We start from the raw sequence: 108,814 nt of genomic DNA, 5'->3' as shown, positions 1-108,814 counted from the left end.
GCCCTGGACACGCCGGAGCGCTACAAGACGGCGATGTTCGGACTGTGGCTGGGCGTGCTGCTGTGGGCGGGCGCGCTGACGGCGGTGCTGATACGGATCGCGACGCTGCTGCCGGAGTACCGGTACGGGTACTGAGGCCGGGGTCGGGGCCGGGTCGGGGCCGGGTCGGGGCCGGGGTCGGGGCCGGGTCGGGGCCGGGGTCGGGGCCGGGTCGGGGCCGGGTACCTCTACCCCTTCTCATAACCGTTGGAAAAATAGAAAGCCCGATAGAAAGAAAGCGCTGTCCCACCTCTCGACAACCCCACGCGTCACCCCTGATGCTTCGTGATGGCGCGCGGGGGGGGCGAGACGAGCGAGCCACTACGTCTTCAGGCCGACCCCTGCTCAGGGGCGGGAGCCGGCCCCACGGAGAGGCGGAGACAGACAGCCATGATCCGACGCAGAACGCTGCTGACAGCCGCAGGAGGGACCCTCCTCGGCAGCGCGCTGGCGACCGGCACCGCACGGGCGGACGCCACGATCGCCGTCAACCCCGGCACCTCCTACGGCACTTGGGAGGGCTGGGGCACCTCACTGGCCTGGTGGGCGAACGTGTTCGGCGCGAGGGACGACTTCGCCGACCTGTTCTTCACCACCAAGTCCACGACCTACAACGGCACATCACTCCCCGGCCTCGGCCTGAACATCGCCCGCTACAACCTGGGCGCGTGCAGCTGGAACACGGTGAGCGGATCGTCGATGACGGCGTCCGCCAACATCCCCGCGTACAAGCAGATCGAGGGCTACTGGCAGGACTGGAACAACGAGGACCCCACGTCCTCCGCCTGGGACTGGACCGCGGACGCCACCCAGCGCGCGATGCTGACGAAGGCGGTGGCCCGGGGCGCGACCACCGAGCTCTTCGCCAACTCCCCGATGTGGTGGATGTGTCTGAACCACAACCCCTCGGGTGCCTCGGACGGCGGCAACAACCTCCAGTCCTGGAACTACCGCCAGCACGCCTCCCACCTGGCCGCCGTCGCCCTGTACGCCAAGAACAACTGGGGCGTGAACTTCGCGACCGTGGATCCCTTCAACGAGCCCTCGTCGTCCTGGTGGACGGCGACCGGCACGCAGGAGGGATGCCACATGGACGCGACGGTCCAGTCGGCCGTACTGCCGTACATGCGCAGCGAGTTGAACAGCCGCGGGCTGACCGGCGTGAAGATCTCGTCCTCGGACGAGACGAGCTACGACCTGGCCCGCACCACCTGGAACTCCTTCAGCTCGACGACCAAGGGGTACGTCGACCGGGTCAACGTCCACGGCTACCAGGGCTCGGGCGGCCGCCGAGACCTGCTCTACACGGACGTCGTCACGACGGCCGGCAAGAAGCTGTGGAACTCGGAGACCGGCGACAGCGACGGCACCGGCTACACCATGGCCTTCAACCTCCTCTACGACTTCCGCTGGCTGCACCCGACGGCGTGGGTCTACTGGCAGGTCATGGACCCGACGGCGGGCTGGGGTGTGATCAAGTACGACGCGAGCACCCTGACGGCCGGCGCGATCGAGACGAAGTACTACGTCCTCGCCCACTTCAGCCGCCACATCCGCCCCGGGATGAAGATCCTCGACACGGGATCGAGCTACGCGACGGCGGCGTACGACGCGGCGGCGAAGCGCCTGGTGATCGTCGCCCTGAACACCTCGACCTCCGCCCAGACCCTGACCTTCAACCTCTCCAACTTCACCACGGTGACGGGCGGCACCAACGGCCTCGTCCCCCGCTGGAACACGGTGACGACGGGCGGCGACAAGTACGCGTCGTACTCCAACACGTACCTGAGCGGAAAGACCGTGGCCGTCCCCTTCGCCGCGAAGGCGGTGCAGACGATCCAGATCGACGGCGTGACGATCTGACCGCCGCGGATGGGTGCGGGCCGGGGTTGTTGGACGGGCCCTGGCCTGCACGTATCTCTTCATAGTCACCGCTCGGCAGTACGGTGTCCCTCATGCGCCCCGACACGCCTGCCGAGAACGTCGACCACACCGCCGAAGCGGCACGCCTGGAGCGAACCGCCGGCCTGTATCCCGAGGACGCCGAGGCCCTGCTCCTACAGGCCGCCGCCCACCTGGAACTGGCCGGCGACCGCCCCGCGGCAACCACGCTCTACGACCGCCTGCTGTCCCCCTCCGACGGCTCCGAAGGCCCCGAGCGACTGGACAACCCCCACCTGGTACGTGCCCTCAAGGCCTCGAACCTGTGGGAGTACGGCCATGAGGCGGAGGCCAGGGCCATCATCGAGGGCGTCCGCACGGCGTCCCCGCGCGACCCGGCCCCCTGGGTGATCGTCGCGGAGGCCCTGGAGGCCCACGACGAACTGGAGCAGGCCCACGAGACGTTCACGGAGGGAGCCCTCGCCCTCCTGACGGACGTGTCGGAGCCCCCGTACGCCACCCACCCCCTGCTCTTCGGCCGCCACCGGGTCCGCAGGATGCTGGGCGTGGGCCACGACGACTGGGACGTCCTGGCGGACACCCTCCACACGTCCCCCGTCCCCCTGGACGAACTCCACGACCCGAAACGCGTCTGGTCCCTCGGCTCCGACAACCCGGCGGAACTGAAGGCGGAGATCTCCCGCCTGCGAGCAGAACTAGGCACCTACCGCGAGGCCCTGTCCCGCCCCTTCCCGGTGGCGGTCCTGCACTGGCCGACCGGGGAACTCACCGAACTCCTGACCGCGTACCCGCCCCTGTCGGAGGAGTACCCCTCCCACGCCGAGCACCTCGCGACGATAGAGGCCTCGCTGCGCGAACTGGCCGCCTCCGGCACCCCGAACCTCGGCATCGTGACGGGCACGGTCCCGTCGTACGAGGCGTTCGCGGCATCGGAGGGCGCGTCACCGGCGGAGGGCTCCCTGCTCCCCCAGTACGCGACGACGCTCGCGGCGCGGGGGCGGGCGGTGGCCTGGCCGCCGCAGCGGGGGACGGAGTGCTGGTGCGGGTCGGGGCGGGTCTACGGGGACTGCCATGGGGCGGGGGCGGCGTAGCGGCGCCTGACCCGGATACCGCCGAGGGTGACGGCCTTTGATCGTGTGATCGTGGCAGGCCGTCACCCTCGCTCAAAGACTGGCGAGCAGCGCATCAAGCGGACCCGGAACCCGATCATCGTCGAGCGCCTCGACGAGCACCCGCCCGTACCGGATCTTGCGCCCTTTCTTCGTCCCGAGAAACCGCCGGAACTGCTGCTCCGGAGCCCGCCCCTGCTGCGCCGGCTGCTGCAGAAAGATCTCCAGCGCCCGCAGCTCCCCCTCACCTCGCACAAGCTCCCCGACCCGAGCCACGCCCAGCGCCCGAATCAGCTCATCCTCAAGATCCGCGGCACACACAAAGATGCCCCGCTCGGCCGCACCGGCGCGCTCGAATCCACGGACGTAATAGGGCAGCTCCCGCTCATCACACAGCCCCACAAGCCGAACCCCCAGCCCGTCCACCCCGAGCAGCCGAGCGAACCGCCCCACATTCATGGCCCCGCCCATGGACAGCACACAAACCCCGTCGGCCTCCAGATCCCGCCCGCGCCGCTCCGCCAACGCATTGACGGCCGCGACATCACTGAGCCCCTCAAGCAGCACGACCGTTCGGACAGGCAACAACGCAGCAAGCTCAGCCACAGGCCCACCATCGCCGCCACCCTCCACCCACGCAGCGACGGCCTCCCGAAACGCCCCCATGTCAGTCATGGAACGAGTCTCAGCCCCCGCCACCCCCAGAGCGAACCATTTCCACGACCCTCAGCCGCTGAACCTGACCCGACGCGCCTCCTGCCGCCAACGCGCCCACCCGCTCCCCACAAGCCGCCAAACCACCCGGCGTCCAAGGGTGGCCCGGAGGGCCATCGGCGCAGCCGACGCGAAGCGCCCTTGAGGCGGGCCGTGGAAGCACGACACTGACCAGGAAGCGGGCGGCCCCAACGGCAACTACTCAGCAGCCGAAGCCACCAACACCCGTCTCGTCACAGCTCAACACGGTCGGCACCCACACCACCGGCGCCACCCTCCCCGTAGAACCGCCCCCGATCACACAGCACATCGATCTCCGCGTTGTCCTCCTCACTCAGCTGCTCGTCCAGCGCAACGCTGATCACCCGCCGCGCACGAGCCAGCCTCCGAGCAACATCCCAGTCGGCGACGAACTCCCCGACGGTGCGCTCGTCGGCCGCCCCAGAAGCCTGACGAGAACCGATTCGATCCAGCGAAACCACGAACTCGTTCAGGTCCTGGAGGACTGCGACGACTTCGTCGAGGGGCAGGTGGATCTCACGGGAGGACATGTCCATGGGCCGATGGAACTGCACCCATGGGCCGGCCTCAAAACCGAGGTTGGGCAACCACCCCATTAACGCCACCTGCTACAACAGATCCACTGCTGTACGTGAGGGTCCACATGAGGGATGGGGGAACGCAGCGTGGCTCAGCCGGGGGATCTGTCGCAGCCTGTCGCGGGTGTCTACGAGGAACTCGTCACCCAGCGCATGGACGAGCAGATGGAGCAGTTGAACGCAGCCGGCTGGAAAGCCGTCGATGACGAGGTCAGCGAAGAATCGTCACCCCATGTACTTGCCCGGCACATCGGCCGGGCGGTGAGGCAGCGACTCAGCCAGCTACCCCAGGACAAGCGTGTCGCCGTAGCCAACCAAATCATCGAGTCACTTGCCGCTGCACCTGGCGACCTCGCCGCTACCGAAGCCCCCGAGCTGATCGCCGAGGGACCTCGCCAACTCCTCGCCCTGGCCGAGAAGGAGGCACCGGGTGTTTACGCGATACGCCCGCTCACACCGCTCTCGGAGACCGCCCTCATTACCAACTCCCCCGAGGACCCGAACCTTGGTAGTGAGTTGCGTGCTGAGCTAGCCACAGCGGACCGTATCGATCTGCTCTGCGCCTTCGTGAAGTGGTACGGACTGCGTGTACTCGAAGACTCGCTCCGTGCCGCCGCGGAACGCGGTGTCCCCATCCGGGTCATCACCACCACCTATATCGGTGCCACCGACCGTCATGCACTCGACCGACTCGTCCGCGACTTTGGCGCTGAGGTCAAGGTCAACTACGAGATCCGCTCAACCCGCCTCCATGCGAAGGCCTGGCTGTTTCGACGTCAGAGCGGCTTCGACACGGCTTATGTCGGCAGTTCTAACCTCTCGAAGGCTGCGTTGCTCGACGGCCTGGAGTGGAACGTGCGCCTGTCCTCTGTGGCTACTCCAGCGGTACTCAACAAGTTTGAGGCCACCTTCGACGCGTACTGGAACGACATCGCTTTCGAGTCATACGACCCCGATCGCGACGCCCGCAAGTTGGATGAGGCATTGGGGCTGGCAGGCGGGTCGACGTCCGGTGAGGACTTGAAGATCAGCCTCTCTGGCCTAGAGGTACGACCGCATCCGCACCAAGCGGATATGTTGGAGCGGCTGCGTGTCGAGCGGGACGTTCGCGGTCACCGACACAATCTGCTCGTTGCCGCCACAGGCACCGGCAAGACTGTCATGGCTGCCCTTGACTACCGCGATCTACATCGGGAGTGGGGCGGCAAGCAGTACCCGAGGCTCCTTTTCGTAGCGCACCGAAAAGAGATCCTTAAGCAGTCGCTGCGCATGTACCGCGAAGTGCTCGATGACGCATCCTTCGGCGAACCTCTCTTCAGCGGCGAGCTGCCGCGTGACTGGAAGCATGTCTTCGCCAGCGTGCAGTCCCTTACGGACCAGCGACTCGACCAGTTCGATCCGGAACACTTCGACATCATCGTCATCGATGAGTTCCATCACGCCACGGCTACTACGTATCGCCGTGTGCTCAACCACTTCAAGCCGAAGCAGCTCCTCGGTCTGACCGCTACTCCGGAGCGTGCCGACGGCCTCAACGTCCAGGATGAATTCTTCAACGGACGGATCGCAGCCGAGATGCGGCTGTGGGAAGCCCTCGACAACGACTTGCTCTGCCCGTTTCACTATTTCGGGGTGCCCGACGGGACAGACCTCAGCCGCCTCAACTGGCGATCTGGGACATACGATCAGAGCCAACTCGGCGACTTGTTCTCCGCCGACCATGCTCGCGCCCGCATCGTCATCAAGCAGGTGAGAGATAAGGTCTCCAACCCGATGCGCATGAGAGCGCTCGGCTTCTGCGTCAGCCGTAAGCACGCCCACTTCATGGCTAAGTGCTTCCAAGATGCGGGCTTTGAGGCCGAAGCCTTGGATAGCGCGTCGAAGCCCGAAGTGCGTGATCGCGTACTGGCACAGCTCAAAGCGGGTGAGATCCAAGTCGTCTTCTCTGTAGACCTCTTCAACGAGGGCTTGGACATCCCCGACGTCGATACGCTGCTTCTCCTTCGTCCGACTGGTAGTGCCACCGTCTTCCTTCAACAACTTGGTCGAGGCCTGCGCCGCACCCCCGACAAGCCGGTGCTCACCGTGCTCGACTTCATCGGTCAGCATCGGGCTGAGTTCCGGTTCGAGGAACAGTTCCGCGCGATGACCAACCTGACGCGCAACCGGCTGCTTGAGCACGTCGAGCGTGACTTCCCTCTGCTGCCGTCGGGCTGCCAGATCATCTTGGAGGGCAAGTCCAAAGACCTGGTGCTGGACAACATCCGCACTCAAATTAAGGCAACCATCCAAACCCTCGCCAAGGAAGCCAAGGCCTTCGATACCCCCCGCCTCGCGGACTATCTCCGCGAAAGTCGCCGCGAGATCAGGGAGCTGTACAAGTCAAGCAACTCCTGGACGTCCGTTCTACGCCGCGCCGGTCTGGCTGGCCACGCTGACCAGCCCGGTGAGGAGGACCTGTTGAAGCGCGTCCATGCATTTCTGCACGTCGATGACCTTGAGCGGGCTGAGACGTACACCCGCCTACTGAGCGATGATGCGCCGACATACGAGTCCCTGGAGCCGAGGGATAAAACGTACGCGCGCATGCTGTTCTTCAACCTCTGGGACAAGGCAGGTGGGTTCACTTCCTACGCGCAGGGACTGGATTCCCTCCGCGAGCAGCGAGCCCTCCGCGACGAACTGCGGCAGGTGCTTGACCATGTGATGGGTCAGGCTGACCATTTCCCCATCCCTCTGGATGGCCCGCACGCGCACCTCCCACTGAAGGTCCACAGTGCCTACAACCGCTCTGAGATTCTGGCCGCGCTGGGGGTCGCCCGCCTCGGCGGCCAGATGCCCGGTTCCTTCGCGCAAGGTGTCCTGTGGGACGAGCAGAACCAGACGGACGCACTGCTGATCACTCTCGAGAAGAACGAGAAGGACTTCTCCCCCACCGTCCGCTACAAGGACTATGCGCTCACTCCGACCCTGTTCCACTGGGAGTCACAGAGCCCGATCGCCGACACCTCACCCACGGGGCTGCGCTACCAACAGCATGAGCAACGTGGAAGTCATGTGCTGATGTTCATGCGGCGCTACAAGGACACCGACATCGGCAAAGCTCAGCCATGGATGCTGATCGGCCCAGCAACCTTCGTCCGACACGAGGGCAGTAAGCCCATGGCCATCACCTGGCGTCTCCACCACGAGCTGCCTGCGGATGTCTGGTCGTACTCGGGCATCACCGCGGGTTAGCCGACTCACCGCTCAAACCACCTCGTTGAGCCCTGCCTCAAAGTGAGTCTGGGCCCGGTCGAGTACCTCGTCGGGGTCATAGCCGTGTGCATGCAGCCAATGCAGCAGGTCGGCCATGACCCCAATAGCAGCTTCTTCTGCCGCTGCCCCACTCAGCATGCTTCGCTCGCCGAACAGGGCTCTATTCTGCGGGGTTTGCCACAATCCATACAGGTTGAGAAGCGCCTCAGCCCGCGCTCCTCCAGGGCCACCCTTCTGATCCTGGGTGGCGGGCTCATCGGTGGTAGCAAGCTCGCACCACACCACCTTCGAGTCCTCGCGAAGGAACACACCCCAGCGGTGATCCGTCAGGGCGTCAACGAGCGCGATCCCGCGGCCCGACTCCAGCGCGCTGCTTGCTGCAAGCAAGGTGGGCAGTGCGCGCGTATCTGGGTCCTCCACTTCCAGGCGCAGATAGGGCTCACGGAAACCCATGCGTAGTGTCGCGGGTGTCCCTTCGCCGATGTGCCGGATGACGTTCGTTACCAGCTCCGATACGCAGAGCTGCGCCACCTCCACGTGGTCCGGCAGCCCCCACAGAATGAGCCGAATCTTCAACATCCGTCTCAGTTCAGAGAGTTCTCTTGGTTGGGCGGCGAACAGATGCACCCAGGGCTCTCGTCTAACGCAGTCACTCACGTAGATCACCTCGGTCGCCTCCCACACGTTCTGTAGCACATCGAGCATGAGTTGATGACTCTCAGTGAGAGATTCGCAGCGACTGTCCCTTCGTGCAACATGCATGAAGGGATTCCCTCTTTAGGGTGATTGGACTTTCGCGCCCCTTCCGATGGGATGGAACATCCGCTACCGCACGAGGAGTTGGTATGGCCGGATCCCCTACAGCTCGTCGACGTCGTCTCGCGATTGAGCTCAAGCGGCTGCGCGACGAGAGCAGCCTGACCTGTAGCCAGGTCGGCAAAGAGCTGGATTGGAGCAGTTCCAAGGTCAGCCGCATGGAGACGGGACAGGGGCGCGTACAGCCCTCGGACGTAGACGCCCTATGCCGCTTCTACGCGACCACCGAAGAGTTGCGCGACCTCCTGAAGTCACTCGCCAAGGAGTCCAAGACGAAGGGGTGGTGGCACGCACACGGCGATGCAATCCCTGCGTGGTTCTCGGTGTACGTCGGCCTTGAGCAGGCGACCTCCCACCTGCACACTTACCAAGCCGAGTTCGTCCCAGGCCTGCTGCAAACCGGCGAGTATGCGGCCGAGCTGAGTCGCGCATGGGTTGACCACACGCCCGAAGACATTCAGGCCATGGTCGACGTCCGCATGCGACGCCAAGAACTACTCACCAGCGAGGCCGCTCCCGACTTGTGGGCTGTCGTGCATCAGAGTGCGCTGCTCCACACGGTCGGCAGCCGGCAGGTCATGGGGCGCCAACTCGAACGTATGCTGGAAATCCAGAAGTTGAGGAACGTGACCGTCCAGGTCCTGCCGTTCGACGCGGGCGCCTACCCGACGACAGGGTCATTCACAGTCCTCGGCTTCCCGGAGCAGGAAGACCCAGACTTGGTCTATCGAGAGGGCCTGAGCGACTCGGTCTACCTTGAAGAGCCCAAGGACGTGACCCTCTATACAAAGGCGTTCGACCACCTAAGGGCCTTGGCTCTCAGCCCGCAGCGATCGGCCACGCTGATCACCACACTCTTGGAGGAGCACTCCCGATGACCCAACCGTCGAGCGTTCGGTGGCGCAGGAGCAGCTACAGCAATGGCATGGGGGGCGAGTGCTTGGAAATGGCTGCTCTCGCTGAAACGGTCACAGTACGCGACTCCAAAGTGGCCTCCGACCATCACCTCAAGGTGAGGACCACCACATGGCTGAATTTCATACGAACTCTGGCATCTGGGCACGAAAAAACCGCTAGCTGACCGGCTGCATGGGGTCGCGAATTATTTCTCCCGCGCGTCCAAGGAAAGCCGCGTAGGACCGGATCATTTCGTCTCGAGCATGGTCAAAGTTGGACCAGTCCACGGTCAGGCCTGCCGAACTTGCACCCGCCGCCTGCATCAAAACGCCTATTACCGCCACCGACTTGCGCGATAGAGCATGAGCGAGCTGGTACACCTCGTTTGGCCCCCAAAGGGCCAACCGGCTAGTTTTCGCCTTAAGTTCGATAGTGCGCTCTCGCAGTTCGCGCCCAGTTGCTTCATCAAGTCCAGCCCCAGCCCGCACCTCAGGCGCGATGCGGACAACTGCTTCATCCACGACGGCATAAGCGTCAAGTAGAGCTGCGAACGCCTGATGTCGCTGGCTACGCACCCACTGCCAGTGCTCCGCCGCGGCCTGGCCATGCACCCCAGCCAACGCCGCCTCAACTGCCTTACGCCCACCAGCCTCAGCCCCGCGCTTGGCATACACCCCGGCGATGACAGCACCAATGACTGCGGCAGCGAAGGCGATTACTGCCGCGACGACTGTCCCTGTCACCTCACTCACCACGCCATCCTCGCCCGGATGTGGCTCAACCACAACGGCCACCCAGACAACTTGGGCCACTCCCAGCACTCCACGGGCTCGGACACCATTAGCCTCTGATCATGACGACGCCTCCCGCCGGGTTCGCTCCTGGCGACATCCTCACGCGCGCGCAGATCCACCCCGTACTCGGCGGCAGCGGCTTCGCCGGAATCTGCCCAGCCAAGGAGAAACGGAACGTTCTCATATTCTCCGATAGCAAAATAGGCAAGCGCTACGGGTACCGAGACGGATGGCTCAGCGAAGAAGACGCCTTCGGCCCTATATTTACCTACACCGGAGCAGGGAAGCGTGGCAATCAGACCTTAGACGGCGGAAATGGCGCCATCCTCGAACACAAAAGTATGGGCCGCACTCTGCATGTCTTCGTCGCTGTGGGCAACGTTCCGGGGACCGGCAGGCGAACACACAAGTACATAGGGGAATTTAAGGTTGATGAGCACAGACCGTACGACATACGGGAAGCCAAAGATGAATTAGAAGACGACCGCAACGTTATTGTCTTCCGACTGCGCCCCACTGGCCCCTATATACGGGACGATTCCGACACTCTCCCCCTGGCGCCCAGATCCCGAATCAAGTTCCAGCGGACCGCAGGCAGCATCGCTCGGACGTATCGACGCAGGAGGCGTCAGCGACAGCCTCAGACCGACGTCACCCGAATCGAAGCACTCCGCGACGATTTGGCGGAGGCCTTCGAGGCGCATGAGACCTCGGCCGGGATGGACATCGGGCAGATGGAGCTCATGCTGCAAAACTCGACAGATCAGCTTTCCTTCGAGATCTACAACCAGACGAATCACACGGTGTACCAACCCACGGGTACTGTGGCAGCCGAGTCCATCACTCAGGCGCTTGCTCAACTCCTGCACGCAGAGCACCATTTGAAAATCGCAGTTCCCGATCATCCCCTCCACTTGATGGTGCTAGCTCCCGCACTCCCCCGCGAGGACCTCCGCGACTTGCTCACCGAGCATGGAATTGGTCTTGTGTACCGTAATGACAGCGGCGGCTTCTCCGAGTTTGCAGGCAGCCCCAGCGCGACTGAGGCTCATCGGTCTGTCCGCTGCTTGGACTGCCCCGTGCTGGCCTGAGAGACTGCCCCTCACGTTGCGATGCTATTCAGTTACGCAACGTAGTCAGAGCTTCGGGGTGGCTTGAGGCTTGGAAGCTCTACCTCGACCAAGGAAACGATCTCCAAGTCGGACAGTGCAGGATAGAACCATGACAACCAAGGTCTACTTCGACATCACCATCAACGACGAGCCCGCCGGCCGTATCAACTTCAACCTCTTCGACGACGTCGTCCCGAAGACGGCCGAGAACTTCCGTGCCCTCGCCACCGGCGAGAAGGGCTTCGGATACGCCGGGTCGTCCTTCCACCGGGTCATCCCGGAGTTCATGCTCCAGGGCGGTGACTTCACCGCGGGTAACGGCACCGGCGGCAAGAGCATCTACGGGGAGAAGTTCGCCGACGAGAACTTCAAGCTCAAGCACGACCGTCCGGGCCTGCTGTCGATGGCCAACGCCGGGCCGAACACGAACGGCTCGCAGTTCTTCATCACGACGATCGTGACGGGCTGGCTCGACGGCAAGCACGTGGTGTTCGGCGAGGTCGCCGACGAGGACAGCATGAAGCTCGTCAAGAAGATCGAGGCGCTCGGCTCGGGCAACGGCAGGACCTCGGCGAAGATCACCATCTCCGAGTCCGGCCAGCTCTGACATCTGGACCGCTGCGGTACCCCAGTCGTGAACGGCCGGCGCGTGCGTCATCGCGCCGGCCGTCGCGCGTACGGCCTCGTGACGGCCTCCAGGAGCTGCTCCGGGCGGTCCAGGTGTACGTCATGACCCGCGTCCGGGACCACCGTCAGCCGGGTTCCCTTCGGGCGGCGCCTCAGCATCTCCTCCGCCTCTCCCGCCGGCAGCGTTCCCTTCCCGCCTCTCACCACCAGCGTCGGGCAGGTCAGGCGCTCCCACTCCAGCCAGTACGCCCGCGCCATCAGTTCCGTGATCGTGGCGATCATCGTGTCCCGGTCGAAGCGGGGGTGCCAGCCGTCCCGGCGTTGCTCCAGGCTCCGCGCCCATGCCTCGTGGCCCAGGAAGGTCTCCGCCTGCGCGAGGGACGTGAAGGGCGTCGGCCAGCTGTCCAGCCAGGCCGCTGTCTGCGTCGGGACGGCCGGATTCGGGCCTCCCGGGCCCGCCTCCACCAGGATCAGGGACACCACCAGCTCCGGATGCGCCGACGCCAGCAGCATCGCCGTGTTGCCACCCATGGACTGGCCGAGCACTGTCACGCGGCTCAGCCCGAGCTCCTGGATCAGCGTCCGCGCGTCCGCGACATGCGCCGCCCTGTTCACCGTAGGCGGGCGGCGGGTGCTCGCGCCGTGGCCGCGTGCGTCGTACGACACCACGCGGAAGCCGGCGGCCAGGAGGCCCGGTGTCAGGGCGTCCCACTCGCCCAGGTGCCCCGCGAGGCCGTGCAGGAGCAGGATCGTGCGGGGTTGATCGGGAAACAGAGACAGGGGTGGGGGTGGTCCCGGTACGCGATGCTCGTGCCGTCCTGCATCGTCACGTGGTTCATGTGGCTCCCCCTGTAGCCGTCCTGTTGCCGGAACTGTGGGCTCCGCCACTGCCGTAAGCGGACGGCACTGCTGGACTCGGCTGTCTGTCAGTCAGTCGATCACAACAGGGGGGCGCGGCACGATGGCACTGCTGAATCTGCTGTTCGTCGTCGTCGCGGCGGTCGTCGCCTTCGCGCTCGCCGGGTACGGGGGCGGGCGGATCGCCGAGCGCGGGGTACGGCGGGCCGAGCTGCCGACCCTTCTTCGGGGGCTCGGCGCCTTGGCCGGTGCCGTGGCCGCGGCGCTCTGTGCGTGGGGGTTGTTGATCGTCTTCGGGGCCGTGCTGACCGCTGAGGACGGGGGTACGGACTCGGCGCCGCCGCAGTCGTGTCGTACGGCGGGCTGGTGGGAGCGGCACGAGCGGGGTGTGGAGATCGTCGACTACTCGGTGTCGTACCTCCCGCTCGGGTTCGTGTGCGAGACCAGTGACGGCGGGAGCTACGACAACGGGGACGTGCCGGGGTATCTCAACCCCGCCCTTCTGGGCTTCGCCCTCTCCGGTGCCGGATGCGTCATCGCCGCGGGGTATGTGTCGGAGATGCGCGCCCGAAGTCGGCACAAGAACCGTGCGGGCAAAGCCCAGTAGGGGCACTCACGCTGTCGGCATCAGCTCCGCCCTGCCGAACAACAGCGCGTATCCCTGCGGGAGTTGGGACAGGATGCGGTCCACCAGCGCGTCGCCCGCCCAGCGCGGGAGCGTGCTGAGTACCGAGCTGACGTCCCAGCGGGCCGTCGCCGTGGTCGCGCCCTCGATGCGGGCCGCCACCGATTCCACGAACTCCGCCGCCGTCAGGGGGCGGGTCGCCGGGATCTGGGCGGCGACGACGCGTGCCGCCTGCTCGGGCAGCGCCCTGGCGAGGGCCACGCGCTCGTCGCCCGTGACATGGCCGCCGAGGGCGGACAGGACGACGCGGGTGACGCTTTCCGCCTCGGTGCGGGTCGGGTACTGGCCCGACTCCCGTACCGCGTCCACCAGTTCGGCCCAGCTTCTCTTCACCACCGGATGTTTCCTCCTGGTCCTGGTACTGATCGTGTGCCCGTGCGGGCGGGCGCGCTCAGCTGCTCAGTTGCTCAGCTGCCTGCGTCCGCCGTCGCCGCCCGTGATCTGGATGCGGCGCGGCTTGGCCTGCTCCGCCACGGGGATGCGCAGGGTCAGGACGCCGGCCTCGTACGAGGCGTCGACGCGCTCCGTGTCGAGGGTGTCGCCGAGGAAGAGCTGGCGCGTGAAGGTGCCGGTGGGGCGTTCGGCGACGATCGGCTCCGCGCCCTCGGGGGCGGGGGAACGGCGCTCGGCGCGGACGTTCAGGACGTTGCGTTCGACGTCCAGGTCGATCGTCTCGGGGTCGATGCCGGGCAGGTCGAAGTGGACGACGAAGTCGTCACCGGAACGGTAGGCGTCCATCGGCATCGCGGCCGGACGGGTAGCGCCGAAGACCTGCTGCGCGAGGCGGTCGAATTCGCGGAAGGGGTCGGTACGCATGAGCATCACGGGTCACTCCTCTCCTCAGGAACTGGGTGCGATGCCCTTACGTCTTCTTATATAGCTCGAAGGAGGAAACCTGACAACCCTCGACTCAGGTACGGCTCGCCTCCCGGTGCCGGAGTTAGCCTCGGGGGCGGAAACAATCACCAGGAGGCAGGCATGGCCAAGGTCCCCAGCGCGGTCGTCGCGGCGACCGGGCTCGTCGGTGGGTACGGCGTGGCCCGTTGGACCAGGAAGCGGCAGCTCGGCGGGGCCGTGCTGGCCGTGGCCGGGGCCGCCGCGGCGACGCAGTGGCGGCAGCAGGCCGGCGGGAAGGCGGCCGGTGCGCTGACGGCCGCGTACGTCGCCGCGTTCGCCGGGTCGCATCCGCTGGCCAAGAAGGTGGGCGCCTGGCCCGCCGTGTTCGGGATGGCGGGGGCCGTCGCGCTCGCGTCGTGGGCGGTGGCGGACCGCCAGGGCTGAGAGGGGAAGAGGGGGTGCGCCTCGGGGTCACCGAGCATCGCGTGCGGCTCGGGGCGCGGGAGTACCGGGTGCTGCGCGTCGGCGGGCTGCGGCGTGCGGTCTGCTACGACAGTGAGCACTGGCTGAGTCTGTGGGTGGACCGGGGTGCCGCCGCCGAGCTGGCCGCGGCCTGGCTGCTGGCCGCGCGGTCGCCGCGCTCGCTCGTCCATCTGCCGCTGCGGCAGCGCGGGGAGCGGCCTGCCGGAGCCGCGCTGCCCGAGCCGCATCGGGCCCGTGATCTGCTGCTGCTCCACCACTCCCTCCAAGTCCCGGCGTCCCGCTGGAAGGAGCTCCGGGGGAAGGCGGGGAGTGCCGGGAACGCGCACACCGTCGAGTTCCGGCGGGCCGATTTCGCCCTCCCCCGTGACCAGGCCGTGCCTGGCGCCCACCACGCCGGTTTCCGCGACCGGATCCGGCTCACCACCGCCGCCGACACCCTCGTACTCAGCGGGAGTGCGCTGCCCTTCGCCGACGCCGCCGCGGACTTCTTCGACCTCGCCGAGACCGGTCCCGGCCGGGACGGGCACGTGTGTGCCGAACTGCATCCGGGGTCAGGGCTGTTGGAGCGTTCGATGCCGCTGATGCATGTCGAGTACCGCGCGGAGTGGGAGCCGGTGCCGCGAGCGGGCTGAGAGCGGGCCAGGGCTTGTGCGTCAGCACGTTCACCACCTGGCCGTTCGGGTCCGTTAGAAGAAGCGTCGTACGCCCCACTCTTCGGTGAAGAAGCCGATCTGGGCGGTGGGGTTGGCCGGGGAGGCGAGGGTGACGATCCAGCCCAGGCGCGGACTGTCAGGGGAGCGGCTCCTCAGTGTCGTTCGGGACTTTCTGTTATCCGTGCTCCCACCCTCGCGTCTCCCCTGCGTCCCCAGCCACCGGCACGCGAGGAATGACACCCGTGACTTCGACTTCGCCGTTCAGCCGCCGCACCCTGCTCAAGGCAACCGGAGCCGCCGGTGTCGTGACGGGTACGGCCCTGCTCGCTCCCCCGGCCGCGCGCGCCGCAGGCTCCGCCTACGCCCACCCCGGGCTGCTGCACACCTCCGCCGACCTCGCCCGGATGCGGGCGAAGGTGAAGGCGGGCGCCGCGCCCTACACCGCCGGGTACGCCAAGCTGACCGCCAACCGGCATGCGCAGACCGGGTGGGTGGCGAATCCCCAGGCGACGATCTACCGCGGTGCGGGCAGCCCGCAGAACTACACGATCCTCTACAACGACATCCACGCCGCCTACCAGAACGCCCTCCGTTACCAGGTCGGCGGCGACGACGCCCACGCCGACACCGCCGTCGCGATCCTCAACGCCTGGTCGGGGAAGCTCACCCAGCTCGCCGGGAGCGCCGACCGGTTCCTCGCGTCGGGGCTGTACGGGTACCAGTTCGCGAACGCCGCCGAACTCGTGCGCGGGCACGGGGACTTCGACCTCGGGCGCTTCCAGGAGATGCTCAGCAAGGTCTTCGGCACGCCGGCCGACGACTTCCTCGTCCGGCACAACGGTGCCGTCGACTCCAACTACTGGACCAACTGGGACCTCGCCAACATGGCCTGCGTCCTCGCCACGGGCGTGTTCTGCGACGACCGGGCCCAAGTCGGGCGCGCGGTCGACTACTTCAAGGGCGGGGTCGGGCTGGGGGCGGTCAGGAACGCGATTCCCGTGGTGTACGACGACGGACTGGCCGAGTGGCTGGAGGCCGGGCGGGATCAGGGGCACGCGCTGCTGGGGGTGGGGCTGATGGGCACGTTCTGCGAGATGGCGTGGAACCAGGGGATCGATCTGTACGGCTACGACGACAGCCGGTTCCTCAAGGGGGCGCAGTACGTGGCGAAGTGGACCATGGGTGGGGAGGTGCCGTTCACCGCGAACACGCGGCGGAAGGGGGCCGTGGGCGGATGGTCGGGGGCCGAGACCGTCAGCAGGGCCGCCGGGGTGGACCCCGCCATGATGCGACCCATCTGGGCGATGATCGCCAACCACTACACCAAGCGGCGGGGGGTGTCGGCGTCGTATCTGACACAGATCGCCGCGAAGGCCGCGCCTGAGGGTGGGGGTGGGGACTACGGGCCGAACAGTGGGGGGTACGACCAGCTGGGGTTCGGGACGTTGGCGTTCACTCGGGAGAAGGGGGCGGCGGTGGAGCCGTCGGCATCGGCGTCGGCTGCCCGTTCCGACCCGCGTCCGCAGACCGCCGCGTCAGCCTCGGCGTCCGCCTCCCCCTCCACGGACGGTGACCTCGCCGCCACGGGGTCCGGTGACCTCGTCGGCTGGAGCGCGGCAGCCGGGGTGAGCGCCGTCGCGGGTGGGTTGCTGCTGCTGCGTCGACGGGACCGGGTTCGCCGCGGGGCGGCTGAGTAGGCCGTCCGGCGTCGGGGTGGGCCGGGGGTGGGTCGCGCGGCCCGGCGCTTACGGGGTGCCGCCTGCGCCCACCCGTGCCGCCCCAGCGGCACGACTGCCCGCAGCTAGGCCGTGTCTTTCGGATCATCCCGGGGCCGCGGGGCTTGGCACGCCCATCTGCCGCGTTGTCGTCGGTCGCCGACGCTCCGCGTCTGCGGCATGATCTGCCGGACAGGCCCTAGCGCAGAGCAGAAGCAGAATCGGCATCGGAAGCAGATGGGTCCGCCGCCGTCAGCGGACGTGCCACGTCCTCCAGCGACCTCCGCTCCGCCCGCACCGCCAGCACCGCCGCCACCAGGCCCGCCAGGCACATCAGCGTCGCGCCGATCTGGAAGGCGAGGACCGTGTCGCCGACCTTGCCCGTGCCCGTGAGGTCGGCGAACAGGAGCGGGCCGCTGATTCCGCCCGCGGCCGTGCCCAGGGCGTAGAAGAAGGCGATCGACATCGCCCGGGTCTCCATGGGGAAGATCTCGGACACCGTCAGGTAGGCACTCGACGCGCCCGCAGAGGCGAAGAAGAGCACCGCACACCAACACGCCGTCAGTGTCGTGGCGTTCAGGGAACCCTGGCCGAAGAGCCAGGCCGTGCCGAAGAGCAGCAGGCCCGACAGCAGATAGGTCGAGGAGATCATCACCCTGCGTCCCACCGTGTCGAACAGCTTGCCGAGCAGCAGGGGGCCCATGAAGTTGCCGATCGCGATGACCGCGAAGTAGTAGCCGGTGTTGCCGGTAGGGACGTCGTAGAACTTGGTCAGGATCGCGCCGAAGCCGAAGGTGATCGCGTTGTAGAGGAACGCCTGGCCGATGAAGAGCGAGAAGCCCAGGACCGCGCGCCTTCGGTAGTCCGAGAACACGGTCCGGGCGATCTCCATGAAGCTCACGCTGCGCCGCTGGTGGATCGTGAGCTCACCCTCCGGCTCTACCAGAGGCTCCGCCTTCTCCGCCGCCACCCGTTCCTCGATGGACGTGACGATCCGTTCCGCCTCCTCGTCCCTGCCGTGGATCAGCAGCCATCGTGGGCTCTCCGGGACATGGCGTCGTACGAGAAGGATCACCAGGGCGAGGACCGCTCCCAGCGCGAACGTCAGCCGCCAGCCCAGGTCCTTCGGCAGGACCGCGGTGTCCAGCGCGACGATCGACAGCAGGGACCCGCCGACCGCTCCCAGCCAGAAGCTGCCGTTGATCATCAGGTCCACACGGCCTCGGTACTGCGCCGGGATCAGCTCGTCGATCGCCGAGTTGATCGCCGCGTACTCGCCGCCGATGCCGAAGCCCGTCAGGAAGCGGAACGTGAAGAACCACCAGGTGGAGAAGGAGACCGCCGTCAGGGCGGTCGCCGCGAGGTACACCGCCAGCGTGATCATGAAGAGCTTCTTACGGCCCCATTTGTCCGTCAGGCGGCCCCAGAACAGGGCTCCTGTGCAGGCGCCCGCCACGTACAGCGCCGCCGCCAGGCCCGTCACCTGGCCCGAGGTGATCGGCAGACCGCTGCCCGGCTCGGACAGCCGGCCCGCGATGTTGCCGACGACCGTCACCTCCAGGCCGTCGAGGATCCACACGGTGCCGAGTCCGATGACGATCGTCCAGTGCCAGCGGGACCAGGGGAGGCGGTCCAGGCGGGCGGGGATGTTCGTCGTGACGGTGCGGCCGGTCGCGGCCTGGTCTGTGGTGGTCATGGGCTCCCTCCTCGTCGAGCGAGACCCGGCGACGGGTACCCCGGCGAGGACGGCTTTACGCCCCCAGCAGCCGCGACACCGTGTAGATCAGCAACCCCACCAGCGAGCCCACCACCGTGCCGTTGATCCGGATGAACTGAAGGTCACGGCCGATGTTCGCCTCGATCTTCCGCGTCGTGTGCTCGGCGTCCCAGCCGGCGACCGTGTCGGTGATCAGGGAGGTGATCTCGTGCCGGTAGGTCGTGACGACGTACACCGCCGCGCCCTCGACCCAGCCGTCCACCTTCGCCTGGAGCCGCGGCTCGACCGCCATTCGCGCCCCGAGCGAGAGCAGCGACGCCCGCACCCGCAGCCGTAGTTCACTGCGCTCGTCCTCGGCGGCCGACACGATCATGGAGCGTACGGCGGTCCAGGCGGAGGCGATGAGGTCCTGGACCTCGCCCCGGCCGAGCACCTCGCCCTTGAGCCGCTCCACGCGCGCGCGGGTGTCCGTGTCGGACTGGAGGTCGGCGGCGAAGTCGCCCAGGAAGCGGTCCAGGGCGCCGCGCGCCGGATGCGAGGGCATGTCCCGCATCTCCGTCACGAAGCGCAGCAGCTCCTTGTAGACGCGTTCGCCGACCTTCTTGTCCACGAACCGCGGGGTCCAGCCGGGCGCTCCGCCCTGTACGGCGTCCATGACCTGCTCGTCGTGCAGGACCAGCCAGTCGTGCGCCCGCGTCACCACCAGGTCCACGACCCTGCGGTGGCCGCCGTCGGCGACGATCCTCTCCAGCATCTTGCCGATGCCGGGCGCGATCTCCTGTGCGTCGGCCCGCCGGGTGATCGCCTCGCCGACGACCGCCTGGACGTCGGAGTCCCGAAGGACCGTCAGGGCGCCGCGCAGCGCGGCCGACAGCTCGGCCGTGACCCGGTCGGCGTGCTCGGGGTCGGCGAGCCAGGCGCCGAGTCTGCTGCCGATGCCGACGGCGCGCAGACGCCCGCGTACGACGTCCTCGGAGAGGAAGTTCTCGCCGACGAACTCGCCCAGCGACACCCCGAGCTGGTCCTTCTTGGTGGGGATGATCGCGGTGTGCGGGATCGGCAGGCCGAGCGGGTGACGGAACAGGGCCGTCACCGCGAACCAGTCCGCCATCGCGCCCACCATGCCGGCCTCCGCGGCGGCGGCGACATAGCCCGCCCAGCCGCCGCCGCCCGCGTGCGAGGCCCACTTGGCGAGGACGTACACGAGCGCGACGAACAGCAGCAGCCCGGTCGCCGTCAGCTTCATCCGGCGTACGCCGCGCTGCTTCTCCTCGTCGGCCGCGCTGAACGTGCCCATCGCGCGGTTGGAGGCGGTGGCCGGGTGGGCATGCTGATTCACGTCAGCGGCATCCGTTTCATCCGGATTAGCGCGTTCCATCACGTCCGATCCACTCCGCCCGTTGTGATCCCCTGCACACATTGTCCCTTCCTGACCTACTCCCGGAACGGAACAGGAGTTCCCGGCGTCTGTCTGATCGGGGCATCGGGACAAGGGGGTCCGGTCAACTACCCCTCACCGCATGACGCATCATGAGGTGATCACATCGGAGCCTCGGGCTCCCATCCGCCCGAGGAGACCCGCACCGCATGACCAGAAGACGTGGTTATGCCCTGCTTTCGGCGATCATCGCCCTGATCGTGGCCCTGTCCGGCGCCATCTACGTCGGTGTCGCCGCCGACGACGGCAGCGCCACGAGCCCACGGCACCGCGCCGCCCAGGCCCCCGCCCCACGCAACGCGGCCCCGGCCTCCACCGGCACCTGGGTCGGCGCCTGGTCCACCTCCCCGGCCGGTGCCGAACCCGGCACCGAGACCGAGGGCATGGCGGGCCGCTCGGTGCGCAACGTGGTGCACACGTCCGTCGGTGGTACGAGTGCCCGGATCACGCTGTCCAATCTCTACGGCCAGTCGCCGCTGACCATCACCCACGCGTCGATCGCCCTCGCGGCGGCCGACGACACCGCCGCCGCGGCCGTCGACACCATGCGGCGGCTCACCTTCGGCGGCAGCCCGAGCGTGGTCGTCCCGGCGGGCGGCCAGGTGATGAGCGACGCGGTCGGCATCACCGTCACGCACGACAGCGACGTCCTGGTCACCACGTACTCGCCCACGCCGTCCGGGCCGGTCACCTACCATCCGCACGCCCGGCAGATCTCGTACGTCGCCGACGGCGACCTCACCGAGGACACCACCGGCACGGGGTATGCGCAGGAGACGCCGTACTGGCGCTATCTCACCGCGCTGGACGTGCTCAGCAACGAGTCGGACGGCACCGTCGTCGTCCTCGGCGACTCCCTCACCGACGGCATCACCTCCACCGAGGGCGCCAACCACCGCTGGACGGACGTCCTTTCGCAGCGGCTGCGCACCGCGATCGAGGCCGGCCGCGACCTGCCCCGCTACAGCGTCGTCAACCAGGGCATCAGCGGCAACCAGGTCCTCGCCAACGGCCTCGGCCGCCCCGCCGACAACCAGAGCGGCCTCGGGCGCTTCGGCCGTGACGCGCTCTCCCGTACGAACGTCAAGGTCGTCGTCATCGACCTCGGCATCAACGACATCCTGCGCAACCCGCGGCTCGCCGACCCGGAGAAGGTCCTGGACGGGCTGCGCACGCTGGTCCGGCAGGCCCACGCGCGCGGGATCAAGGTCGTCGGCGCCACACTGATGCCCTTCCAGGGCCACCGCGGGTACACGAGCGCCCGGGAAGGCGTGCGGCAGCAGATCAACGCCGCGATCCGGGACGGCAAGGTGTACGACGCCGTCGTGGACTTCGACGAGGCGCTGCGCGACCCGTACAACCCGCGCCGGCTGCGCTCGGACTACGACTCCGGGGACCGTCTCCACCCGAGCGACAAGGGGTACGCGCGGATGGCGGAGGTCTTCGACCTGGAGGACCTGAAGGGGGCGGCTCCGGCGGAGCTGTAGACGCCGTCGGCGCCCTGGGTGCGCCGGTCGACCTCGGTGCGCTGGTCGCCCTAGTCGTCGTACCCGTCGTGGCGGTCCCGGCGGTCACGCCTGTCGTGGCGGTCGCGGTGGCGGTCCCGTCGGTCGCGGTGGCGGTCGCTGCGGCCCCGCATCAGGTCGTGGTGCCCGTCCATCAGCCGTCGGTGCGCGTCCTGCACGTCGTCGCGGAACGATTCGTGCAACTCGCGCATCGACTCCTTGCGGTCCAGCTTCTGCCGGCGCCGCTCCTCCTTCAGCGCCTGCCGCTCCGCCCGGGTCAGCTTCCGCTCGACACCGACCCCGCCCCAGAAGGCGAACCCGGTCACGATCACCCGCGGGCCGCCCGGGTCGCCCGGCACGCCCTCCTCACGGTGGTCGAAGCCGCCCATGACGCCGATCCCGCGGACGACGACCTCGACGCCGGGCGGCACGATCACGTTCACCCCGCCCATGATCGCCACGCAGTTGATCTCGACCTCGCGGTCCGCGAAGCTCGCCTCTCGCAGGTCGATCTCGCCGCCGCCCCAGAAGGCGAAGCAGTTGAAGCGCTTCGGCACGGTCCAGCGGCCCTTGCGCTGGAACCCGGACAGAATCGCGACCGCCCAGCTCGACGAACCCTCGCCACCGGTGACGCGTCCGGCCCAACTCCCCTGCTCCGCAGGCTCTTTCACCATGTTGACGGCCGGAGCAGCCCCGGGGGCCGTCGGCAGGTCGCGGGTGATCGGCGTGAGTTCGCCGTACGTCCGCGCCTTGTACGTCGCCTCCAGCCGCTCCTCGAACTCCTCCATGTCCAGGCGCCCTTCGGCGAGGGCGTCCCGCAGGATCTCGGCGACGCGCTCACGGTCGGCGTCGGCGGCGCGAAGTTCAGGGAGTTCCTCCGTCATGGAGTCAGCCTACGAGCTAGCCCGCCCGTCGGCTACGAGACCGCTTTCTCGGATTGCTCCGCGTACATCTTCGCGATGACCGCCTCGATGTCCGGCTCCCGCACCGACAGGTCCACCATCGGGTACTCCGCCGCGATCCTCGCCACCAGCGGCGCCGCCGACGTCCCGGCCGGGAACGCCAGCCACTGCCGGGGCCCCTCCACCTTCACCACGCGGGCCTCCGCGACCTCGATCGGCGGCAGCTCCCGCTCCAGGTCCACCACCAGCGTCCGCTCGCTGTCCCCCGCCTCGTGCAGCCCGGCCAGCGGGCCGTCGTACATGAGGCGGCCGTGGTCGATGACCATCACCCGGGAGCAGAGCTGCTCGATGTCCTGGAGGTCGTGCGTGGTGAGCAGGACCGTCGTGCCGCGCTCGGTGTTCACCTCGCGCAGGAACTCCCGTACCCGGGCCTTGGAGATGACGTCGAGCCCGATGGTCGGCTCGTCGAGGTAGAGGACGTCCGGGTCGTGGAGGAGGGCGGCGGCGATGTCGCCGCGCATCCGCTGGCCCAGCGAGAGCTGGCGTACCGGCACGTCCAACAGGTCGGCCAGGTCGAGGAGTTCGACGAGCCGGTCGAGGTTCTCGCGGTAACGGGCGTCGGGGATGCGGTACATGCGGTGCATCAGCTTGTAGGAGTCGATCAGCGGGAGGTCCCACCACAGGGTCGTGCGCTGGCCGAAGACCACGCCGATGCGATGGGCGAGGTGCCGGCGTTCGCGGGACGGGTCGATGCCGGCCACGCTGAGCCGGCCGCCGCTCGGGGCGAGGATGCCGGTGAGCATCTTGATGGTGGTGGACTTCCCGGCGCCGTTCGGGCCGATGTAGCCGACCATCTCACCGCGCGCCACCCGGAAGGAGATCGAGTCGACGGCCCGTACCTCGCGCCGCTCCCGCTTCATGAACCCGGTCTTCTTGCGCACCTCGAAGACCTTCTCGACCCGGTCGAGCTCGATGAAGCCCGGGTCCGCACCGTCAGCCATCCGTCCTCAACTCCCCGTACTCCGATACGACCTGAGCCCCGCCCGCCACGCCAGCCCGGCCAGCGCACAGCACCCCGCCGCGACCAGCGGCGACAGGAACGCCACCCACTGCGGCAGCCCGAGCGGGATCGGCCGCCCGAGCACATACGTGGCCGGCAGCCAGTTGACGAAGGACAGCGGCAGCACGAAGGTCACCCCGCGCACCAGCTCCGTCGCGAACACCGTCGGCGGGTACTGGAGCAGCGTCGTACCGCCGTACGTGAAGGCGTTCTGCACCTCGGAGGCGTCCTGCGCCACGAACTGGAAGGCCGCCCCCGCGACGAACACCGCGGCGAAGATCCCGGCGCCGCTGAGGATCATCACCGGCATCAGCAGCAGCTTCAGCGGCGTCCAGTCGACGTCGACCGTGGCCAGCGCGTAGACCAGCACCATCGTGCCCTGGGTGACCCGGCCCAGGCGCCGCAGCCCGAACTGGTCCGCGGCCATCTGCGCCAGCACCGGCGCGGGCCGCACCAGCAGCGTGTCCAGGGTGCCGTCGCGCACCCGCCGTCCCAGCCGCTCCATCGAGCCGAGGCAGAGATCGGCCAGGCCGAACGCCACGCTGGACAGGCCGTACAGGAAGGCGATCTCGGGCAGGGTGTAGCCGCCGAGCGCGTCGACGCGGGAGAACATCAGCAGGATCGCCACGAAGTCGAACGCGGTCGCCGTGAAGTTGCCGAGCGTGGTCATGGCGAAGGAGGCGCGGTAGGCCATCGTGGAGCGGATCCACATGACCGAGATCATGCGGTAGGTGCGCAGTCCGTCCAGCACCCGGTCGATCCCGACGGGACCACGCGCGAGGTCAGCCACCCTGGACCACCACCCGCCGCGTCGCCATCCCCTGCACCAGCCGCCCGGCCGTCAGCAGCAGCACCGCCCACAGCGCCTGGAAGGCGTACGTGCCGAGCGGGTCGGCCTGTCCCAGCAGCACGTCCGCGGGCGCCTGGAGCAGCGCCGACCACGGCAGGGCCCGTACGACCTCGCCGAGCAGCCCCGGGAACACGTTGAGCGGCAGGATCATCCCCGAGCAGAACCAGCCGACGAACATCACCATCTGCGCCACCCCGGTGCCGTCGAGGAGCCAGAACGCGCTCAGCGCCATCAGGTACCGGATGCCGAAGCTCACCAGCATCGCCAGCACCACCGCGACCAGGAACGCCAGCCAGGTCGTCGCGTCCGTGGGCAGCGCCAGGTCGAACATCAGCGCGCCCAGCACGAAAGGCGGCACCCCGCGCGCGAGCAGCTCGAAGGCCGACCGGCCCAAGTCAGCTGCCAGCCACCACAGTTGGAGGTCCGCGGGGCGGTACAGGTCGACGGCGATGTCGCCGGTGCGGATACGCTCCATGAGCTCGCCCTCGACACCACCGCCTCCGTTGGCGAGCGTCTTGAACAGCGACTGCCCGACCCACACATAGGTGACGGCCTGCGCGAGGTCGTACCCGCCGAGTTGCGGACGCTGGTCCCACAGGGCGGTGTACGTGTAGACGAGGATCAGCCCGAACACCGTGTTGGTGAAGATCCCGGCCGCCGTCGCCGCCCGATACGTCGCGTACCGTCGGAATCCGCCCACACCCACGGCGAGGTACAACCGCCCCGAATCCACATCCACAGCCCTCCTCACCCGCGCCAGGCACCGAAGCGCAGGAGCCTAGTCCGCAGGTGGTGACGTACGCCACGCCTTTTTCGGCCCGGAAGCGTGCCGCGAACCGCAACGGAACGCGTGGTGCGACAGTCTTCATCTGGGGACGCAGAAGGCGTACGAGGGCGTACGCGCGCGTACGACGGCGTATGGCGGCGTATGGCGCACAACCAGCGCATAAGAGACACGCAACAGGAGTCCGTGCACGACATGAGCGACGAGCCGCAGCCGCAGCAGCCGACCGAGGGCTGGGCGCCCAGAGACCCCGAAGGGGGCCAGGACACCGGCAAGGGCAAGCCCAAGCGGCCCAAGCGCACCGGCTGGCGGCGGCTGATCCCCACCTGGCGCATGGTGCTCGGCACCTTCGTCATCGGGATACTGCTGCTCATCGGCCTGTTCTTCCTCGGCTACTCGCTGGTCAAGATCCCGCCCGCCAACGCCCTCGCCACCAAGCAGTCCAACGTCTACCTCTACGCCGACGGCAGCCAGCTCGCCCGCGACGGCGAGGTCAACCGCGAGAACGTCGGCCTCTCCCAGGTCTCCCTGGCCGCCCAGCACGCCGTACTGGCCGCCGAGGACCGGGACTTCTACTCCGAGTCGGCGATCGACCCCAAGGCGATGGTGCGCGCGGGCTGGAACACCGCAACCGGCAAGGGCGCCCAGTCCGGCTCCACGATCACCCAGCAGTACGTGAAGAACTACTACCTGGCCCAGGAGCAGACCGTCACCCGCAAGGTGAAGGAGTTCTTCATCTCGATCAAGCTGGACCGCGAGAAGTCCAAGGCGGAGATCCTGGAGGGCTACCTCAACACCAGCTACTTCGGCCGCAATTCGTACGGCATCCAGGCCGCCGCCCAGGCCTACTACGGCAAGGACGCCACCGAGCTCTCCGCCGCCGAGGGCGCCTACCTCGCCGCCCTGCTCAACGCGCCGAGCGAGTACGACGTCGTCGCCCACCCGGAGAACAAGTCGGCCGCCGTGGCCCGTTGGAACTACGTCCTGGACGGCATGGTCAAGGAGGGCTGGCTCGACCAGGCCGAGCGGACCGGGCTGAAGTTCCCGATGCCGAAGGAGGCCACCGTCTCCACCGGCATGTCCGGGCAGCGCGGTTACCTCGTCAACGCCGTCAACGACTACCTGGCCAAGAACAAGATCCTCAGCGCCGACGAACTCGACGCCGGCGGCTACCGGATCACCACCACCATCCAGAAGAGCAAGCAGGACGACTTCGTCGCCGCCGTCAACAAGCAGCTGATGGACAAGCTCGACAAGAAGAACCGCAAGGTCGACACGTACGTCCGCGCGGGCGGCGCCGCCGTCGACCCGAAGACCGGGCAGGTCGTGGCGATGTACGGCGGCATCGACTACGTCAAGCAGTACACGAACAACGCCACCCGCCGGGACTTCCAGGTCGGCTCCACCTTCAAGCCCTTCGTGTTCACCTCCGCCGTCCAGAACGAGTCCACCACCCAGGACGGCCGCACGATCACCCCGAACACGATCTACGACGGCACCAACAAGCGCCCCGTCCAGGGCTGGACCGGCGGCAGCTACGCCCCGGCGAACGAGGACGACGTCTCGTACGGCGACATCACCGTGCGCACCGCCACCGACAAGTCGGTGAACTCGGTGTACGCGCAGATGGCCGTGGACGTGGGCTCCGACAAGGTCAAGCAGACCGCCGTCGCCCTCGGTATCCCCTCCGACACCCCCGACCTGAACGCCTCGCCGTCCATCGCGCTCGGGGTGAACACCGCCAGCGTCCTCGACATGGCGGAGTCGTACGCCACGCTCGCCAACCACGGCAAGCACGGCACGTACATGCTGATCAAGAGCGTCACCAAGGACGGCCAGGACGTCGTGAAGCTGCCGGAGCGCAAGACCTCCCAGGTCGTCACCCGCCAGGCCGCCGACACCACCACCTCGATCCTCCAGAGCGTCGTCGAGAACGGCACCGCCACCGCCGCCCAGGCCGCGGGCCGCCCCGCGGCCGGCAAGACCGGCACCGCCGAGGAGGACCAGGCCGCCTGGTTCGCCGGCTACACCCCCGACCTCGCCACGGTCGTCGCGGTGATGGGCCAGGACCCGAAGACGGCCGCCCACAAGTCGCTCTACGGCGCGATGGGCCTCCAGCGCGTCAACGGCGGCGGGGCGCCCGCGGAGATCTGGGCCGACTTCACCGAGCGCGCCCTCAAGGGCAAGCCCGCCACCGACTTCGACCTGGAGCTCCAGGAGGGCGCCGACGTCGTCCAGACCCCGACCCAGCAGCCGACCTCCGAGGCCCCGGACGACACCGCGGGCCAGGACGACGGCGGCACGACCGACGGCGGCCAGGACACCCAGGGCCAGACGGAGGGCGGCACCACCGGCGACACGACGACCACCGGTGGTACGACGGACGGGGGCACCACGACCGGCGGCACCACGGACGGCGGGACGACGACCGGCGGCACCACGACGACCACGGGCGGTACGACGGACGGGGGCACCACCACCGGTGGGACGGCGGACGGGGGGACCGCCGACGGCGGCACCACGGACGGCGGAACGACGACGACCGGCACGACGGCGGGACCACCGGGCAAGACCGGTTAGGACCGCGGGCTCAGTGACCGCCGGTCGCCTTCAGACCGACCACGGCGACCAGCAGCAGGCACACGAAGAAGATCCGGGCGGCGGTGACGGGCTCCCCCAGCACCACCATGCCGAGCACCGCCGCCCCGGCCGCCCCGATACCCACCCACACGCCGTAGGCGGTACCGATGGGAAGGGAACGGGCGGCGTACGACAGCAGCAGCATGCTCGCGACGATCCCGGCACCGGTGAACAGACTCGGCACCAGCCGGGTGAAACCGTCGGTGTACTTCATCCCGATCGACCAGCCGACTTCGAGCAGACCGGCGACGACGAGCAGAACCCAGGCCATGACAGGCACCTCCGAGACGCGGACTTCGGTACGGGGTGCGTCGTCTTGTCGTAGGACCCGGTACGGCGCGTCTCGTCGGGTTGACTCTTCAAAGCTAGCAAAGGAATGACAAAAAGGGCTGGTGACGATGGTCACCAGCCCTTTTCACCGTTGATTCAGAGGTACAGCCCCGTCGAGTCCTCGGAGCCCTCGAAGCGGTCCGCGGCCACGGCATGCAGATCGCGCTCGCGCATCAGCACATAGGCGATGCCGCGCACCTCCACCTCGGCACGGTCCTCGGGGTCGTAGAGGACCCGGTCCCCCGGCTCGACGGTCCGTACGTTCTGCCCGACGGCGACGACATCGGCCCAGGCCAGCCGACGCCCGACGGCCGCGGTGGCGGGGATCAGGATGCCGCCCCCGGAACGCCGCTCGCCCTCACCGGCGTCCTGCCGCACCAGTACCCGGTCGTGCAGCATCCGGATGGGCAGCTTGTCGTGCTGGTCGCTGTGGTCGTTTCTCTTGGCGCTCACGGCTGAGAACCTACCTGCCTGACGGGAATCCGTACGCGCCCGGGTCAGCCCTTGCGACGCCGGGTGCTGCCGAGGGCGAGAAGCCCGACCAGCCCTACGGCGACGAGCGCGACCGGGACGATGCGCTCGAACCGCGGAGCCCCCTCCTCGTCGACGAACTGGGCCTTGGTGTCGGTGAGGACCTTGTTCACGCCGACGTAGGCCCGCCCTAGCGTGTGATCGATGTTCGACACCACCTTGGCCTTGGCATCGCCGACGATCGTCTTCGGGTGCACCCGCACCCCGATCTCGTCGAGCGTCTCGGCCAGCGTCTCGCGGCGGCGCTTGATGTCCGCCTCGATCTGCGCCGGGGTTCTCGTGTCCGACGTGTCCGCCACGGTGGGTCCTCCGGAGTCCGCTGTGTTCTGTGCCTGTGCCTCTGCCTGTCCTGGACAGTCTGTCAGCTCGCCGGGCCGCCGCACTGTCAGGACCCCCGGTTAGGCTTGCCGGATGAGCGAGCGACTCCAGCCCGGGGACGTAGCCCCCGCCTTCACCCTCCCCGACGCCGACGGCACCGACGTGTCCCTGGCGGACCACAAGGGCCGCAAGGTCATCGTCTACTTCTACCCCGCGGCCCTCACCCCCGGCTGCACGAAGCAGGCCTGCGACTTCACCGACAACCTGGAACTGCTGGCCGGCGCCGGGTACGACGTCATCGGCATCAGCCCGGACGCCCCGGAGAAGCTGGCGAAGTTCAGGGACAAGGAGAACCTGAGGATCACGCTGTTGGCCGACCCGGAGAAGACGGTCACCGAGGCCTACGCGGCGTACGGCGAGAAGAAGAACTACGGCAAGACCTACATGGGCGTCATCCGCTCCACGATCGTGGTGGACGAGGAGGGCAAGGTCGAACGGGCGCTGTACAACGTCCGGGCGACGGGCCACGTGGCGAAGATCATCAAGGACCTGGGTATCGGAAGCTGACCCACACATCGGGTGCCAGGCCGGGCCGCCCCGGCACCGGCCTGCGCTCCTCGGTCCAGGCCCCTGGCGCCAGCTGGTCGGCGACCCGCCGCCAGAACCGTACGGCCCCCGGATTGGCGTCCTGAAACGCGACGGTCCACGCCCCCGGATGCCGCGCGACGACGTCCCGCACGGCCCGCATCCCGATCCCGGCCCGCCGGGCCCCTCGTACGACGAAGAAGCTGTTGAGCACGCGGGTGGGCCCATCGAGCCCCCGCACGAACGCGAACCCCACGGGTTGTTGGGCGCTACTGAAGAGGTACGCGGCCCAGTCCTTGTCACCACTGAACGCCGCCTCCAGCCGCTCGGTCCTGAACATGCCGTCGGGGTTGGGCAGTTGACCCCCGAACTCCGACAGATCATGTCGGAACAGAAGCCAGAGGCGGTCGAGGGTGGGGCGGTCGGTGGGGGTGACGGGCCGGACGGAGATGTCGTCTGTTTCATCTACTGCTGAGGTCATGAGAAAAGCCTCCCGAGCGGACAAGGATCCGTGGTGTGGCGGCCTCGGAGCCCGTCAAGCGCTCGACTACGGAGCCGTCCAGCCGGGTAGCATGAGCGCGCGGGCGGCCGTGGCGGAACTGGCCTACGCGCAGCACTTAGGATGCTGTGGGAGAAATCCCTTGAGGGTTCGAGTCCCTCCGGCCGCACACCTTTGATGCGAAGGTCCACCCCGGTTCGGGTGGACCTTCGTCATGTGTCAGCCCAACAGCTCCCGCACCACCGGCACCAACCCCCGGAACGCCTTCCCCCGGTGGCTGATCGCGTTCTTCTCCTCCGCCGTCAGTTCGGCGCAGGTGCGGGTCTCGCCGTCCGGCTGGAGGATCGGGTCGTAGCCGAAGCCGTTCGTGCCCACCGGAGAGTGCCTCAGCAGCCCTCGCAGTTGGCCCTCGACCACTCGTTCCGTGCCGTCCGGCAGGGCCAGCGCCGCCGCGCAGGCGAAGTGGGCGGCTCGGTGTTCGTCGGCGATGTCCGAGAGTTGGGCCAGGAGGAGGTTGAGGTTGGCGCTGTCGTCGCCGTGGCGGCCTGACCAGCGGGCCGAGAAGATGCCCGGGGCGCCGTTCAGGACGTCCACGCACAGGCCCGAGTCGTCGGCGACCGCGGGGAGGCCGGTGGCCTGGGCGAGGGCGTGGGCCTTCAGGAGGGCGTTCTCGGCGAAGGTGACGCCGGTTTCCTTGACGTCGGGGATGTCGGGGTACGCCTCCGCGCCGACCAGGTCATGGCTCAGACCTGCGTCGGCGAGGATGGCGCGGAGTTCGGTGATTTTGCCGGCGTTGCGGGTGGCGAGGATCAGGCGGGTCATGACCCCCAGTATCCCGGCAGTGGCCCGGTCCGCCGACGGCCCCGGTTACGGCGTGCAGACCTTCGTCAACTCGCCCGCCGCGTCCGTGATCGGGCTGAGGTCGGGGGTCGCGTCGCCGTTGTCGACGGATGTGCGGACGTTGTCGACCGCCTTGCCGAGGTCCTCGACGGCCTGGTTGACGTCGGCGTTGTCGGTCTTGTCGCCTATCTCGTCGAGGTTCTTGTCGATGGAGTCGAGGGACTCCTCAAGCTGCGTCGGGTCGTTGGACGCGTTCTCCACGGCCTGCTGGAGGTCGGTGACGCTGTCGGCGATGGCGTCGGCGGTCTGGACGCAGTCCAGTGCCTTGTTGACCGCGTCGCAGCCGGTGGTCAGGCCTGCCGTCAGTCCTACGGCCGCCACTGCGGCGGCGATGACGACAAGACGTGGTCGACGACGGCCGCGTCGGCTCTCGGCCATGGTGATGGTCCCTCCCTTGCTCAGCCCCAAGGGCCCCCGTGCACTGGCCGGGCGTACCGCGGTGTGCCGTACGCCCGTACTCCTAGTGACGCGAGTTCGGGCGGCCGGGTTGCCCCTGCCGGCCGCCTTTCCTTGGTCCGTCCTTTACTTTTCGAGGACGGTATCAAGGGCCTTGCGCTGCAGGACAGCGAGTTCCGCGCAGCCCGAAACCGCGAGATCGAGGAGGGAGTTGAGCTCGTCGCGGGCGAAGGGCTCCGCCTCCGCCGTGCCCTGCACCTCGACGAAACGGCCGTCGCCGGTGCAGACGACGTTCATGTCGGTCTCGGCGCGGACGTCCTCCTCGTAGCAGAGGTCCAGCAGGGGCACGCCTCCCACGATGCCTACCGAGACCGCGGAGACCGTTCCGGTCAGCGGCTGGCGGCCCGCCTTGATCAGCTTCTTGCCCTGGGCCCAGGACACCGCGTCCGCGAGGGCCACGTACGCGCCGGTGATGGCCGCCGTACGCGTGCCGCCGTCGGCCTGCAACACATCGCAGTCGAGGACGATCGTGTTCTCGCCGAGCGCCTTGTAGTCGATGACGGCGCGCAGCGAGCGGCCGATGAGGCGGCTGATCTCGTGGGTGCGGCCGCCGATCTTGCCGCGGACGGATTCGCGGTCGCCGCGGGTGTTGGTGGCGCGGGGGAGCATGGAGTACTCGGCCGTGACCCAGCCCTCGCCACTGCCCTTGCGCCAGCGGGGGACGCCTTCGGTGACGGAGGCGGTACAGAAGACCTTCGTGTCGCCGAAGGAGACGAGGACGGAGCCCTCGGCGTGCTTGCTCCAGCCGCGTTCGATGGTGACGGGGCGGAGCTGTTCGGGGGTGCGGCCGTCGATTCGAGACATGGCGATGAGCCTAGCGGCAGACGAGGAAGGGGCTCCTCCCGCGGTGCGGTGGGAAGAGCCCCTGAAGCGTCCTGACCGTTCCCGCGGTCCTTACATCATGTCTTCGATGTCCGCGGCGATCGGGTCGGCGTCCGTGCCGATGACGACCTGGATCGCGGTGCCCATCTTGACGACTCCGTGGGCGCCGGCGGCCTTCAGGGCGGCGTCGTCGACCAGCGCGGGGTCCTTGACCTCGGTGCGCAGGCGGGTGATGCAGCCCTCGACCTCTTCGATGTTGTCGATGCCACCGAGCCCGGCGACGATCTTCTCTGCCTTGCTGGCCATGTCGGTCTCCTCACGCAACGCACTGTTGGCCCAACTTCACGAGCGATTGCGCCGAACGTACCGAAAGATGACGTCACAGCTATCCAATCGTCCGTAACTGGTCTACACCACCTGACAGGCGGTCGCCAACTCATGAGTTCCGAGACCACTGAGCCCCCTCCCACACGCCGACGGTGGCACTCCGCGTTCCAGGGGCTGCAGAAGATGGGGCGGAGTCTTCAGCTGCCCATCGCCGTCCTGCCGGCCGCGGGCATCCTCAACCGGCTCGGCCAGCCGGACGTGTTCGGGGACGACGGGCTGGGCTGGACGAACGTCTCCAAGGTGATGGCGGGTGCGGGCGGCGCACTGCTCGACGGTTCGCTGGGGCTGCCGCTGCTGTTCTGCGTGGGCGTGGCCATCGGTATGGCGAAGAAGGCTGACGGGTCGACAGCGCTCGCGGCGGTGGCCGGGTTCCTCGTCTACTACAACGTGCTGCGGCAGTTCCCGGAGGACTGTGCGGTCGGGGCGAGGGCACTCGAGAAGATCGGCTGCCAGGCCGCCGACAACTCCGTTTCCGCCTTCACTTATCAGAACCCCGGTGTCTTCGGCGGCATCATCATGGGCCTGCTGACGGCGTTCTTCTGGGCGCGCTATCACCGTACGAAGCTCGTGGACTGGCTGGGCTTCTTCAACGGGCGCCGGCTCGTGCCGATCATCATGGCGTTCGTGGCGATCGCGTTCGCGGCGCTGTGTCTGTGGATCTGGCCGCCGATCGGTGACGGGCTGGAGAACTTCAGCGACTGGCTGAGCGACGCGGGCGCATGGGGTGCGGGCATCTTCGGTCTGGCGAACCGGGCGTTGCTGGTCATCGGCCTGCATCAGTTCCTGAACGTGCCCATCTGGTTCCAGTTCGGCACGTACACCAAGCCGGACGGCACCGAGGTGCACGGTGACATCAACATGTTCCTGGCGGGCGATCCGAACGCGGGTCAGTTCACGTCCGGGTTCTTCCCGATCATGATGTTCGCGCTGCCGGCCGCGGCCCTGGCGATCACGCACTGCGCGAAGCCGCACCGCCGCAAGGAGGTCGGCGGGCTCATGCTCTCCGTCGCGCTGACCTCGTTCGTCACCGGAATCACCGAGCCCATCGAGTACTCGTTCCTGTTCATCGCGCCGTTGCTGTACGCGGTGCACGCGCTGCTGACGGGTGTGTCGATGGCGGTGACATGGGGGCTCGGGGTGCACGACGGGTTCAGCTTCTCCGCCGGTCTGATCGACTACATCATCAACTGGAACCTGGCGACGAAACCGTGGGCGATCATCCCGATCGGCCTGTGTTTCGCGGCCGTCTACTACGCGATCTTCCGGTTCGCGATCACGAAGTTCGACCTGAAGACCCCGGGGCGGGAACCCGAGGACGAGGTCGAGGACGTGACGAAGGTCTGAGGCCGAACGGCCCTTCTCAACGCGGTTACAGAACCCACGGTTCCCGTCACGGAATCGTGGGTTCCTTACGTCACCTTCATCGTGCTACAACAGGTCTACACCACTGAGTGGTGTAGACCACCACCCGATGGAGGACGTATGAGCACCGCCACCGATACGGCGGCCCCCGCGAAGAGGCGGGGATCCGGTCTTTTCCAGGGCCTGCAGAAGGTCGGCCGCAGCCTGCAATTGCCGATCGCCGTGCTGCCGGCGGCAGGCATCCTGCTGCGCCTCGGCCAGCCCGATGTCTTCGGCAAGGACGGCCTGGGCTGGGGCAAGGTGGCGGACGTCTTCGCCACCGCCGGCGACGCCGTCTTCGCCAACCTTCCGCTGCTGTTCTGTGTGGGCATCGCCATCGGCTTCGCGAAGAAGGCCGACGGTTCGACCGCGCTCGCCGCGCTGGTGGGCTTCCTCGTCTACAAGAACGTCCTCACCGCGTTCCCGATCACCGACGCAAAGATCACCAAGGGTGCCGACGTCGCCGCCACGTACAACGACCCCAAGGTCTTCGGCGGCATCATCATGGGCCTCATATCCGCCGTCGTCTGGCAGCGCTTCCACCGCACCAAGCTCCCCGACTGGCTGGGCTTCTTCAACGGCCGCCGGCTGGTGCCGATCCTGATGGCCTTCATCGGCACGGCCATCGGTGTCTTCTTCGGTCTGGTCTGGGAGCCCATCGGTGACGTGATCACCAACTTCGGCGAGTGGATGACCGGCCTCGGCGCCGTCGGCGCGGGCATCTTCGGCGCGATCAACCGGGCCCTTCTCCCGGTCGGCATGCACCAGTTCGTCAACACGGTGGCCTGGCAGGAGATCGGTTCCTTCAAGGACTCCACCGGTGCCGTCTGGCACGGTGACCTGCCGCGCTTCTTCCACGGCGACCCGACCGCGGGCCAGTTCATGACCGGCTTCTTCCCGATCATGATGTTCGCCCTCCCGGCCGCCGCACTGGCCATCACGCACACGGCCCGTCCGGAGCGCCGCAAGGCCGTAGGCGGCATGATGATCTCGCTGGCGCTGACCTCGTTCGTCACCGGAATCACCGAGCCGATCGAGTTCGCGTTCATGTTCATCGCGCCGGCGCTGTACGTCATCCATGCGGTCCTGACCGCCCTGTCGATGGCCGTCACCTGGGCCCTGGGCGTCCACCACGGCTTCAGCTTCTCGGCGGGCGCGATCGACTACTTCCTCAACTGGAACCTGGCGACCAAGCCCTGGCTGATCATCCCGATCGGCCTGGTCTTCGCGGCGATCTACTACGCCGTCTTCCGCTTCGCCATCGTCAAGTGGAACCTCCCCACCCCGGGCCGCGAGCCCGAGGAGGAGGTCGAGGACCTCACGAAGGCGTGAGGCTCCCGCGATGACCGAGGCCCCGGTACCGAACAGGTACCGGGGCCTTCGCGTACGTACGTCTCAGATCTCGTACGACACCCTCGGCGCCGCGAGTTCCACCGGGCCGTCGAACGCCGCGCGGGCGTCGGCGAGGTTGGCCTGCGGGTCGGTCCACGGGGGGATGTGGGTGAGCACCAGGCGCCGGGCGCCGGCCCGGGTCGCGGTCTCGCCCGCCTCGCGGCCGTTGAGGTGCAGGTCCGGGATGTCCTCCTTGCCGTGGGTGAAGGCGGCCTCGCAGAGGAACAGGTCCGTGTCGCGGGCGAGTTCGTCCAGCGCGGGGGTGACGCCCGTGTCACCGGAGTAGGTGAGGGACTTGCCGCCGTGCTCCACGCGGATGCCGTACGCCTCGACCGGGTGGGCCACGCGTTCGGTGTGGACCGTGAAGGGGCCGACGTCGAAGGTGGACGGCTTGACCGTGTGGAAGTCGAAGACCTCGCTCATCGAGGAGGCGGTGGGGGTGTCGGCGTAGGCCGTGGTCAGACGGTGTTCGGTGCCCTCGGGGCCGTAGACCGGGATGGGGGCACAGCGTCCGCCGTCGTGGCGGTAGTAGCGCGCGACGAAGTACGCGCACATGTCGATGCAGTGGTCGGCGTGCAGATGGCTGAGGAAGATCGCGTCGAGGTCGTAGAGACCGCAGTGGCGCTGCAACTCGCCAAGGGCACCGTTGCCCATGTCGAGAAGCAGCCGGAAGCCGTCGGCCTCTACGAGGTAGCTCGAGCAGGCCGATTCCGCGGACGGGAACGACCCCGAGCAGCCGACGACGGTGAGCTTCATGAAGCAGAAACCTCCGCTGGCGGGATGAAAAGAGGTGGGTGCGTCGGGGGTCGTGCGGTCCGTCGAGCGTAAGGCGCAAAACCCCCTGTCGCTCCTCCGCCAAGGGCTGTTGTGGGCGAACTCACCTGTGCGGCGCTGCCATCCGAGGTACGTCACGTTCAGCCGTTCGAGGCTTCGAGGCGATGCCGCACGACCGGGTCACGGTCGGAACGTGCGTGCGAAGGGCGCGCGGTGGGGATCGGGCGCCGGTAACGTCGTGCTTATGGACACGTCCTGGTGGCTGGCGCTCGCGGCGGTGGTGTTGCTCGCGTTGGTCGCCACGCTCGTCGACGGGTGGGGGCGGGGGCGCCGGCCGGCGGGGCGGCGTTCGCGGCCGCCCGGGCGGCCCGGGACGCGGGGTGCCGCGCGGCCGCGGCCCGCGGAGATCTGGTGGGCGATCGTGCCCTACGAGGACGCGCCGGGGGCGAAGGACCGGCCGTGTCTGGTACTGGCGGTGCACGGGCGGCGCGCGGTCGTCGCGAAGATCACCAGCAAGTACCACGACGAGCGGGCCGGAGTCATTCCACTGCCGCCGGGTTCGGTGGGCGACGCCCACGGTCGCGCGAGCTTCCTGGAGACGGACGAGCTGCGCGAGGTACCGGTGTGGGACTTCCGGCGTCGGGTGGGTGTGGTGGACCCGGTCCTGTGGGACCAGGTCCGTCACCTGGCGAGTTAGCGGCTACGCCCAGAGCTGGCCCTGGAGCGTCTCGATCGCTTCCTCCGTGGTCGCGGCCGTGTACACGCCCGTCGACAGGTACTTCCAGCCGCCGTCGGCCACGACGAAGACGATGTCGGCGGTCTCCCCCGCCTTCACCGCCTTGGTGCCGACGCCGATCGCGGCGTGCAGCGCGGCGCCCGTGGAGACGCCCGCGAAGATGCCCTCCTGCTGCAACAACTCGCGCGTACGCGTCACCGCGTCGGCCGAGCCGACCGAGAAGCGGGTGGTCAGGACGGAGGCGTCGTAGAGCTCGGGTACGAAGCCCTCGTCGAGGTTGCGCAGGCCGTACACCAGGTCGTCGTAGCGCGGCTCGGCGGCGACGATCCGCACGTCCGGCTTGTGCTCACGCAGGTAGCGGCCGACGCCCATCAGGGTGCCGGTGGTGCCGAGGCCCGCCACGAAGTGGGTGATCGAGGGGAGGTCGGTGAGGATCTCCGGGCCGGTCGTGGCGTAGTGGGCGCCCGCGTTGTCCGGGTTGCCGTACTGGTAGAGCATCACCCAGTCGGGGTGCTCGGCGGAGAGCTCCTTGGCGACGCGCACGGCGGTGTTGGAGCCGCCCGCGGCCGGCGAGGAGATGATCTCGGCGCCCCACATGCCGAGCAGGTCACGGCGTTCCTGCGAGGTGTTCTCGGGCATGACGCAGACGATGCGGTAGCCCTTGAGCTTCGCCGCCATGGCCAGCGAGATGCCCGTGTTGCCGCTCGTCGGCTCCAGGATGGTGCAGCCCGGCGTGAGGCGGCCGTCCTTCTCCGCCTGCTCGATCATGTGCAGGGCGGGCCGGTCCTTGACCGAGCCGGTGGGGTTGCGGTCCTCCAGCTTGGCCCAGATGCGGACGTCCTCGGACGGCGACAGCCGCGGCAGGCGCACCAGGGGGGTGTTGCCGACCGCGGCGAGCGGGGAGTCGTAACGCATCGAGGATCAGGCCATGCCGCCGGCCACGGCCGGCAGGATCGTGACGTTGTCGCCGTCGGTGAGCTTGGTGTTGATGCCGTCGAGGAAGCGGACGTCCTCGTCGTTGAGGTAGACGTTGACGAAGCGGCGCAGCTCGCCGCCGTCCACGATGCGGGCCTGGATGCCGGCGTGCCGGGTCTCGAGGTCGGTGAAGAGCTCGGCGAGAGTGTCCCCGGTGCCCTCCACGGCCTTCTGACCGTCGGTGTACGTGCGGAGGATGGTCGGGATGCGGACCTCGATGGCCATGGTTGCGGGCTCCTGTCGGATGCGGTCTGGAGTGGGGCGGCGCGCGGCAGCGCAGAACAGCGGAGGTGAGTGGCGCCGCGGCTCACGGCCGTACGGCGGCAGGGAGCAGCGTCAACAGATGGCGCTGGCGAGCCTGCACAGGTCGACGTGCAGCCGCGCCACGAGCAGCATGCCCGGCGTCTTCTCGCTCACGTCGTGGGAAACCATGCGGTCATCGTATCGATTCCCGGTCCGGGTCCCGGAGTGTGATCCCACATGATGGACGGATTCCGGCCGGAGGATGAGACACCACAGTTCAGGACGCCACAGTTCAGGCGGACGCGCGCACGGTCAGCCGGGTGGGTACGACGACCGCGGCCGGCTCCGTCGCCCGGTCGAACAGCAGCCGGGCCAGCAGACGGCCCATCTCGGCGACGTCCTGGTGGACGGTGGTCAGGGGCGGGTCGGTGGCCTCGGCGATCTCGGTCAGGTCGTCGAAGCCGACGACGGCCACGTCCTGTGGCACCCGGCGGCCGTGCTCGCGCAGCGCGTCCAGGGCGCCGGCGGCCATGAGGTCGGAGGCGGCGAAGACGGCGTCCAGGTCGGGGCACCGGTCGAGCAGCGCGGCCATGGCGCGGGCGCCGCCCTGCCGGGTGTAGTCGGCGCGCTCCACGAGCTCGGGCGGGGCGTCGGGGAGGACGTCGTGGTAGCCGGCGAGGCGTTCGGCGGCGGAGTGCTCCTGGTCGTGCGGGCCGGCGACGGTGGCGATGCGACGGCGGCCCAGCGAGACGAGATGCCGGACGGCCTGGCGGGCGCCGCCGCGGTTGTCGCCGTCGACGTAGGGGTGGGCGCGCACGGTGTCGCCGGCGGGCAGGAGGGGTCGGCCGCCGAAGACGGCGGGGATGTCGAGGCTGTCGGTCATGCCGTGGAGGCGACCGCCGGGGTGCAGGGAGAAGAGGACGGCGCCGTCGACATGGCCGCCGCCGAGGTAGTCGGCCACGCGGGCGAGGTCGTCGGGCTCGTCCAGGAAGAGCAGGACGGCCTGGGCGCCGTGCAGGGCGAGTTCACGGCGGATGCCGCGCAGCAGGCGGTCGAAGAACGGGTCGAGGAAGAGCCGGCCGTCGGGCTGGTCCGCGACGACCGCGACGGCGCCGGTGCGGTGGGTGACCAGCTGGCGGGCGGCCTGGTTGGGGACGTAGCCGAGTTCGGCGATGACCCGCCGGACCTCCTCGACGACCTCGGCGCGCACCTTGGGCTCGCCGTTGATCACCCGCGAGACCGTGGACCGGGACACTCCCGACCGGCGTGCGACGTCCTCGATCGTGGGGCGCTGTCCGTGCGGCCGTGGCGTCAACACCGTCTCCGATCCCCCGAGTTGGTCGGGCGTACGGTGATCAGTATGCCTCGACGATCTCCACGTCCTCCTCGGTGACCTCGCCCTCGACGATGCGGTAGGAGCGGAACTGGAAGTCGCCGAGTCCGTCGGTGTCGGCGGTCGAGACGAGGACGTAGTGGGCGCCGGGCTCGTTGGCGTAGGAGATGTCGGTGCGGGAGGGGTAGGCCTCGGTCGCGGTGTGGGAGTGGTAGATGACCACCGGCTCCTCGTCGCGGTCGTCCATCTCGCGGTAGAGCTTGAGCAGGTCGCCGGAGTCGAACTCGTAGAACGTGGGCGACATGGCGGCGTTGAGCATCGGGATGAACCGCTCGGGCCGGTCGGACCCGGCGGGCCCGGCGACGACGCCGCACGCCTCGTCGGGGTGGTCCTTGCGCGCGTGCGCGACGATCTGGTCGACGAGGGCCTGGGTGATGGTCAGCATGTCCGTCAGGATAAGCAGAGGGGCCGCCCCGTACCGACAGGTGGTACGGGGCAGCCCATATGCCGGACGCCTTGAGCGGAGGCGACAGGGGGTTCCACGAAAACTCCCTGGGCCGGACGTCCTTGGGGGTGGTCAGCCGACCTTCTCGAACTCCGGCTCGCGGCGCTCGGCGATCTGCGGGTTGCGGCTCTTGAGGGCGATCCAGCCGATGCCGAGGGCGACGGCCCAGCCCGCCATCACATACAGACAGACGCGGGACTCGGAGTCGTACGCGATCAGGCCCGTGACGAAGAGCAGGAACACGATGGCGACGTACGACCCCTTCGAGCCGCCCGGCGCCGGGAACGAGGACGCCGGCAGCCGCCCCGCCTCGACCGCGCGGCGGTAGCGCACATGGCTGATCAGGATCATCAGCCACGTCCAGATACCGGCCGCGGTGGCGACGGAGACGACGTACCCGAAGGCCTTCTCCGGGACGATGTAGTTGAGGACCACGCCGATGCCCATGAAGAGCACGGAGACGGTGATGGCGAGGGCCGGCGTCTTGGTCACGGACAGCTTGTTGAAGGCCTTCGGGGCCTCGCCGCTGTCGGCCAGGGTGCGCAGCATGCGGCCGGTGGAGTACATGCCGGAGTTGCAGGAGGACAGGGCCGCCGTCAGCACGACGAAGTTGACGATGCCGGCGCCCGCCGGGATGCCGATCATCGCGAACGCCTTCACGAAGGGGCTGACGCCGGGCGCGAACTCGGTCCACTTGACCACGCACAGGATGACGGTGAGGGCGCCGACGTAGAAGAGGCCGATCCGCCAGGGCAGGGTGTTGATCGCCTTGGGGAGGGTCTTCTCCGGGTTCTCCGACTCACCGGCGGTGACGCCGACCAGTTCGACGGCGAGGTAGGCGAACATCACGCCCTGGAGGGTCATCAGGGACGAGCCGATGCCCTTGGGGAAGAAGCCGTCGAAGGCCCAGAGGTTGGAGACGGCGGCCGTGTCGCCGGCGGCGCTGAAGCCGAAGGTGAGGACGCCGAGGCCGATCACGATCATGCCGATGAGGGCGGTGACCTTGATCATCGAGAACCAGAACTCGATCTCGCCGAAGAGCTTCACCGAGATCAGGTTGGCCACGAAGAGGACGACCAGGAAGGCCAGCGCGGAGGCCCACTGCGGGATGTCCGGGAACCAGTAATGGATGTAGATCGCGGCGGCGGTCAGTTCCGCCATGCCGGTGACGACCCACAGCAGCCAGTACGTCCAGCCGGTGAAGTAGCCGAAGAACGGGCCGAGGAACTCACGGGAGTACTCGGCGAAGGAGCCTGAGACCGGGCGGTAGAGGAGCAGCTCGCCGAGCGCCCGCATGATGAAGAAGATGACCACGCCGGCGACGGCGTACATCAGGATGAGGCTGGGCCCCGCCTTGGCGATGTTCGCCCCGGCGTTGAGGAACAGACCGACGCCGATGGCGCCGCCGATCGCGATCATCTGGACCTGGCGACTGCCGAGGCCACGCTCGTAACCCTCTTCGGAGGTGCCGGAGGTGTTCTCCGGACCCTTGTCGACCTGAGCGGAGGTCATATGTGTGGTGCGCCTTTCTCCATACCGAACCGGGCCTCTCGTCGGCCGCGGACCGGTTCTCGATCCCCCCGGATTGATGGAGCTGGGCAGGCCTGCAAAGCCCACCCCTGCCTGGCCGGCGGTTACCGGCTCGGTGGCGCACCCGACCGAACATACGGGTGGTGTTCGTCGGGCGGTCGTGAAGATTTATCACGGCCGCAACATTGATCACCTGTGCGGGATGTGGCACAGAGCACAGGAAGAAGCGGACAAAGAACACCCCGGCGGGCATACGAGGCCGCCGGGGTGACGCGATCGTTATCCGGATTTGAGCGTCCGCTGAGCGAACACAAAAACATCACACTCAGGGCATAAGGGTGGAGACAAGCGTCTCCTGCAAGCCACCCAGCCACAGATACGCCATCACCATCGGCTTGCGCGGATCCTCGTCCGGCAGCCGGTAGAGGAGGTCCGTGTCCTCCTCGTCGGTGATCTCCAGCCGGGACCCGATCGCCAGCCGCAGGTCGTTGAGGGAGCTGAGCCACTGCCGGGACTCCCCGACGGACAGCTTCAGCACCGCCCCGCCGTCGTCCACCGGACTCAGCGCGTCCAGGGTGCGGATCACCGCGAGGGCGTTGTCGCGCTTGCCGGCCCTGAGGTCGTTCTCCGTGTAGCGGCGGAACTCGGAGGAGTACGCGCGCTGCTCCTCCGCCTCCTGGGCCTCGGGCGTGCCCTCGGGGTCGCTGTAGGCGTCCGGGAAGAGCCGCCGGAGCACCGGGTCGGAGGGCGGCTCGCTCGGGCCCTCCGCGAAGAGCTCGGCGAGCGGGTCGTCGGGGGCGTCCTCGGCGGGGCCGGGGCCGATGAGTTCCAGGAGCTGGACGGCCAGCGACCGGATGATGGAGATCTCGACGTCGTCGAGCGCGACGGCCGCGCCGCCGCCGGGGAGCGGTTCGAAGGTTCCTGGCATCAGGGTCAGTCGCTACTTCCGGTCCTGCTGGAGGGTGGCCCACAGACCGTAGCCGTGCATGGCCTGCACATCGCGTTCCATCTCCTCGCGGGATCCGCTGGAGACGACCGCCCGGCCCTTGTGGTGGACGTCCATCATGAGCTTGGTCGCCTTGTCCTTCGTGTACCCGAAGTAGGTCTGGAAGACGTAGGTCACATAGCTCATGAGGTTGACCGGGTCGTTGTGGACGATCGTGACCCAGGGGACGTCCGGCTCGGGTACGGCGAAGACCTCTTCCGCCGACTCGGTGCGTTCGATCTCTACGGGAGCGGGTGACGTCACAGGCCCCATGCTGCCACGGCCTCCATAAATCGTCACACTGACGCGAAGGGGTGTAGCATCCTTGCCATGAACACAGCGGACCTTGGGCTGCCGGTGGACGTTCCCTCGACGGCGCTCTTCACGGATCAGTACGAGCTCACGATGTTGCAGGCCGCCCTGAAGGCGGGTACCGCCGAGCGGCGCAGTGTCTTCGAGGTCTTCACCCGGCGCCTGCCGGACGGGCGCCGGTACGGCGTCGTCGCGGGCACCGGGCGAGTCCTGGACGCCGTCGAGAACTTCCGCTTCGACGCGGGCGTCCTCGCCTTCCTGCGGGAGCGGGACATCGTCGACGAGCCGACCCTGGAATGGCTCGCCTCGTACCGCTTCTCGGGCGACATCTGGGGCTATCCGGAGGGCGAGGTCTACTTCCCGGGCTCGCCGGTCATGCGGGTGGAGGGTTCCTTCGCCGAGTGCGTGCTCCTGGAGACCGTGATCCTCTCGATCCTCAACCACGACTCCGCCATCGCGGCGGCGGCCTCGCGCATGTCGTCCGCCGCCGGGCAGCGCCCGCTGATCGAGATGGGCGCCCGCCGCACCCACGAGCTCTCCGCCGTCGCCGCCTCACGCGCGGCCTACGTCGGCGGTTTCGCCTCCACCTCGGACCTCGCGGCCGGCTTCCGCTACAACATCCCGACCGTCGGCACCTCGGCCCACGCCTTCACCCTGCTGCACGACCACGAGCGGGACGCCTTCCAGGCCCAGGTCGACTCGCTGGGCCGGAACACCACGCTGCTGGTCGACACCTACGACGTGGCGACGGCCGTGCGGACGGCGGTCGAGGTGGCCGGGCCCGAGCTGGGAGCCGTGCGCATCGACTCGGGTGACCTGCTGCTCGTCGCGCACCGGGTGCGCCAGCAGCTGGACGAGCTGGGCGCGCGCGACACGAAGATCATCGTGACCTCGGACCTCGACGAGTACGCCATCGCCTCGCTCGCGGCGGCGCCCGTGGACGCGTACGGCGTCGGCACCCAGCTGGTCACCGGGTCCGGGCACCCGACCTGCTCGATGGTCTACAAGCTGGTCGCGCGGGCCGAGTCCGCCGACCCCAGGGCGCCGCTGGTGCCGGTCGCGAAGAAGTCGTCCGGCGGGAAGACGTCGATCGGCGGCCGCAAGTGGGCCGCGCGGCGGCTCGACGAGGACGGGATCGCGGAGGCCGAGGTCGTCGGCACCGGGGCCGTCCCGGCGGAGCTCGCCGACCGGCAGCTGCTGGTGGAGCTGGTCAAGGGCGGGGACGTGGTGGCGCGGGAGCCGCTGGACGTCGTACGGGACCGGCACCGGGCCGTGCGGGACGGGCTGCCGCTGTCCGCGACCCAGCTCTCGCGCGGAGAACCCGTCCTTCCGACGGAGTACGTGCACGGGCGGTCGGGTAGCTAGAAGCGGTGCGCCCTCCCGCTGTATCCCCGAAGTCTCCAGGCTCGTAAGTTCACCGATAGTCGAAGGACACCCACCATGCGCCGCGCCTTGATCGTCGTTGATGTACAGAACGACTTCTGCGAGGGGGGCAGCCTCGCCGTGGCCGGGGGTGCCGATGTGGCCGCCGCCGTCACCGAGCTGATCGGACAGGCGGCCGGCTCCGGCTACCAGCACGTGGTGGCCACCCGCGACCACCACATCGCGCCGGGCGGCCACTTCGCCGACAACCCCGACTTCCGGCACTCCTGGCCCGCGCACTGCGTCGCGGGCACCGAGGGCGTGGGATTCCACCCGAACTTCGCCCCCGCCGTCGCCTCCGGCGCCATCGACGCCGTCTTCGACAAGGGGGCGTACGCGGCGGCCTACAGCGGCTTCGAGGGCGCCGACGAGAACGGCGTCCCGCTGGCCGACTGGCTGCGCGCCCGGGAGGTCACCGAGGTGGACGTGGTCGGCATCGCGACCGACCACTGCGTGCGGGCCACCGCGCTGGACGCGGCGCGCGAGGGCTTCCGTACGCAGGTACTGCTGGACCTGACAGCGGGCGTCGCGGCCGAGACCACCGACCGCGCACTGGAGGAGCTGCGCGCGGCCGGTGTGGAGCTGACCGGGAAGCCCGTCGTCGCCTGAGTCAGGCGGGCGCCGTCGGCCGCCTCAGCAGCGCCCTGATCGGGTGCCACAGCTCCTGGGCGAGCTCTGGGCCCGGCGCCACGACAGCGTTGTCAGGGGCCGTACGCCATATCAGCCCGTCCGGGTGGTGGAGTACGGCGGTGATCTCGTCCGGCGTCGGCGGGGCCGCGTTGCCGCGCAGGTAGACGGCCCGCAGCCCGAGGTTGCGCAGCCTGGTCAGGGCGCGCGCCCGGTTGCGGGCGTGGACGAGGACACGGACGCAGTCCGTGCCGTCGGCGGCGGGTCTGGGCAGGTTCAGCGCCACCACCACGCTGCCGGTCGGCAGCTTGCAGAAACCTCCTGCGGCCATGCAGTCACACCCCCGTGTGCACCGGTGTCAATAAGAAATCCATCAGGTGGCACCTAAACACGATCGGCGGCGACCCGCCAGGGGGTCGCCGCCGATAGCCTTCTGACCTGCGAAAATGCGAACTACTTCACCGCAGGGCCGACCTCGATGGAGATCGTGGAGCCGTTCTTGGCCTCCTTGACGATCTTGATCTTGGTGTTGGTGTCAGTGACCTGGACACCCGCGAACGGGGTGGCGGCGTCGTAGTACGTGCTGGTGTGGTCGTTGAAGACCGGCACGCCCTTCGACGACGGGATCCGCGTCGCGACGTCCGCGTTGTGCAGCGTGATGCCGTCCGTGCGGTAGAGGCTGAACGGCGAGTCGTAGGCCTGGACGCGGCTGCGCATCGCCGTGCCGTCGGACCACTTCAGGGCCTTCGGGTGCGAGTCGATCGGCAGGACGAGACCGGTGCCGGGGTGGGCGCTGGTGTTGTTGTCCGCCTGGGAGGTGTCCCACTTCCAGATCAACAGGCCGTTCTGGTACGGGTAGTGCTCGACCCAGCTCGGACGGGTCGTGGAGAAGCCGAAGTTGTACGGGCCGACCTTCAACGTCCTGTCGTACGACACGTACTGGCGGTTCTCCGCGATGTAGTACTGCGCGTAGTCCTTGCTGAAGGACCCGCCCACCCGGGAGAAGCCCTTCGCCGTCCAGGCCGCGTCCGCGCTCTCGGCGTCGTCCGCGAACAGGACGGTGCCGTCGGCGGTCACGGAGATCCGGTCGGCCGCGAAGCCCTTGCCGGCCACGCCGCCGTCCGACGAGTAGCGGAAGCGCACCTCGATCTTCTGGCCGGCGTAGGCGTCCAGCGGGAACGACAGCTTCTTGTACGTCTCCGAGGAACCGGTCAGCACGGGCTGGCCGCTGGCGTCACGCGGCAGGGCCACGCCGTCCGCGGTGCCGTCGATCGGCTTGAAGGTGGCGCCGGCGTCGGTGGAGACCTCGGCGTACACGTTGTCGTAGTCGGCCTCGGTGTCCCACCAGCCGTCCAGGGTCAGCGTCGCCGCCGACTTGCCGGTGAGGTCCACGGAACGGGCCAGCGTGTTGTTGAGGTTGTTGCCGCTGCCGCTCCACCACTGGGTGGCGCCCTGGGCCGGGGTCACGATCTCGGTGGTGACCGCCTTCTTGGGCAGTTCGACGACCAGACCCTGCTTGTTCTTGGTGTTGTACTCGGCGATGCCCAGCTTGTGCTTCGACCTGGTCGCGGCCTTCGCCACGCCGTAGTCGAGCCAGCCCAGCTGGAGCTTGTCCCAGGCGGTCATGTCGCCGGGCAGGTCACCGATGGTGTCCTTGCCGGTGCCGAGCCAGGAACCGGACGACATCAGGGTCCAGAAGCCGGTGGAGTTCTCGCCACCGCCGGACGTGTCGTAGTGGTCCGGGAGGCCCAGGTCGTGGCCGTACTCGTGGGCGAAGACACCGAGTCCGCCGTTCTCCGGCTGGATGGTGTAGTCGCCGACCCAGATGCCGGTGTCGCCGATCTGGGTGCCGCCGAGCAGGTTGCCCGACGGGCCGCTCGCGCCCGCGTCGGTGCCGAACGCGTACCAGCGGTGCGCCCAGATGGCGTCCTCGCCCTGCGCGCCGCCGCCCGCGGACTCGTCCTCACCGGCGTGCACGATCTGGAAGTGGTCGATGTAGCCGTCGGACTCGTTGAAGTCGCCGTCGCCGTCGAAGTCGTAGCGGTCCCACTGGTCGAACTCGGCGATGTCCGCCTTGATCTCGGCCTCGGTGCGCCCCGCCGCCTTCTGCTGGGCGACCCACGCCGTGACGCCGTCCTGGACCGCGTTCCAGGCGCAGGTGTCACAGGAGTTGGAGCCGTAACGGGCCTCGTTGTAGGGGACCTTGACCCAGTCGGTGACCTCGCCCTCGACCGAGTAGCGGCCCGAGGACTGCTTCTCGTAGTAGGTCTTCATCGACGCGGTGCCGTCGCCGAAGTAGAGGTCCTTGTAGTGGGCCGTGTTGTAGTCCGCCTGCCACGCCGTGGAGTTGTCCTGGGCGCGGTCGGGCTGGGCTATCTCGTTGTGGGCGGGGCCGGCCGTGCCGCCGTAACGGGGATCGGTCTGGTCGCCGAACTCGACGAGGATCGTGAAGATCTTGTCGGTGCGCTCCCGGCCCAGTTCGACGTACTTGCTGTCGCCCTTGCGGCTCTTGAGCGCGACGACCTTCGAGCCGTCCCGCTCCGTCACCTTGGCGTCGCCGGATATGACCTGCTTCAGCGCCTCTTCCCGCTGCGCCTCCTGGGTCTTGGAGAGCGGGCCGTCGAAGTCGTGCTCCTGTGCGGCCTTCGCCGGCTGAGGGTCGGTCCGGTTCGAGGCGGCCGACTGAGGCGCGGCGGTGCCGGCCTCGGCGACGGCGAACGTGGAGAACGTCGCGGTCGCGGCGGCCAATGCGACGGTGGTCGCCGCCGCTCTGAACGTCCAGGATCTACTGGTCACTTGAGGTCCTCCCCCGCGTTCGGGCGCGCGGAGGCAGGAGGGGTCCTGATCGTGGATGGTCCGCGCGCGCGTGATCAACGCGTGTAGTCAAGTGACGTCATTTGACTAGAGGTTCAGAAGAAAAGACAGACCTTGACCTGAACAGAACAAGTGCGCTATGCGGAGTTGACGTTCGCTTTACGAACACCTCGGGCGGTGGTCGACCGGCGCTCGACCGCGTCCACTTCGTGGACGGTATGAATCCGTGCGCCCCCCGTGCACCGGTACTGTTGGTTAGGTCACGCTTACTGTTCGTTCCGCTCGGGCATGCACGCGAATAGAGTCGACCGGCGGAACGTTCGAAATTCGGCGGAAAGCCAGGCCGACACCCCCGTGGACCCCCACTTCCGAGGACACGATTGCCATGCCTCGTCCGACTGCCGCACAGCTCGCCTACGGCTCGTTCACCGTGCTCTTCTCGACGCTCGCCATGCTGCTGCTGTCACAGACGAGTTCGGGGATCGGGATCGCCGTGATCGCCGTCGCGGCACTCGCGCTCGGGCTCCTCGTCGCCATGACGGTGCCGATGCCCAAGTCGCGGGTGATCGCGCTGCGGAAGCCCGCCGAGGTCGCCGCCGCGGCCCCGGTGACGGCCGAGGAGCCCGTGGCCGTCGTGGCCACGAGCTCCCAGAAGGCCGCCTGACCCTGGACCTGGACCCGCGTACGGTGGTGCGTCAGCCGGTGCTGACCACCACCGTCTTCGCCGCCTTGTCGTGCAGGCCCTGCTTGTAGGGCTTGTCGAAGAAGCTCCAGCCGCCCGAGATCGCGGTCCAGACACAGGCGCAGCAGAACGCGAACGGGATCCAGAGCACCAGGGAGCGGACCAGCGCGGTCTGCACGGAGGGCGTGGAGCCGTTGTCGAGGTTGGCCACCCGCATCTTCAGCCACTTCTTGCCGAGCGTCTGCCCCGACTTGGTGATCATGAAGGTGTCGTAGCCGATGTAGAGCAGGGCGGCGACCAGTGACTGCGCGAAGGACTTGCCGTACTCGACCTTGTCGGCGTTCACGTCATATTCGTTGACCCCGAAACCCCAGGTGAGCAGGGCGACGACGATCCCGACGAGAATGAGGTCGATGATGCGGGCGAGCGTGCGCCGACCGCTGTCGGCGAGCGGGGGCATCCCGGCCAGCGGGTCGGAGGGGTAGCCGCCGGCGCCGTAGCCGCCGGCGCCGTAGCCGCCACCGCCGTAGGGGTCACCGCCGCCGTAGGGGCTGCCGCCGTACGGGTCTCCCGCCTCCGGCGGGGGCTGACTGCCGTACGGCGAACCGGAGTCGCCCGACGGCGGCGGCTGCTTCCTGAACGGGTCGTCTTCCGGCGGCTGCTGACCGGAGCCGGGGGGCGGTTCGCTGCTCATGGCCCGAGTCGACCGCGAACCCCCCGGCTCCGCATCCGGCGAGCGGCCGTCCGGAGTACGCAATCGCCGCTCCGCCCGCGCTACGGGGCTATCCGGCTACGAACGTGTGGGCCGCCTTGTCGTGCCAGCACTGGCGCCACGGCTTGTCGAACAGGCCCCATACGACGCCCACGAGACCGATCACGAGCAGGCCGGGGACGCTGTAGACCAGCCAGCGGCGCAGGGCCGCGCCGAAGGACGGCGGCTCGCCGCCCTCGATGTCCCGCACCTCCAGACCGAGCAGCCGCTTGCCGAGGGTGCGGCCCCACTTGGCGGTGGGCAGCGCCTCGTAGAGGACGCCGAAGACGAGGAGGACGGCGAGGACGCCGCCGAGGTAGGTGGACGTCGTGCCGTCCAGCAGCCAGACGGTGACGGTCTCGCCGCTGAGCTTGGCCGCGTCGATCTTCTCGTCGACGTGGTCGAGCGCCCTGGTGCCGAGCGGTACCGCCGCCGCGGCGGTGACGCCGAGCAGCACGACCGTGTCCAGCAGCCGTGCCGCCAGCCGCTTGCCGAGGCCCGCGGGGCGGGCGGAGGCCTGACGCCGGGCGGCGGCCTGGAAGATGTCGTCGACCGGCGGCTTCCAGGGCACGACGGGCTGGTCCTCGCCGGACGCGCCCGCGAGCCGGTGCACCTGCTGCGCCCAGGAGGGCTGCCCACCACCGGGACCGCTCGTCATGGGGGTGGCACCGCCGGAGGCGGAGGCGGAGGCCGGGGTGGGCTGCTGCGGGACGGAGGGCGTGGCGGGGGCGGCGGCCGGGCCGGCCTGCTGGGGGCCGGAGAGAGCGGTGGGCGCGGCGGTGGCTTGAGCGGGGGCGCCGGTCTGGGCCTGCGCGGCCGCGGCTCGCTCGGCGGCGGCCTTGCCCGCGCCGAAGCCGGGGCCGCCGGTGCCCGCGGCGGCTGAGCCGGGAGCAACTGCGCCCGGGGTGCCGGAGGCCGGACCGCCCGGGGCGGATGGGCCGGTGAAGGCGGGGCCGCCGGTGCCCGCGGGGCCGGAGTGGCCCGGGCCGGTGGCGGACGGTGCGCCGAAGTTGCCCGCTGCCGCGTCGGCCGGGTGTGCGCCGCCCGTGCCCCCTCCCTGCGCCCCACCCTGCTGGGCCGTGCGCGGGGAGACGGCCCGGAAGGTCATGGTGCCCTCGTCACCCACGGGGCCACCGGGGGCGGGGACGCCGGGAGGAGCGGAGCCGGCCGGGCTCCCGGGAACGCCACCGCCCGCGGGGCCACCGGTACTTGGAGCGGAGGCTGCCGGGGCGCCGAAGGCCGGGCCGGACGAACCGGAGCCGGCGGCGCCGGGCGGGCCGAAGGCGGGGCCACCGGACGCACCCGCGCCCGCGCCGCCCGGCCCAGCGGCCCCCTGACCCGCGCCACCCGGCTGTCCCGTCGTGGGCCTGCGGAAGACGAACGTGTTGCCCGACGGGACGTCACCGGCGCCCTGGGTGGGCGGGATCGTGGCCGTGCCGTCCGTGCTGGCGGTCTCGGAGGGGACGCGGGGGTCCGTGCCGGCCGCCGCTCCCCAGGAGACACGGCGGTCCTGGTCGCCGCCGAACCCGGACTGCTGACCCCGGTCCGCACCCCACGCGGACGCGGGCTCGGGACGGCTGCCGTGCTGGGCGTCCGCCGGGGACGGGTCCTCGTCGAAGAAGTGCGGGCCCGTCTCCTCCACCGACGGCACCGCGGCGGCCGTACCCGAACCCGGGGGCGCCGGCGGGGCGCCGTCCGACGGGGCCGGGCGACTCGTGCCCGGTACCCAGGCGGCACCGTTCCAGTAGCGGACGTAGCCGGGGATGGACGGGTCCGGGTAATAGCCCTCGCGGGGCCTGTCGTCACCGGGGGCCGGGGTTGGGGCGCTCATGTCCGTCGTCCCGTATCTGCTCGGGGGTGAATATGGGGGGCTCCACATCTATCAGACCCGCGCAACCCCCCACCGCCAGTCCCACCGGACCCACACGTTCGAGACGTCCGGAAAAAAAGTTTCCCGAACCCGCGTAATGCTCGCGGGCCCACCCCGCTCTCCACTTCTGCGGGCCCACCACAGGGCGCGCGCGAGCGGAGAGGACCGTACGACATGCACTACACCGTGGTGGAACGCGAACTGGAGCTCAAGCTCATCCTGTCGCCGGAGCGCAGCATCCCGGTCCCGGCCCGGCTGAGCTACCGCACCGACGACCCCTATGCCGTCCACGTCACCTTCCACATCAACTCCGCGCACCCGGTGAACTGGACGTTCTCCCGGGACCTGCTGGTGGAGGGGGTGTTCCGGCCGTGCGGGCACGGCGATGTGCGGGTGTGGCCGACGAAGTCGGAGGGGCGCAGCGTCGTTCTGATGGCGCTGAGTTCACCCGACGGAGACGCCCTCCTCCAGGCGCCGTCCGCCCAGGTGTCCGCCTGGCTGGAGCGGACGCTGCGGGTGGTGCCCCCGGGGACTGAGGGCGAGCAGCTGGGGATCGACGACGCGCTCGACCAGTTGCTCGCCCAGTGAGGCGAGCCGGAAAGGGATCAGAAGAGCTTGCCCGGGTTCAGGAGGCCCAGGGGATCGAAGACCTGCTTGATCTGCCGTTGCAGTTCCACCCCGACGGGGCCGATCTCGCGCGCCAGCCACTCCTTCTTCAGGACACCCACGCCGTGCTCGCCGGTGATCGTGCCGCCGAGTTCCAGGCCGAGGGCCATGATCTCGTCGAAGGACTCGCGGGCGCGCCGGGACTCGTCGGGGTCGGCGGCGTCGAAGCAGACGGTGGGGTGGGTGTTGCCGTCGCCGGCATGGGCGACGACGCCGATGGTGAGCTGGTGCTTGTCGGCGATCCGCTCGACGCCCTCGATCAGGTCGCCGAGCCTCGACCGGGGTACGCACACGTCGTCGATCATCGTCACGCCACGCACCGCCTCCAGCGCGGTCAGCGAGAGCCGCCGGGCGTGCAGGAGGAGCTCGGACTCGGCGGCGTCGTCGGCGGGGACGACCTGGGTGGCGCCGGCGGTCTCGCACAGGGCGCCGACGGCGGCGAGGTCGGCGGCGGGGTCCGGGGTGTCGAAGGCGGCGAGCAGCAGGGCCTCGGTGGTCTCCGGGAGCCCCATGCCGGCGATGGCGTTGACGGCCTTGACGGTCGTCCGGTCCATCAGTTCGAGGAGGGAGGGGACGTGGCCGCCCTCCATGATCCGGCACACGGCTTCGCAGGCCGCGGCGGCCGACGCGAACTCGGCGGCCAGCACCAGCTGCTGCGGCGGCTGCGGGCGCAGGGCGAGGGTGGCCTTGACGACGATGCCGAGCGAGCCCTCGGAGCCGACGAAGAGGCGGGTGAGGTCGTATCCGGCGACGCCCTTGGCGGTGCGCCTGCCGGTGGACAGCAGACGGCCGTCGGCGAGGACGACGTCGAGTCCGAGGACGTACTCGGCCGTCACCCCGTACTTCACGCAGCACAGGCCGCCCGAGGCGGTGCCGATGTTGCCGCCGATGGTGCACATCTCCCAGCTGGAGGGGTCCGGCGGGTAGTAGAGGCCGTGTTCGTTGACCGCGCGGGAGAGGGTGGCGTTGATGACGCCCGGTTCGACGACGGCGATGCGGTCGACCGGGTTGATCTCCAGGATGCGGTCCATCTTCGTCAGGGACAGCACGATGCAGTCGTCGGTGGCGTTGGCGCCGCCGGACAGGCCGGTGCGGGCGCCCTGCGGGACGACCGGGACGCGCAGTTCCGTGGCGACGCGCATGACGTGCTGGACCTGTTCGACGGTCCGCGGCAGGACGACGACGGCGGGGGCGCCGGCCGGGCAGAAGCTGGCCATGTCGTTGGCGTAGGAGGCCGTGACGTCGGGGTCGGTCAGGACGGCCTCGGCGGGCAGACCGGCCAGCAGCCGGTCGACCAGGTTGCCTGTCTCCTCGTCGCGGGGCGCTTCGATACGGCTCATGATCACAGCGTCGCACCCGGGGCCATCGGTGTGAACCCCGTCCGCGCAGGCCTTCGCATACGGGGGTGTGGTCGTCGTATTGACGCACAGTGAGCGCCATGGAGAACCAAGACGAGGCCTCTCACGAGGGTCGCGCCGGTCGGCGGGCCCTGATCGCCGCCCTCACCGGGTGTCTGGTGCTCGGCGGGACGCTGATGGTGCTGCCCTGGCAGTCCCCCGCCACACGGGCGCCCGCACCGCCGGCGGCGGGTGCGCAGGCGTTGACGGCGGTGTCGGCGGGGGTGCCGGCCGCGCTGCCGGATCTCGCGGCGCTGATCGGTGAGCGGGAGACGCATCTGCGGAGGAACCCGCGGGACGCCGAGTCGTGGGCGGTGCTCGGGGCGGCGTACGTGGAGCAGGGGCGGCGGACGGCGGAGGCCGCGTACTACCCGAAGGCCGACCGGGCGCTGCGGACCTCGCTGAAGGTCGAGAAGAGCGCCGCCGCCCTCGACGGGATGGCCGCGCTGGCGAACGCGCGGCGGGACTTCCGGGCGGCGCGGACGTGGGCCGAGGCCGCGCAGAAGCTGGACGCGAAGCGCTGGACGACATATCCGCTGCTGATCGACGCCTGTACCGGCCTCGGTGACTGGAAGGCGGCCGGGCGGGCCCTGGAGCGGTTGCAGAAGCTGCGGTCGGGGCCGGACGTGCTGGCGCGGGCCGGGGCCGTCTACCGGGACCGCGGCTGGCGCGAGGACGCGATGGCGCAGCTCTCCGACGCGGCGGCGGGCGCACAGGCGCCGGCCGAGCGGGCTGCGTATCTGGAACGGGTGGGGCAGCTGGCCTGGGAGCGCGGGGAGCGGGAGGTCGCGCTGCGGAACTTCCAGGAGGCGGTGCGGACCGACCCGGACCAGCGGGCCGCGCAGGCCGGGCAGGCGCGGGCGCTGGCCGCGCTGGGCCGGACCTCGGAGGCGCTGAGCGCGTACCAGGTGGCGCTCACCCACCAGCCGGACCCGCAATACGCCTTGGAGCTGGGCGAGTTGTACGAGTCGCTGGGGCTGCGGCAGGCGGCGCAGGTGCAGTACGACCTGCTGCGGGCGCGGGTGCGGGGCGCTGCCGCGGGCGGGGCCGACCAGGAGCTGGTGCTCGGTGTGTTCGAGGCCGACCACGGTGATCCCACCTCGGCGGTAGGGCGGTTGCGGGCGGAGTGGCGGCGCCAGCCAGGCATCGCGGTGGCCGACGCGCTGGGGTGGGCGCTGCACCGGGCCGGGGAGGACGAGGAGGCGCTGCGGTACGCGGTGCGGGCGACGGACAAGGTGCACGGGGGTGGCGTACGCAGTGCGCTGTACGCCTATCACCGGGGCATGATCGAGCGGGAGTTGGAGAAGTTCGCCCCCGCGCGGCGGCATCTCCAGGAGGCGCTGCGCATCAACCCGTACTTCTCCCCGCTCCAGGTGCCCGTCGCCCGGGAGGCGTTGACGGCGCTCGGGTCGGAGCCGCCGGTCGAGGACGTGCCGGTGATGGACGCGAAGGCGGGGAAACGGTGATCAGACGGCGGCCGTTCCGATGAGCGCGTTGCGGGTGACGAGTGCCGTGAGCTCCTCCTCCCCGAGGTCCTCGGTCCCGTCCGGCCTGCGCGGCAGGACCAGGTAGCGGGTCTCGGCGCTGGAGTCCCACACCGTGATGTCGACGGTGTCGGGCAGCTCCAGTCCGAACTCCCGCAGCACGGAGCGGGGTTCACGCACCACGCGGGAGCGGTACGCCTCCGACTTGTACCAGCTGGGGGACGGGCCGAGGAGGCGGAGCGGGTAGCAGGAGCAGAGGGTGCAGACGATGACGTTGTGGGTCGTCGCGGTGTTCTCGACGACGCGCAGGCGCTGGTACGAGCCCTCCAGGTAGCCGAGTTCCCGCACCGCGGCGGTGCCGTCCGCGAGCAGCCGGGACCTGAAGGCGTCGTCGGTCCAGGCGCGGGCGACCACCCGGGCGCCGTTGGCCGGGGACGAGGACGCGAGGAAGGCGTCGATGGCCTCGTCCACCCGTTCCCCGGTGATCAGCCCCTTCTCCTCCAGCAGGGTCTCCAGCCGCCGCACCCGCCGGGCGGTCGTCGCGTCGGCGTGCTCACCTGTCACGGACTGTCTCCTCTTCGTACGACTCCAAGTAGCTTTCCCACAGGTCCAGTACGACGTGATGGTCGCCCTCGCCCCACAGGTCCCGGGCCGCGAAGCGGACCGCGTAGATCTGCTCGACCGGCGCGTCCCCGCGGCCCTGCGCGCTGAGGTCGGCCAGTTCCGCGGGTCCCTCGGGCTCGACGACCACACCGTGCTTGCCGCGGGCGTAGCGCGGCAGGCGGGTGTGGTGCGGCGGGTCGTGGGGGAAGGTGCGGACGCGGGTGCCGGGCGGGAAGCGGTCGCCGTCAGTCATCCAGCTCACCTGGTTCCAGGACGCCCTTGGCCTCCAGGAGGGAGACGATCGCGGTGAACCAGCGTTCGTAATACGAGGCCGCCAGGTACTCGGCGGGCGGCATCGACTCGATGGCGTCCCGGAACTCGTTGGTGTTGAACACCCCTTGGGCGCGCAGGGTGTTGAAGAGACCGACGACCCGGGCCTCCCAGTCCGCGTGGAAGGGTTCGGTGTCGTCGGCGGTGTCGATCGCGCCGAAGCCCTGGGTGCCGCCCACGTCGTTGATCCTCGCCATGGGGCCAGCCTACGGCCGTATCGCGGCCGCGGCTCGGCTACGACAGCGGCTTGGCGTACAGGGAGAACCTGCGGGCTCCGGCCGCGCCCGAGGCGAGGCCCAGGTAGAGGCCCTTCTTGGTCCTGTGGCGGACGGCGAGGCCCTCCGGCTCCCGGTAGGTGAGGGAGCGGCCGGCCACGGTGCGCATCCGCTGGACCAGCTCGCCGGTGGTCAGGTCGACGCAGGAGAGGTAGGCGTTGCCGGACTCGGCGGGCGGGTTGGTGTCGGGGTCGTAGGCGGTGCCGGCGAGTTGGTAGAGGTGGTCACCGTGCAGGGCGTACCCCTGGAAGGGGATCTTGGTGTCGGGGTGCGGGTCGGGCTGGGCGATGTCGGCGATCGGGTGGTCGTAGTTCCGGTTCACGAAGGCGTCGAGGTCCCAGACGCGGTACCGCGGCTTGCCCTTGCGGCGGTAGCGGACGGCTATGCGCTCGCTGGCCATGCAGACGGTGGGCTGGTTGTTGGTGGAACCCGGTATCGGCTTACGGGTCTTGACGTCCGCGACGGTCCGGGTGGCTCCGGCGGCGAACTGGAAGCGGGTGACGGCCTGGCCGTAACCGCCCTTCGCCTCGGCCTCGGTCCATATCCACACCTTGCCGTCGGCGGCGTTCTGCACGCCCATGCTGACGCCGTGCCCGAAGCCCTGGAGGTTCATGTGGCCGAGCAACGTGCCTTCGTGGTCCAGCTGGTTGAGGCAGAGGTTGCCGGCGCCGATGCCGCCGCGGCGTACCTGGAGGACGTAGAGGTGCTGGTGCACCTCGTCGAAGGCGAAGGACTGGAGGACCGTCCCCTCGTGCAGTGCCTTCTCCTTCAGCCGGCGCTTCGCCGATACGTCGAGGTCGATGCGGTCGGTCACGGTGGTGCTCCCGGGCTCCTGCGAACGCCCTGATGGCGCCCTCAGGTCCAGAGAGTGTCAACTTCCGTTCACCGGTTTCAAGGTTCTGCGAAAGCGCTTGTCGATTCACGCCACATTCACAGGTTTCCGCGACCGTCACGGATTCCCGCCGCTGTCACAGATTCCCGCGGCGCGCCTGCTCCCGCTCGATCGCCTCGAAGAGGGCCTTGAAGTTGCCCTTGCCGAAGCCCATCGAGCCGTGCCGCTCGATGATCTCGAAGAACACGGTCGGCCGGTCCTGGACCGGCTTGGTGAAGATCTGCAGCAGATAACCGTCCTCGTCGCGGTCGGCGAGGATCCTCAGTTCGCGCAGGGTCCCGACGGGGACCCTGGTGTCGCCGGCCCACTCGCCGAGGGTGTCGTAGTACGAGTCCGGGGTGTCGAGGAACTGCACTCCGGCCGCCCGCATGGTCCGTACGGTCTCGACGATGTCACCGGTGTTCAGCGCGATGTGCTGGACGCCCGCGCCGCCGTAGAACTCCAGGTACTCGTCGATCTGGGACTTCTTCCTGGCGATGGCGGGCTCGTTGATCGGGAACTTGATCTTGAGGGTGCCGTCGGCGACGACCTTGGACATCAGCGCGCTGTACTCGGTGGCGATGTCGTCGCCCACGAACTCCTTCATGTTCGTGAAGGCCATGACCTTGTTGTAGAAGCCGACCCATTCGTCCATCCGGCCGAGCTCGACGTTGCCGACGCAGTGGTCGATGGCCTGGAAGGTGCGGTGGGCGGGCGGCTCGACGATCGGGGACGCGGGGACGAAGCCGGGGAGATAGGGGCCTTCGTAGTCCGTGCGCTCGACGAGGGTGTGGCGGGTCTCGCCGTACGTGGCGATCGCGGCCAGGACGACGGTGCCGTGCTCGTCCTTCAGCTCGTAGGGCTCGGTGACGCTCGTCGCGCCGTGCTCGGTCGCGTAGGCGTACGCGCGGCGGGCGTCCGGGACCTCGATGGCGAGGTCGACGACGCCGTCGCCGTGCTCGGCCACATGCCGGGCCAGGAAGTGGCCCCAGGTGGTGGCGGGCTTGATGACGGAGGTGAACACGAAGCGGGCGGAGCCGTTCTCCAGGACGTAGCTCGCGGTCTCGCGGCTGCCGTTCTCCGGCCCGGAGTAGGCCACCAGCCGCATACCGAAGGCGGTCGAGTAGTAGTGCGCCGCCTGCCTGGCGTTGCCCACGGCGAAGACGACCGCGTCCATTCCCTCGACCGGGAAGGGGTCGGCCCGCCGGGCGGTGTCAGGGGTCCCCTGTGTGGTCCGCGTCATACAAGCAGCCTTCTCCGGCTCGGCAAGATGCGCAATGGTTCTGCTTATGAGCGGACAATATGCTCAGCAGCAGGCCGGTATGCGCCGGTTCTCTGTACAGGATGGCCACCGGGAAGGGTGACGCTCGTGGGGATCGACGGGCTGGACGGACGGATCATCGTGCTGCTGGCGCGGGAGCCGCGGATCGGGGTGCTGGAGATGTCCCGGCGGCTGGGGGTGGCCCGGGGCACGGTGCAGGCGCGGCTCGACCGGCTTCAGTCGAATGGCGTCATCCGCGGATTCGGTCCCGAGGTGGACCCGGCGGCCCTCGGCTACCCGGTGACCGCGTTCGCCACGCTCCAGATCCGGCAGGGGCAAGGCCCGGACGTACGGGCCCACTTGGCGACCGTGCCGGAGGTGCTGGAACTCCACACGACCACGGGGTCCGGGGACATGCTGTGCCGCCTGGTGGCCCGCTCCAACGCGGATCTTCAACGGGTGATCGACCGGGTTGTCGGTTTCGATGGGATCGTCCGGGCCGCCACGGCGATCGTGATGGAGAACCCCGTTCCGCTGCGGATCATCCCGCTGGTGGAACAGGCGGCGGAAAGCGAGGACAGGACCTAGCTGCCATGGAGTGAGGGCGTGTGAGCTTCTGGGAGTACCTCGGCAATCGCCATCAGCAGCTGCTCACCGACGCCTACCAGCACGCCAGTGCCGTCTTCCAGTGCATGGTCGTGGCGACGCTGATCGGGGTGTTGATCGGGGTCGTCACCTATCGCAGCGAGTGGGCCGGGAACCTCGCGACCATCACCACCTCGGCCCTTCTGACCATCCCGTCGCTGGCCATGATCGGTCTGCTCATCCCGCTCGTCGGTCTCGGTGTGCCGCCCACGGTGATCGCGCTGACCCTGTACGGGCTGCTGCCGATCGTGCGCAACGCGATCGTCGGGCTGCGCGGGGTCGACCCCGCGCTGGTGGACGCGGCCAAGGGCATCGGGATGTCCCGGCTGATGCGGCTCGCGCGGGTCGAGCTACCGCTGGCCTGGCCGCCGATCCTGACCGGCATCCGGGTCTCCACGCAGATGCTGATGGGCATCGCGGCCATCGCCGCCTACGCCTCCGGGCCCGGCCTCGGCAACGAGATCTTCCGCGGGATCGCCTCCCTGGGCAGCAAGAACGCGCTCAACCAGGTGCTCGCGGGCACCCTCGGGATCATCGTCCTGGCCCTGCTGTTCGACGCCGCGTACGTCCTGATCGGACGGCTGACCATTCCCAGGGGGATCCGTGTCTGAGACGTCCGCATCCACGTCGGCCGCCTCCGGCGCCGCCATCGAGCTGGAGAACCTGACCAAGCGGTACCCCGGCAATCCGCAGCCCTCCGTCGACAACGTCAACATGGAGATCAAGGCGGGCGAGATCGTCATCTTCGTCGGCCCGTCCGGCTGCGGTAAGTCGACGACGCTCAAGATGATCAACAGGCTGATCGAGCCGACCGGCGGCCGGATCCGCATCGGCGGCGAGGACGTCACCGACATCGACCCGGTCAAGCTCCGCCGCAAGGTCGGCTACGCGATCCAGTCGGCCGGACTGTTCCCGCACATGACGGTCGCGCAGAACATCGCGCTGGTGCCGAAGATGATCGGCTGGGGCAAGGGCCGGATCAGCAACCGGGTCGAGGAACTGCTCGACCTGGTCGGACTGGACCCCGGCGAGTTCCACGGCCGCTATCCACGCCAGCTCTCCGGCGGCCAGCAACAACGCGTGGGCGTGGCCCGGGCGTTGGCGGCCGATCCCCCGGTCCTCCTGATGGACGAGCCGTTCGGCGCGGTCGACCCGATCACCCGGGACCATCTCCAGGACGAGCTGATCAGGCTCCAGCACGAGCTGCACAAGACGATCGTGTTCGTCACCCATGACTTCGACGAGGCGATCAAACTGGGCGACCGGATCGCCGTGCTGCGCGAACGCTCGCACATCGCGCAGTTCGACACCCCGGAGGCGATCCTCACCAATCCGGCGGACGACTTCGTGTCGGGGTTCGTCGGCGCGGGCGCGGCACTCAAACGCCTGAACCTGACCCGGGTACGGGATGTGGAGATCACCGACTACCCCACGGTGACCGTCGACGACCCGCTCCAGGAGTTCTTCAACCTGCTCCGGGGCAGCGGCACGAACGAGATCCTGCTCCTCGACAAACGCGGCCGCCCCTACAAGTGGCTGCGCCGCGGCGACCTGATGCGGGCGAAGGGTTCGCTGGCGCGGGCCGGGACGCTGGTCCACGACACGGTCACCCGGGACGCGACCCTGCGGGACGCGCTGGAGGCCGTGCTCACGGACAACGCGGGGCGGGTGGCGGTGACCGGGCGGCGCGGTGAGTACACGGGTGTGGTCGACATGGAGACGCTGATGAACTCCGTGCACGAACTGCTGGAGGCGGACCGGCTGGAGGCCATGGAGCACCAGCACGCACTGGAGGAGGCCAGGGCCGCCCAGACCCACGCCGAACAGGAGGGCGACGGAGGGGAGAAGAAGGCGTGAGCGGCTCCCCGGTACAGCAGCGGCCCGACGGCGAGCACGACGTCAAGGGCCTCGCCTTCCGCGACGAGGGCGAGGCCGAGCAGGAGGCACCCCCGCCGCCCGCGACGACGGCCCGCCGCATCACCTGGCAGAAGCTGACCTTCCTGCCCGCCGTCCTGGTGGCGATCCTGCTGGCGACCTGGCTGTGGTTCCAGCAGGCGGACCTGGACCCGATCTCCGAGAACGCGCTGTCGAACGGGCAGGTGTCCAAGGCTCTTTGGCAGCATGTGAAGCTGACGGTGATCTCCACCTTCTTCGTGCTGATCATCGCGATCCCCCTGGGCATCCTGCTGACCCGCCGGATGTTCCGCCCGGCCGCCCCGGTGGCGATGACGATCGCCAACATGGGCCAGGCGACCCCGGCGATCGGTCTTCTCGCCCTGCTGGTCATCTGGCTGGGCACGGGCACCAAGGCGGCGCTGATCGGCATCATCATCTACGCCGTCCTCCCGGTCCTGTCGAACACCATCGCCGGCCTGAAGGCGAACGACCCGACGCTGCTGGAGGCGGCGCGGGGAATCGGCATGTCTCCCCTGGGCGTGCTGAGGCGGGTGGAGTTGCCGCTCGCGGTCCCGCTGATCCTGGCGGGTGTCCGAACCGCCCTGGTCCTGAACGTCGGTACGGCGACGCTGGCGACGTTCGGCGGGGGCGGCGGCCTCGGCGTCCTGATCACGACCGGCATCACCAACCAGCGCATGCCGGTGCTGATGCTGGGCTCGATCCTCACGGTCGCGCTGGCCCTGCTGGTGGACTGGCTGGCCTCGCTGGCGGAACTGGTGCTGCGGCCAAGAGGGTTGGAGGTACGGCGATGAAGCGCGCGTGCCTGGTGACGGCGGGGCTGCTGGTGCTGGCCTCGGCCTGCGGTCTGACCAGCGGCTCCCCCATGGTCGACGATGTGAAGCCGGGCTCGATCGGCGGCGGTCAGCCACTGAAGGGCGCGAGCCTGACGGTCACGTCGAAGGAGTTCACGGAACAACTGATCCTGGGCGCGATCATGGGGATCGCGTTCGAGGCGGCGGGCGCGGACGTACTGGACCGCACCGGCATCCAGGGGTCCATCGGGGCGCGGGAAGCGGTCAAGTCCGGTGACGCGGACGGGATGTACGAGTACACGGGCACGGCCTGGATCACGTACCAGGGCAACAGCGAACCGATCGCCGACCCGCGGGCGCAGTGGGAGGCGGTCCGCAAGGCCGACCTGAAGAACGGCCTGACATGGCTGCCTCCAGCGGCGCTGAACAACACCTACGCGCTGGCGATGAACGCGGCCAACTTCGAGAAGTACGGCACGAGGACGCTGTCGGAGGTCGCCGCGCTCTCGAAGTCCGACCCCGGTGCGGTGACGCTGTGCGTGGAGAGCGAGTTCGCCAACCGCGCGGACGGGTTGCCGGGCATGGAGAAGGCGTACGGCATGAGTGTCCCCGCGAAGAACATCACGCAGATGGACACCGGGATCATCTACACCCAGGTGAAGAAGGGAAGTTGCACCTACGGCGAGGTCTTCACGACCGACGGCCGCATCAGGTCCATGAACCTCAAGGTCATGCAGGACGACAAGAAGTTCTTCCCCAACTACAACGCCGCCCCCGTGATCAACTCCAAGGCCCTGAAGAAGTGGCCGGCGATCGAGAGGATCCTCGACCCGGTCACGAAGAGGCTGAACAACACGGTGGCGCAGGAACTGAACGCCAAGGTCGACGTGGACGGAGAGGATCCGCACCAGGTGGCGCTGGACTGGATGAAGGCGGAGGGCTTCGTGAAGGAGGGCTGACGCGACCTCCGACTTACAAAGAAGTCGTTGCAAAGGAACCTTTGCATAGCTACCTTTGTACGCATGCCCGAAGAACCCAACCTCCGGACACTGGACGCCCGTTCACTGCGCGGGCTGGCGCATCCACTGAGGATGCAGTTGCTGGACGCCCTGCGTTTCGGGGGGCCCGCCACAGCGTCCCAACTCGCCGAGCGGCTGGGTGAGTCGAGCGGGGCGACCAGCTATCACCTGCGCCAGCTCGCCGCCCACGGCTTCGTGGCGGACGACCCCGAGCGCGGCAAGGGGCGGGAACGCTGGTGGAAAGCGGTCCACACAGGACTGTCCTTCGACGACTCCCTGCTCACGGACAGCGACCCGGCCGTCCGCGGGGCCGCCGACCTGTACCTGCACGAGGTCGCCACCACCCAGATCCAGAACCTCTCCACCTGGCTGGGAACCCGCGCCACCTGGCCGGAAGCATGGAACCGGGTCTGGGACCTCAGCAGCGCGACGCTGAAGCTGACACCGGAACAGAGCAGTGAGCTCATCGAGAAGATGCACGCCCTGATCGACACCTACCGCGACCTGTCCCCGGGCGACGGCACGGCTCAGGTGCGCATCCACACGCACGCCTTCCCGATCACCACCGACTGACGAGAGGCCGCTTCCCATGCATCCCGAGACCCACCTCGCCCTGCACGAAGCCCGCGCCGCCGAGCTCCGCTCCCAAGCCGACGCCCACCGTCTCGCCGCCGAGGCGACGCCCCCGCGGACGGACCTGCGTACCCGTGTCGGCTGGACCCTCGTGGAAGTCGGGCTGCGCCTTGCCGCCAGTCCCCGCCCGGCCCTCGCCTAGCAGCTGGGCACGGAACCCTTCCCCGATTCCAGCGCCACCAGGGAGCTCACCGCGCCCTTCAGTGTCGTCACCGGGATCAGGCGCAGGTTCTTCGGGAGTTCGGCCTTCGCGTCGCCGCACTCGTCCTTCGGGACGAGGAACACGGTCGCCCCGTCCCGTTTCGCGGCCTGGGTCTTCAGGGAGACGCCGCCCACCGCGCCCACGGTGCCGTCGGCGTCGATCGTGCCGGTGCCGGCGATCACCCGGCCGCCCGTGAGGTCGCCGCCGCTGCCGTCGCCGTTCAGCTTGTCGACGATGCCGAGGGAGAAGAGGAGCCCGGCGCTGGGGCCGCCGACGTCCGCCAGTTCCAGCGTGACCTTGATGTTCTTGTCGGAGAGGTCCAGGTAGTTCAGCGCGGCCTCGGTCGCGGCGTCCTGGGACTCCTTCATCTGCTCGGTGTTGTGCCGCTCGATCTCCTTGGTGGACTGCCCGCTCGGATACACCGAGTCGCGCGGCATGACCGCCCGGTCCGTGGCGAACCACGCGTCGATCACGTCCGAGAGGGAGACGCGCGCGTCGGGGTTGGTCGCCTCGATGGTCGTCATCCGCAGCTGCCCGGTCGTCGTACGCGTCTTCGCGCCCGAGATCGTGATCACCGGGGTGTCCTGGTTCTCGCCGAGGACGTTCGCCGTCATACCCGGCTGCGTCAGCGAGAGCGGCAGCGGCGCGAAGGCCGCCGTGGCGAGCAGGGCCACGACGGGCAGGGCGCAGACGGCGACGGCCTGGGGGCGCGAGAGGCGAGAGAGCACGGGATCAATCTAACGCGACCACCACTTCCGGCCAGGAGCCGGTGGCGGGCCGGGGCGACCGAAGGCCACCCCGGCGACCGCGCCCGAGCCCTCAGCGCAACGCCTCCGCCACCTCCCGTGCCGCGTCCATCACGCGTGGCCCCACCCGCTCGGGCACCGCGTCCGCCAGCATCACCACACCCACGCTGCCCTCCACGCCCGTGACCCCGAGCAGGGGAGCGGCGGCGCCACTGGCCCCCGCCTCCAGTTCCCCGTGGGTGAGGGTGTACCCGGGTTCAGCGGGCGGCTGGGTGCGCGCGGACAGGATGGCCCGGCCGGCGGCACCCCGGTCCAGGGGATGCCGGAACCCGGCGCGATAGGCCACGTGATAGTCCGTCCACGTCGGCTCGACCACGGCGACGGCGAGTGCCTCCGCCCCGTCCACCAGCGTGAGATGGGCCGTGGCCCCTATGTCCTCGGCGAGGGAACGCAGGGCCGGCAACGCGGCCTCGCGCACCAGCGGATGCACCTGGCGGCCCAGGCGCAGCACCCCGAGGCCGACCCGGGCACGTCCGCCCAGGTCACGCCGTACGAGAGCATGCTGTTCGAGGGTGGCGAGCAACCGGTACACCACGGTCCGGTTCACGCCCAGTTTGTTGGATAGCTCGGTGACGGTCAGCCCGTGGTCCGTATCGGCCAGCAGCTTGAGGACCCGTAGTCCTCGGTCGAGCGTCTGAGAGGTCTCCGCGGTCACGACGCCCACTCCTCCAAGTGGTGAGGTCGGCGACCCTGCCGCGGCGATGCGTCATCGAGTCCCGTCGGTGACGCGCGTCAGAGGCCGCCGATCGGCCGGCGGCCCGGCATGCGTACCGGGCCGCGTCGCTTCACGGCTGCGCTCCGCGGCGGCGCTGCCACGGGGCGTGTGCGTAGCGGGACATTAGCGAAGCCGGTTCGCTGAGCGGAAGGCTCCGTCCAGAATCCGGGCAGTGGCCGGTACGGACTACTCCGTTTGTCCTGATACGTACGGCGCACAACATCCTGCGAGCACAGCAACTGACACGCCCCGCGCCCCCGGCCTCAGCGCATCCGGGTGGCCCACTCCTGCACCTTGGCGATGCGCTGCCGCAGCTGCCCGGCGGTGGCCTCCGCGCTCGGCGGGCCACCGCACAGCCGGCGCAGCTCGGTGTGGATGACCCCGTGCGGCTTGCCGCTCTGGTGGACGTACGCGCTGACCATGGTGTTGAGCTGCTTGCGCAGCTCCATCATCTCCTTGTGCGAGACGACGGGCCGCCGCTCGGCGGGCAGTTCGAGGAGGTCCGCCTCGCTGTCCGGCTTCTTGCGGCTGTGCGCGATCTGCCGGGCCTGCCGCTTCTGGAGCAGCAGCTGCACCTGGTCGGGTTCGAGGAGCCCGGGGATCCCGAGGTAGTCCTGCTCCTCCTCGCTCCCGGGGTGGGCCTGCATACCGAACTCGGCACCGTCGTACAGCACCCGGTCGAAGACGGCCTCGGACTCCAGCGCCTCGAAGGAGAACTGCTCCTGCTCTCCGGTGTCCTCGTCCTGCTCCTTGTTCGCCTCCTCCATCTCCTTCTCGGACTCGGCGTACGGGTCCTCCTCGCCCTCCTTCCTCGGCTTGTCGAGGGCGTGGTCCCGTTCCACCTCCATCTCGTTGGCGAAGGTGAGGAGGTCGGGGACGGTCGGGAGGAAGACGGACGCCGTCTCGCCGCGCCTGCGCGACCGGACGAAACGGCCGACGGCCTGGGCGAAGAAGAGGGGCGTGGAGATGGTGGTGGCGTACACACCGACGGCGAGGCGCGGGACGTCGACGCCTTCCGACACCATGCGTACGGCGACCATCCAGCGGTCGTTGCTCGCGCTGAAGTCGTCGATGCGCTTGGACGCGGCGGCTTCGTCGGAGAGCACGAGGGTCGCCTTGTCGCCCGTGATCTCGCGGATCAGCTTGGCGTAGGCGCGGGCGGAGTCCTGGTCGGAGGCGATGACGAGCGCGCCCGCGTCCGGGATGGCCTTCCTGACCTCGGTGAGCCGCTGGTCGGCGGCGCGCAGCACGCTGGGCATCCACTCGCCGCGCGGATCGAGCGCCGTACGCCAGGCCTGGCTGATCGCGTCCTTGGTCATGGGCTCGCCGAGGCGGGCCGCGATCTCGTCCCCCGCCTTGGTGCGCCAGCGCATGTTGCCGCTGTAGGACAGGAAGATGACCGGGCGGACGACATGGTCGGCGAGGGCGTTGCCGTACCCGTAGGTGTAGTCGGCCGCCGACCTCCGGATGCCCGCGTTGTCCTCCTCGTACGTCACGAAGGGGATGGGGTTGGTGTCGGACCGGAAGGGCGTACCGGTGAGCGCGAGGCGGCGGGTGGCGGGCTCGAAGGCTTCGAGGCAGGCCTCGCCCCAGGACTTGCTGTCACCGGCGTGATGGATCTCGTCGAGGATCACGAGGGTCTTGCGCTGCTCGACGCGGTTGCGGTGCAGCATGGGGCGGACGCCGACGCCGGCGTAGGTGACCGCGACACCGTGGTAGTCCTTGCCGAGCGGGCCCGCGCTGTACTCGGGATCCAGCTTGATCCCTATCCGCGCGGCGGCCTCGGCCCACTGCTTCTTCAGATGCTCGGTCGGCGCGACCACGGTCACCTGCTGCACGACATGGTGGTGCAGCAGCCAGGAGGCGAGCGTCAGCGCGAAGGTGGTCTTGCCGGCGCCGGGCGTGGCGACGGCGAGAAAGTCACGCGGCTGCTCCTGGACGTACTTCTCCATCGCCCCCTGCTGCCAGGCACGCAGCTTGCTGGCGGTGCCCCAGGGGGCGCGGCCGGGGAAGGCGGGCGAGAGGTGGTGCGAGGTGGTGGAGGCGGCGGTGGTAGTCACGGTCTCCGTAGGGGTCCGGTGCGTATGACGACCGGGTCACCTTACCGGCGCCCCGACGACGTCAACGCCCGGACGGGGCCGGGTCGCCGGTGGGTGGGACCGAGGTCACAGTCGTCGAAGGGCGGGTCGAGGGGTGGGTCGAGGGGTGTCCGTTCATGTGCGGGAAGACCCAGGTCGCGTACCAGGCGATGCGCTCGGTACCACCGGCATCACCTGGATTCCGTCCGCAACCGCCTCGTCACCCACGCCCCCACCAACGCCACCCCCGCCATCGGCAGGAACACCGCCGCGAACGCCGCCGGATGCGAGCCCGCGCCGGAGGCCGCCGTATGGCTCACCGTCCCGCCGCCCAGCGCGGCGAACGCCGCGCCGCCCGCCGCCAGCAGGACGACGTTGGCCAGCGCGTCGGAGATCTGGAGGGACGCGGAGTTGGTGCCGGCCTCCTCGGGGGCGGAGAGGTGCAGCAGGAGCACGCTGGTGGACGAGATCACCAGGCCCATCCCGAAGCACCCGAAAGCCCACGCGACGGCGACCGTCCAGGCCGGCACCGAGTCGATCAGCACACTCGGCGCGGCGGCGATCGCCGCCGCCACCAGCACCATCCCGGCCGTCATCAGCCGCTCCCGGTACCGCTCCGCCCGCGCCCGCGACTGCACCCACGACCCCAGCGCCCACGTCACCCCGCCCGCCGCGAGCGAGAACCCGGCCAGCGTCGGCGAAAGACCCCGCTGAGTGACCAGCATCAGCGGCACGAAGGACTCCGCGGCGATGAAGGACCCCGCGGCGACACCGCGCAGCAGCACGACGGAGGGCAGCCCGCGGACGGCTCGGTAGGTACCGCGGGGCAGCAGCCCGAGCACGGCCGGCACGAGCAGCGCGGCGCCCGCGACGGCCGGGACCAGCGAGACCCACCGCAGATCCTGGGCGGCGTACTGCAGCAGGCCCGCGCCCAGCGAGATGCCGAGAGCGAGGCGGATCCGGCGCCGGTCGACGGAGACGGTGCGGGCGGAGTCGTCGACCGGTCCGCCGGCCCGCCGCCGTATCTGCGGCAGCGCGAGCGCGAGCGGGAGGACGACGAGCACCGGGATCCCGACGAACACCCACCGCCACCCGAGATGCTCGGTCACCGCGCCCGCCGCGAGCGGGCCGACGATCGACGGTACGACCCAGCCCGCGGCGAAGGCGGCCATGATCGCGGGCCGCAGCCGCTCCGGGTAGGCCCGCCCCACGACGACGTACAGCGCGACGATGACCAGGCCGCCGCCGAACCCCTGCACCGCCCGCCCGAGGATGAACAGCCACATCGCCCCCGCGGTCCCGGACAGCATCAGGCCGGCCGCGAAGGAGGCGATGCCGGTGGTCAGCGGGCCGAGCGGTCCACGCCGGTCGGACCACTGCCCGGACAGCACCATCCCGAAGAGGGAGGTCGTGAAGTACCCGGAGAACGCGAACGCGTACAGCGACACCCCGTCCAGCTCCCGCGCCGCCACGGGCATCGCCGTGCCGACCGCGGTCGCCTCGAAGGCGATGAGCAGCACGACCGACACGATCCCGACGCTGAGCGCCCGGTACGCCCGCCCCAGCACCCCTTCCTCGGCATCGGCGGGCAGGTCAGGGGCGGTCTCCACGACATCGGCGTCGCGCGGTTCAAGGCTGGTCATGGTCGCCAGAGTAAGGGCCGTGGAGGGGTTTGGCCCCTGTCGGGAGGTGGTCTTGGGCTGAGACCTTGGTCGTACGACCACGAGACGCCCGCCCGCTTTCATGAACGGCGTATGGCAGTCGCATTGCAGGGCCGGCGATCCCCTTGAGCCCCTTCCCGCCCCACCCGTACGGTCATCTCACCGAGTTCGGAACGGGGTTCACGAACCCTCCCGACCAGGTGAACGGCCGTGTGCCCGAGTGGCTTAGGGACTCGCCTGCAAAGCGAGGTACGTGGGTTCAATTCCCGCCACGGCCTCTGTGCCGAGGATGCCGGAAGGGCGGCGCCCCCAGTGGGGGCGCCGCCCTTTTTGTCGGCCGGGGTCAGGCCTTGGCGTACTCCCAGCCGCCGCACTTGTACGGCGTGCCGTCGGAGCCGTCCTGGAGGCAGGCGCGGATCTGGAGGGTGGTGCCCTCGGCGAAGGAGAGATTCCAGTCGTGGGCGACGGCGTAGCCGGAGCCGTTGTAGTACGAGTGGGTCGAGGAGCTGGAGTTGTAGCGCCACTGGGCGGCCGTTCCGTGGCCGTCCTTCAGCATGTCGAGGGCCGTGAGGATCTCGCCGTCGGCCGCGAAGTACGTCTTCGCGGTGACGTCCGACGAGATGATGGAGTTGGAGGCCTCGTAGACCTCGCCGGCGGCCTGCGCGGGGGCGATGCCCAGGGCGAGCGCCGACGCGGAGGCCGCGGCGACCCCGAGGGCGGTCGTCATTCGACGGTGGAGCTTGCGCACAGCGGCGTTCCTCTCTTCGAACAACTGGTCGCGCCGAACGTACCTGAGGGGAAAGGGAGTTGGCTGGTTTTTTATGCGGGGGGCGATGCCCGTGCGGCTCGGGTCGAGTATTCCGTTTTGCTTCTCTTCTGCTGTGAATGCTCCGATAAGTCGGCAAAGCGAAAGGTGCGTCCCCACATAGGGCGTTTGTCCGCCCATGTGCTTGATCCGCTGCCATGCTGCCCGCATCGGAGCCGTCGAAGGTTCCGCGCCGGCATCAGGGGGATGCGATGGGCGATCAGGCATATTGGAACGCCGGGGACCGGCCCCGGATCTTCATCAACTGGCAGTCCTTCACCGCGCAGGGCATCAGCAACGACTGGCAGGGCCCGGTCACGGACGCGGTGCTCAACGCGTACACGAGGTGGCAGAACGCGGGGGTCGACTGCCGCTTCCAGTTCTGGAACTACACCGACCGCACCGAGCCGCAGGACGGCGAAATCATCGTGTCGATGAACGAGCGGCACTTCGACACCTCGCGGGTAGCCTCGACGTTCACCAGCTGGCGCAAGGCGAGTCTGGTCATCCACCGCAAGAACGGCGCCGACCTCACCCCGTGGCCGCTGGTGCCGTTCAACGCCCAGCCCGGCCAGATCGACCTCCAGGGCATCTTCCAGCACGAGCTGGGCCACTGCTACTGGCTGGACCACAGCGGCAGCGCCGACGACGTCATGTTCGGCAGCTACAGCTACCACAGCAACCGCTTCGGGCCCTGGGAAGGCGACGTCGCCAAGGCCAAGGCGATCTACCGGGACTTCGACCGCAACCGGCTGCGGGAGTTCCGGTCCGTCGACGGAGGCGCGTCCTGGTTCGCGCAGGGCACGCAGATCACCGACTACAACAACTACCAGGCGCGCACCTGTCTGACGCCCGGCGTCACCTCCATCGGCGGCAGCGGGCTGTACGCGCTCGGCTGGAGTCATCCGAACCGCATCCCGACCTGGCTGCGCACCGACGGCGTCAACTTCCTCTTCAACGGCTGGGTCTACTACGGCGGCGAGCGCTCCGTGCACGGCCCCGCCCTCGCCGACGAGCCCGGCGGGCTGATGCTCATGGCCTGGGTGCACAACGACAACAACGGCACCATCCGCGTCGTCCGCTCCACCAACCAGGGGCAGAGCTGGGCCTGGGCCAACACCCCGGCCGGCGCCACCACCTTCGGCACCCCCGGGCTCGCCTCGACCGTGGTCAACGGGCGCCGCGCCTGGGTGCTCGCCTGGGCGCACTTCGACCGCGCCGACCACCCCGGCACCGGCCGGATCCGCGCCAGCGTCTCCTACGACGACGGCTGGACCTGGTCGACGCCCGCCGTCGTGCCCACGAGCTACGACTACAAGTCGCTCGCCGGGGTCTCGCTCGGTGCCGCCCCCGACAACCGGGTGGTGCTCGGGTTCTCCTGGGCCGGGCCCGACATCTACTCCATGAACCTGGTCCGCAGCCTCGACTGCGAGGTCTCCGGCGACCGGCTCGTGCAGCGCGGCACCGGGTACTCCAACGACCGCACCCGCACCCAGCCCGCCGTCACCTACGATCCCGGCCGCAATCTCTTCCATCTCTCCTTCCGGGAACAGAACTTCCTCACCTCGCTGCGCGTCGCGCAGAAGGAGTGGCTCAAGACGTCCTGGTCGGCGGCCCAGCAGCTGCCCAACTCGACGTCCAGCACGGCACCGGCCCTGGCCCACAGCCGCGTCGGCAACAACCTGCTCCTGTGGTACGGAGGCGAGTGAGCCATGGCGACGTATCTCACCACCACGCCGACCCTGCTCCAGCGCATCCGCGACTGCCAGGCCGTCGTCGTGCTGCGCGAGCGCACCCTGGAGTCGGTCACCACCGACCACGAGGCCCGCGAGGCCCGTCCGCTGGGCACCTTCCGGGCCACGCCCGCCGAGGTGCTCAAGGGCGACGACGAGGGCGCACTGACCATCCGGATGCCCGGCGCGGGCTCCGCCGAGCAGGCCGAACAGCCCGAGCAGGCCGAACAGGTGGCCTGGCGGCTCGCCCCGCAGGACGAGCGGGCGCAGGTCGCCTTCCTCGTGCGGGAGAGCCGCACCTCCTGGGTGCCGTACTTCTCCAGCGTCTTCCCGCTCGACGGAGAGACCGTGCTGCTGTCGGAGGAGGTAGAGGACGACCGGCCCGGCGAGGCGGGCGCCCTGGACCTCGCCGGGCTGCGTGCGCTCATCACGCGCGCCGCCGAGGAGGCCCGGGAGCAGCAGACCAAGCTGTGGGAGGCCGAGCCGGAGATCGCCGCCCGCACCCGGCCCCACCCGGTCCTGGAGTCCCCCGAGGCCCCGGCACCGGGGGCGACCTCCGCCGAGCCGGACACCGCGGATCCGGGCGGCGCCTCGGCGGCACCCGAACGCGCTGAGCCACCCGAACTCCCCGAGGCGCCCGAGGAGTAGCGCGCAGGGCCGGGGAGAGCGAGGCGGGTGCGGTCAGAGCACCCCGCCCGCCTCGTCCCGCAGCATGTCCGTCCAGTAGTGCCAGTCGGCGTCCGTCGCGCTGCCGGTGCGGTCGACGCTCGACAGGACCTGGATCATCGTGGCCGCCAGCTGGGCGTGCGCTCCGAGCGGCTCGCCCAGTACCTGGATCCGGCCCCGCGACAGCTCCTCGTCGAGGGTCGCCTCGCGGCGCAGCAGCCAGAGCGTGAACGCGAGCGTGGAGACGTCCGTGTTCAGCGGGTACAGCCGTGCCTCGGGCTCGCTCCAGTGCAGGACCGCGCCCGTGCGGCCGTCCACCACCAGGCTGTTGTCCTCGACGAGATGCCCGAGGCGTATCAAGTGGGCCGCGTCGGCAGGAAGTTCGGCGCCCGGGTCGTCGGCGTGGTGCTCGGTGAGGGTGGGCAGCGGGACGTCCGTGTCCAGGCGGAAGAGGTCGGTGTCCTCGGGCAGGCCCGTGTCGCGCAGGAAGCGGCGGGTGGGTTCATGGGTGAGCGTCGCGGGGAAGTCGACCTCCTCGAAGCGCCAGATCTCGCCCTGCCCGAACTCCTGGTCCAGCAACCGCACCGGGAGGTCGAGGGCCAGCCCGGACGTCCTGCCGGGGCCGGCCGTCAGGGCCAGCGGGCGGATCAGGGCCGCCGCCCGCCACAGGGCCGGCACCTCGCCGTCCGTGCCCTCCTCGAAGATCGCGAGCAGGTGCCGCGAGGCCTCTGCCGCGACCTGCTGGCCGTACCGGTCGGCATAGGCCGCGAACTGGCCGCGCAGGCCCGCCAGTTCGTCCGTCGCGGTCGCGAAGCGCATCAGCTTCTCCAGCGACGGGGCGAGCGGGCGGCGCTCCATGAGGTCGGGGCGGTCCCACCAGAAGTCGGTCGTCGACACCTCGCCCGTCGCACCGTCGAGCAGGACCGACTCCGTCTCCCGGCCCTCGTCGTCGAGCAGTCCGCCTATGACCAGCTGGTCCCGCATGTCCGCGGCCAGCCGCCCGCCGGGGTCGCCGGTCGCGTCCGTCAGGGTCCGCAGGCCCTCCCGGCCGAGCTCCGCGAAGCTCAACAGGCCGATCTCGGCGGGCAGTCCGGGGCCCGTCAGCCAGCTGCGCGTCGACGCGTGCGTGACGAGGCGAGCCAGGTCGTCGTCGGTCAAGGTGATCACCGCGGTCGCGGTGGCGGTCGTGCTCATCGTTCCCCCGTGCGTGCGAGCTCTGTGTCCCCGAGCAGGGCAGGGCGGGTTCGTCGTGAAGATCTCGCCGTCGTCCCCCACAGACCGGAACACTACGCCGAGCCACTGACAACGCCTCACGACGAGGCCTCATGACAACGCCCCACGACCAAGAGACGCTCAAACCACCTCCGCGCGTTGCCTTCCCGCGAGAATCGCCTCCACCGTCTCCCCCACCGAAAGCTCCGAGGTGTCCAGCCACAGCCCGATCCGGGGCGTCCGGGCCCGCAGCTGCCGGTCCAGTTCCCGCACCGTCCAGGCCGCCCCGTACCCCGACTTGGCCCGCCCCGCCTCCCGGGCGGCGACCGTCTCGGGGCTCGGGGCGAGGACGACGACGTACAGCGGGCGGGTGCGGACGAGCCGGACGTACGCGGCCAGTTCCTCCCCCAGCACCACGTCCTGCACGACGGCCGTGAATCCGGCGTCCGCGTAGGCGTCCGCGGTCGCCGCCGACAGCCGGTGGCGCAGCCGGAGCTGGGCCTCGCCCTCGCCGCCGCCTCCGGGCACGTACTCCTGCCGCCCGGAGACGACCATCCGGCGGAAGACGTCCCCGCGGACGTGCGCGGCGCGCGGCAGTCGCTCGGCCAGGGCTTGCGCGACCGTCGACTTGCCGGACGCCATGACACCGGTGACCAGCACGACCCCGCGCATCACGTCAGATACACGCCACCCAGCACGACCACCAGCGCCGCGAGCGCGAACACCAGGATCCACACCAGCAGCTTCCCGACGCTGGGCGGCGGTTCGTAGCGCTGCGGATCCTCGGAGCTCACTGTCCCGTCACCACCGCGGCCTGCGGGCGGATCGGCAGCCGGTTCACCGGGCGGCCGGTGGCGGACCGGACGGCGGAGGCGATGGCCGCCGGTGACGTCACCACCGGCACCGCGCTCACCGCCTTCGCGCCGAAGGGCGCGACCACGTCCCGTTCCTCGACGAGCTTCACGATCCGGATGTCCGGTGCGTCCAGGGCCGTCGGCAGCGCGTACCCGGTGAGGTCGGGGTGGCGGATCAGGCCGCGCGCGGTGCGCAGGTTCTCCGTCAGCGCGACGCCCACGCCCTGGGTGACGCCCGCCTCGATCCGGGCGGCGAGCTGGGCCGGGTTGAGGATGCGGCCCACGTCCTGGGCGACGGCGAGTTCGACGACCCGGACCGAGCCGAGTTCGATGTCGACGTCGACCACCGCGCGGATCGCGCAGAAGGCCATGCCGACGAAGGCGTCGCCCTGGCCCTGCTCGTCGAGCGGTTCCGTCGGATGCGGGCGGCACTGGGCGGTGGCCCACAGTTCCTTGCCGTCCAAAGCCTCGGTGACGGTGGTCGACAGGACGCCGTCGTACGAGGTGATCTTGCCGTCGGTGATCTGGAGCAGCTCGGTGGACATCCCGAACTTGTGCGCGAGCGGCTGGAGGAGCTGGGTGCGGACCATCTTCGCCGCACGCTCCACCGCGCCGCCGGAGACCCAGGTGTGGCGGCCTCGGCAGCCCGCGCCGGCCGGGGGCTGGTCGGTGTCGACGGGGGCCACGTGGACCTCGTCGATGCCCAGGGTGTCCTGGACGATCTGGCGGGCCAGGGTGGTGAAGCCCTGACCGGTCTCGACGGCCGCGCAGAGCACGGTCGCGATGCCGTCGTGGACCTTGACGGTGGCCGTGGAGACCTCGTCGGCGCCCTCGGCGCCCAGCATGTGCACCATGCCCAGGCCGTAGCCCACGCCCCGGCGGATCGCGCCCGGTTCGCCCGCGCCCTCGGGGCCGCCGGGCAGCAGCCACTCGTCCTCGGGGGTGTCCTTGGGCAGCGCGGGCAGCGGGAAGTCCCGTACGGCCTGGAGGAGTTCGGCGACCGGGGCCGGGCAGGTCACGGTCTGGCCGGTCGGCAGGACGTCGCCGGTGGCCATGGCGTTGCGCAGGCGGAGTTCCGCCGGGTCGATGCCCAGCTTCTTCGCCAGCTTGTCCATCTGGGCCTCGTAGGCGGCGCACACCTGCATGGCGCCCTCGCCGCGGACATGTCCTGAGGGAGGGTTGTTGGTGCGCACCGCCCAGCCCTCGATGAAGGCGTTCGGGACGACGTAGGGGCCGCAGGCGAAGCCGACGGCGGCGGCGAGGGCCTCGGAGGAGGTGTCGGCGTAGGCGCCCGCGTCGAGCAGGATCTGCGCCTCGACCTTCACCAGCCGGCCCTCGGCGTCGGCGTGGTGGCGGTAGCGGAGCAGGGTCGGGTGGCGGTGCGCGTGGCCGAGGAAGGACTCCTCGCGCGTGGCCGTGAGTTTCACCGGGCAGCCGGTCTTGAGCGCGAGCAGGCCGAGCGGGAGCTGGACGCCCTGGTCCTCGCGGTCGGCGGTGGCGCCGGGGACACCGGTGACGACGATCTTGACGCGCTCGGGTTCCAGGCCGTAGCAGGAGGCGGCGGTGTCCCGGTCGGTGTGCGGGTCGGTGGAGGCCAGGTAGAGCTCCACGCCGCCGTCGGGCCGGGGCACGGCGAGTCCGGCCTCGGCGCCGATGGGGGCCGGGTCCTGGCGGCCGATGCGGTACTGGCCCTCGACGACGATGTCGCCGGTGGCGGCCGGGTCGCCGTGGTGCAGCGGGATGTGCCGGATCAGATTGCCGTCGGCGTGCAGCGGCTCGGCCTCGAAGGCCTGCTCGGGGTCGGTGACCGGTTCGAGCACGTCGTACTCGACGATGACGGCCGCGGCGGCCATCCGCGCGGTGTCGGGATGGTCGGCGGCGACGGCGGCGATGGGCTCGCCGTGGTGGCGTACGACCTCGGAGGCGAAGACCGGGCGGTCCGCCTTGCCGCGGCCGTACAGCGGGTGGCCCGGCACGTCCTCGTGGGTGATGACCGCGCGGACGCCGGGCATGTCGCGCGCGTGGGACGTGTCGATGGACACGATGCGCGCGTGCGGGTGCGGGGAGCGCAGCACGGCGGCCCACAGCAGGCCCTCGGCCCACAGGTCGGCCGCGTACGGGAACGTGCCCTCGGTCTTGGCACGGGCGTCGGCGGCCGGGAGGGACGCGCCGAGGCCGTGCGGGATCGGCTCGGGGGCAGGGGCTGCCTCCGCGGGGGTGGTCGCGGTGGCGGCTTCGTTGCTCACGCCTGGCCTCCGTCCGGTCCGTACGCCTGGTCGTGCTGCGGCTCGAAGGCCGACGGGTTGACGCCGCCGGCTCCGGGGCCCGCCTGATGGGGAATACGTGCCTCGTCGCCGTTCGACTCGGAGTCCCCGGCGGCGTGCGCCTCCCGCTCGGCGACGACCTCCTGGACGGCGTCGACGACACCCCGGTAGCCGGAGCAGCGGCACAGGTTGCCGCACAGCGCCTGGCGGGTCTCCAGCTCGGTCGGCGCCGGGTTGCCCTCCAGCAGGTCGTGCACGGTCATCGCCATGCCCGGCACGCAGAAGCCGCACTGCACCGCGCCGCACCGGGCGAGCGCCCGCTGCACGTCGGAGGGGCGGCCGTCCTCGGCGAGTCCCTCGACGGTACGGACCTCGCTGCCGGCGGCGGTGACGGCCGGGACCAGGCAGGAGGCGACGAGCCGTCCGTCGACCTGGACGTTGCAGGCGCCGCACTCGCCCTGTGAGCAGCCGTCCTTGGCGCCGGCGAGGCCGAGGCGCTCGCGCAGCACGTAGAGCAGCGACTCGCCGATCCAGGCGTCGGTCACGGGCCGGTCGACGCCGTTGACGCGCAGGACGTATGCGGCGAGGGGGTGTTCTTCGCCGGGGAAGGCGGGGGCCTGTTCGGTGGTGTGCTCCTCCGCCTCCTCCGCGCCCTGCGCGGTGGGAGCGGCGTCGCCGTTCTGGGCATGCTCTGCGGACGGCTCGGCGGCCTCCTCGGCGGCTTCTACGGCCCTTTGGGCGCCCTCGGGGGCGCCGTGCGGGCCGGGATCCTCACCGTCGCCCGGAGCGGGCTGTGAGGCGGCCGTGGCGGGGGCGCCGTCGGGGGTGTGAGCCCTCGGTGCGTCGGGCTCCGGTGCGGCGGCCGGGTCGGCACCGGGCGGCTGCTCCGGGGTGTGGGCGTCCGGACGCGACTCCACGCGTGCGTGGAGGTCCACGGCACCCGCCTCGGCGCCCGGCGGCACGGGCAGGTGTCCGTCGCCGCCCGGCTCGCCGTGCTCGGCTCCGGGGCCCGTCGGCTGTCCGGTCTCCGGCGCGCCCGTGTCCCACGGGTGTCCCGTCTGTGTCGCCCAGGGTGCGGACGCGCCGCCGGGCAGGGTGGCCGGCGGGGTGCCGCCCCACTGCTCGACGAGGGACGACGTGGTGAACTCGCCCGATTCGTCCGGAAGATCACCCCCGGCGACGGGGATGGACCACTGTCCGGTGACGTCGTGGCCGGGCGCCGGAGCGGACTCCGAGGCGTCCTGGAAGGTCCACTGCCCGGTCGCCCCCGGGTTGTACGTGAACTGGTCGTTCCCGGCGGTGTGCCCGTCCTGCGGCACCGCGTTCGGGTCGGGCCACTGTGTGCCGCCGGCGGGGGCCGCCCACGGGCCGGCGGCGGGGTCGGCTCCCGTGCCCGGCGCCACCGTTATCTGCGGCGGCACATAGCCGTGGCCGGGCGCCGCGAGCGGGCTGTCGGAGGCCAGCAGGGCGTCGATGCCGCCTTCGGGGAGCTTCACGAAGGCGGTGGCGCCGTCGTCGTAGTCGCCCTGGGGCAGCGGGTCCCAGCGGCCGCCGCTGTGGGGCGCGCCGCCCTCCGCGTGCTGGTCGTCGGTCACGACAGTGCCCTCCCCAGTGCTCGTCGGGCCAGCGCGGCGACGGTGCGCCGCAGGTGCAGTACGGCGGGCGGAAGCGGCTGCACGGAGCCGTCGGGCTCCGGGACCGGGTCGGGGATGCAGGCCGCGGCCACGTACTCGCCGAAGGCGTGCAGCGCCTCCGGGACGAGCGCGCGGCTGTTGTCCCAGTCGATCAGCCGGCTCACCCACTGCTCGGCGTCCAGGGGCCGCAGCGGCATCGGCGCTATGGCTCCGACGGCGCACCTGACGCCGCGCCGGGCGGGGTCGAGGACGAGCGCGACGGAGGCGATGGCCCGCCCGGGGCCGGTGCGGCCGGTGGCCTTGAGGAAGACCTGCGGGGCGTGCAGCAGCGGCACGCGCACGAAGCCGATGAGTTCACCGCCGCGCAGCAGGTCCATCCCGGCCAGCAGATGCGACACCGGCAGTTCCCGGCGGGCTCCGTCCGGGCCCGCGATGATCAGCGTCGCCTCCAGGGCGGCCAGCACCGGGAGCGCGTCGCCGGTGGGGGACGCCGAGGCGATGTTGCCGCCCAGGGTGCCCGCGTTGCGGATCTGCGGCGGGCCCGCGGCGCGCGCGGAGGCGGCGAGCGCGGGGATGAGGGCGGCGAAGTCGGGGCGGCCCATGCGCGCGTGCGTGAGCCCGGCGCCGAGCAGGGCGTGCCCGTCCTGGTACTGCCAGCCGCGGATCTCGCTGATCCGGCCGAGGCCCACCAGGGCGGCGGGCCTTAGCTGGCCAGAGTTCACCGCGGCCATGAGATCGGTGCCGCCCGCGACGGGCACGGCGGCGGGCGTGGCGGCCAGCGCCGCCACGGCCTCGTCGAGCGTCGTGGGCAGCGTGACGGCCTGCGCCGCCTGCGGTGCGTGCGTGGTCAAACCGGCTGCCCCTTCCCGCTGCCCCACCTGGTCCCACCTGTTGCTGCCGTACGGTACGTGCTGACAGGGCGGACGTGGCAACTCTGGCACATCTTCGCAGGGCCCGAAGAACGGGGTCCGGTAGACGGCATTCGCCCACCTCATCAGGGAGATGGTCCGTTTTCGTACGGCATCACCGGTGTGAGCGAATTGCCTCTCTTCAGTGATCCTGCCGGGGTTTCTGCACTACTTGTTCGGTGGGGGCCCCTCGATCGGGCGACCGGGCACTCCGGGGCGCCGCTGCCACGGCAGCGGACCGGAGGGCGGCCGGTAGCCGACGCCCAGCGCGTCGAGTCGCCGGTAGTGGGTGACCATCCGCCGCTCGAAATCGGCGAAGTCCCGCTGTCCGGGGGCCGGCAGGGCGCTCCAGGCGACCTCGGCGAAGGCCGCGAGCCGGGGGAACGCCTGGTAGTCCACGCGCGCGTGGTCCTCCATCACCTCGGTCCACAGGTTGGCCTGCGTGCCGAGCACGTGCGCCGCCTCGTCCGCGGTCAACTCCGCGGGCACGGGCTCGAAGCGGTACACGTCCTCCAGGGTGCGCACATAGGCGATGGGCACCGGCTCGTCGGGGCCGTCGGCCTGCCGGTAGTCCAAGTAGACGTGCTGCTCGGGGCACATGACGACGTCGTGGCCCGCGCGTGCGGCCGTCACTCCGGCCTCGTACCCGCGCCACGAGGAGACCGCCGCCCCGTCGGCGAGTCCGCCCTGGAGAATCTCGTCCCAGCCGATGAGTCTGCGCCCGTGCGCGGAGAGCCAGGTGTCGAAGTGCCGCACGAACCACGCCTGAAGTCCGTCCTCGTCGCCGACCCCGAGTTCCTTGATACGGGCCTGTGCCGTGGCCGACTGCCGCCACTGGTCCTTGAGGCATTCGTCACCGCCGATGTGGACGAACTCCCCGGGGAACAGTTCCAGCAGTTCCTCGAAGACCCCCTCGTAGAAGCGCAGGGTGTTGTCAGTGGGGGCGAGTACGTTCGGAGAGATCCCCCAGTTGTCCCAGACGGAGAGGGAAGTCGTGTCGATCACATCGGTGTTGCCGAGTTCCGGGTACGCGGCGATGGCGGCCTGCGAGTGTCCGGGTACGTCGATTTCGGGGACGACGGTGATATGCCGCTCGGCGGCGTAGGCGACGATCTCCCGGATGTCGTCCTGGGTGTAGTAGCCACCGTGCGGCTTCTCCTCCCACAGCGGCGAGGCCCGGTGGCCGAATTTCGTCCGCGCCCGCCATGAGCCGATCTCGGTGAGCCGAGGATGCCGCTTGATCTCGACGCGCCAGCCCTGGTCGTCCGTCAAGTGGAAGTGGAGGACGTTGAGTTTGTGCGCGGCCATCAGGTCGAGGTAGCGCAGGACTCCGTCCTTGGGCATGAAGTGCCGGGCGACGTCCAGCATGAGGCCGCGCCAGCGGAATCGGGGGGAGTCCTGGATCTCCGTCAGGGGCAGCCGCCAGGTACGGCCGGGAAGGGGTGCGCGCCTGAAGGCGTCGGGGCCGAGGAGCTGGCGCAGTGTCTGGGCGCCCCAGAAGACACCGGCGGGCGAGCCGCCCTGGAGGTGGATGCCGTGGGGGGCGATGACCAGGCGGTAGGCCTCGTCGTCCAGTCCGGGCCGGACGGACAGGTGGAGGACGTCGTGCTCGTCCCCCTTCCTGGGCGGCAGGCTGAGCCCGGTGGCCGCGCCGAGCGTCGCGCGCAGCCGGCGCGCGGTGTCCTCGGTGCCCGGCCCGGCCTCGATCCCGAAGCCGTCGCCGAGTTCGAGGAAGCCCTCGGCCCGCTCGGTCCGGTCAGGTGCCGGAATGAGATCCATGAATGATCAGGCCTTTCAGTCCTTGACCGCTCCGCCCAGTCCGGAGACCAGACGTCGCTGTACGAGTACGAAGAACACCAGCACCGGAATCGTCATCACCGTGGACGCCGCCATGACCCCGCCCCAGTCCGGCTCGTCCGGCTTGTAGAAGACCAGCAGGGCCATCGGCAGGGTCGACAGGGAAGTGTCGCTGATGAGGAACGACTTGGCGAAGAGGAAGTCGTTCCAGGCCGAGATGAAGGAGAACACGCTCGTCGCCACCAGCCCCGGGAGGACGAGCGGGAAAAGGATCTGCCACAGGAATCGCGCCCGGCCCGCCCCGTCGATGTACGCGGCCTCCTCCAGTGCCTCCGGCACCGCTTTCACGAACCCCCGCAGCATCCAGATCGCGAAGGGCAGTGAGAAGGCGATGTGGGGCAGGATCAGCGACCCCAGCGAGTTCAGCAGACCGACGTCCCGCATCTGGAAGAACAAGGGGATCGTCAGCGCCTCCACCGGCACCATCTGGGCCACCAGAAACATGATCAGCAGGGTGGTCCGGAAGCGGAACCGGAATCGGGTCACGGCGGTCGCCGCGAGAAACGCGATGAACGCGGAGGCGACCACCACACTGCCCGCCACGACAAGGCTGTTGACGAAATACCGACCAAAATCCTGCTGCCCGAACACACGCCGGAAGGAATCCGGAGAAGGCGAAAGCGTCCACGGCCGCGGCTCGCTCGACTCGATCTCCCCGGCCGGTCTGAAGGCGCTCAGCACCATCCAGTAGAGGGGGAAGGCGACGACGGCCGCGATCAGCAGTGCGGACACCTCTGCCGCGAACCGCCACGGGCGGGCCACAAGGCCCCGAAGAAGATTCACAGCTCCTCCCCTCACAGCTCCTCCCCCTGCCGGCGCAGCAGCCGCAGATAGCCGAGGGTCACGGCGAGCAGGATCAACAGCATCACGACCCCGATCGCCGAGCCGAGGCCGTACTGCGAGGAGGCGAACGCCTGCTGGTAGGCGTAGACGTTCAGGACGAGGTTCTGGCCCGCGATGCCGCCGCCGTTCGTCATGACGTAGATCTGTGTGAAGACCTTGAAGTCCCAGATGACCGACTGGATGGTGACGACCACCAGGATCGGCCGCAGTATCGGCGCCAGCACCGAGCGCCAGATCCGCCACTGCGAGGCGCCGTCGAGGGAGGCCGCCTCCAGTACCTCGGCGGGGACGGCGCGGATACCGGCGTAGACGGTGACCATCACGAACGGGAAGGAGCACCACACCACTTCGAGCAGGACGAGCAGGAAGGCGGAGTAGCGCCCGTACGTCCAGGAGTGGTCACCGAGGCCGAGGACCCGGTTGACCGGCCCGAAGTCGGGGTCGAACAGGAGCAGCCAGACCGTCGACCCGGTCACCGCCGGTGTCGCCCACGCCCCCAGCGCGGCCAGCATCAGCGCCAGCCGCGGCACGGCACGCACCCGGGTGAGCAGTACGGCGAGCGCGCAGCCGACGGCGAGGGTGGAGACGACACATGCGGCAGCGAAGACCACGGTGGCCAGCAGCACCTGCCAGAACTGCGGGTCGGCGAAGAGGGCCGAGTAGTTGCCGAACCCTTCGAAGGCGGTGGGCTCACCACCGCTGACCTGCGCCTGGGTGTACCGGAAGAAGGAGATGAGCCCGAGCTGATAGATGGGATAGACGAGCAGCCCGCCGAGGACGACGAGAGCGGGGGCCAGATAGAGCCAGGGCGTCCAGGTGGTGCGGTGGGTCACCGGGGTCATCCGGCGGCGCCGAACGCGTCGTCCATCTTCTTCGCCGCGTCCGCCGAAGCCGCCGCCACGCCCCTCCTGCCGCTGATGACCTCCTGGAACATCGTCGGCAGGACGAGGGAGGAGTCGATCCGGGACCAGGCGGGAGACGCGGGCACGAACTTCGTCCCGGCGCCCAGCGTCTCCACGAACGGCTTCACGAACGGCTCCTTCCGCGCCGCCTGTTGCCTCACGTCCCCGAAGGTCGGCAGGAAGCCCATCGCGTCGAAGAGCGCGGCCTGGGTCTTCTTCGACGCCAACTGCTCCATCAGCTGCACCGCTCGCGTGCGGTGCGAGGTGCTCTTCAGTACGCCGATGTTGTTGCCGCCCGCGAAGGCGGGAGCGATGGAGCCGGCCGCGACGCCGGGCAGCGGTACGACCGCGTACTTGCCCTTCACCTTGCCCGCCTCGACGGCCGCGTGGCTGAAGTCGCCGCCGATCGCCATGCCCGCCTTGCCCGCGGCGAACGCGGTGACGGTGTCGTTGCCGCCGAAGCCGGCGCACTTGGCGGCGGGACAGTTGTCGTCGGAGAACAGGGAGGTGTACGCCTTGATGCCCTTGCGGGCGGCGGCGCTGTCGATCGCCGAGGTGTACGAGCCGTCCTGGGCGGTGGCGATCTCACCCCCGTCGGCCCAGACGAACGGCATCGCGCCGTACGTGTAGGCGCCGCCGACGACCAGGCCGTACAACTCGGGCTCGGCGGCGCGGATCCTGCGCGCCGTGGCCGCCAGTTCGGTCATCGACCGGGGTACTTCGAGGCCGAGTTCCTTGAAGACGTCGGTGCGGTAGTACAGAGCGCGGACGCCGACGTAGAAGGGCGCGCCGTAGACCTTGCCGGCCACGGTGACGGACGTCCTCGCGGTGGGGTCGGTGTCCTTGGCGTCGGGCCAGGCGCCGAACTCCTCGGTGATGTCGAGGAGTCCGCCGTCCCGCACGTAGCCGGCGGTGTCGGTGTTGCCGTACTCCATGACGTCGGGAGCGGACGCCGGGTCGTTGAAGGCGGCCTTGACGCGCTGGGCGCGGGTGTCGACCGGGATGTACTCCACGTCGACCTTCGTGCCGTCATGGGCCTTCTCGAAGGCGGCGACCACGGAGTCGACGACCTTCTCCTTGGGCTTGTTGCCGACCTCCTGGAAGAGCCAGACGCGCAGGGTGCCGGTCTTGTCGTCCTTGCCGGAGGACGAGTTGGAGGAGGTCTGGGGAGCGCAGGCGGTGAGGGCGAGGGCGGTCAGGAGCACGGTCAGCCGGGGGGAGAGCTTCATGGAGTGGGGCCTCCGAGCAAGAGTGCGTTGCGTTGCAACATATGCAATGACGGTTTCGCTCTGCACAACGGAGGCTAGGGACTACATGAACATGCCCACAAGAGGTCTCAACCACTTCGTGACATGCGAAAGGCCCTCGGGGCGCGCCTGAACGCGCCCCGAGGGCCTCCCAAAGCTCAGCTCAGCCGGACAGGCTGGACCTACTTGTCGCCGCCGCCCTTGCCGTCGCCGTCCCCGCCGGCGCCCATGGACTCGTAGATCTCCTTGCACATGGGACACACGGGGTACTTCTTCGGGTCGCGGCCCGGCACCCACACCTTGCCGCACAGCGCCACGACGGGGGTCCCGTCGAGGGCGCTCGCCATGATCTTGTCCTTCTGGACGTAGTGGGCGAAGCGCTCGTGGTCGCCGTCGCCGTGGGACACCTGTGGCGTCGGCTCTACGAGGGTCCCCGTACCAGTCCCGCGCTCGGGCTCAAGAGTGCTCATGAAAGCCAGGGTACTGAAGGTCACACGCTTCAGTTGAGCGAAGGGTCGTCCGGATACGTGGCCACCATCGCCAGCTCGTTGCGCTGACGGCGCAGGACCTCGCGCCAGAGGGTTTCCGGGGACGGGGAGGAGACATCGCCGGGTTCGGACTCGACGACGTACCAGGCGCCCTCCACCAGCTCGTCCTCCAGCTGGCCGGGGCCCCAGCCGGCGTATCCGGCGAAGATCCGCAGGGAACCGAGGGCCGAGGCGAGGAGTTCCGGCGGGGCCTCCAGGTCGACCAGACCGATCGCGCCGTGCACCCGGCGCCAGCCCAGCGGGGCCCGCTCACCGGACGCGCCGCCCGGGATGACGGCGACGCCGAGCGCCGAGTCGAGGGAGACCGGGCCGCCCTGGAAGACGACCCCGGGCTCACCGGCGAGGTCGGCCCAGCCCTCCAGGATGTCGCCGACGTCCACCGGGGTCGGCCGGTTGAGGACGACACCGAGGGAGCCCTCCTCGTCGTGGTCGAGAAGGAGCACCACCGCACGGTCGAAGTTCGGGTCCGCCAGGGCGGGCGTTGCCACGAGCAACCGCCCTGTGAGCGAGGACACCTCGGTCATGCCAGACATGATCCCGCATCTTCCCGCGAAAGGGGGTGGCAATGCCCTTACGGCGGAGGATGCAGCTCAGAGCGCAACCACGCGCCCCTCGCGCGCGCCCACCACCGTGACCCCATGTGCCCGCCGGGGAACGGTTCGTGTTGTGACACAGCTATGACGTGGCTGAGCGGTACTTGGGCTTACGGAAGGGGGGTGGACGGCGATTACCCTTTCCCTTCTGGCCCCTGCCCCACCAATCGGAACGCGAGATACATGACCGTCAACGACGATGTCCTGCTTGTCCACGGCGGAACCCCGCTGGAGGGCGAGATCCGTGTCCGCGGTGCGAAGAACCTCGTACCGAAGGCCATGGTCGCCGCCCTGCTGGGCAGCGGGCCGAGTCGACTGCGCAACGTTCCGGACATCCGTGACGTGCGTGTCGTACGCGGTCTGCTGCAACTGCACGGTGTGACGGTCCGTCCGGGTGAGGAGCCCGGCGAACTGGTGATGGACCCGACCCACGTCGAGAGCGCGAACGTCGCTGACATCGATGCCCACGCCGGGTCGAGCCGTATCCCGATCCTCCTGTGCGGCCCGCTGCTGCACCGCCTCGGTCACGCCTTCATCCCCGGTCTCGGCGGCTGCGACATCGGCGGCCGGCCGATCGACTTCCACTTCGAGGTGCTGCGGCAGTTCGGCGCGACGATCGAGAAGCGGGCGGACGGTCAGTACCTGGAGGCGCCGCGGCGGCTGCGCGGTACGAAGATCAGGCTGCCGTACCCCTCGGTCGGCGCGACCGAGCAGGTGCTGCTGACGGCGGTGCTGGCGGAAGGCGTCACCGAACTCTCCAACGCCGCGGTGGAGCCCGAGATCGAGGACCTCATCTGCGTCCTGCAGAAGATGGGCGCCATCATCGCGATGGACACCGACCGCACGATCCGCGTCACCGGCGTGGACACGCTCGGCGGCTACAACCACGCGGCGCTCCCGGACCGCCTGGAGGCCGCCTCCTGGGCGTCCGCCGCGCTGGCGACCGAGGGCAACATCTACGTCCGCGGCGCTCAGCAGCGGTCGATGATGACGTTCCTCAACACCTACCGGAAGGTGGGCGGTGCCTTCGAGATCGACGACGAGGGCATCCGGTTCTGGCACCCCGGTGGCCAGTTGAAGTCCATCGCGCTCGAAACGGACGTCCACCCGGGCTTCCAGACGGACTGGCAGCAGCCGCTGGTGGTGGCGCTGACGCAGGCGACCGGCCTGTCGATCATCCACGAGACGGTCTACGAGTCCCGGCTCGGCTTCACCTCCGCGCTGAACCAGATGGGTGCTCACATCCAGCTGTACCGCGAGTGCCTGGGCGGCAGCGACTGCCGTTTCGGCCAGCGCAACTTCCTCCACTCGGCGGTCGTCTCGGGCCCCACCAAGCTCCAGGGCGCCGACCTGGTCATCCCCGACCTCCGCGGCGGCTTCTCGTACCTCATCGCGGCCCTCGCCGCGCAGGGCACTTCGCGGGTGCACGGCATCGACCTGATCAACCGCGGCTACGAGAACTTCATGGAGAAGCTCGTGGAGCTTGGGGCGAAGGTCGAGCTTCCGGGTAAAGCGCTCGGGTAACAGGCAGTCGTACGAACGCCGATGGGGCGGTCACCCGGACTCGGGTGACCGCCCCATCGGCGTTGACTGCAGCGCCCCTCAGGGGCGCGGGGAACTGCGCGACCAGCCACAGCGGCCCCGCAGTCGCCCGCGGCGCCACGCCATGACGGCGAGCAGGCGCCCTTACTTACCCTTGGCGGCTTCCTTGAGCTTGCTGCCAGCGGAGACCTTCACGCTGTAGCCGGCCGGGATCTGGATCGGGTCGCCGGTCTGCGGGTTGCGCGCGGTGCGAGCGGCACGGTGGGTGCGCTCGAAGGTCAGGAAGCCGGGGATGGTGACCTTCTCGTCGCCCTTGGCGACGATCTCGCCGACGGTCTCGGCGAAAGCGGCCAGAACGGCGTCGGCGTCCTTGCGGGTCACCTCGGCGCGGTCGGCCAGCGCGGCCACCAGCTCACTGCGGTTCATGTTCTTACTCCCGTGTTCTTCTTGCCGTTGAGGCGTGCCACGCGGCGGAGCCGCATGTTGGGCGCTGTCGTTTGCCGATGCGCTCGCGCCCAGGGACGCATCCTGCCCCTACCTGCGGCGGGAAAGCCAATCCGGCACCCGTAGGAGTCGTGAGAACACCCTAGGGAGTCACACGAAAGGCCTGCGCGTGCCCGCCAACCTAACGGGCGGCCCTCGGCCTGCGGTTCCGCGACGCGCCGATGCAGGGGCCGTGGTGGTGATGCTCACAAGCCCGCATGACCACCCACAGCCCTTGCACAGTACGACACGGCTACGACAACGGGACGAGGCGCCCGGTGCTACGCCGTGGCGCCCGCGGCCTTCGCCGCCTCGCGCACCGCACCGGCGACCGCGCCCGCGACCTTGTCGTTGAAGACGGACGGGATGATGTAGTTCGGGTTCAGCTCGTCGGCGCTCACCACGTCCGCCAGCGCGGTCGCGGCGGCCAGCATCATCTCGGTGTTGACCGTGCGGGACTGGGCGTCGAGAAGACCGCGGAAGACACCCGGGAACACCAGCACGTTGTTGATCTGGTTCGGGAAGTCGGAGCGGCCGGTGGCCACAACCGCCGCCGTCTGGCGGGCGATTGCCGGGTCCACCTCGGGGTCCGGGTTCGCGAGCGCGAACACGATCGCGCCCTCGGCCATCGCGGCCACGTCGGCGCCGTCGAGCACGTTCGGCGCGGAGACGCCGATGAAGACGTCGGCGCCGCGCACCGCTTCCTTCAGCGTGCCGGTCAGGCCCTCGGGGTTGGTGTTGTCGGCGATCCAGCGCAGCGGCGAGTCCGCGGCGGCGTCGACGAGGTCCTCGCGGCCGGCGTGCACCACGCCGTGGATGTCGGCGACGACGGCGTTCTTGACGCCCGCGGCGAGCAGCAGCTTGAGGATGGCCGTACCGGCCGCGCCGGCGCCGGACATGACGACGCGGATGTTCTCAATTGCCTTGCCGGTGACGCGAAGTGCGTTCTTCAGGGCGGCGAGGACGACGATCGCGGTGCCGTGCTGGTCGTCGTGGAAGACGGGGATGTCGAGGGCCTCGCGCAGCCGGGCCTCGATCTCGAAGCAGCGGGGTGCGGAGATGTCCTCCAGGTTGATGCCGGCGAACCCGGGGGCGATCGCCTTGACGATCTCGACGATCGCGTCGGTGTCCTGGGTGTCCAGGCAGATCGGCCAGGCGTCGATGCCGGCGAACCGCTTGAAGAGGGCCGCCTTGCCCTCCATGACCGGGAGCGCGGCCTTCGGGCCGATGTTGCCGAGGCCCAGTACGGCCGAGCCGTCCGTCACGACCGCAACGGAGTTGCGCTTGATCGTCAGCCGGCGGGCGTCCTCGGGGTTCTCGGCGATCGCCATGCAGACCCGGGCCACGCCGGGGGTGTAGATCATCGAGAGGTCGTCGCGGTTGCGGATGGGGTGCTTGGACGCCATCTCGATCTTGCCGCCGAGGTGCATCAGGAACGTACGGTCGGAGACCTTGCCGAGCGTGACGCCCTCGATGCCGCGCAGCTGCTCGACGATCTCGTCGGCGTGTGCCGTGGAGGTGGCCGCGATGGTGACGTCGATCCGGAGCTTCTCGTGGCCGGAGGCGGTCACGTCGAGGCCGGTCACCGAGCCTCCGTGGGACTCGACGGCCCCGGTGAGCTGGGAGACCGCGGTTCCGCTCGCGGGCACCTCCAGCCGGACCGTCATCGAGTAGGAGACGCTGGGCGCCGTTGCCATGGCCGACTTCCTCTGCTTTCACCTGTGACGCTGTGTCGCTGTCCTGCCGTTTGCCGTCCGATCGTCGCACCTACTGATGAGTAGGCGTTAGCCGCGTTGGATTGCGAACGTTTTGTTCACAGCGAAAGAGGCCCACGTCCTGGGACGTGGGCCTCTCGCGAGTCAGTGACACCGACCCGCCATGCTCGCCTCGCGGCAAGTGGTCCCTCTAAGGGACGAAGGTTGGGCCCGGGGGCTTGGATCGAGCCGGTGTCACACCCAGGCTAACAAACGGATCCCGTAAGGCCATTCCCATCCCGAGAGTTCAATCTCTCAGCAGATCGGGCACCCCGTTCGGGTTTGGCTGGTCCCGCTCCCCCGACACGATCGTCAGCTGCTGGGTGGCCCGGGTCAGGGCGACGTACAGCACCCGCAGGCCCGCCGGGGACTCGTCCGCGATCTCGGCCGGGGAGACGACGATCGTGGCGTCGTACTCCAGACCCTTGGCCTCCAGGCTGCCGAGCGCCACCACCCGGTCGCCGAGGCCGGTGAGCCAGCGGGCGGCCTCCTCGCGGCGCTGCATGGCGACGACGACGCCGACCGTGCCGTCGACGAGGTCGAGCAGGCGGGCGGCCTCCGCGCGGACCGTCTCACCCAGAGCCTGCTGCACGACCGTGAAGCGGGGCTCCACGCCGGTGGAGCGGACGGCCCGCGGGGACGTGGAGCCGGGCATGGCGAGGGCCAGCACCTTGGCGGCGAGGTCGGCGATCTCCGAGGGGTTGCGGTAGTTCACGGTGAGCTCGAAGCGGCGGCGCGGGCGGGTGCCGAGGGCCTCGTCGCGGGCCTCGGCCGCCTCGTCGGGGTCGGACCAGGAGGACTGGGCCGGGTCGCCGACGACCGTCCAGGTGGCGTGCCGGCCGCGGCGGCCGACCATGCGCCACTGCATCGGGGTGAGGTCCTGGGCCTCGTCGACGATGACATGGGCGTACTCGGTGCGCTCCTGGGCGAGCCGCTCGGCGCGCTCACGCTGGGTCTCCTCGCGGACCGGCATCAGCTCCTCCAGGCCGCTGAGCTGGTCGAGCGGGTCCAGCTCGCGCTTCTTCCGGGGGCGGGCCGGGGTGCCGAGGATGGCCTGGAGCTCGTCGAGCATGGCGATGTCGTGCACGGAGTGGCCGTCCCGTCTCAGGGAGCGGGCGACCCTGCGGACCTCGCCGGGGTTGAGGACACGGCGGGCCCAGCGGCCGAGGCGGCGCTCGTCCGCCATGGCGTCCAGGACGCCCTTCGGGGTGAGCTCGGGCCACCAGGCGCCCAGGAAGTCGATGAAGCTGTCCTCGGAGCTGACGTCCTCGTCGAAGGAGGAGCGCAGCTCGGCGGCGAGCTCGGGGTCGGTGTGCCGGCCGGCCGCACCGGACTGCGCCCACAGCGCGTCCAGGAGGAGCTTGCGGGCGCGCGGGCGCAGCAGGTTCACGGGCGCGGTGCCGCCGAGGGCGTTGTGGCGGATGCGGTCCAGCTCCGCGGACTCCAGCTCCAGGCGGCGGCCGAAGGCGACGACGCGCAGGCGGGTGGGGGGCCCGGCGGGCAGCGGTACGTCGGAGTCGTCGTCGCCGAAGGCGAGCTGACCGGTGTCGTCGCCCAGGGCGAGCTGGTCGGCCGTGCCGCCCGCCTCGCCGCGACCGCGCCGCCTGGCGGAATCGCCGGGACCACGCCGACCGGCCGGGGCACCCGAGCGGGCTCCGCCGCCGGAGTTCCCTTCCAGCGCCCCCCGCGCCGCCTTCCGCAGCACCTTCAGCATCCGGTACGACCCCTTGGCCCGGGCCGTCGCCGGCGAGTCGTACAGCGTGGCCTCGGCGCCGTCGACGAGGGAGCCGATGGCGCGGATGGCGACCTGGCCCTCCTCGCCCAGCGACGGGAGGACGCCCTCGGTGTAGGCGACCAGCAGGGGCGTCGGCGAGACGATCAGGATGCCGCCCGAGTAGCGGCGCCGGTCCTGGTAGAGGAGGTAGGCGGCGCGGTGCAGGGCGACGGCGGTCTTTCCGGTGCCCGGGCCGCCCTCGACGTAGGTCACGGAGGCGGCGGGGGCGCGGATGACCAGGTCCTGCTCGGCCTGGATGGAGGCGACGATGTCCCGCATGGTGTGGCTGCGGGCCTGGCCGAGGGCGGCCATCAGGGCGCCGTCGCCGATGACGGGCAGCTCATGGCCGTCGAGGAAGGCCTTCAGCTCGGGGCGCATCAGGTCGTCCTCGACACCGAGGACGCGGCGCCCCTTGGAGCGGATGACCCGGCGGCGCACGACCCGGCCCGGGTCGACCGGGGTCGACCGGTAGAAGGGCGCCGCGGCCGGGGCCCGCCAGTCGATGACGAGCGGCGCGTAGTCGGAGTCGAGGACCCCGATACGCCCGATGTGGAGCGTCTCGGCGATGTCGGCGGTGTCGTCCGCCCGCACGGCGCCTTCGGCGGGCTCCACGGCCGTGTAGGCGCCGTCGGGGCCCTTCTTGCCGTCCTTGCCGAGGAGCAGGTCGATACGGCCGAAGAGGAAGTCCTCGAACTCGTTGTTGAGGCGGTTGAGGTGGACGCCGGCCCGGAAGACCTGGGCGTCCCGCTCGGCGAGCGCGCCGGGCGTACCGACCTGGCCGCGCTTGGCCGCGTCGTCCATGAGGAACTCCGCCTCGTGGATCTTCTCCTCGAGACGCCGGTAGACCCGGTCGAGATGGTCCTGTTCGACGCTGATCTCCCGGTCACGAACGGAATCGTGATCCGGACCGACCGCGGTTTCCTGCTGAGCCTGAGCGGCCACCGGGCCCCCTTCTGACGTGCTGGGCAGCCGTCAACCTTAAGTGAAGGGGGCCGGTGGAAGCTACGCGTCGGCCGTCACGCGTTCTACGCGTCGACCTCTACGAGCTTCTTGCCGTCGAAGGTCATGACCTCGAAGTGGTCGATCTGGTTCGGGTCGAAGGCCGCGCCGCCGTGGACGTAGAGGGGCTGCTTGGCCTCTTCGGTCTTGGCGTTCGCGATGCCGTAGCCCCAGTTCGGGACGGACCAGGAGGTGACCGTCTCGCGCTCGCCGTTCTTGCCGACGGCGATCAGGGAGCACTTCTGGGGGCCTGTCACGTTCTTCAGCTGGAGGACCGCGTGGGTGCCCCAGGCCTTCTTCTCCACCGCGACGGTCGCGGTGACGTCGGTGCTGGGGTCGGTCGCGGTGACCTTGTCCTTGATGACGTCGAAGGCTTCCTTGGCGGGGCTGCTGGCGGTGGTGTGCGCGGAAACGTTCCCACCCGAGTTGTCGCCCGTTGCTCCCACCGCGACCAGCGGGCCGCCGATGATCAGCGCGGCCGCCGCGGCCACGAGGTAGAAGCCGCGCCGGCGCTTCTGGGCGCGGCGGTCGGCGACCTCGTCGACCAGCTTGTTCACCAGCCGCGGGCTGGGCTTGGCGGACAGCGACTCGCCGATCGCGGGCGTCCCGGTCCCGGGCAGGTCCGCGAGCGCGGCCAGCATCGGTTCCATCCCGGCGAGTTCGTCGAGCTGCTGGGCGCACCATTCGCACCCGGCGAGATGCACCTCGAAAGCGGTTGCCTCGGCGTCGTCGAGGATCCCGAGGGCGTAGGCGCCGACGGTCTCGTGCTCGCTCGGCACCGGAGATCCCTGCATAGCCCCAGACATACCCGAACCACCTGTGCCGAATCCCTGGTTTCCCCCGTAAACACTCATCACGCCGTCACCCCCCGCTCCTCCAGTGCCAGCTTCATCGACCGCAGGGCATAGAAGACCCGCGAGCGGACGGTGCCGCTGGGTATACCGAGCGTCTCGGCCGCCTCATTGACGGTACGCCCCTTGAAGTACGTCTCGACGAGCACCTCCCGGTGCGCGGGAGTCAGGTCGTCGAGCGCGTCCGACAGCGTCATCAACCACAGCGCCTTGTCGATCTCGTCCTCCGCGGGGATGACCTCCAGCGGCGACGGATCGACCTCCTGCGGCCGGGCCTGCCGGCTTCGGTGGCCGTCGATGACGATGCGCCGGGCAACCGTCACCAGCCAGGGGCGTACAGATCCGGTCGCTCGATTGAGCTGACCGGCGTTCTTCCAGGCACGGATCAGCGTCTCCTGCACAACGTCCTCGGCTCTTTGCCGGTCTCCGGCGACCAGCCTCAGCACATAGGCGAGCAGGGGTCCCGCGTGCTCTCTGTACAGAGCACGCATGAGCTCCTCATCAGGTTCCGAGGGCTGGGACATGCGATGTCGGGCCCTCGATCCACGTTCATTGGCCACGACGGAATCCTTGCGCACGCCCACCTCCGATGTCCGGGGGTTCCCCCGACCGGTCGCTCAACACGGGGTACGGACGCGGGCTGTTGTGTGTTCAAAGTGACGTGACAGTTTTCTTCCGAGTGACGTGACGAGGGGGACATGAACGCACATTCCCACCGTGCGATCTTTACATTTCCACCACATCGGCAAGATCAGCTCGGCTGCCCGTGACGCGGCGGGAGTAAACGGCGTGTAATCGAAATCACTTCGATTCCCGTTCCACAGAAGCCGCATAACGGACCCTCAGGCGCGGGCGAGGGCCGCGCGCCGGCGGTGCCGGGCGACTCTTTCGCGGTTTCCGCAGACCTCACTGGAGCACCAACGCCTCCTGCGCCCCCGTGAGGTGTCGAGGTACACGATCGGGCAGTTGTCGCCGGCGCACTGCCGCAGCCCCGCCCGCGCGAGCGGATCGGTGAGCAGTTCGACGGCGTCCCGGGCGATCGCGCCGAGCAGGGCGGCCAGTTCGGGCGGACCGGTCAACTGCCGTACGAGAGTGCCGTCCTCGGCCGACACGGCGCGAGGGGCCGGGGGCGCGGCACGGGCGAGCTCGTTGACGCGGGCGAGCGCGATGTCCGCACCGGTGGACCCCGTGCGCACCAACTGACCCAGCCGTCCCCTCAGTTCACGGAAGGCCACCAGCCAGGAGACGCCGGCGTGGGACAGCGGGGTGTCCGCCGGGACCAGCCCGGAGCCGACGATCCAGGCGCACAGCACCTCGACCGAGTCGAGCCGTTCGACGGGATGGGTGGTCGCGAGGAGATCGAGACAGATCCGCCCGGCGTCGAACCGCAGCTCGTACGGGGCCGCGGCCGTATCAAGTGCCATGTGCCTGTCACCACCTAGGGGGTGCCGTGAGAAAACGGTTCCCTCTCACAGTGCCCTCCCGCCCGCGCCGCCGGAAGTCCCCGTACCGGCGGGGCGTACCGGCGGGGCGTGGACGCAGGCGTATGGGGCTGGGCGTCTCGGCCATGTCGGCGTGGATCCCCGGCCCGTTGACTGGAGGGCATGACGAAGCAGAGCGGGACGACAGGCGCGGTACTGGGTGCGGCCACGGTCGCCATGGGGCTGATCGCGGGGACCTTCTACGTGTTCGCGTGCGCGGTGATGCCGGGCCTGGCGCGCAGCGACGACCGGGTCTACGTCGAGGTCATGCGGAACATCAACGACGTCATCCAGAACCCGGTGTTCATGCTGAGCTTCCTCGGGGCGCTGCTGCTGACCGGGGTGGCGGCGTGGCAGGGCCGGGGGCAGTCGCACCGCCGGTGGGTGTGGGCGGCCCTCGCCGCGTACGCCCTCGCCTTCCTGGTGACGGTCGCCTTCAACATCCCGTTGAACAACGGTCTGGACACCGCCGCCGATCCGGCCGGCGCCCGCGAGGACTTCGAGGACGCGTGGGTGTCCTGGAACGTCGTACGGGCGGTGCTGTCGACGGCGGCGCTGGGCTGTCTGGCGAGGGCGCTGCTGGTGCGGAGGCGGTCCTACACGTCCGAGTACTTGGCGTCGGCGGCGGGGTCCAGGGCCAGTCGGTAACCCCGTTTCACCACCGTCTGGATCAGCTTCGGGGCGCCGAGCGAGGTGCGCAGGCGGGCCATGGCCGTCTCCACCGCGTGCTCGTCACGGCCCGCGCCGGGCAGCGCCCGCAGCAGCTCCGCACGGGCGACCACCCAGCCCGGCCGCCGGGACAGCGCACGCAGCAGCGACATCCCGGCCGGCGGTACGGGACGCAGGGCGCCGTCGACGAGGACCGCGTGCCCGCGGATCTCGACCCGGTGGCCGGCGATGGGCAGGGTGCGGGCCCGGGCCGGGAGTTCCTGGCACAGGAGCTGGACGAGGGGGCCGAGGCGGAAGCGCTCGGGCTGGACGGTGTCGACGCCACGGGCCTGGAGCGGGAGCGCCGTGACCGGGCCCACGCAGGCCGGGAGGACGTCGTGGTTGAGGGCGGCGAGCAGCTCGGGGAGCAGTCCCCGCTCCTCGGCCCGGGTCAGCAGGGACGCGGCGGCGGGAGCGCTGGTGAAGGTGAGGGCGTCCAGGCCCCGGGAGACGGTGGCGTCCAGGAGACGGTCCACCGGTCCGATGTCCTCCGGCGGCATCCACCGGTAGACCGGCACCCCGAGCACCTCCGCTCCCCCGGCCCTGAGCGCCTCCACGAACCCGGGCAGCGGCTCACCGTGCAGTTGGATGGCGATACGGCGGCCCTCCACGCCCTCCTCCAGGAGCCGGTCGAGCACCTCGGCCATGGACTCCGACGACGGCGACCAGTCCTCGGTCAGCCCGGCGGCCCGGATCGCGCCCTTCACCTTGGGTCCGCGCGCCAGCAGCTCGATGCCGCGCAGCCGCTGGAGCAGGTCCTCGCCCAGACCCCAGCCGTCGGCGGCCTCGATCCAGCCCCGGAAACCGATCGCGGTCGTGGCGACCACGACGTCCGGTACCTCGTCGATGACCTGTTTGGTCGCGGCGAGCAGCTCGCTGTCGTCGGCGAGCTGCACGATCCGCAGGGCCGGTGCGTGCAGGACGGCGGCTCCCCGTCGCTGCAGCAGCGCGCCCAGCTCGTCGGCCCGGCGCGCGGCTGTCACCCCTACGGTGAAGCCGGCCAGGGGGCCGTGTTGGTCTGGTCGCTGCTCTTCGTCGTACATAACTCTCGTCCCGCACTCGAGTCGTTTGCACCTACACCGGCTGTGATGGCACCTGCATGCCGACCGAGCCTGTCAACGGTGCGTGACAGGCTCGGTTCGGCTTCATTGCGCCGGTGTTACGTCACACCTCGGCGTAGCTGAGCTGGGGCTTCGTCTCGGCGGCTGCCGTCGCCTCGGCCTTGGCGGCCGTACGGCGAAGGTATACGGCCCAGGTCACCGCGAAGCAGAGAGCGTAGTAGACGAGGAAGGTGACGAAGGCGCCGGTGCCGGAGCCGTTCGACAGGAACGACTGGCGGAAGGCCAGGTTGATGCCCACCCCGCCGAGCGCGCCGACCGCTCCGATGAGGCCCATGGAGGCGCCGGAGAGCCGGCGGCCGTGGGCGGCGGCCTCGTCGCCCTGGAGCCCCTTGGCGAGGGCCTTGGCGTGGAAGATGCCGGGGATCATCTTGAACGTCGAGCCGTTGCCGAGCCCGCTGAGGACGAACAGCACCACGAAGACGGAGACGAACAGTCCCAGCGACTTCTCCTGGCTGGCGAAGATCAGCACACCGGTGGCGGCGGCCATGCCGACGTAGTTGTAGAGGGTGATCTTCGCGCCGCCGTACTTGTCGGCGAGCCAGCCGCCGAGCGGGCGGATCAGCGAGCCGAGCAGCGGGCCGATGAAGGTGAGGTACGCGGCCTGCAGCGGCGTCCGGCCGAACTGGACCTGAAGGACCTGGCCGAAGGCGAAGGCGTACCCGATGAACGACCCGAACGTCCCGATGTAGAGGAAGGACATGATCCAGGTGTGGCCGTCCTTCGCCGAGTCGATGGCGGCACCGGTGTCGTTCTTCACCGTCGCGAGGTTGTCCATGTAGAGCGCGGCGAGGGTGGCGGCGAGGAGGATCAGCGGGATGTAGATGCCGAGCAGCACGCGCGGCCCGCCGCTGGCGCCGATGACGGCGAGGGCGATCAGCTGGATGACGGGTACGCCGATGTTGCCGCCGCCCGCGTTCAGTCCGAGCGCCCACCCCTTCTTACGGAGCGGGAAGAAGGCGTTGATGTTGGTCATGGAGGAGGCGAAGTTGCCGCCGCCGATGCCGGCCAGCAGACCGACGAGCAGGAAGGTGGAGAAGGAGGTCCCCGGCTTCATCACGGTGAACGCCGCGATGGTGGGGACGAGCAGCAGCCCGGCGGAGACGATGGTCCAGTTCCGGCCGCCGAAGAGGGCCACGGCGAAGGTGTACGGGACGCGGACGACGGCGCCGACGAGCGTGACCATCGAGGTCAGCAGGAACTTGTCGGCCGGGGTCAGGCCGTACTCCGGGCCCATGAACAGCACCAGCACGGACCACATGGTCCAGATCGAGAACCCGATGTGCTCGGAGAGCACGGAGAAGAGGAGGTTACGGCGGGCGACCTTCTCGCCCTTCTCGTTCCAGAAGGTCTCGTCCTCCGGATCCCACTCCTGGATCCAGCGGCTGCCCCTGGTCGGGGGTGCGGGGGCGGTACTAGGGGCTGTCATTGCTGCCTCCACGGGCTCCGGGCTCAGTCCTGACGTGGTGTGCGTCTAGTGGCTGATCCCGAAGGTAGGGAGGGCGCGTTTCCTTGCTGTGGCACTGGGTGACCGGAAAGGAACTTTGCTCTCACCCGGCGCGGAGGCGGGGTGAGAGGTACTTGCGGCCGTTTGTTACGAACAGCTCCCAGTGGCGTGGGTCACCCCCTGGGTCACTGCTGCGGCGCCTGCCAGTTGGGGTTCTGCTGGGGGTAGGGCTGCTGCGGCGGGTACGGCTGCTGCTGGGGGTAGGGCTGCTGCGGGGCGTACGGGCCGGGGGCGGGCGAGGGCTGCGGGGGCTGGGGGTAGCCGTAGGGCTGGGGCTGGGGCTGGGCGTATCCGGGCTGGGGCGGGTACGGCTGCTGCCCGTAACCCGGCTGGGGCTGCTGCCCGTATCCCGGCTGAGGCTGCTGCCCGTATCCCGGCTGGGGCTGGTTGCCGTACGGGCCGGCGGCGAAGGGGTTCGCCTGGCCCGGCATCTGAGCGCCCGGCGGCAGATAGCGCACCCGTCCGTCCCCGTCGGTGACCGGCAGGAACCCGGCGGCCTGGAGCCGGCCGGCGAACTTGACGTTGCGCTTGCCGTTGACGACGAAGCCGATTCCGAGCGCCGCCAGGAGGACGACCCAGATGACGGCCGCGACGACGAAGTCGTCGGACTGGCCGCCGAAGCGGTACGCGAGGACCAGACACGCGACGCTGGCCACGGCGACGGCGTAACCCATGCGCTTCTTGGCCTGCCCGGTGAGGTCGAAGTTGATCCGGGCCTTGAGGAGTTCGAAGGCGTCCGGGATCAGGGGCGGCACGGAGACGCCGTCGCTCGCGTTCGGGTACTGCGCCCAGTTCTGCGCGGCGCGGGAGCGGGCCTGCGGGCTGGGGTCGGGGACGAGCAGCATGACGAGGGCGTTGTTCCGGCCGCCGCCCTGTCGCACGTCGGCGTACTCGTAGCCGAACTGCTGGGCGATGAAGGCGAGTCGGGCGAGCTTCTTCACGGAGGACATCGGGCTGGTGAGCTCGACGGCCTCTCCGCTAGCCATCAACCGCAGCATCTTCTGCACTTGCCGCTTGCTCATCGTCGTCCGCTCCCCGCCGTTCACTGCCGCAACCGGGGCAGTCTCGCACGCCGTACGCCACGGGGAAACCGCAGTCCCCCGCGGTTTACGGGTTCTTGGCGCGTGTGACACCAGCGGTAATCTGAGCCGCACGTGACCTGTGGGGGGACTGTGCGAGGAAGAGCGATGGCGGCGCTGGTGTGCCTGGTGGCGGCGGCCGGATGTTCGGGGGGCGGCGGCGGTACGGACGACCGCTCCGGTCAGGAGATCCTCGACGAGGCGAACAAGGCGATGGACGGGCTGACGTCCGTGACCGTCGAGGGAACGACCACCAACCCCGAGGGCAAGGGGTTCACCGCCCGCATCACGACCGACCTCCACAGCAAGTGCACCTCGAAGGTCACCTGGAGCTGGAACGACGCCGCCATCGAACAGATCCGGATCGGCGAGACGGATTACGTGCGCCCGAACCGCGCGTACATCGAGTGGTGGTCGGACAAGTCCATGGACGGGGACCAGGACCGCTGGATCAAGACCCCGGCGAGCGAGGCCGAACCGGGCGACGGCCTGGCCGACTGCCCCCGCGACTTCTCCTCCTTCGGCACGGCGAAGCGGGGCAGGCCGACCGAGGTCGGCGGCACCCCGGCGATCTCGGTGATCGTGACCGACAAGTCGGTGAAGACCGGGAAGTACACGTTCTACGTGGCCACTGAGGGCAAGCCGTATCTGCTGAAGGTCGTCTACAAGGGGTCGGACTTCCGCACGACCACCACCTACAGCGCCTTCGACGAGCCGCTGGACGTACGGGCGCCCGCGAAGGTACTGGACACCGATGCCTGGAGCCACTGAGCGCGCCCTGGCTATCCTCTAGCGGACCCCGCACAGGAATGGGAGAGTCCATGTCCGCCGAGTCGAGGGCCGAGGGGCCTCAGGCGTCGCAGCGCAACAAGCGCTCTGTGGCCGGGAACGTCGTCTTCGGGGTGGGGGTCGTCGTCGTGCTGGCGGCGATGGCGCTCGGCGTGTACGCGGCCGTGGCGCTGCTCGGGGACGCGGTGGACCGGGCGCCGTTGTCCGATGTCGTGCCCGAGGACGGGCGGATCGCCCTGGTCATCGGGGGGATCGCCGTCGGTGGCGTCACCGGGCTGATGGTGCCGGTGATCGTCTTCGGGATGGTCAAGCGGGGCGAGGCTCGGGTCGGGCTCGTGGGCGCCCTGCGGAAGATCCTCGCCGTGCTCGTGTTCGATGTGTATCTGCTTGTCGTCGCGCTGGTGGTGGCCCAGCTCGGGTGGGTGCTGCCGAAGCAGCTCGTCAATGTCCTCGGGGTCTTCGCCGTCGGCTTCAGCTGGATGCCGCTCGCCATGCTGCCGTGGGAGAGGCTTGGGCTCGGGGAGCCTTTGATCAAGCGGCGTTCACGTCAGGCGGAGTGACGCCGCCAGTTCGTCGGCCATCCCCGCCAGCGCCTCGCCCAGGCCCGGGGAGTTCCAGAGGAGACGGCACTCCAGTGCCGTACCGGTGAAGCGGGCGGGCAGGACGTAGTGGGCGACGCCCTCGATGATCTCGCCTGAGGAGGAGTCCGGGGCCGTGGGCTCCATGCGCTGGACGCGGAGCGCCGGGCCCAGCGGCAGGTCCACTTCCTCCAGCAGTTGGGTGCCGAAGAACGGGCCCTCCGCCTGTCCCACCTCCGCGCGGAGGGTCTCCACGGTCGACGTCGGCGGGACGCGCACCTCCCGGACCGTGCAGCTCGCCAGGACCGGAGTGTCCGGTGGGGCGAGGAGGGACGCGCACAGGGCGTTCTGGCGGCGGGCCGCACCCCAGTACCAGAGGACGTCCGTGGCGAAGGCGTCGTACAGCTCGCGTGATGAGCCCTCCGCCAGGTGCTGCTGAGCGATCTCGCGCGCCCAGGTCTCGGGGTCCTCGGTGCGCAGGTCCAGCACCAGCCAGTTGTGCGGGGCGGCGAGGTCCACGCGGCACTCGCTCCAGTCCGCCGTGCCGGTCGTCATCCGGGTCACCGTCCCGCCAGCGACGCGTCCGGGCCCGTCACGTCGATCTCGTCGTCGCCGCCGAACAGGCCGACGAAGCTGTTGGTGTCGGAGCCCGCGCCGGTGCCGGTGGCGCCCAGGGCCCAGGAGTTGTAGGAGAGGGCCTGCTTGAAGGCGTCCGGGGTGCCGATGAAGTTCAGGTCGGTCGGGTCGATGTTCTTCATGCGGCCGAGTTCGTCGACCATGCCGGGTCCGACGTACATGCTGGCGAGGCCCCGGGCGCCGGCCGTGTTGTAGGCGTTGCGGGCGGCGGTGAGGTTGTCGCCGACCTTGAAGAGGTCCCGCCAGTTGCCGCGGATGGTGCCGAGGTCGTCGGCGAAGGAGCGGGGCAGGCCCTTGAAGGCGGCGGCGAGGGAGACGTCGGGCAGGGCGCCCGCGCCGTTCGCCCCGGCGCGCGGGCCGACCATCGCCTCGACGAGACGGCGGCGGGCGGCGGAGTTCATGCCCCGGTTCCAGGCGCGGACGTAGTCGTCGGCGGCCTGCCAGACGCGGCTGCGGCCGACGGTCGCGGCGAGCTTGGACCCGGCCGAGAAGACCCGGCCGATACCGAAGGTGGCCAGGCCCAGGGCGTCCATGGCGACGTCGCCCCAGGACCCGTCGCCGTTGAGGGCGAGGAGGACGTGGCAGACCAGCGAGATCACCGTCATCACCAGCGCGATCGTGCCGAGCACGCCCGCCAGCGCCTGGCCGATGATCGGGATCCAGCCGACGAGCAGCGCGAGGATGCCGCAGACCGCGGCGATCGCGCCCGTGATGTCACTGATGATCTTCAGGGCGTCGCGCAGGTCGTCCAGCCACGAGTCGTTGAGGCCGTCGCCCTCGGTGGTGTCGTGGATCTTCTTGGCGGCCTTGTCGCCGGCCTCCTTGTGCCGCCGCTTGACGTCCGCGAGCCGGCCGCGCAGGCCGTCCAGACCGTCCTGGATGTCGGTGACCTTCTTGTCGAGCTTCTTCTGGTCGGCGTCCTCGGTGCCCTGCGGCGGGTTCTCGGCGCTCGACTTTGCCTTGGTCAGGTCACCGGCCTTGGTCTCCGCGTCGCGCAGCAGCGTGTCGGCGTCCTCCTGGATCGTCTCCAGGTCGGTGTAGTACGTCTTCAGCGCGGACGCGGCGTCGGCGTAGCGGTCGTGCGCCTTGCTCACCGTCCTCGCGGTGTCGTTCGCCTTGTCGGCGAAGGCGCGTCCGGCCTCGGAGTCCCAGCTCTCCTGGTTGCCGAGGCGGCGCAGCGCGGCCGCGGTCTCGGTGATGGTCCTGGCGGTGGCCTCGAAGCGGCGGGAGAGGGCGGTGAGGTCGGTGACGTCGCCGGGGACCGGGTCGCCGCTCTCCCCCAGCACCTCCCAGCGGTGGTCGGCGGGGCGGGTCATCTCTTCTTCCCCTCGCCGGTCACTTGTTCTTCCCCTTCCCTATGAGCGCGTTGTAGAGCGCGGTGTCGAGTTCCTTGTACGCCTTGCCGGACTCGTGGGCGACCTGGCCGAGGCCCTGGATCTCCTCGATCATCTTCTTGCGGTTGTCGTCCCAGCCGTCGGAGAAGTCCTGGAGCCGCTCGTGCAGTTGCTGATGGCCGACCGTGCGGAGGTCGTACTGGTCCATCAGCTTGTCGAGTCCCTCGAGTTCGGTGGCCACCGTGCGCAGTCCGGTGCCGGCCGTCTCCAGGTCGTCCGTGGAGACCCTCAGTCTCTCGCCCATGTCCCGTCATCCCCCGTGTCGTCCTGCCGCTGCCAGCGCAGCGTTCCGGCGATCGCGTCGAACAGTTCCACCATGGCGTCGGCGATCGGTTCCAGCGGTGTGCTGAAGGTGAGCATCAACACCTCGTCGCGGTCCGGGACCGGTACGAAGTACTCGACGACCGTGTCCTGGAACTCCGACCCCAGCTTCCGCGACTGCCGCGACCGCTCCCGCCGCACCAGCCGGGCCGCCCGCCCCACCGCCGGCAGCTTCGTCAGCCCCACCTCGCCGGAACCGGCGAGCGCGGCCACGGCGTCGAGCCCGTCGAACTTCTGGTGCAGGCGGGAGACGAGCAGCGAGGCGGACAGCGGGATGCCGCCGACCTCGAGGAAGGAGAGGTACAGCACGACGCCGCCCTGCTCGACTCCGGCCTCGGCGGTGTCGCGCAGGTGTTCCTCCGCCTTGCGGCGCAGTACGGGTTGGTCGTCGACGCCGGCGAACTGCCGTCTGATCAGCGCGGCGATGGACGCCTCACGGCGGTCCCGCGGCTGGAGCGGCATGCGGTACCAGTCCACGGGCGTGACCAGCCCGAACACCGGCGCGGCTCCGGCGGGCGGGGCGATGGCGGGTTCCTGGCTCAATTTCTTCGGTCTCTCGGTGGTGGTGCGCGGCAGCGCCACGGTAGCGGGGCCCTGGGAGCGGACACCAGAGCGAGTGGTGGGGTGGTGGGGATGTGCTGGGGCGGGCGGGAAAGTGGTGCAGGCCGGTTCCGTTTTGCGGGCGTGATCAACTTGCCTGCTTCGCTGTCCAGTTGAGGACCGTGGATGGACGGGCACGGATTTTGCCTGAGCAACCGTACGGCGGCGTCGGCTCCGGATATTGGGGTCTTGCGGTGGTGATCACCGCCCCCTAATGTCTGCGGTGATCAAGCGGATCCGTCTTTCTCCGCCGCCGTGGTCGGCCTTGCCGCCACCTTCCCCTACGGCCTCCCGACGGAACACGCCCAGTGCGTGACGTCCGCAGGCAGTTCTCTTTTCCTCGCTTTCTTCTCATCCGGCTTTTTCGCTGCTTTCCGCGCGCCGGAATTCCCTCTCTCCCACCCCCGCATGCTTCGTCATGCCCTGCCGACTTCGAGAGACCCATGAACAGACGGATCTGGGCTGCCGTCATCACGTCCGTGATGGCCGCCACCCTCAGCGCGATACCCGCCCACGCCACCGACACCACGTCGACCACCTCGACGGCCACCACGGCCGACGACCCGATCGACCCGCCCCTGTACGACCAGACCGCCGACGGCGACACCGTCCGCGTGAACGTCGTCACCGAGAGCCGCGCCGACCTCTCCAGCGCGGCGAGCGTCGGCGACACGCTTCAGTCCTTCGACACCCTGCCCATCGTCACCCTGCGCGTGAACAAGTCCGGGCTGGCCGAACTCGCCGCCCAGGACGGCGTCGTGAGCGTCACCGAGGACGGTCTCTCCGCGCCCTCGCTGGACGAGAGCATCCCGGTCATCGGCGCCGACACCGCCCACAAGGCCGGCAAGACCGGCGCGGGCAGTGACATCGCGATCATCGACACGGGTGTCGCCACCAACCACCCGTTCCTCAAGGACCGGATCGTCGCCGAGGCCTGCTTCTCGCCGATCGACGCCGCCTACGGCGCCACCAGCCTGTGCGGCAACGGCGCGGCCACCCAGGAGGGCACCGGCGCCGCCAACTCCGCGGCCGGCGCCTGCGCCACCCTCGACGGCTGCGACCACGGCACCCATGTGGCGGGTATCGCCGCCGGTGACGGCACCGGACTGACCGGCGCCCCGGCCACCGGTGTCGCGCCGGACGCCGGCATCGTCGCCATGCAGGTCTTCTCCAAGTTCGACTCGACCAAGTACTGCGGCGCCGCCAACCCGTGCATCCGCAGCTTCACCAGCGCCCAGATCGCCGCGCTGGAGAAGGTCTGGCAGCTTCAGCAGGCCGGCACCCCGATCATCGCCGCCAACCTGAGCCTGGGCTCGGCGAGTTACACCAGCGCCTGCGCCAAGGACGCCCGCGCGGCGGCCATCGACAAGCTCTACGCCGCCGGTGTCGCCACGGTCGTCGCGGCCGGCAACAACGGCAGCGCGACCGCCGTCACCGCCCCCGCCTGTGTGCCCAACGCCGTGTCCGTCGGCGCCACGACCGACGACGACGAGGTCGCCTCGTTCTCCAACCACGGCCCGCTGCTCGACGTCTTCGCCCCCGGCAACGGCATCGTCTCCTCGGTCCCCGGCGGCACCTACGACTCCATGAGCGGTACCTCCATGGCGGCCCCGCACGTCGCCGGCGCACTCGCCGTCCTGCGCCAGGCCTACCCGACCGAGGGACTCGCCAGCCTGGTCTCGCTGCTTGCCACCACCGGCAAGCCGATCACCGACGAGGCGGGCGTGACCGTCCCCCGGATCGACGTGGCCAAGGCGGTCGCCGCGGTCGAGCCGAAGCCCGAGGCGGACAAGAAGCCGCGCGCCTTCCAGGTCGACAACGACAAGGACATCGCCATCCCGGACGCGCCCACCGGCGGCACCGGCACCGCGGTGACCTCGCCGATCACCGTCGCCGAATACCCGGGCAACGCGCCGAAGAACCTCAAGGCGTACGTCAACATCACCCACGCCTTCCGCGGTGACGTGAAGCTGGAGCTCGTCGCGCCGAACGGCACGACCCACCTGCTGAAGGCCGCGAGCACCTCCGACGGCGCCGACGACATCGTCGCGACGTACACCGTGGACGCCTCGGCCTCCGTCGCGAACGGCGAGTGGAAGCTGCGGATGACCGACACCGACGACGGGGACGCCGGCACGCTGACCACCTGGTCGCTGATCTTCCCGACGCCGTTCGAGAACACCACCGCCCAGACCATTCCGGACTCCGGAACCCTCAGCTCCACCATCGCCGTCTCCGGGATCGACGGAAACGCCGCCGGCCCGCTCCAGGTCTACACGAACCTCACCCACACCAGGATCGGCGACCTGAAGGTCGCCCTGACCAGCCCGGACGGCAAGTCGTACATCCTCAAGCCGTACGGCTCCGAGGCGGGCGGCACCCTGGCCACCACCTACGGTGTGGACGCCACGGACGCGGTCGCCAACGGCACCTGGACCCTGAAGGTCACCGACTCCGCCACCGGTTCCACGGGCACCCTCACCGGCTGGTCGCTCGGCTTCCCGTCGTACGAGAACCAGACCGTGAAGGCCATCCCGGACAAGAACTACACGGAGATCTGGACCAAGACCGACGGTCTGTCGGGCGTCGGCTCCGCCAAGCTCAAGGTGTACGTGGACGTCGAGCACGAGTACCTGGGCGACCTCAAGATCGACCTGATCGCCCCGGACGGCTCCCTGCACCTGCTCAAGGACAACGGCGAGGAGCCCGGCGGCACCCTCAAGAAGGTCTACACGGTCGACGCCACGGATCTGCCGGTCAACGGCTGGTGGAAGCTCCGCGTCGACGACGTGGCCACGGGTGACACCGGCACGGTCAGCAACTTCGTCGTGAGGTTCTGACCCCGGACCGGATCATCGACTCCGCGCCCCCGCACCGGTTCCGGTGCGGGGGCGCGGTCGGTTGCGCGGCTTATCGTTTCTCGATAACATCGAAACTCGATACATCGAAAAACGATAAGCGAGGCGGGGGATCATGTCCGAGGACCGGAAGATGCTGGAGCCGATGGCGACGGTGGTGTCGATAGCGCTGCGGGTGCTGTTGGCCCTGGTGACGCTGGGGGTCGTGTTCAGAACCGTCCACGGCGGCTGGGGGAGCAGCAGCGTCTGCGTCACCGACGACTCGACCGGTGGCTCCGCCGGCGCCAACCGCTTCTTCCCCGAGCAGGGGGTGGACGTCGGCACCGTCCCCCAGTACTGCGCCTCCGAGCCCAGCACCTCCCTGCACCTGCTGGACGAGCTCAGCGCACTGCCCTCGGCGCTGCTGCTGATCGGCGGCCTCTTCCTGCTGCACCAGCTCCTCAAGGGCGCCGCTCGGGACGGCGTCCACACGGTCCGTACGGCCTCCCGGTTCCGGCTCCTGGGCTGGTGGCTGCTGCTCGGCAGCCTGCTCTCCGAGCTCGTCGAGTCGAACCTCAAGGCAGCCGTGCTCGCGGAGCTGACCACCAACCACGACCTCACGGCCGGCTCCTGGCTGGGCCTGTGGTCGGCCCCCTACCTGCTCATCCTCATCGGCCTCGGCCTCCTCACCTTCGCCCGCATCACCCGCGCCGGTGCCGCCCTGCGCGAGGACCTCGAAGGGGTCGTCTGATGGCCGAGGACGAGCACGAGGGCCATGACATCGAGGTCCATCTCGACAAGCTCCTCAGCGAGCGCGGGATGACCGTCACCGAACTGGCCCACCGCGTCGGCGTCACCAACGTCAACCTGTCCGTCCTCAAGAACGGGCGCGCCAAGGCCATCCGCTTCACCACCCTCACCCGGATCTGCGAGGTCCTGCAGTGCCAGCCGGGTGACCTGCTCAGCTACCGACCCAAGTCATAAGGGAGACCCAGATGTTCGGCGTCATGGACACCAGCATGAAGGCAGTCATCGTCGTCGTCGCGGCCGCGGTCATCACCGGCGTGATCCTGCTCGGCCGCTGGCTCACCAAGAAGTAGCTCAACCAAAGCTCAAATAAAGCGTGTTGAAACTTCATAAGCTCAATTGAGGCTCAAATAGAAGTACTTGAGTTCCCCGCAAGCTCAATTGATGCTCAGGAAAGGCTATTTGAGCTTCCCACCCCCCATTCCTTACGGAAGGATCAAGGCAAGCGGGAACGCCGAAGGGGAAAGGCGGAACCGCTTGTAGGGGGGCGAATTATCGCGCTTTCCCTACTGCTTATTTCAGTTCGTGTACCCATCCACGTACGGAGGCAGTAGATATGCGTACCACGACGAAGATGAACCGGAAGCGGCTCGTGGGCGTGGCCGTCGCCACGGCGGCGGCGATCACCATGGCGGCCATGCCGGGCTCCGCGTTCGCGGACGACACCACCGGTACCACCCCCGAGGCCTACGAGTCCTACCTCGTGGAGCAGGTGGAGCTCGGCGACACGGACGCCCAGGAGACCCTGGACCAGTACTCGGCGCTCTCCGACGGCGACAAGGAACAGTTCGTCGACCTGCTGAACGATCCTCAGCGCGGCCAGGAGCTGGGCGACTTCATCTCGGACGTCTCCGACGTCGAGTCCATCGACGAGGAGAACTACACCACCGAGACGAGAAAGGAAGCCGCGGACGGCGATGTCGTCCTGGAGGCGACCCTCGCCGTCGAGGAGACCGAGACGCCGCCGACCACCGAGGAGGAGCTCGCCGACCCGAGCGCCCGGTACTACGACCGGAGCGCCTGGTACTCCGTCTCCGACACCATCTTCGGTGTGAAGGTGACGACCGTGAAGATCGGCGTCAACTACCGCACGACCTCGTCCCGTGTCGTGAAGGTCTACAACGGCTGGGCCTCGCACCGGAACTACGTGCCGTTCGCCGACTTCTCCAACAGCCCGGTCAAGGAGTGGATCTCCGCCGACCCGGCGAACAACGCCACCGCCGAGACCATCTGGCAGGGCAAGTGGGCCGGCTTCTCGTGGGACGCCCGTGAGCGCATCTGGGCCGACCAGAGCGGCTTCAAGGGCGGCTACCTCAAGTAGGCCATTCGTCCTCGTACCGGCAGAGCCGGTCGTATCGAGCAACTCGCTCGGTGCGGCCGGCTCTGCCGGTTTTCCGCGTCCAAAAAGGTTTGCCGTCACCCGCTTCGACCCGATAAGAAGCCTGCATGCTTAGAGGCGGCAAGGTCGGGCTGCGGGCCCGGCACGAGGACGACGTTCCGGTCCTTCAGAACGAGCTCTACGACGACGTGGTCAACACCTCGCGGGCCGACGGCCGGCCATGGCGGCCGATCCCGCCGGGCCCGGGCGGGAAGTTCGTGGCGGACCCCACGGACCAGGACAACCTCCCGTTCTCCGTGGTGGACCTGGAGAGCGGCGAGCTGGTCGGCGCCGCGACGCTGTGGGGCATCGACACCCACAACCGGTTCGCCCACATCGGCCTCGGCCTCCGGTCGTCCGCCCGCGGCAAGGGTTACGGCACAGACGTGGTCGCGGTGCTGTGCCACTACGGCTTCGTCGTACGAGGCTTGCAGCGGCTGCAGATCGAGACACTGTCGGACAACATCCCGATGCTGCGCTCCGCCGAGCGCAACGGCTTCGTCCGAGAGGGCGTCCTGCGCTCCGCCGCCTGGGTGCTGGGCGAGTTCATGGACGAGGTGGTCCTCGGACTGCTCGCCGAGGAGTGGAAGCAGGGCGTGCAGGGGTAGTTCGCGGGAACGCGAAAGCGACGCCCGGCCGGGATGTCCCGGCCGGGCGTCTTCGTTCGTAGGGTGCGGCGGTCAGAAGGTCAGTGCCCAGTCGTCCAGCGTGCCCGTCCCGCCCGCCGACTTGTCGGCGACCTGGAGCTTCCAGGTGCCCGCGATCGGAGAGGCGCTCGCGTCGACCGTGTAGACCTTGTTCAGCGTGCCGCCCGGGTCCGTGCCGTCGGTGGCCTTCACCGCGTACACCAGCCCGTTGGGGGCGACCAGGTCGATCTTGACCTCGCCGAGCCAGTCGTGGGTGAGGGCGAGGGAGAGCTTCAGGGTCTTCGGCGCGTTGCCGGAGACGTCGCTCACCGTGATCGGCGCCTGGAGGGTGCCCGCGTCCGGGATGGCGTACGTGGACTGGCTCTCGATCGACGGGAAGGTCAGGGACCAGTTGTTCAGGGTGCCCGTGCCACCGGCGGACTTGTCGGCGACGAGGAGCTTCCAGGTGCCGTTGGCCGCGGAGGCGCTCGCGTCGACGGTGTACGTCTTGCTGAGCGTGCCGCCCGGGTCGGTGCCGTTGGTGGCCTTCAGGGCGTACGTCTGACCGTCGGGAGCCACGAGGTCGATCTTGACCTCGCCGAGCCACTCGTGGGTGAGGTTCACGGACGCCTGGAGCGCGCCGGAGGCGTTTCCGGTGACGCCGCTCACGGTGAGCTCGGAGGTGAGGGTGGCCGCGTCCGGGACGGCGGCGGAGCTGGTCTTCGCGAACGGGGTCGGGAACGTCAGCGCCCAGTCGTCGATGGTGCCGGTGCCGCCGGCGGACTTGTCGGCGACCTGGAGCTTCCAGGTGCCGTTCGCCGGGGAGACGCTCGCGTCGACGGTGTACGTCTTGGTCAGCGTGCCGCCCGGGTCGGTGCCGTTGGTGGCCTTCAGGGCGTACGTCTGACCGTCGGGAGCCACCAGGTCGATCTTCACCTCGCCGAGCCAGTCGTGGGTG

At 69.6% G+C, this 108,814-nt stretch carries 112 protein-coding genes, 2 tRNA genes, 1 pseudogene and 1 riboswitch (2 of these 116 only partly in view); of the genes and pseudogenes, 43 read left to right on the top strand and 72 right to left on the bottom strand.

Going from position 1 to position 108,814, the window contains the following annotated elements; genetic code table 11:
- From ACIHIX_RS30565 to ACIHIX_RS30555, 3 genes are all read left to right on the top strand, one after another.
- Window positions 1-135, top strand: partial view of a DUF3592 domain-containing protein gene (locus ACIHIX_RS30565; RefSeq protein ID WP_399961739.1) — the 3' end only. The gene continues 300 nt to the left of window position 1, outside the view; 135 of the gene's 435 nt are visible here — the last part of the coding sequence; its start codon lies beyond the left edge, outside the window; the stop codon is at window positions 133-135.
- A 294-nt stretch (window positions 136-429) separates the two neighbouring features.
- Complete coding sequence (locus tag ACIHIX_RS30560; RefSeq protein WP_399961737.1) at window positions 430-1,902, top strand: beta-1,6-galactanase; 1,473 nt, start codon at window positions 430-432, stop codon at window positions 1,900-1,902.
- 92 nt (window positions 1,903-1,994) lie between these two features.
- Window positions 1,995-3,032, top strand: a complete 1,038-nt coding sequence (locus ACIHIX_RS30555) for an SEC-C domain-containing protein (protein WP_399961735.1) — start codon at window positions 1,995-1,997, stop codon at window positions 3,030-3,032.
- A 72-nt stretch (window positions 3,033-3,104) separates the two neighbouring features.
- On the opposite strand, the gene ACIHIX_RS30550 is transcribed toward ACIHIX_RS30555, so the two are convergent.
- Window positions 3,105-3,725, bottom strand: coding sequence for a TOPRIM nucleotidyl transferase/hydrolase domain-containing protein (locus ACIHIX_RS30550; protein WP_399961733.1), 621 nt, complete (start codon window positions 3,723-3,725; stop codon window positions 3,105-3,107).
- Between the two features lie 272 nt (window positions 3,726-3,997).
- The gene (locus ACIHIX_RS30545; protein ID WP_399961732.1) at window positions 3,998-4,321 is read right to left on the bottom strand and encodes a hypothetical protein; all 324 of its coding nucleotides are present in this window, start codon (window positions 4,319-4,321) and stop codon (window positions 3,998-4,000) included.
- 114 nt (window positions 4,322-4,435) lie between these two features.
- Here ACIHIX_RS30545 and ACIHIX_RS30540 point away from each other — a divergent pair, with 114 nt between their 5' ends.
- Window positions 4,436-7,600 (top strand): DUF3427 domain-containing protein, encoded by a 3,165-nt coding sequence (locus ACIHIX_RS30540; protein ID WP_399961730.1) that lies wholly within the window; start codon window positions 4,436-4,438, stop codon window positions 7,598-7,600.
- Window positions 7,601-7,612: 12 nt separating this feature from the next.
- On the opposite strand, the gene ACIHIX_RS30535 is transcribed toward ACIHIX_RS30540, so the two are convergent.
- Window positions 7,613-8,326: an ATP-binding protein gene (locus tag ACIHIX_RS30535; protein WP_399961728.1), complete on the bottom strand. Its 714-nt coding sequence runs from the start codon at window positions 8,324-8,326 to the stop codon at window positions 7,613-7,615.
- A 140-nt stretch (window positions 8,327-8,466) separates the two neighbouring features.
- Between ACIHIX_RS30535 and ACIHIX_RS30530 the strand changes: the two genes are divergently transcribed.
- Together ACIHIX_RS30530 and ACIHIX_RS30525 are read left to right on the top strand one after the other, a co-directional pair.
- Entirely contained in the window at window positions 8,467-9,315 is an 849-nt protein-coding gene (locus ACIHIX_RS30530; protein WP_399961726.1) for a helix-turn-helix domain-containing protein, read from the top strand.
- On the top strand, window positions 9,312-9,518 hold the full coding sequence (locus tag ACIHIX_RS30525) for a DUF397 domain-containing protein (RefSeq protein WP_399961724.1): 207 nt from the start codon (window positions 9,312-9,314) through the stop codon (window positions 9,516-9,518). The genes ACIHIX_RS30530 and ACIHIX_RS30525 overlap by 4 nt, the downstream gene beginning before the upstream one ends.
- On the opposite strand, the gene ACIHIX_RS30520 is transcribed toward ACIHIX_RS30525, so the two are convergent.
- Window positions 9,511-10,146 carry a hypothetical protein gene (locus ACIHIX_RS30520; RefSeq protein ID WP_399961722.1) on the bottom strand — a complete coding sequence of 212 codons (636 nt, stop codon included), beginning with the start codon at window positions 10,144-10,146 and terminating at the stop codon, window positions 9,511-9,513. The genes ACIHIX_RS30525 and ACIHIX_RS30520 overlap by 8 nt on opposite strands.
- 41 nt (window positions 10,147-10,187) lie before the next feature.
- Between ACIHIX_RS30520 and ACIHIX_RS30515 the strand changes: the two genes are divergently transcribed.
- Together ACIHIX_RS30515 and ACIHIX_RS30510 are read left to right on the top strand one after the other, a co-directional pair.
- Window positions 10,188-11,219 carry a hypothetical protein gene (locus ACIHIX_RS30515; RefSeq protein ID WP_399961720.1) on the top strand — a complete coding sequence of 344 codons (1,032 nt, stop codon included), beginning with the start codon at window positions 10,188-10,190 and terminating at the stop codon, window positions 11,217-11,219.
- A gap of 130 nt (window positions 11,220-11,349) precedes the next feature.
- Window positions 11,350-11,847 (top strand): peptidylprolyl isomerase, encoded by a 498-nt coding sequence (locus ACIHIX_RS30510; RefSeq protein ID WP_399961718.1) that lies wholly within the window; start codon window positions 11,350-11,352, stop codon window positions 11,845-11,847.
- 47 nt (window positions 11,848-11,894) lie between these two features.
- Here the strand turns inward: ACIHIX_RS30510 and ACIHIX_RS30505 are convergent, their stop codons facing one another.
- The gene (locus ACIHIX_RS30505; protein WP_399961716.1) at window positions 11,895-12,755 is read right to left on the bottom strand and encodes an alpha/beta fold hydrolase; all 861 of its coding nucleotides are present in this window, start codon (window positions 12,753-12,755) and stop codon (window positions 11,895-11,897) included.
- A gap of 73 nt (window positions 12,756-12,828) precedes the next feature.
- Here ACIHIX_RS30505 and ACIHIX_RS30500 point away from each other — a divergent pair, with 73 nt between their 5' ends.
- Window positions 12,829-13,332, top strand: coding sequence for a hypothetical protein (locus ACIHIX_RS30500; protein ID WP_399961714.1), 504 nt, complete (start codon window positions 12,829-12,831; stop codon window positions 13,330-13,332).
- A gap of 6 nt (window positions 13,333-13,338) precedes the next feature.
- Here ACIHIX_RS30500 and ACIHIX_RS30495 read toward each other — a convergent pair whose 3' ends face one another.
- Together ACIHIX_RS30495 and ACIHIX_RS30490 are read right to left on the bottom strand one after the other, a co-directional pair.
- Window positions 13,339-13,746: a DUF2267 domain-containing protein gene (locus ACIHIX_RS30495; RefSeq protein ID WP_399961712.1), complete on the bottom strand. Its 408-nt coding sequence runs from the start codon at window positions 13,744-13,746 to the stop codon at window positions 13,339-13,341.
- Window positions 13,747-13,809: 63 nt separating this feature from the next.
- Window positions 13,810-14,232, bottom strand: coding sequence for an Hsp20/alpha crystallin family protein (locus tag ACIHIX_RS30490; RefSeq protein ID WP_399961710.1), 423 nt, complete (start codon window positions 14,230-14,232; stop codon window positions 13,810-13,812).
- A 156-nt stretch (window positions 14,233-14,388) separates the two neighbouring features.
- On the opposite strand from ACIHIX_RS30490, the gene ACIHIX_RS30485 reads away from it, so the two are divergent.
- Both ACIHIX_RS30485 and ACIHIX_RS30480 read left to right on the top strand, forming a co-directional pair.
- Window positions 14,389-14,691, top strand: coding sequence for a hypothetical protein (locus tag ACIHIX_RS30485; protein ID WP_399961708.1), 303 nt, complete (start codon window positions 14,389-14,391; stop codon window positions 14,689-14,691).
- A gap of 14 nt (window positions 14,692-14,705) precedes the next feature.
- On the top strand, window positions 14,706-15,362 hold the full coding sequence (locus ACIHIX_RS30480) for a hypothetical protein (protein ID WP_399961707.1): 657 nt from the start codon (window positions 14,706-14,708) through the stop codon (window positions 15,360-15,362).
- A 16-nt stretch (window positions 15,363-15,378) separates the two neighbouring features.
- On the opposite strand, the pseudogene ACIHIX_RS30475 reads toward ACIHIX_RS30480, so the two are convergent.
- Window positions 15,379-15,509, bottom strand: a pseudogene (locus ACIHIX_RS30475) (glyoxalase); the annotation flags it as partial.
- Window positions 15,510-15,616: 107 nt separating this feature from the next.
- Here ACIHIX_RS30475 and ACIHIX_RS30470 point away from each other — a divergent pair.
- Window positions 15,617-17,080, top strand: a complete 1,464-nt coding sequence (locus ACIHIX_RS30470; RefSeq protein ID WP_399961705.1) for an alginate lyase family protein — start codon at window positions 15,617-15,619, stop codon at window positions 17,078-17,080.
- A gap of 217 nt (window positions 17,081-17,297) precedes the next feature.
- Here ACIHIX_RS30470 and ACIHIX_RS30465 read toward each other — a convergent pair whose 3' ends face one another.
- Both ACIHIX_RS30465 and ACIHIX_RS30460 read right to left on the bottom strand, forming a co-directional pair.
- Complete coding sequence (locus ACIHIX_RS30465; protein WP_399961703.1) at window positions 17,298-18,794, bottom strand: MFS transporter; 1,497 nt, start codon at window positions 18,792-18,794, stop codon at window positions 17,298-17,300.
- A 55-nt stretch (window positions 18,795-18,849) separates the two neighbouring features.
- Complete coding sequence (locus tag ACIHIX_RS30460) at window positions 18,850-20,235, bottom strand: DUF445 domain-containing protein (RefSeq protein WP_399961701.1); 1,386 nt, start codon at window positions 20,233-20,235, stop codon at window positions 18,850-18,852.
- Between the two features lie 167 nt (window positions 20,236-20,402).
- Here ACIHIX_RS30460 and ACIHIX_RS30455 point away from each other — a divergent pair, with 167 nt between their 5' ends.
- Entirely contained in the window at window positions 20,403-21,740 is a 1,338-nt protein-coding gene (locus ACIHIX_RS30455) for an SGNH/GDSL hydrolase family protein (RefSeq protein ID WP_399961699.1), read from the top strand.
- A gap of 50 nt (window positions 21,741-21,790) precedes the next feature.
- Here the strand turns inward: ACIHIX_RS30455 and ACIHIX_RS30450 are convergent, their stop codons facing one another.
- Genes ACIHIX_RS30450 through ACIHIX_RS30435 form a run of 4 tightly spaced genes read right to left on the bottom strand, consistent with a single transcriptional unit; the run spans window position 21,791 to window position 25,303 of the window.
- Complete coding sequence (locus ACIHIX_RS30450) at window positions 21,791-22,642, bottom strand: DUF1707 domain-containing protein (protein WP_399961697.1); 852 nt, start codon at window positions 22,640-22,642, stop codon at window positions 21,791-21,793.
- 32 nt (window positions 22,643-22,674) lie between these two features.
- Window positions 22,675-23,661: an ATP-binding cassette domain-containing protein gene (locus ACIHIX_RS30445; RefSeq protein ID WP_399961695.1), complete on the bottom strand. Its 987-nt coding sequence runs from the start codon at window positions 23,659-23,661 to the stop codon at window positions 22,675-22,677.
- A gap of 6 nt (window positions 23,662-23,667) precedes the next feature.
- Complete coding sequence (locus ACIHIX_RS30440; RefSeq protein WP_399961693.1) at window positions 23,668-24,510, bottom strand: ABC transporter permease; 843 nt, start codon at window positions 24,508-24,510, stop codon at window positions 23,668-23,670.
- Window positions 24,503-25,303, bottom strand: coding sequence for an ABC transporter permease (locus ACIHIX_RS30435; RefSeq protein ID WP_399961990.1), 801 nt, complete (start codon window positions 25,301-25,303; stop codon window positions 24,503-24,505). The genes ACIHIX_RS30440 and ACIHIX_RS30435 overlap by 8 nt, the downstream gene beginning before the upstream one ends.
- Before the next feature lie 246 nt (window positions 25,304-25,549).
- On the opposite strand from ACIHIX_RS30435, the gene ACIHIX_RS30430 reads away from it, so the two are divergent.
- Entirely contained in the window at window positions 25,550-27,934 is a 2,385-nt protein-coding gene (locus ACIHIX_RS30430) for a transglycosylase domain-containing protein (RefSeq protein ID WP_399961691.1), read from the top strand.
- A gap of 10 nt (window positions 27,935-27,944) precedes the next feature.
- On the opposite strand, the gene ACIHIX_RS30425 is transcribed toward ACIHIX_RS30430, so the two are convergent.
- The 3 genes from ACIHIX_RS30425 to ACIHIX_RS30415 form a co-directional block, all read right to left on the bottom strand.
- Window positions 27,945-28,265, bottom strand: a complete 321-nt coding sequence (locus ACIHIX_RS30425) for an SMR family transporter (RefSeq protein ID WP_363163686.1) — start codon at window positions 28,263-28,265, stop codon at window positions 27,945-27,947.
- Window positions 28,266-28,299: 34 nt separating this feature from the next.
- Window positions 28,300-28,365, bottom strand: a riboswitch (guanidine-III (ykkC-III) riboswitch).
- Window positions 28,366-28,420: 55 nt separating this feature from the next.
- Complete coding sequence (locus ACIHIX_RS30420) at window positions 28,421-28,777, bottom strand: GroES family chaperonin (RefSeq protein WP_399961689.1); 357 nt, start codon at window positions 28,775-28,777, stop codon at window positions 28,421-28,423.
- A gap of 44 nt (window positions 28,778-28,821) precedes the next feature.
- Window positions 28,822-29,154 carry a DUF3618 domain-containing protein gene (locus tag ACIHIX_RS30415; protein WP_399961687.1) on the bottom strand — a complete coding sequence of 111 codons (333 nt, stop codon included), beginning with the start codon at window positions 29,152-29,154 and terminating at the stop codon, window positions 28,822-28,824.
- A 112-nt stretch (window positions 29,155-29,266) separates the two neighbouring features.
- On the opposite strand from ACIHIX_RS30415, the gene bcp reads away from it, so the two are divergent.
- Entirely contained in the window at window positions 29,267-29,740 is a 474-nt protein-coding gene (gene bcp, locus ACIHIX_RS30410) for a thioredoxin-dependent thiol peroxidase (protein WP_399961685.1), read from the top strand.
- On the opposite strand, the gene ACIHIX_RS30405 is transcribed toward bcp, so the two are convergent.
- Window positions 29,715-30,239: a GNAT family N-acetyltransferase gene (locus ACIHIX_RS30405; RefSeq protein ID WP_399961683.1), complete on the bottom strand. Its 525-nt coding sequence runs from the start codon at window positions 30,237-30,239 to the stop codon at window positions 29,715-29,717. The two genes, bcp and ACIHIX_RS30405, sit on opposite strands and share 26 nt — an antisense overlap.
- 103 nt (window positions 30,240-30,342) lie before the next feature.
- On the opposite strand from ACIHIX_RS30405, the gene ACIHIX_RS30400 reads away from it, so the two are divergent.
- Window positions 30,343-30,426, top strand: a tRNA-Leu gene (locus ACIHIX_RS30400).
- A gap of 50 nt (window positions 30,427-30,476) precedes the next feature.
- Here the strand turns inward: ACIHIX_RS30400 and rdgB are convergent.
- From rdgB to ACIHIX_RS30380, 4 genes are all read right to left on the bottom strand, one after another.
- On the bottom strand, window positions 30,477-31,079 hold the full coding sequence (gene rdgB, locus ACIHIX_RS30395; protein ID WP_399961681.1) for an RdgB/HAM1 family non-canonical purine NTP pyrophosphatase: 603 nt from the start codon (window positions 31,077-31,079) through the stop codon (window positions 30,477-30,479).
- Between the two features lie 45 nt (window positions 31,080-31,124).
- Window positions 31,125-31,535 carry a hypothetical protein gene (locus tag ACIHIX_RS30390; protein ID WP_399961679.1) on the bottom strand — a complete coding sequence of 137 codons (411 nt, stop codon included), beginning with the start codon at window positions 31,533-31,535 and terminating at the stop codon, window positions 31,125-31,127.
- A 144-nt stretch (window positions 31,536-31,679) separates the two neighbouring features.
- Window positions 31,680-32,417 (bottom strand): ribonuclease PH, encoded by a 738-nt coding sequence (gene rph, locus ACIHIX_RS30385; protein WP_399961677.1) that lies wholly within the window; start codon window positions 32,415-32,417, stop codon window positions 31,680-31,682.
- A gap of 90 nt (window positions 32,418-32,507) precedes the next feature.
- Window positions 32,508-32,741, bottom strand: coding sequence for a glucose PTS transporter subunit EIIB (locus ACIHIX_RS30380; RefSeq protein ID WP_055568676.1), 234 nt, complete (start codon window positions 32,739-32,741; stop codon window positions 32,508-32,510).
- 132 nt (window positions 32,742-32,873) lie between these two features.
- On the opposite strand from ACIHIX_RS30380, the gene ACIHIX_RS30375 reads away from it, so the two are divergent.
- Together ACIHIX_RS30375 and ACIHIX_RS30370 are read left to right on the top strand one after the other, a co-directional pair.
- Complete coding sequence (locus ACIHIX_RS30375) at window positions 32,874-34,166, top strand: PTS transporter subunit EIIC (RefSeq protein WP_399961675.1); 1,293 nt, start codon at window positions 32,874-32,876, stop codon at window positions 34,164-34,166.
- A gap of 138 nt (window positions 34,167-34,304) precedes the next feature.
- Window positions 34,305-35,555, top strand: a complete 1,251-nt coding sequence (locus ACIHIX_RS30370) for a PTS transporter subunit EIIC (RefSeq protein ID WP_399961673.1) — start codon at window positions 34,305-34,307, stop codon at window positions 35,553-35,555.
- A gap of 63 nt (window positions 35,556-35,618) precedes the next feature.
- On the opposite strand, the gene ACIHIX_RS30365 is transcribed toward ACIHIX_RS30370, so the two are convergent.
- Window positions 35,619-36,371: an MBL fold metallo-hydrolase gene (locus ACIHIX_RS30365; RefSeq protein WP_399961671.1), complete on the bottom strand. Its 753-nt coding sequence runs from the start codon at window positions 36,369-36,371 to the stop codon at window positions 35,619-35,621.
- 262 nt (window positions 36,372-36,633) lie between these two features.
- Between ACIHIX_RS30365 and ACIHIX_RS30360 the strand changes: the two genes are divergently transcribed.
- Window positions 36,634-37,086, top strand: coding sequence for a type II toxin-antitoxin system PemK/MazF family toxin (locus ACIHIX_RS30360; protein WP_399961670.1), 453 nt, complete (start codon window positions 36,634-36,636; stop codon window positions 37,084-37,086).
- Window positions 37,087-37,089: 3 nt separating this feature from the next.
- Here the strand turns inward: ACIHIX_RS30360 and ACIHIX_RS30355 are convergent, their stop codons facing one another.
- From ACIHIX_RS30355 to clpS, 8 genes are all read right to left on the bottom strand, one after another.
- The gene (locus ACIHIX_RS30355) at window positions 37,090-38,040 is read right to left on the bottom strand and encodes a PLP-dependent cysteine synthase family protein (protein ID WP_399961668.1); all 951 of its coding nucleotides are present in this window, start codon (window positions 38,038-38,040) and stop codon (window positions 37,090-37,092) included.
- A 6-nt stretch (window positions 38,041-38,046) separates the two neighbouring features.
- Entirely contained in the window at window positions 38,047-38,325 is a 279-nt protein-coding gene (locus tag ACIHIX_RS30350; protein WP_387762655.1) for a MoaD/ThiS family protein, read from the bottom strand.
- Between the two features lie 111 nt (window positions 38,326-38,436).
- The gene (locus ACIHIX_RS30345; protein ID WP_019759525.1) at window positions 38,437-38,532 is read right to left on the bottom strand and encodes a putative leader peptide; all 96 of its coding nucleotides are present in this window, start codon (window positions 38,530-38,532) and stop codon (window positions 38,437-38,439) included.
- 103 nt (window positions 38,533-38,635) lie between these two features.
- On the bottom strand, window positions 38,636-39,658 hold the full coding sequence (locus tag ACIHIX_RS30340; RefSeq protein WP_399961988.1) for a LacI family DNA-binding transcriptional regulator: 1,023 nt from the start codon (window positions 39,656-39,658) through the stop codon (window positions 38,636-38,638).
- Between the two features lie 40 nt (window positions 39,659-39,698).
- Window positions 39,699-40,121, bottom strand: coding sequence for a M67 family metallopeptidase (locus ACIHIX_RS30335; protein WP_132798756.1), 423 nt, complete (start codon window positions 40,119-40,121; stop codon window positions 39,699-39,701).
- Between the two features lie 132 nt (window positions 40,122-40,253).
- Entirely contained in the window at window positions 40,254-41,693 is a 1,440-nt protein-coding gene (locus ACIHIX_RS30330; protein WP_399961664.1) for an amino acid permease, read from the bottom strand.
- Window positions 41,694-42,036: 343 nt separating this feature from the next.
- A complete protein-coding gene (locus ACIHIX_RS30325; protein WP_399961662.1) occupies window positions 42,037-42,639 on the bottom strand; it encodes a DUF2017 domain-containing protein in 603 nt (200 codons plus the stop codon).
- A 12-nt stretch (window positions 42,640-42,651) separates the two neighbouring features.
- Complete coding sequence (clpS, locus tag ACIHIX_RS30320; RefSeq protein WP_399961660.1) at window positions 42,652-42,969, bottom strand: ATP-dependent Clp protease adapter ClpS; 318 nt, start codon at window positions 42,967-42,969, stop codon at window positions 42,652-42,654.
- A gap of 57 nt (window positions 42,970-43,026) precedes the next feature.
- Between clpS and ACIHIX_RS30315 the strand changes: the two genes are divergently transcribed.
- Together ACIHIX_RS30315 and ACIHIX_RS30310 are read left to right on the top strand one after the other, a co-directional pair.
- Window positions 43,027-44,373 (top strand): nicotinate phosphoribosyltransferase, encoded by a 1,347-nt coding sequence (locus ACIHIX_RS30315; protein ID WP_399961658.1) that lies wholly within the window; start codon window positions 43,027-43,029, stop codon window positions 44,371-44,373.
- A gap of 75 nt (window positions 44,374-44,448) precedes the next feature.
- Window positions 44,449-45,039, top strand: coding sequence for an isochorismatase family protein (locus tag ACIHIX_RS30310; RefSeq protein ID WP_399961656.1), 591 nt, complete (start codon window positions 44,449-44,451; stop codon window positions 45,037-45,039).
- A gap of 1 nt (window position 45,040) precedes the next feature.
- Here ACIHIX_RS30310 and ACIHIX_RS30305 read toward each other — a convergent pair whose 3' ends face one another.
- Together ACIHIX_RS30305 and ACIHIX_RS30300 are read right to left on the bottom strand one after the other, a co-directional pair.
- On the bottom strand, window positions 45,041-45,388 hold the full coding sequence (locus tag ACIHIX_RS30305; RefSeq protein ID WP_399961654.1) for a hypothetical protein: 348 nt from the start codon (window positions 45,386-45,388) through the stop codon (window positions 45,041-45,043).
- A 122-nt stretch (window positions 45,389-45,510) separates the two neighbouring features.
- On the bottom strand, window positions 45,511-47,853 hold the full coding sequence (locus ACIHIX_RS30300; protein ID WP_399961652.1) for an immune inhibitor A domain-containing protein: 2,343 nt from the start codon (window positions 47,851-47,853) through the stop codon (window positions 45,511-45,513).
- A gap of 403 nt (window positions 47,854-48,256) precedes the next feature.
- Between ACIHIX_RS30300 and ACIHIX_RS30295 the strand changes: the two genes are divergently transcribed.
- Window positions 48,257-48,535 carry a hypothetical protein gene (locus tag ACIHIX_RS30295; RefSeq protein ID WP_399961651.1) on the top strand — a complete coding sequence of 93 codons (279 nt, stop codon included), beginning with the start codon at window positions 48,257-48,259 and terminating at the stop codon, window positions 48,533-48,535.
- 31 nt (window positions 48,536-48,566) lie between these two features.
- Here the strand turns inward: ACIHIX_RS30295 and ACIHIX_RS30290 are convergent, their stop codons facing one another.
- Both ACIHIX_RS30290 and ACIHIX_RS30285 read right to left on the bottom strand, forming a co-directional pair.
- On the bottom strand, window positions 48,567-49,247 hold the full coding sequence (locus ACIHIX_RS30290) for an RDD family protein (protein ID WP_399961649.1): 681 nt from the start codon (window positions 49,245-49,247) through the stop codon (window positions 48,567-48,569).
- An 88-nt stretch (window positions 49,248-49,335) separates the two neighbouring features.
- On the bottom strand, window positions 49,336-51,135 hold the full coding sequence (locus ACIHIX_RS30285) for an RDD family protein (protein ID WP_399961647.1): 1,800 nt from the start codon (window positions 51,133-51,135) through the stop codon (window positions 49,336-49,338).
- Between the two features lie 213 nt (window positions 51,136-51,348).
- Here ACIHIX_RS30285 and ACIHIX_RS30280 point away from each other — a divergent pair, with 213 nt between their 5' ends.
- Entirely contained in the window at window positions 51,349-51,762 is a 414-nt protein-coding gene (locus ACIHIX_RS30280; protein WP_399961645.1) for an SsgA family sporulation/cell division regulator, read from the top strand.
- Between the two features lie 17 nt (window positions 51,763-51,779).
- Here the strand turns inward: ACIHIX_RS30280 and ACIHIX_RS30275 are convergent, their stop codons facing one another.
- The gene (locus ACIHIX_RS30275) at window positions 51,780-53,186 is read right to left on the bottom strand and encodes an FAD-binding oxidoreductase (RefSeq protein ID WP_399961643.1); all 1,407 of its coding nucleotides are present in this window, start codon (window positions 53,184-53,186) and stop codon (window positions 51,780-51,782) included.
- Between the two features lie 92 nt (window positions 53,187-53,278).
- Between ACIHIX_RS30275 and ACIHIX_RS30270 the strand changes: the two genes are divergently transcribed.
- Complete coding sequence (locus tag ACIHIX_RS30270) at window positions 53,279-54,703, top strand: tetratricopeptide repeat protein (RefSeq protein ID WP_399961641.1); 1,425 nt, start codon at window positions 53,279-53,281, stop codon at window positions 54,701-54,703.
- Here the strand turns inward: ACIHIX_RS30270 and nthA are convergent, their stop codons facing one another.
- The 5 genes from nthA to hppD form a co-directional block, all read right to left on the bottom strand.
- Entirely contained in the window at window positions 54,704-55,285 is a 582-nt protein-coding gene (gene nthA / locus ACIHIX_RS30265) for a nitrile hydratase subunit alpha (RefSeq protein ID WP_399961639.1), read from the bottom strand.
- Complete coding sequence (locus tag ACIHIX_RS30260) at window positions 55,275-55,577, bottom strand: SH3-like domain-containing protein (protein WP_399961637.1); 303 nt, start codon at window positions 55,575-55,577, stop codon at window positions 55,275-55,277. Before ACIHIX_RS30260 ends, nthA begins: the two co-directional genes overlap by 11 nt.
- Window positions 55,570-55,851, bottom strand: a complete 282-nt coding sequence (locus ACIHIX_RS30255; RefSeq protein ID WP_399961635.1) for a hypothetical protein — start codon at window positions 55,849-55,851, stop codon at window positions 55,570-55,572. The genes ACIHIX_RS30260 and ACIHIX_RS30255 overlap by 8 nt, the downstream gene beginning before the upstream one ends.
- A 37-nt stretch (window positions 55,852-55,888) precedes the next feature.
- A complete protein-coding gene (locus ACIHIX_RS30250) occupies window positions 55,889-56,743 on the bottom strand; it encodes a Teichoic acid biosynthesis protein C (Precursor) (RefSeq protein ID WP_399961633.1) in 855 nt (284 codons plus the stop codon).
- Window positions 56,744-56,897: 154 nt separating this feature from the next.
- Window positions 56,898-58,043, bottom strand: a complete 1,146-nt coding sequence (gene hppD, locus ACIHIX_RS30245; RefSeq protein WP_399961631.1) for a 4-hydroxyphenylpyruvate dioxygenase — start codon at window positions 58,041-58,043, stop codon at window positions 56,898-56,900.
- Between the two features lie 126 nt (window positions 58,044-58,169).
- Here hppD and ACIHIX_RS30240 point away from each other — a divergent pair, with 126 nt between their 5' ends.
- The 7 genes from ACIHIX_RS30240 (at window position 58,170) to ACIHIX_RS30210 (ending at window position 63,208) form a co-directional block, all read left to right on the top strand.
- Complete coding sequence (locus ACIHIX_RS30240) at window positions 58,170-58,649, top strand: Lrp/AsnC family transcriptional regulator (RefSeq protein WP_399961629.1); 480 nt, start codon at window positions 58,170-58,172, stop codon at window positions 58,647-58,649.
- A 20-nt stretch (window positions 58,650-58,669) separates the two neighbouring features.
- Entirely contained in the window at window positions 58,670-59,317 is a 648-nt protein-coding gene (locus tag ACIHIX_RS30235; RefSeq protein ID WP_399961627.1) for an ABC transporter permease, read from the top strand.
- Window positions 59,310-60,563, top strand: coding sequence for a betaine/proline/choline family ABC transporter ATP-binding protein (locus tag ACIHIX_RS30230; protein WP_399961625.1), 1,254 nt, complete (start codon window positions 59,310-59,312; stop codon window positions 60,561-60,563). Before ACIHIX_RS30235 ends, ACIHIX_RS30230 begins: the two co-directional genes overlap by 8 nt.
- Window positions 60,560-61,414 (top strand): ABC transporter permease, encoded by an 855-nt coding sequence (locus tag ACIHIX_RS30225; protein WP_399961623.1) that lies wholly within the window; start codon window positions 60,560-60,562, stop codon window positions 61,412-61,414. Before ACIHIX_RS30230 ends, ACIHIX_RS30225 begins: the two co-directional genes overlap by 4 nt.
- Window positions 61,411-62,373: a glycine betaine ABC transporter substrate-binding protein gene (locus ACIHIX_RS30220; RefSeq protein ID WP_399961621.1), complete on the top strand. Its 963-nt coding sequence runs from the start codon at window positions 61,411-61,413 to the stop codon at window positions 62,371-62,373. The genes ACIHIX_RS30225 and ACIHIX_RS30220 overlap by 4 nt, the downstream gene beginning before the upstream one ends.
- Window positions 62,374-62,436: 63 nt before the next feature.
- Window positions 62,437-63,006 carry an ArsR/SmtB family transcription factor gene (locus ACIHIX_RS30215; protein WP_399961619.1) on the top strand — a complete coding sequence of 190 codons (570 nt, stop codon included), beginning with the start codon at window positions 62,437-62,439 and terminating at the stop codon, window positions 63,004-63,006.
- 16 nt (window positions 63,007-63,022) lie between these two features.
- Entirely contained in the window at window positions 63,023-63,208 is a 186-nt protein-coding gene (locus ACIHIX_RS30210; protein WP_399961617.1) for a hypothetical protein, read from the top strand.
- Here ACIHIX_RS30210 and ACIHIX_RS30205 read toward each other — a convergent pair.
- The 4 genes from ACIHIX_RS30205 to ACIHIX_RS30190 form a co-directional block, all read right to left on the bottom strand.
- Window positions 63,205-63,996, bottom strand: a complete 792-nt coding sequence (locus ACIHIX_RS30205; protein WP_399961615.1) for a S16 family serine protease — start codon at window positions 63,994-63,996, stop codon at window positions 63,205-63,207. The two genes, ACIHIX_RS30210 and ACIHIX_RS30205, sit on opposite strands and share 4 nt — an antisense overlap.
- 91 nt (window positions 63,997-64,087) lie before the next feature.
- Entirely contained in the window at window positions 64,088-64,729 is a 642-nt protein-coding gene (locus ACIHIX_RS30200; protein ID WP_329338629.1) for a helix-turn-helix domain-containing protein, read from the bottom strand.
- Window positions 64,730-65,052: 323 nt separating this feature from the next.
- Complete coding sequence (locus tag ACIHIX_RS30195) at window positions 65,053-66,849, bottom strand: DEAD/DEAH box helicase (protein WP_399961613.1); 1,797 nt, start codon at window positions 66,847-66,849, stop codon at window positions 65,053-65,055.
- A 209-nt stretch (window positions 66,850-67,058) separates the two neighbouring features.
- Complete coding sequence (locus ACIHIX_RS30190; RefSeq protein ID WP_399961611.1) at window positions 67,059-68,510, bottom strand: MFS transporter; 1,452 nt, start codon at window positions 68,508-68,510, stop codon at window positions 67,059-67,061.
- A 224-nt stretch (window positions 68,511-68,734) separates the two neighbouring features.
- Between ACIHIX_RS30190 and ACIHIX_RS30185 the strand changes: the two genes are divergently transcribed.
- A tRNA-Cys gene (locus tag ACIHIX_RS30185) sits at window positions 68,735-68,806 on the top strand.
- A 65-nt stretch (window positions 68,807-68,871) separates the two neighbouring features.
- On the opposite strand, the gene ACIHIX_RS30180 is transcribed toward ACIHIX_RS30185, so the two are convergent.
- Window positions 68,872-69,255 (bottom strand): hypothetical protein, encoded by a 384-nt coding sequence (locus tag ACIHIX_RS30180; RefSeq protein ID WP_399961609.1) that lies wholly within the window; start codon window positions 69,253-69,255, stop codon window positions 68,872-68,874.
- A gap of 290 nt (window positions 69,256-69,545) precedes the next feature.
- On the opposite strand from ACIHIX_RS30180, the gene ACIHIX_RS30175 reads away from it, so the two are divergent.
- Both ACIHIX_RS30175 and ACIHIX_RS30170 read left to right on the top strand, forming a co-directional pair.
- Window positions 69,546-71,042, top strand: coding sequence for a matrixin family metalloprotease (locus ACIHIX_RS30175; protein WP_399961608.1), 1,497 nt, complete (start codon window positions 69,546-69,548; stop codon window positions 71,040-71,042).
- 3 nt (window positions 71,043-71,045) lie between these two features.
- Window positions 71,046-71,714 (top strand): hypothetical protein, encoded by a 669-nt coding sequence (locus ACIHIX_RS30170; RefSeq protein ID WP_399961606.1) that lies wholly within the window; start codon window positions 71,046-71,048, stop codon window positions 71,712-71,714.
- A gap of 33 nt (window positions 71,715-71,747) precedes the next feature.
- Here the strand turns inward: ACIHIX_RS30170 and ACIHIX_RS30165 are convergent, their stop codons facing one another.
- The 12 genes from ACIHIX_RS30165 to ACIHIX_RS30110 form a co-directional block, all read right to left on the bottom strand.
- Window positions 71,748-72,926 (bottom strand): SUKH-4 family immunity protein, encoded by a 1,179-nt coding sequence (locus tag ACIHIX_RS30165; protein WP_399961604.1) that lies wholly within the window; start codon window positions 72,924-72,926, stop codon window positions 71,748-71,750.
- A 159-nt stretch (window positions 72,927-73,085) separates the two neighbouring features.
- Window positions 73,086-73,616, bottom strand: a complete 531-nt coding sequence (locus tag ACIHIX_RS30160; RefSeq protein WP_399961602.1) for an AAA family ATPase — start codon at window positions 73,614-73,616, stop codon at window positions 73,086-73,088.
- On the bottom strand, window positions 73,616-73,738 hold the full coding sequence (locus ACIHIX_RS30155; RefSeq protein ID WP_329338516.1) for a hypothetical protein: 123 nt from the start codon (window positions 73,736-73,738) through the stop codon (window positions 73,616-73,618). Before ACIHIX_RS30155 ends, ACIHIX_RS30160 begins: the two co-directional genes overlap by 1 nt.
- Window positions 73,735-76,044, bottom strand: coding sequence for a xanthine dehydrogenase family protein molybdopterin-binding subunit (locus ACIHIX_RS30150; RefSeq protein ID WP_399961600.1), 2,310 nt, complete (start codon window positions 76,042-76,044; stop codon window positions 73,735-73,737). The genes ACIHIX_RS30155 and ACIHIX_RS30150 overlap by 4 nt, the downstream gene beginning before the upstream one ends.
- Window positions 76,041-77,657, bottom strand: coding sequence for a 2Fe-2S iron-sulfur cluster-binding protein (locus tag ACIHIX_RS30145; RefSeq protein WP_399961598.1), 1,617 nt, complete (start codon window positions 77,655-77,657; stop codon window positions 76,041-76,043). Before ACIHIX_RS30145 ends, ACIHIX_RS30150 begins: the two co-directional genes overlap by 4 nt.
- Window positions 77,654-78,547, bottom strand: a complete 894-nt coding sequence (locus ACIHIX_RS30140; RefSeq protein ID WP_399961597.1) for an FAD binding domain-containing protein — start codon at window positions 78,545-78,547, stop codon at window positions 77,654-77,656. Before ACIHIX_RS30140 ends, ACIHIX_RS30145 begins: the two co-directional genes overlap by 4 nt.
- A gap of 225 nt (window positions 78,548-78,772) precedes the next feature.
- Window positions 78,773-80,383, bottom strand: a complete 1,611-nt coding sequence (locus ACIHIX_RS30135; RefSeq protein ID WP_399961596.1) for a beta-N-acetylhexosaminidase — start codon at window positions 80,381-80,383, stop codon at window positions 78,773-78,775.
- 15 nt (window positions 80,384-80,398) lie between these two features.
- The gene (locus tag ACIHIX_RS30130) at window positions 80,399-81,244 is read right to left on the bottom strand and encodes a carbohydrate ABC transporter permease (protein ID WP_399961594.1); all 846 of its coding nucleotides are present in this window, start codon (window positions 81,242-81,244) and stop codon (window positions 80,399-80,401) included.
- A gap of 11 nt (window positions 81,245-81,255) precedes the next feature.
- Entirely contained in the window at window positions 81,256-82,146 is an 891-nt protein-coding gene (locus ACIHIX_RS30125) for a carbohydrate ABC transporter permease (RefSeq protein ID WP_399961592.1), read from the bottom strand.
- Window positions 82,143-83,435, bottom strand: a complete 1,293-nt coding sequence (locus ACIHIX_RS30120; protein WP_399961590.1) for an extracellular solute-binding protein — start codon at window positions 83,433-83,435, stop codon at window positions 82,143-82,145. Before ACIHIX_RS30120 ends, ACIHIX_RS30125 begins: the two co-directional genes overlap by 4 nt.
- A gap of 200 nt (window positions 83,436-83,635) precedes the next feature.
- Complete coding sequence (locus tag ACIHIX_RS30115) at window positions 83,636-83,923, bottom strand: DUF3039 domain-containing protein (protein WP_079309856.1); 288 nt, start codon at window positions 83,921-83,923, stop codon at window positions 83,636-83,638.
- Window positions 83,924-83,952: 29 nt separating this feature from the next.
- Window positions 83,953-84,525, bottom strand: coding sequence for a YqgE/AlgH family protein (locus tag ACIHIX_RS30110; protein ID WP_399961588.1), 573 nt, complete (start codon window positions 84,523-84,525; stop codon window positions 83,953-83,955).
- A gap of 252 nt (window positions 84,526-84,777) precedes the next feature.
- On the opposite strand from ACIHIX_RS30110, the gene murA reads away from it, so the two are divergent.
- Window positions 84,778-86,118, top strand: coding sequence for a UDP-N-acetylglucosamine 1-carboxyvinyltransferase (gene murA / locus ACIHIX_RS30105; RefSeq protein ID WP_399961586.1), 1,341 nt, complete (start codon window positions 84,778-84,780; stop codon window positions 86,116-86,118).
- 162 nt (window positions 86,119-86,280) lie between these two features.
- Here the strand turns inward: murA and ACIHIX_RS30100 are convergent, their stop codons facing one another.
- The 6 genes from ACIHIX_RS30100 to ACIHIX_RS30075 all read right to left on the bottom strand — a co-directional run bounded on the left by ACIHIX_RS30100 (window position 86,281) and on the right by ACIHIX_RS30075 (window position 93,421).
- Window positions 86,281-86,562, bottom strand: a complete 282-nt coding sequence (locus ACIHIX_RS30100) for an HU family DNA-binding protein (protein WP_007382399.1) — start codon at window positions 86,560-86,562, stop codon at window positions 86,281-86,283.
- A 338-nt stretch (window positions 86,563-86,900) separates the two neighbouring features.
- On the bottom strand, window positions 86,901-88,316 hold the full coding sequence (locus ACIHIX_RS30095) for an NAD-dependent malic enzyme (protein WP_399961584.1): 1,416 nt from the start codon (window positions 88,314-88,316) through the stop codon (window positions 86,901-86,903).
- 304 nt (window positions 88,317-88,620) lie between these two features.
- A complete protein-coding gene (locus ACIHIX_RS30090) occupies window positions 88,621-91,089 on the bottom strand; it encodes a HelD family protein (protein ID WP_399961582.1) in 2,469 nt (822 codons plus the stop codon).
- An 83-nt stretch (window positions 91,090-91,172) separates the two neighbouring features.
- Window positions 91,173-92,000: an anti-sigma factor family protein gene (locus ACIHIX_RS30085; RefSeq protein ID WP_399961581.1), complete on the bottom strand. Its 828-nt coding sequence runs from the start codon at window positions 91,998-92,000 to the stop codon at window positions 91,173-91,175.
- A complete protein-coding gene (locus tag ACIHIX_RS30080; RefSeq protein WP_010039908.1) occupies window positions 92,000-92,521 on the bottom strand; it encodes a sigma-70 family RNA polymerase sigma factor in 522 nt (173 codons plus the stop codon). The genes ACIHIX_RS30085 and ACIHIX_RS30080 overlap by 1 nt, the downstream gene beginning before the upstream one ends.
- A gap of 318 nt (window positions 92,522-92,839) precedes the next feature.
- Window positions 92,840-93,421, bottom strand: a complete 582-nt coding sequence (locus tag ACIHIX_RS30075; RefSeq protein ID WP_399961579.1) for a CGNR zinc finger domain-containing protein — start codon at window positions 93,419-93,421, stop codon at window positions 92,840-92,842.
- A 180-nt stretch (window positions 93,422-93,601) separates the two neighbouring features.
- Here ACIHIX_RS30075 and ACIHIX_RS30070 point away from each other — a divergent pair, with 180 nt between their 5' ends.
- A complete protein-coding gene (locus ACIHIX_RS30070) occupies window positions 93,602-94,126 on the top strand; it encodes a DUF1772 domain-containing protein (protein ID WP_399961577.1) in 525 nt (174 codons plus the stop codon).
- Here the strand turns inward: ACIHIX_RS30070 and ACIHIX_RS30065 are convergent.
- The 3 genes from ACIHIX_RS30065 to ACIHIX_RS30055 all read right to left on the bottom strand — a co-directional run bounded on the left by ACIHIX_RS30065 (window position 94,075) and on the right by ACIHIX_RS30055 (window position 97,833).
- The gene (locus ACIHIX_RS30065; protein ID WP_399961575.1) at window positions 94,075-95,229 is read right to left on the bottom strand and encodes a uroporphyrinogen-III synthase; all 1,155 of its coding nucleotides are present in this window, start codon (window positions 95,227-95,229) and stop codon (window positions 94,075-94,077) included. The genes ACIHIX_RS30070 and ACIHIX_RS30065 overlap by 52 nt on opposite strands.
- A gap of 121 nt (window positions 95,230-95,350) precedes the next feature.
- The gene (locus ACIHIX_RS30060; RefSeq protein ID WP_399961573.1) at window positions 95,351-96,733 is read right to left on the bottom strand and encodes a nitrate/nitrite transporter; all 1,383 of its coding nucleotides are present in this window, start codon (window positions 96,731-96,733) and stop codon (window positions 95,351-95,353) included.
- A 203-nt stretch (window positions 96,734-96,936) separates the two neighbouring features.
- Window positions 96,937-97,833, bottom strand: a complete 897-nt coding sequence (locus tag ACIHIX_RS30055; RefSeq protein WP_399961571.1) for a hypothetical protein — start codon at window positions 97,831-97,833, stop codon at window positions 96,937-96,939.
- A 165-nt stretch (window positions 97,834-97,998) separates the two neighbouring features.
- Between ACIHIX_RS30055 and ACIHIX_RS30050 the strand changes: the two genes are divergently transcribed.
- Both ACIHIX_RS30050 and ACIHIX_RS30045 read left to right on the top strand, forming a co-directional pair.
- Window positions 97,999-98,661: a hypothetical protein gene (locus ACIHIX_RS30050; protein WP_399961569.1), complete on the top strand. Its 663-nt coding sequence runs from the start codon at window positions 97,999-98,001 to the stop codon at window positions 98,659-98,661.
- Between the two features lie 50 nt (window positions 98,662-98,711).
- The gene (locus ACIHIX_RS30045) at window positions 98,712-99,239 is read left to right on the top strand and encodes a hypothetical protein (protein WP_399961567.1); all 528 of its coding nucleotides are present in this window, start codon (window positions 98,712-98,714) and stop codon (window positions 99,237-99,239) included.
- Here ACIHIX_RS30045 and ACIHIX_RS30040 read toward each other — a convergent pair.
- Genes ACIHIX_RS30040 through ACIHIX_RS30025 form a run of 4 tightly spaced genes read right to left on the bottom strand, consistent with a single transcriptional unit; the run spans window position 99,222 to window position 102,151 of the window.
- Entirely contained in the window at window positions 99,222-99,812 is a 591-nt protein-coding gene (locus ACIHIX_RS30040; RefSeq protein ID WP_399961566.1) for a hypothetical protein, read from the bottom strand. The genes ACIHIX_RS30045 and ACIHIX_RS30040 overlap by 18 nt on opposite strands.
- A 5-nt stretch (window positions 99,813-99,817) precedes the next feature.
- Window positions 99,818-101,209, bottom strand: coding sequence for a hypothetical protein (locus ACIHIX_RS30035; RefSeq protein ID WP_399961564.1), 1,392 nt, complete (start codon window positions 101,207-101,209; stop codon window positions 99,818-99,820).
- A 19-nt stretch (window positions 101,210-101,228) separates the two neighbouring features.
- Entirely contained in the window at window positions 101,229-101,531 is a 303-nt protein-coding gene (locus ACIHIX_RS30030; protein WP_399961562.1) for a hypothetical protein, read from the bottom strand.
- On the bottom strand, window positions 101,516-102,151 hold the full coding sequence (locus ACIHIX_RS30025; RefSeq protein ID WP_399961560.1) for a hypothetical protein: 636 nt from the start codon (window positions 102,149-102,151) through the stop codon (window positions 101,516-101,518). The genes ACIHIX_RS30030 and ACIHIX_RS30025 overlap by 16 nt, the downstream gene beginning before the upstream one ends.
- A gap of 500 nt (window positions 102,152-102,651) precedes the next feature.
- On the opposite strand from ACIHIX_RS30025, the gene ACIHIX_RS30020 reads away from it, so the two are divergent.
- From ACIHIX_RS30020 to ACIHIX_RS30000, 5 genes are all read left to right on the top strand, one after another.
- A complete protein-coding gene (locus ACIHIX_RS30020) occupies window positions 102,652-105,048 on the top strand; it encodes a proprotein convertase P-domain-containing protein (protein ID WP_399961559.1) in 2,397 nt (798 codons plus the stop codon).
- A gap of 133 nt (window positions 105,049-105,181) precedes the next feature.
- Window positions 105,182-105,796 carry a hypothetical protein gene (locus ACIHIX_RS30015; RefSeq protein WP_399961557.1) on the top strand — a complete coding sequence of 205 codons (615 nt, stop codon included), beginning with the start codon at window positions 105,182-105,184 and terminating at the stop codon, window positions 105,794-105,796.
- Window positions 105,796-106,029 (top strand): helix-turn-helix domain-containing protein, encoded by a 234-nt coding sequence (locus ACIHIX_RS30010; protein ID WP_399961555.1) that lies wholly within the window; start codon window positions 105,796-105,798, stop codon window positions 106,027-106,029. Before ACIHIX_RS30015 ends, ACIHIX_RS30010 begins: the two co-directional genes overlap by 1 nt.
- Window positions 106,030-106,408: 379 nt before the next feature.
- On the top strand, window positions 106,409-107,173 hold the full coding sequence (locus ACIHIX_RS30005; protein WP_399961553.1) for a hypothetical protein: 765 nt from the start codon (window positions 106,409-106,411) through the stop codon (window positions 107,171-107,173).
- A gap of 125 nt (window positions 107,174-107,298) precedes the next feature.
- A complete protein-coding gene (locus ACIHIX_RS30000) occupies window positions 107,299-107,838 on the top strand; it encodes a GNAT family N-acetyltransferase (RefSeq protein WP_399961551.1) in 540 nt (179 codons plus the stop codon).
- Window positions 107,839-107,910: 72 nt separating this feature from the next.
- On the opposite strand, the gene ACIHIX_RS29995 is transcribed toward ACIHIX_RS30000, so the two are convergent.
- Window positions 107,911-108,814 carry the final stretch of a proprotein convertase P-domain-containing protein gene (locus ACIHIX_RS29995; RefSeq protein ID WP_399961986.1) on the bottom strand. The gene runs 1,433 nt beyond the window's last position, so only the last 904 of its 2,337 coding nucleotides appear in the window; the start codon falls outside the window, past its right edge — the gene reads right to left on this strand; its stop codon occupies window positions 107,911-107,913.

Source organism: Streptomyces sp. NPDC051913 (assembly GCF_044593635.1).
Taxonomy (GTDB): domain Bacteria; phylum Actinomycetota; class Actinomycetes; order Streptomycetales; family Streptomycetaceae; genus Streptomyces.
Note: the sequence above shows the minus strand (reverse complement) of the source record. Positions and strands in the feature narration are given on the sequence as shown.

What these genes read in the sequence shown, in the direction of transcription:
- ACIHIX_RS30560 (WP_399961737.1), top strand. Translation starts at nt 430, where the DNA reads ATGATCCGACGCAGAACGCTGCTGACAGCCGCAGGAGGGACCCTCCTC.
- ACIHIX_RS30555 (WP_399961735.1), top strand. Translation starts at nt 1,995, where the DNA reads ATGCGCCCCGACACGCCTGCCGAGAACGTCGACCACACCGCCGAAGCG.
- ACIHIX_RS30550 (WP_399961733.1), bottom strand. Translation starts at nt 3,725, where the DNA reads ATGACTGACATGGGGGCGTTTCGGGAGGCCGTCGCTGCGTGGGTGGAG.
- ACIHIX_RS30545 (WP_399961732.1), bottom strand. Translation starts at nt 4,321, where the DNA reads ATGGACATGTCCTCCCGTGAGATCCACCTGCCCCTCGACGAAGTCGTC.
- ACIHIX_RS30540 (WP_399961730.1), top strand. Translation starts at nt 4,436, where the DNA reads ATGGGGGAACGCAGCGTGGCTCAGCCGGGGGATCTGTCGCAGCCTGTC.
- ACIHIX_RS30535 (WP_399961728.1), bottom strand. Translation starts at nt 8,326, where the DNA reads ATGCTCGATGTGCTACAGAACGTGTGGGAGGCGACCGAGGTGATCTAC.
- ACIHIX_RS30530 (WP_399961726.1), top strand. Translation starts at nt 8,467, where the DNA reads ATGGCCGGATCCCCTACAGCTCGTCGACGTCGTCTCGCGATTGAGCTC.
- ACIHIX_RS30525 (WP_399961724.1), top strand. Translation starts at nt 9,312, where the DNA reads ATGACCCAACCGTCGAGCGTTCGGTGGCGCAGGAGCAGCTACAGCAAT.
- ACIHIX_RS30515 (WP_399961720.1), top strand. Translation starts at nt 10,188, where the DNA reads ATGACGACGCCTCCCGCCGGGTTCGCTCCTGGCGACATCCTCACGCGC.
- ACIHIX_RS30510 (WP_399961718.1), top strand. Translation starts at nt 11,350, where the DNA reads ATGACAACCAAGGTCTACTTCGACATCACCATCAACGACGAGCCCGCC.
- ACIHIX_RS30500 (WP_399961714.1), top strand. Translation starts at nt 12,829, where the DNA reads ATGGCACTGCTGAATCTGCTGTTCGTCGTCGTCGCGGCGGTCGTCGCC.
- ACIHIX_RS30490 (WP_399961710.1), bottom strand. Translation starts at nt 14,232, where the DNA reads ATGCTCATGCGTACCGACCCCTTCCGCGAATTCGACCGCCTCGCGCAG.
- ACIHIX_RS30485 (WP_399961708.1), top strand. Translation starts at nt 14,389, where the DNA reads ATGGCCAAGGTCCCCAGCGCGGTCGTCGCGGCGACCGGGCTCGTCGGT.
- ACIHIX_RS30470 (WP_399961705.1), top strand. Translation starts at nt 15,617, where the DNA reads ATGACACCCGTGACTTCGACTTCGCCGTTCAGCCGCCGCACCCTGCTC.
- ACIHIX_RS30465 (WP_399961703.1), bottom strand. Translation starts at nt 18,794, where the DNA reads ATGACCACCACAGACCAGGCCGCGACCGGCCGCACCGTCACGACGAAC.
- ACIHIX_RS30460 (WP_399961701.1), bottom strand. Translation starts at nt 20,235, where the DNA reads ATGTGTGCAGGGGATCACAACGGGCGGAGTGGATCGGACGTGATGGAA.
- ACIHIX_RS30455 (WP_399961699.1), top strand. Translation starts at nt 20,403, where the DNA reads ATGACCAGAAGACGTGGTTATGCCCTGCTTTCGGCGATCATCGCCCTG.
- ACIHIX_RS30450 (WP_399961697.1), bottom strand. Translation starts at nt 22,642, where the DNA reads ATGACGGAGGAACTCCCTGAACTTCGCGCCGCCGACGCCGACCGTGAG.
- ACIHIX_RS30445 (WP_399961695.1), bottom strand. Translation starts at nt 23,661, where the DNA reads ATGGCTGACGGTGCGGACCCGGGCTTCATCGAGCTCGACCGGGTCGAG.
- ACIHIX_RS30430 (WP_399961691.1), top strand. Translation starts at nt 25,550, where the DNA reads ATGAGCGACGAGCCGCAGCCGCAGCAGCCGACCGAGGGCTGGGCGCCC.
- ACIHIX_RS30425 (WP_363163686.1), bottom strand. Translation starts at nt 28,265, where the DNA reads ATGGCCTGGGTTCTGCTCGTCGTCGCCGGTCTGCTCGAAGTCGGCTGG.
- bcp (WP_399961685.1), top strand. Translation starts at nt 29,267, where the DNA reads ATGAGCGAGCGACTCCAGCCCGGGGACGTAGCCCCCGCCTTCACCCTC.
- ACIHIX_RS30405 (WP_399961683.1), bottom strand. Translation starts at nt 30,239, where the DNA reads ATGACCTCAGCAGTAGATGAAACAGACGACATCTCCGTCCGGCCCGTC.
- rdgB (WP_399961681.1), bottom strand. Translation starts at nt 31,079, where the DNA reads ATGACCCGCCTGATCCTCGCCACCCGCAACGCCGGCAAAATCACCGAA.
- ACIHIX_RS30390 (WP_399961679.1), bottom strand. Translation starts at nt 31,535, where the DNA reads ATGGCCGAGAGCCGACGCGGCCGTCGTCGACCACGTCTTGTCGTCATC.
- rph (WP_399961677.1), bottom strand. Translation starts at nt 32,417, where the DNA reads ATGTCTCGAATCGACGGCCGCACCCCCGAACAGCTCCGCCCCGTCACC.
- ACIHIX_RS30380 (WP_055568676.1), bottom strand. Translation starts at nt 32,741, where the DNA reads ATGGCCAGCAAGGCAGAGAAGATCGTCGCCGGGCTCGGTGGCATCGAC.
- ACIHIX_RS30375 (WP_399961675.1), top strand. Translation starts at nt 32,874, where the DNA reads ATGAGTTCCGAGACCACTGAGCCCCCTCCCACACGCCGACGGTGGCAC.
- ACIHIX_RS30370 (WP_399961673.1), top strand. Translation starts at nt 34,305, where the DNA reads ATGAGCACCGCCACCGATACGGCGGCCCCCGCGAAGAGGCGGGGATCC.
- ACIHIX_RS30365 (WP_399961671.1), bottom strand. Translation starts at nt 36,371, where the DNA reads ATGAAGCTCACCGTCGTCGGCTGCTCGGGGTCGTTCCCGTCCGCGGAA.
- ACIHIX_RS30360 (WP_399961670.1), top strand. Translation starts at nt 36,634, where the DNA reads ATGGACACGTCCTGGTGGCTGGCGCTCGCGGCGGTGGTGTTGCTCGCG.
- ACIHIX_RS30355 (WP_399961668.1), bottom strand. Translation starts at nt 38,040, where the DNA reads ATGCGTTACGACTCCCCGCTCGCCGCGGTCGGCAACACCCCCCTGGTG.
- ACIHIX_RS30350 (WP_387762655.1), bottom strand. Translation starts at nt 38,325, where the DNA reads ATGGCCATCGAGGTCCGCATCCCGACCATCCTCCGCACGTACACCGAC.
- ACIHIX_RS30345 (WP_019759525.1), bottom strand. Translation starts at nt 38,532, where the DNA reads ATGGTTTCCCACGACGTGAGCGAGAAGACGCCGGGCATGCTGCTCGTG.
- ACIHIX_RS30335 (WP_132798756.1), bottom strand. Translation starts at nt 40,121, where the DNA reads ATGCTGACCATCACCCAGGCCCTCGTCGACCAGATCGTCGCGCACGCG.
- ACIHIX_RS30330 (WP_399961664.1), bottom strand. Translation starts at nt 41,693, where the DNA reads ATGACCTCCGCTCAGGTCGACAAGGGTCCGGAGAACACCTCCGGCACC.
- ACIHIX_RS30325 (WP_399961662.1), bottom strand. Translation starts at nt 42,639, where the DNA reads ATGCCAGGAACCTTCGAACCGCTCCCCGGCGGCGGCGCGGCCGTCGCG.
- clpS (WP_399961660.1), bottom strand. Translation starts at nt 42,969, where the DNA reads ATGGGGCCTGTGACGTCACCCGCTCCCGTAGAGATCGAACGCACCGAG.
- ACIHIX_RS30315 (WP_399961658.1), top strand. Translation starts at nt 43,027, where the DNA reads ATGAACACAGCGGACCTTGGGCTGCCGGTGGACGTTCCCTCGACGGCG.
- ACIHIX_RS30310 (WP_399961656.1), top strand. Translation starts at nt 44,449, where the DNA reads ATGCGCCGCGCCTTGATCGTCGTTGATGTACAGAACGACTTCTGCGAG.
- ACIHIX_RS30305 (WP_399961654.1), bottom strand. Translation starts at nt 45,388, where the DNA reads ATGGCCGCAGGAGGTTTCTGCAAGCTGCCGACCGGCAGCGTGGTGGTG.
- ACIHIX_RS30295 (WP_399961651.1), top strand. Translation starts at nt 48,257, where the DNA reads ATGCCTCGTCCGACTGCCGCACAGCTCGCCTACGGCTCGTTCACCGTG.
- ACIHIX_RS30290 (WP_399961649.1), bottom strand. Translation starts at nt 49,247, where the DNA reads ATGAGCAGCGAACCGCCCCCCGGCTCCGGTCAGCAGCCGCCGGAAGAC.
- ACIHIX_RS30285 (WP_399961647.1), bottom strand. Translation starts at nt 51,135, where the DNA reads ATGAGCGCCCCAACCCCGGCCCCCGGTGACGACAGGCCCCGCGAGGGC.
- ACIHIX_RS30280 (WP_399961645.1), top strand. Translation starts at nt 51,349, where the DNA reads ATGCACTACACCGTGGTGGAACGCGAACTGGAGCTCAAGCTCATCCTG.
- ACIHIX_RS30270 (WP_399961641.1), top strand. Translation starts at nt 53,279, where the DNA reads ATGGAGAACCAAGACGAGGCCTCTCACGAGGGTCGCGCCGGTCGGCGG.
- ACIHIX_RS30260 (WP_399961637.1), bottom strand. Translation starts at nt 55,577, where the DNA reads ATGACTGACGGCGACCGCTTCCCGCCCGGCACCCGCGTCCGCACCTTC.
- ACIHIX_RS30255 (WP_399961635.1), bottom strand. Translation starts at nt 55,851, where the DNA reads ATGGCGAGGATCAACGACGTGGGCGGCACCCAGGGCTTCGGCGCGATC.
- hppD (WP_399961631.1), bottom strand. Translation starts at nt 58,043, where the DNA reads ATGACGCGGACCACACAGGGGACCCCTGACACCGCCCGGCGGGCCGAC.
- ACIHIX_RS30220 (WP_399961621.1), top strand. Translation starts at nt 61,411, where the DNA reads ATGAAGCGCGCGTGCCTGGTGACGGCGGGGCTGCTGGTGCTGGCCTCG.
- ACIHIX_RS30215 (WP_399961619.1), top strand. Translation starts at nt 62,437, where the DNA reads ATGCCCGAAGAACCCAACCTCCGGACACTGGACGCCCGTTCACTGCGC.
- ACIHIX_RS30210 (WP_399961617.1), top strand. Translation starts at nt 63,023, where the DNA reads ATGCATCCCGAGACCCACCTCGCCCTGCACGAAGCCCGCGCCGCCGAG.
- ACIHIX_RS30190 (WP_399961611.1), bottom strand. Translation starts at nt 68,510, where the DNA reads ATGACCAGCCTTGAACCGCGCGACGCCGATGTCGTGGAGACCGCCCCT.
- ACIHIX_RS30180 (WP_399961609.1), bottom strand. Translation starts at nt 69,255, where the DNA reads ATGACGACCGCCCTCGGGGTCGCCGCGGCCTCCGCGTCGGCGCTCGCC.
- ACIHIX_RS30175 (WP_399961608.1), top strand. Translation starts at nt 69,546, where the DNA reads ATGGGCGATCAGGCATATTGGAACGCCGGGGACCGGCCCCGGATCTTC.
- ACIHIX_RS30170 (WP_399961606.1), top strand. Translation starts at nt 71,046, where the DNA reads ATGGCGACGTATCTCACCACCACGCCGACCCTGCTCCAGCGCATCCGC.
- ACIHIX_RS30165 (WP_399961604.1), bottom strand. Translation starts at nt 72,926, where the DNA reads ATGAGCACGACCGCCACCGCGACCGCGGTGATCACCTTGACCGACGAC.
- ACIHIX_RS30160 (WP_399961602.1), bottom strand. Translation starts at nt 73,616, where the DNA reads ATGCGCGGGGTCGTGCTGGTCACCGGTGTCATGGCGTCCGGCAAGTCG.
- ACIHIX_RS30135 (WP_399961596.1), bottom strand. Translation starts at nt 80,383, where the DNA reads ATGGATCTCATTCCGGCACCTGACCGGACCGAGCGGGCCGAGGGCTTC.
- ACIHIX_RS30125 (WP_399961592.1), bottom strand. Translation starts at nt 82,146, where the DNA reads ATGACCCCGGTGACCCACCGCACCACCTGGACGCCCTGGCTCTATCTG.
- ACIHIX_RS30120 (WP_399961590.1), bottom strand. Translation starts at nt 83,435, where the DNA reads ATGAAGCTCTCCCCCCGGCTGACCGTGCTCCTGACCGCCCTCGCCCTC.
- ACIHIX_RS30115 (WP_079309856.1), bottom strand. Translation starts at nt 83,923, where the DNA reads ATGAGCACTCTTGAGCCCGAGCGCGGGACTGGTACGGGGACCCTCGTA.
- ACIHIX_RS30110 (WP_399961588.1), bottom strand. Translation starts at nt 84,525, where the DNA reads ATGACCGAGGTGTCCTCGCTCACAGGGCGGTTGCTCGTGGCAACGCCC.
- murA (WP_399961586.1), top strand. Translation starts at nt 84,778, where the DNA reads ATGACCGTCAACGACGATGTCCTGCTTGTCCACGGCGGAACCCCGCTG.
- ACIHIX_RS30100 (WP_007382399.1), bottom strand. Translation starts at nt 86,562, where the DNA reads ATGAACCGCAGTGAGCTGGTGGCCGCGCTGGCCGACCGCGCCGAGGTG.
- ACIHIX_RS30095 (WP_399961584.1), bottom strand. Translation starts at nt 88,316, where the DNA reads ATGGCAACGGCGCCCAGCGTCTCCTACTCGATGACGGTCCGGCTGGAG.
- ACIHIX_RS30085 (WP_399961581.1), bottom strand. Translation starts at nt 92,000, where the DNA reads ATGAGTGTTTACGGGGGAAACCAGGGATTCGGCACAGGTGGTTCGGGT.
- ACIHIX_RS30080 (WP_010039908.1), bottom strand. Translation starts at nt 92,521, where the DNA reads ATGTCCCAGCCCTCGGAACCTGATGAGGAGCTCATGCGTGCTCTGTAC.
- ACIHIX_RS30075 (WP_399961579.1), bottom strand. Translation starts at nt 93,421, where the DNA reads ATGGCACTTGATACGGCCGCGGCCCCGTACGAGCTGCGGTTCGACGCC.
- ACIHIX_RS30070 (WP_399961577.1), top strand. Translation starts at nt 93,602, where the DNA reads ATGACGAAGCAGAGCGGGACGACAGGCGCGGTACTGGGTGCGGCCACG.
- ACIHIX_RS30065 (WP_399961575.1), bottom strand. Translation starts at nt 95,229, where the DNA reads ATGTACGACGAAGAGCAGCGACCAGACCAACACGGCCCCCTGGCCGGC.
- ACIHIX_RS30060 (WP_399961573.1), bottom strand. Translation starts at nt 96,733, where the DNA reads ATGACAGCCCCTAGTACCGCCCCCGCACCCCCGACCAGGGGCAGCCGC.
- ACIHIX_RS30055 (WP_399961571.1), bottom strand. Translation starts at nt 97,833, where the DNA reads ATGAGCAAGCGGCAAGTGCAGAAGATGCTGCGGTTGATGGCTAGCGGA.
- ACIHIX_RS30050 (WP_399961569.1), top strand. Translation starts at nt 97,999, where the DNA reads ATGGCGGCGCTGGTGTGCCTGGTGGCGGCGGCCGGATGTTCGGGGGGC.
- ACIHIX_RS30045 (WP_399961567.1), top strand. Translation starts at nt 98,712, where the DNA reads ATGTCCGCCGAGTCGAGGGCCGAGGGGCCTCAGGCGTCGCAGCGCAAC.
- ACIHIX_RS30040 (WP_399961566.1), bottom strand. Translation starts at nt 99,812, where the DNA reads ATGACGACCGGCACGGCGGACTGGAGCGAGTGCCGCGTGGACCTCGCC.
- ACIHIX_RS30035 (WP_399961564.1), bottom strand. Translation starts at nt 101,209, where the DNA reads ATGACCCGCCCCGCCGACCACCGCTGGGAGGTGCTGGGGGAGAGCGGC.
- ACIHIX_RS30030 (WP_399961562.1), bottom strand. Translation starts at nt 101,531, where the DNA reads ATGGGCGAGAGACTGAGGGTCTCCACGGACGACCTGGAGACGGCCGGC.
- ACIHIX_RS30020 (WP_399961559.1), top strand. Translation starts at nt 102,652, where the DNA reads ATGAACAGACGGATCTGGGCTGCCGTCATCACGTCCGTGATGGCCGCC.
- ACIHIX_RS30015 (WP_399961557.1), top strand. Translation starts at nt 105,182, where the DNA reads ATGTCCGAGGACCGGAAGATGCTGGAGCCGATGGCGACGGTGGTGTCG.
- ACIHIX_RS30010 (WP_399961555.1), top strand. Translation starts at nt 105,796, where the DNA reads ATGGCCGAGGACGAGCACGAGGGCCATGACATCGAGGTCCATCTCGAC.
- ACIHIX_RS30005 (WP_399961553.1), top strand. Translation starts at nt 106,409, where the DNA reads ATGCGTACCACGACGAAGATGAACCGGAAGCGGCTCGTGGGCGTGGCC.
- ACIHIX_RS30000 (WP_399961551.1), top strand. Translation starts at nt 107,299, where the DNA reads ATGCTTAGAGGCGGCAAGGTCGGGCTGCGGGCCCGGCACGAGGACGAC.